Origin of the sequence: Thiorhodovibrio frisius, assembly GCF_033954835.1 — a bacterium.
Lineage (GTDB): Bacteria > Pseudomonadota > Gammaproteobacteria > Chromatiales > Chromatiaceae > Thiorhodovibrio > Thiorhodovibrio frisius.
Genome location: NZ_CP121471.1, coordinates 1940604 through 2055946, shown reverse-complemented (window position 1 = coordinate 2055946; position 115343 = coordinate 1940604). Strand labels below are relative to the sequence as shown.

Annotated in this window: 101 protein-coding genes and 1 pseudogene (2 of these 102 cut by a window edge); 37 read left to right on the top strand and 65 right to left on the bottom strand. The window is 60.7% G+C overall.

What is annotated here, in order from left to right; translation table 11 throughout:
- The 3 genes from Thiofri_RS09615 to Thiofri_RS09605 form a co-directional block, all read left to right on the top strand.
- Positions 1-180, top strand: partial view of a TauD/TfdA family dioxygenase gene (locus tag Thiofri_RS09615; protein ID WP_009151191.1) — the 3' portion only. It extends 696 nt beyond the left edge of the window; only the last 180 of its 876 coding nucleotides appear in the window; its start codon lies off the left edge, out of view; the stop codon is at positions 178-180.
- 272 nt (positions 181-452) lie between these two features.
- On the top strand, positions 453-731 hold the full coding sequence (locus tag Thiofri_RS09610; protein WP_009151190.1) for a helix-turn-helix domain-containing protein: 279 nt from the start codon (positions 453-455) through the stop codon (positions 729-731).
- Complete coding sequence (locus Thiofri_RS09605; RefSeq protein ID WP_009151189.1) at positions 721-1449, top strand: HipA N-terminal domain-containing protein; 729 nt, start codon at positions 721-723, stop codon at positions 1447-1449. Before Thiofri_RS09610 ends, Thiofri_RS09605 begins: the two co-directional genes overlap by 11 nt.
- On the opposite strand, the gene Thiofri_RS09600 is transcribed toward Thiofri_RS09605, so the two are convergent.
- A complete protein-coding gene (locus Thiofri_RS09600) occupies positions 1404-2918 on the bottom strand; it encodes an ISKra4-like element ISThio1 family transposase (protein WP_009146704.1) in 1515 nt (504 codons plus the stop codon). The genes Thiofri_RS09605 and Thiofri_RS09600 overlap by 46 nt on opposite strands.
- 164 nt (positions 2919-3082) lie before the next feature.
- On the opposite strand from Thiofri_RS09600, the gene Thiofri_RS09595 reads away from it, so the two are divergent.
- The 3 genes from Thiofri_RS09595 to Thiofri_RS09585 all read left to right on the top strand — a co-directional run bounded on the left by Thiofri_RS09595 (position 3083) and on the right by Thiofri_RS09585 (position 5847).
- Positions 3083-3805 (top strand): HipA domain-containing protein, encoded by a 723-nt coding sequence (locus Thiofri_RS09595; protein WP_051023841.1) that lies wholly within the window; start codon positions 3083-3085, stop codon positions 3803-3805.
- A gap of 304 nt (positions 3806-4109) precedes the next feature.
- Complete coding sequence (locus Thiofri_RS09590) at positions 4110-5570, top strand: NAD(P)/FAD-dependent oxidoreductase (RefSeq protein WP_009148448.1); 1461 nt, start codon at positions 4110-4112, stop codon at positions 5568-5570.
- Positions 5571-5661: 91 nt separating this feature from the next.
- Entirely contained in the window at positions 5662-5847 is a 186-nt protein-coding gene (locus Thiofri_RS09585; RefSeq protein ID WP_009148447.1) for a hypothetical protein, read from the top strand.
- Here the strand turns inward: Thiofri_RS09585 and Thiofri_RS09580 are convergent.
- Complete coding sequence (locus Thiofri_RS09580) at positions 5844-6854, bottom strand: diacylglycerol/lipid kinase family protein (protein ID WP_009148446.1); 1011 nt, start codon at positions 6852-6854, stop codon at positions 5844-5846. The two genes, Thiofri_RS09585 and Thiofri_RS09580, sit on opposite strands and share 4 nt — an antisense overlap.
- Before the next feature lie 63 nt (positions 6855-6917).
- Here Thiofri_RS09580 and Thiofri_RS09575 point away from each other — a divergent pair, with 63 nt between their 5' ends.
- Together Thiofri_RS09575 and Thiofri_RS09570 are read left to right on the top strand one after the other, a co-directional pair.
- Entirely contained in the window at positions 6918-8399 is a 1482-nt protein-coding gene (locus tag Thiofri_RS09575; RefSeq protein ID WP_009148445.1) for a cryptochrome/photolyase family protein, read from the top strand.
- A gap of 18 nt (positions 8400-8417) precedes the next feature.
- Positions 8418-9068 (top strand): hypothetical protein, encoded by a 651-nt coding sequence (locus Thiofri_RS09570; RefSeq protein WP_009148444.1) that lies wholly within the window; start codon positions 8418-8420, stop codon positions 9066-9068.
- Positions 9069-9128: 60 nt separating this feature from the next.
- On the opposite strand, the gene Thiofri_RS09565 is transcribed toward Thiofri_RS09570, so the two are convergent.
- Entirely contained in the window at positions 9129-11084 is a 1956-nt protein-coding gene (locus tag Thiofri_RS09565) for an SLC13 family permease (RefSeq protein WP_009148443.1), read from the bottom strand.
- 550 nt (positions 11085-11634) lie between these two features.
- Positions 11635-11769 carry a hypothetical protein gene (locus tag Thiofri_RS09560; RefSeq protein ID WP_009148442.1) on the bottom strand — a complete coding sequence of 45 codons (135 nt, stop codon included), beginning with the start codon at positions 11767-11769 and terminating at the stop codon, positions 11635-11637.
- A 525-nt stretch (positions 11770-12294) separates the two neighbouring features.
- Between Thiofri_RS09560 and Thiofri_RS09555 the strand changes: the two genes are divergently transcribed.
- Together Thiofri_RS09555 and Thiofri_RS09550 are read left to right on the top strand one after the other, a co-directional pair.
- On the top strand, positions 12295-13029 hold the full coding sequence (locus Thiofri_RS09555; protein ID WP_009148441.1) for a response regulator: 735 nt from the start codon (positions 12295-12297) through the stop codon (positions 13027-13029).
- A complete protein-coding gene (locus Thiofri_RS09550; protein WP_009148440.1) occupies positions 13026-14405 on the top strand; it encodes an ATP-binding protein in 1380 nt (459 codons plus the stop codon). The genes Thiofri_RS09555 and Thiofri_RS09550 overlap by 4 nt, the downstream gene beginning before the upstream one ends.
- A gap of 54 nt (positions 14406-14459) precedes the next feature.
- Here the strand turns inward: Thiofri_RS09550 and ccoS are convergent, their stop codons facing one another.
- From ccoS to ccoN, 8 genes are all read right to left on the bottom strand, one after another.
- On the bottom strand, positions 14460-14648 hold the full coding sequence (gene ccoS / locus Thiofri_RS09545; RefSeq protein ID WP_009148439.1) for a cbb3-type cytochrome oxidase assembly protein CcoS: 189 nt from the start codon (positions 14646-14648) through the stop codon (positions 14460-14462).
- Positions 14649-14844: 196 nt separating this feature from the next.
- Positions 14845-17319: a heavy metal translocating P-type ATPase gene (locus Thiofri_RS09540; RefSeq protein ID WP_009148438.1), complete on the bottom strand. Its 2475-nt coding sequence runs from the start codon at positions 17317-17319 to the stop codon at positions 14845-14847.
- 217 nt (positions 17320-17536) lie between these two features.
- Complete coding sequence (locus Thiofri_RS09535; protein ID WP_009148437.1) at positions 17537-18079, bottom strand: FixH family protein; 543 nt, start codon at positions 18077-18079, stop codon at positions 17537-17539.
- A 149-nt stretch (positions 18080-18228) separates the two neighbouring features.
- Positions 18229-19683, bottom strand: a complete 1455-nt coding sequence (ccoG, locus tag Thiofri_RS09530; RefSeq protein ID WP_051023907.1) for a cytochrome c oxidase accessory protein CcoG — start codon at positions 19681-19683, stop codon at positions 18229-18231.
- Between the two features lie 154 nt (positions 19684-19837).
- Complete coding sequence (gene ccoP / locus Thiofri_RS09525) at positions 19838-20764, bottom strand: cytochrome-c oxidase, cbb3-type subunit III (RefSeq protein WP_009148435.1); 927 nt, start codon at positions 20762-20764, stop codon at positions 19838-19840.
- A complete protein-coding gene (locus Thiofri_RS09520) occupies positions 20757-21011 on the bottom strand; it encodes a cbb3-type cytochrome c oxidase subunit 3 (RefSeq protein WP_009148434.1) in 255 nt (84 codons plus the stop codon). The genes ccoP and Thiofri_RS09520 overlap by 8 nt, the downstream gene beginning before the upstream one ends.
- Positions 21004-21750, bottom strand: a complete 747-nt coding sequence (ccoO, locus tag Thiofri_RS09515; protein ID WP_009148433.1) for a cytochrome-c oxidase, cbb3-type subunit II — start codon at positions 21748-21750, stop codon at positions 21004-21006. Before ccoO ends, Thiofri_RS09520 begins: the two co-directional genes overlap by 8 nt.
- Positions 21751-21777: 27 nt before the next feature.
- Positions 21778-23229, bottom strand: coding sequence for a cytochrome-c oxidase, cbb3-type subunit I (gene ccoN, locus Thiofri_RS09510; RefSeq protein ID WP_009148432.1), 1452 nt, complete (start codon positions 23227-23229; stop codon positions 21778-21780).
- A 412-nt stretch (positions 23230-23641) separates the two neighbouring features.
- Between ccoN and Thiofri_RS09505 the strand changes: the two genes are divergently transcribed.
- On the top strand, positions 23642-25918 hold the full coding sequence (locus Thiofri_RS09505; RefSeq protein ID WP_009148431.1) for a hypothetical protein: 2277 nt from the start codon (positions 23642-23644) through the stop codon (positions 25916-25918).
- Positions 25919-26036: 118 nt separating this feature from the next.
- On the opposite strand, the gene rpoS is transcribed toward Thiofri_RS09505, so the two are convergent.
- The 5 genes from rpoS to surE all read right to left on the bottom strand — a co-directional run bounded on the left by rpoS (position 26037) and on the right by surE (position 30110).
- A complete protein-coding gene (gene rpoS / locus Thiofri_RS09500; RefSeq protein WP_009148430.1) occupies positions 26037-27038 on the bottom strand; it encodes an RNA polymerase sigma factor RpoS in 1002 nt (333 codons plus the stop codon).
- Between the two features lie 79 nt (positions 27039-27117).
- A complete protein-coding gene (locus Thiofri_RS09495; RefSeq protein WP_040855721.1) occupies positions 27118-27921 on the bottom strand; it encodes a peptidoglycan DD-metalloendopeptidase family protein in 804 nt (267 codons plus the stop codon).
- Positions 27922-28012: 91 nt separating this feature from the next.
- On the bottom strand, positions 28013-28597 hold the full coding sequence (locus tag Thiofri_RS09490; protein ID WP_009148428.1) for a YqaA family protein: 585 nt from the start codon (positions 28595-28597) through the stop codon (positions 28013-28015).
- Complete coding sequence (locus tag Thiofri_RS09485; RefSeq protein ID WP_009148427.1) at positions 28597-29268, bottom strand: protein-L-isoaspartate(D-aspartate) O-methyltransferase; 672 nt, start codon at positions 29266-29268, stop codon at positions 28597-28599. The genes Thiofri_RS09490 and Thiofri_RS09485 overlap by 1 nt, the downstream gene beginning before the upstream one ends.
- Positions 29265-30110 carry a 5'/3'-nucleotidase SurE gene (surE, locus tag Thiofri_RS09480; protein WP_009148426.1) on the bottom strand — a complete coding sequence of 282 codons (846 nt, stop codon included), beginning with the start codon at positions 30108-30110 and terminating at the stop codon, positions 29265-29267. The genes Thiofri_RS09485 and surE overlap by 4 nt, the downstream gene beginning before the upstream one ends.
- A 377-nt stretch (positions 30111-30487) precedes the next feature.
- On the opposite strand from surE, the gene Thiofri_RS09475 reads away from it, so the two are divergent.
- Complete coding sequence (locus Thiofri_RS09475) at positions 30488-31051, top strand: Smr/MutS family protein (RefSeq protein ID WP_009148425.1); 564 nt, start codon at positions 30488-30490, stop codon at positions 31049-31051.
- Between the two features lie 76 nt (positions 31052-31127).
- On the opposite strand, the gene truD is transcribed toward Thiofri_RS09475, so the two are convergent.
- The 7 genes from truD to Thiofri_RS09440 all read right to left on the bottom strand — a co-directional run bounded on the left by truD (position 31128) and on the right by Thiofri_RS09440 (position 37986).
- On the bottom strand, positions 31128-32246 hold the full coding sequence (gene truD, locus Thiofri_RS09470; RefSeq protein ID WP_009148424.1) for a tRNA pseudouridine(13) synthase TruD: 1119 nt from the start codon (positions 32244-32246) through the stop codon (positions 31128-31130).
- A gap of 12 nt (positions 32247-32258) precedes the next feature.
- Positions 32259-32747 carry a 2-C-methyl-D-erythritol 2,4-cyclodiphosphate synthase gene (gene ispF / locus Thiofri_RS09465; protein ID WP_009148423.1) on the bottom strand — a complete coding sequence of 163 codons (489 nt, stop codon included), beginning with the start codon at positions 32745-32747 and terminating at the stop codon, positions 32259-32261.
- The gene (gene ispD / locus Thiofri_RS09460; protein ID WP_009148422.1) at positions 32741-33571 is read right to left on the bottom strand and encodes a 2-C-methyl-D-erythritol 4-phosphate cytidylyltransferase; all 831 of its coding nucleotides are present in this window, start codon (positions 33569-33571) and stop codon (positions 32741-32743) included. The genes ispF and ispD overlap by 7 nt, the downstream gene beginning before the upstream one ends.
- On the bottom strand, positions 33571-33900 hold the full coding sequence (gene ftsB / locus Thiofri_RS09455; protein ID WP_009148421.1) for a cell division protein FtsB: 330 nt from the start codon (positions 33898-33900) through the stop codon (positions 33571-33573). Before ftsB ends, ispD begins: the two co-directional genes overlap by 1 nt.
- Before the next feature lie 30 nt (positions 33901-33930).
- Positions 33931-35208, bottom strand: coding sequence for a phosphopyruvate hydratase (gene eno / locus Thiofri_RS09450; RefSeq protein ID WP_009148420.1), 1278 nt, complete (start codon positions 35206-35208; stop codon positions 33931-33933).
- 208 nt (positions 35209-35416) lie between these two features.
- Positions 35417-36274: a 3-deoxy-8-phosphooctulonate synthase gene (gene kdsA, locus Thiofri_RS09445; RefSeq protein WP_009148419.1), complete on the bottom strand. Its 858-nt coding sequence runs from the start codon at positions 36272-36274 to the stop codon at positions 35417-35419.
- A gap of 8 nt (positions 36275-36282) precedes the next feature.
- Positions 36283-37986, bottom strand: a complete 1704-nt coding sequence (locus Thiofri_RS09440) for a CTP synthase (protein ID WP_223296761.1) — start codon at positions 37984-37986, stop codon at positions 36283-36285.
- 1957 nt (positions 37987-39943) lie between these two features.
- On the opposite strand from Thiofri_RS09440, the gene Thiofri_RS09430 reads away from it, so the two are divergent.
- The 6 genes from Thiofri_RS09430 (at position 39944) to Thiofri_RS09405 (ending at position 49223) form a co-directional block, all read left to right on the top strand.
- Complete coding sequence (locus Thiofri_RS09430; RefSeq protein WP_009148416.1) at positions 39944-40525, top strand: superoxide dismutase; 582 nt, start codon at positions 39944-39946, stop codon at positions 40523-40525.
- A gap of 262 nt (positions 40526-40787) precedes the next feature.
- Entirely contained in the window at positions 40788-42443 is a 1656-nt protein-coding gene (kaiC, locus tag Thiofri_RS09425; protein WP_009148415.1) for a circadian clock protein KaiC, read from the top strand.
- Positions 42444-42457: 14 nt separating this feature from the next.
- Complete coding sequence (locus tag Thiofri_RS09420; protein WP_040856488.1) at positions 42458-42769, top strand: circadian clock KaiB family protein; 312 nt, start codon at positions 42458-42460, stop codon at positions 42767-42769.
- A gap of 112 nt (positions 42770-42881) precedes the next feature.
- Entirely contained in the window at positions 42882-45065 is a 2184-nt protein-coding gene (locus Thiofri_RS09415) for a putative bifunctional diguanylate cyclase/phosphodiesterase (protein ID WP_009148413.1), read from the top strand.
- A gap of 341 nt (positions 45066-45406) precedes the next feature.
- Positions 45407-47512, top strand: coding sequence for a diguanylate cyclase (locus Thiofri_RS09410; RefSeq protein ID WP_223296728.1), 2106 nt, complete (start codon positions 45407-45409; stop codon positions 47510-47512).
- A 73-nt stretch (positions 47513-47585) separates the two neighbouring features.
- Positions 47586-49223 carry an ATP-binding protein gene (locus Thiofri_RS09405; RefSeq protein WP_009148411.1) on the top strand — a complete coding sequence of 546 codons (1638 nt, stop codon included), beginning with the start codon at positions 47586-47588 and terminating at the stop codon, positions 49221-49223.
- Between the two features lie 32 nt (positions 49224-49255).
- Here Thiofri_RS09405 and Thiofri_RS09400 read toward each other — a convergent pair whose 3' ends face one another.
- The 15 genes from Thiofri_RS09400 to Thiofri_RS09330 all read right to left on the bottom strand — a co-directional run bounded on the left by Thiofri_RS09400 (position 49256) and on the right by Thiofri_RS09330 (position 64762).
- Positions 49256-50881: a response regulator gene (locus Thiofri_RS09400; protein ID WP_009148410.1), complete on the bottom strand. Its 1626-nt coding sequence runs from the start codon at positions 50879-50881 to the stop codon at positions 49256-49258.
- 46 nt (positions 50882-50927) lie between these two features.
- Positions 50928-53228 (bottom strand): putative bifunctional diguanylate cyclase/phosphodiesterase, encoded by a 2301-nt coding sequence (locus Thiofri_RS09395; RefSeq protein WP_190275807.1) that lies wholly within the window; start codon positions 53226-53228, stop codon positions 50928-50930.
- A 246-nt stretch (positions 53229-53474) separates the two neighbouring features.
- Positions 53475-54302, bottom strand: coding sequence for a CPBP family intramembrane glutamic endopeptidase (locus tag Thiofri_RS09390; RefSeq protein ID WP_009148408.1), 828 nt, complete (start codon positions 54300-54302; stop codon positions 53475-53477).
- On the bottom strand, positions 54299-54715 hold the full coding sequence (locus tag Thiofri_RS09385; RefSeq protein WP_009148407.1) for a hypothetical protein: 417 nt from the start codon (positions 54713-54715) through the stop codon (positions 54299-54301). The genes Thiofri_RS09390 and Thiofri_RS09385 overlap by 4 nt, the downstream gene beginning before the upstream one ends.
- A 110-nt stretch (positions 54716-54825) precedes the next feature.
- A complete protein-coding gene (locus tag Thiofri_RS09380; protein WP_323706094.1) occupies positions 54826-55599 on the bottom strand; it encodes an RNA-dependent RNA polymerase family protein in 774 nt (257 codons plus the stop codon).
- A 419-nt stretch (positions 55600-56018) separates the two neighbouring features.
- Positions 56019-56663, bottom strand: a complete 645-nt coding sequence (locus tag Thiofri_RS09375) for an Eco29kI family restriction endonuclease (protein WP_009148405.1) — start codon at positions 56661-56663, stop codon at positions 56019-56021.
- A complete protein-coding gene (locus Thiofri_RS09370; RefSeq protein WP_009148404.1) occupies positions 56660-57874 on the bottom strand; it encodes a DNA cytosine methyltransferase in 1215 nt (404 codons plus the stop codon). The genes Thiofri_RS09375 and Thiofri_RS09370 overlap by 4 nt, the downstream gene beginning before the upstream one ends.
- Positions 57871-58257 (bottom strand): very short patch repair endonuclease, encoded by a 387-nt coding sequence (locus Thiofri_RS09365; RefSeq protein ID WP_040856479.1) that lies wholly within the window; start codon positions 58255-58257, stop codon positions 57871-57873. Before Thiofri_RS09365 ends, Thiofri_RS09370 begins: the two co-directional genes overlap by 4 nt.
- 323 nt (positions 58258-58580) lie before the next feature.
- Positions 58581-58940: a hypothetical protein gene (locus Thiofri_RS09360; protein WP_009148402.1), complete on the bottom strand. Its 360-nt coding sequence runs from the start codon at positions 58938-58940 to the stop codon at positions 58581-58583.
- Between the two features lie 238 nt (positions 58941-59178).
- Positions 59179-60153 (bottom strand): IS5 family transposase, encoded by a 975-nt coding sequence (locus Thiofri_RS09355; protein ID WP_323706091.1) that lies wholly within the window; start codon positions 60151-60153, stop codon positions 59179-59181.
- Positions 60154-60302: 149 nt separating this feature from the next.
- Complete coding sequence (locus Thiofri_RS09350; protein WP_009148400.1) at positions 60303-60593, bottom strand: helix-hairpin-helix domain-containing protein; 291 nt, start codon at positions 60591-60593, stop codon at positions 60303-60305.
- A 108-nt stretch (positions 60594-60701) separates the two neighbouring features.
- Positions 60702-61238, bottom strand: a complete 537-nt coding sequence (locus tag Thiofri_RS09345) for a GNAT family N-acetyltransferase (protein WP_009148399.1) — start codon at positions 61236-61238, stop codon at positions 60702-60704.
- A gap of 391 nt (positions 61239-61629) precedes the next feature.
- The gene (locus Thiofri_RS09340) at positions 61630-62781 is read right to left on the bottom strand and encodes an ABC transporter permease (RefSeq protein ID WP_009148398.1); all 1152 of its coding nucleotides are present in this window, start codon (positions 62779-62781) and stop codon (positions 61630-61632) included.
- Entirely contained in the window at positions 62778-63803 is a 1026-nt protein-coding gene (locus Thiofri_RS09335; protein ID WP_009148397.1) for an ABC transporter ATP-binding protein, read from the bottom strand. The genes Thiofri_RS09340 and Thiofri_RS09335 overlap by 4 nt, the downstream gene beginning before the upstream one ends.
- Entirely contained in the window at positions 63800-64762 is a 963-nt protein-coding gene (locus Thiofri_RS09330; protein ID WP_009148396.1) for an HlyD family secretion protein, read from the bottom strand. The genes Thiofri_RS09335 and Thiofri_RS09330 overlap by 4 nt, the downstream gene beginning before the upstream one ends.
- 479 nt (positions 64763-65241) lie before the next feature.
- Between Thiofri_RS09330 and Thiofri_RS09325 the strand changes: the two genes are divergently transcribed.
- Together Thiofri_RS09325 and Thiofri_RS09320 are read left to right on the top strand one after the other, a co-directional pair.
- The gene (locus Thiofri_RS09325; protein ID WP_009148395.1) at positions 65242-66132 is read left to right on the top strand and encodes a sulfurtransferase; all 891 of its coding nucleotides are present in this window, start codon (positions 65242-65244) and stop codon (positions 66130-66132) included.
- Between the two features lie 44 nt (positions 66133-66176).
- Positions 66177-68222 carry a putative bifunctional diguanylate cyclase/phosphodiesterase gene (locus tag Thiofri_RS09320; protein ID WP_009148394.1) on the top strand — a complete coding sequence of 682 codons (2046 nt, stop codon included), beginning with the start codon at positions 66177-66179 and terminating at the stop codon, positions 68220-68222.
- 59 nt (positions 68223-68281) lie between these two features.
- On the opposite strand, the gene Thiofri_RS09315 is transcribed toward Thiofri_RS09320, so the two are convergent.
- On the bottom strand, positions 68282-69121 hold the full coding sequence (locus tag Thiofri_RS09315) for a DedA family protein (RefSeq protein ID WP_143741871.1): 840 nt from the start codon (positions 69119-69121) through the stop codon (positions 68282-68284).
- On the bottom strand, positions 69118-69291 hold the full coding sequence (locus Thiofri_RS09310; RefSeq protein WP_190275806.1) for a hypothetical protein: 174 nt from the start codon (positions 69289-69291) through the stop codon (positions 69118-69120). The genes Thiofri_RS09315 and Thiofri_RS09310 overlap by 4 nt, the downstream gene beginning before the upstream one ends.
- Here Thiofri_RS09310 and clcA point away from each other — a divergent pair.
- The 3 genes from clcA (at position 69281) to Thiofri_RS09295 (ending at position 74328) form a co-directional block, all read left to right on the top strand.
- Entirely contained in the window at positions 69281-71590 is a 2310-nt protein-coding gene (gene clcA, locus Thiofri_RS09305) for a H(+)/Cl(-) exchange transporter ClcA (RefSeq protein WP_190275805.1), read from the top strand. The genes Thiofri_RS09310 and clcA overlap by 11 nt on opposite strands.
- Positions 71587-73134: a sensor domain-containing diguanylate cyclase gene (locus Thiofri_RS09300; RefSeq protein WP_009148391.1), complete on the top strand. Its 1548-nt coding sequence runs from the start codon at positions 71587-71589 to the stop codon at positions 73132-73134. Before clcA ends, Thiofri_RS09300 begins: the two co-directional genes overlap by 4 nt.
- Before the next feature lie 78 nt (positions 73135-73212).
- Positions 73213-74328 carry a transporter substrate-binding domain-containing protein gene (locus Thiofri_RS09295; protein WP_009148390.1) on the top strand — a complete coding sequence of 372 codons (1116 nt, stop codon included), beginning with the start codon at positions 73213-73215 and terminating at the stop codon, positions 74326-74328.
- 58 nt (positions 74329-74386) lie between these two features.
- Here Thiofri_RS09295 and Thiofri_RS09290 read toward each other — a convergent pair whose 3' ends face one another.
- On the bottom strand, positions 74387-76174 hold the full coding sequence (locus tag Thiofri_RS09290) for a putative bifunctional diguanylate cyclase/phosphodiesterase (protein ID WP_009148389.1): 1788 nt from the start codon (positions 76172-76174) through the stop codon (positions 74387-74389).
- Positions 76175-76368: 194 nt separating this feature from the next.
- Between Thiofri_RS09290 and Thiofri_RS09285 the strand changes: the two genes are divergently transcribed.
- Complete coding sequence (locus Thiofri_RS09285) at positions 76369-77016, top strand: DUF599 domain-containing protein (RefSeq protein ID WP_190275804.1); 648 nt, start codon at positions 76369-76371, stop codon at positions 77014-77016.
- Positions 77017-77086: 70 nt separating this feature from the next.
- Here the strand turns inward: Thiofri_RS09285 and Thiofri_RS09280 are convergent, their stop codons facing one another.
- The 13 genes from Thiofri_RS09280 to Thiofri_RS09220 all read right to left on the bottom strand — a co-directional run bounded on the left by Thiofri_RS09280 (position 77087) and on the right by Thiofri_RS09220 (position 94059).
- On the bottom strand, positions 77087-77875 hold the full coding sequence (locus Thiofri_RS09280) for a c-type cytochrome (RefSeq protein WP_009148387.1): 789 nt from the start codon (positions 77873-77875) through the stop codon (positions 77087-77089).
- On the bottom strand, positions 77863-78651 hold the full coding sequence (locus tag Thiofri_RS09275; protein ID WP_009148386.1) for a c-type cytochrome: 789 nt from the start codon (positions 78649-78651) through the stop codon (positions 77863-77865). Before Thiofri_RS09275 ends, Thiofri_RS09280 begins: the two co-directional genes overlap by 13 nt.
- A 191-nt stretch (positions 78652-78842) precedes the next feature.
- On the bottom strand, positions 78843-79886 hold the full coding sequence (locus Thiofri_RS09270; RefSeq protein WP_009148385.1) for a rhodanese-like domain-containing protein: 1044 nt from the start codon (positions 79884-79886) through the stop codon (positions 78843-78845).
- The gene (locus Thiofri_RS09265) at positions 79883-80476 is read right to left on the bottom strand and encodes a hypothetical protein (RefSeq protein ID WP_040855709.1); all 594 of its coding nucleotides are present in this window, start codon (positions 80474-80476) and stop codon (positions 79883-79885) included. The genes Thiofri_RS09270 and Thiofri_RS09265 overlap by 4 nt, the downstream gene beginning before the upstream one ends.
- 59 nt (positions 80477-80535) lie before the next feature.
- Positions 80536-82170, bottom strand: coding sequence for a TAXI family TRAP transporter solute-binding subunit (locus Thiofri_RS09260; protein ID WP_009148383.1), 1635 nt, complete (start codon positions 82168-82170; stop codon positions 80536-80538).
- 2 nt (positions 82171-82172) lie between these two features.
- A complete protein-coding gene (gene gltS, locus Thiofri_RS09255; RefSeq protein ID WP_009148382.1) occupies positions 82173-83381 on the bottom strand; it encodes a sodium/glutamate symporter in 1209 nt (402 codons plus the stop codon).
- Between the two features lie 191 nt (positions 83382-83572).
- Complete coding sequence (locus tag Thiofri_RS09250) at positions 83573-84274, bottom strand: potassium channel family protein (RefSeq protein WP_009148381.1); 702 nt, start codon at positions 84272-84274, stop codon at positions 83573-83575.
- A 52-nt stretch (positions 84275-84326) separates the two neighbouring features.
- Entirely contained in the window at positions 84327-84611 is a 285-nt protein-coding gene (locus tag Thiofri_RS09245) for a TolC family protein (protein WP_009148380.1), read from the bottom strand.
- Positions 84604-85539 carry a hypothetical protein gene (locus tag Thiofri_RS09240; protein ID WP_009148379.1) on the bottom strand — a complete coding sequence of 312 codons (936 nt, stop codon included), beginning with the start codon at positions 85537-85539 and terminating at the stop codon, positions 84604-84606. Before Thiofri_RS09240 ends, Thiofri_RS09245 begins: the two co-directional genes overlap by 8 nt.
- Before the next feature lie 106 nt (positions 85540-85645).
- Positions 85646-89428, bottom strand: coding sequence for a PAS domain-containing hybrid sensor histidine kinase/response regulator (locus Thiofri_RS09235; protein WP_190275803.1), 3783 nt, complete (start codon positions 89426-89428; stop codon positions 85646-85648).
- A gap of 122 nt (positions 89429-89550) precedes the next feature.
- Positions 89551-89616: a hypothetical protein gene (locus tag Thiofri_RS09230; RefSeq protein ID WP_407702939.1), complete on the bottom strand. Its 66-nt coding sequence runs from the start codon at positions 89614-89616 to the stop codon at positions 89551-89553.
- Positions 89617-89816: 200 nt separating this feature from the next.
- Entirely contained in the window at positions 89817-91100 is a 1284-nt protein-coding gene (locus Thiofri_RS09225; RefSeq protein ID WP_190275802.1) for a GGDEF domain-containing response regulator, read from the bottom strand.
- Between the two features lie 160 nt (positions 91101-91260).
- Positions 91261-94059 (bottom strand): ATP-binding protein, encoded by a 2799-nt coding sequence (locus Thiofri_RS09220; RefSeq protein ID WP_190275801.1) that lies wholly within the window; start codon positions 94057-94059, stop codon positions 91261-91263.
- Between the two features lie 245 nt (positions 94060-94304).
- On the opposite strand from Thiofri_RS09220, the gene Thiofri_RS09215 reads away from it, so the two are divergent.
- A complete protein-coding gene (locus Thiofri_RS09215) occupies positions 94305-94691 on the top strand; it encodes a polyphosphate kinase 2 family protein (protein WP_040855705.1) in 387 nt (128 codons plus the stop codon).
- 101 nt (positions 94692-94792) lie between these two features.
- Here Thiofri_RS09215 and Thiofri_RS09210 read toward each other — a convergent pair whose 3' ends face one another.
- The 3 genes from Thiofri_RS09210 to Thiofri_RS09200 all read right to left on the bottom strand — a co-directional run bounded on the left by Thiofri_RS09210 (position 94793) and on the right by Thiofri_RS09200 (position 96189).
- Entirely contained in the window at positions 94793-95200 is a 408-nt protein-coding gene (locus Thiofri_RS09210; RefSeq protein ID WP_009148375.1) for a hypothetical protein, read from the bottom strand.
- A 61-nt stretch (positions 95201-95261) separates the two neighbouring features.
- Positions 95262-95834 (bottom strand): hypothetical protein, encoded by a 573-nt coding sequence (locus tag Thiofri_RS09205; RefSeq protein WP_009148374.1) that lies wholly within the window; start codon positions 95832-95834, stop codon positions 95262-95264.
- A 34-nt stretch (positions 95835-95868) separates the two neighbouring features.
- Positions 95869-96189 carry a DUF3419 family protein gene (locus Thiofri_RS09200; protein ID WP_407702938.1) on the bottom strand — a complete coding sequence of 107 codons (321 nt, stop codon included), beginning with the start codon at positions 96187-96189 and terminating at the stop codon, positions 95869-95871.
- Positions 96190-96320: 131 nt separating this feature from the next.
- Between Thiofri_RS09200 and Thiofri_RS09195 the strand changes: the two genes are divergently transcribed.
- Genes Thiofri_RS09195 through Thiofri_RS09185 form a run of 3 tightly spaced genes read left to right on the top strand, consistent with a single transcriptional unit; the run spans position 96321 to position 98698 of the window.
- A complete protein-coding gene (locus Thiofri_RS09195) occupies positions 96321-96638 on the top strand; it encodes a PepSY domain-containing protein (protein ID WP_009148373.1) in 318 nt (105 codons plus the stop codon).
- A gap of 6 nt (positions 96639-96644) precedes the next feature.
- The gene (locus tag Thiofri_RS09190; protein WP_009148372.1) at positions 96645-97358 is read left to right on the top strand and encodes a response regulator; all 714 of its coding nucleotides are present in this window, start codon (positions 96645-96647) and stop codon (positions 97356-97358) included.
- On the top strand, positions 97355-98698 hold the full coding sequence (locus Thiofri_RS09185; RefSeq protein ID WP_009148371.1) for an ATP-binding protein: 1344 nt from the start codon (positions 97355-97357) through the stop codon (positions 98696-98698). The genes Thiofri_RS09190 and Thiofri_RS09185 overlap by 4 nt, the downstream gene beginning before the upstream one ends.
- Before the next feature lie 96 nt (positions 98699-98794).
- Here the strand turns inward: Thiofri_RS09185 and Thiofri_RS09180 are convergent, their stop codons facing one another.
- The 3 genes from Thiofri_RS09180 to Thiofri_RS09170 form a co-directional block, all read right to left on the bottom strand.
- Positions 98795-100288, bottom strand: coding sequence for a RimK family alpha-L-glutamate ligase (locus Thiofri_RS09180; RefSeq protein ID WP_009148370.1), 1494 nt, complete (start codon positions 100286-100288; stop codon positions 98795-98797).
- Positions 100281-101411: a GNAT family N-acetyltransferase/peptidase C39 family protein gene (locus Thiofri_RS09175; RefSeq protein ID WP_040856447.1), complete on the bottom strand. Its 1131-nt coding sequence runs from the start codon at positions 101409-101411 to the stop codon at positions 100281-100283. The genes Thiofri_RS09180 and Thiofri_RS09175 overlap by 8 nt, the downstream gene beginning before the upstream one ends.
- A 148-nt stretch (positions 101412-101559) precedes the next feature.
- Positions 101560-101808, bottom strand: a complete 249-nt coding sequence (locus tag Thiofri_RS09170) for a thioredoxin family protein (protein ID WP_009148368.1) — start codon at positions 101806-101808, stop codon at positions 101560-101562.
- 282 nt (positions 101809-102090) lie between these two features.
- Between Thiofri_RS09170 and Thiofri_RS09165 the strand changes: the two genes are divergently transcribed.
- The 8 genes from Thiofri_RS09165 to Thiofri_RS09130 all read left to right on the top strand — a co-directional run bounded on the left by Thiofri_RS09165 (position 102091) and on the right by Thiofri_RS09130 (position 111957).
- Entirely contained in the window at positions 102091-102489 is a 399-nt protein-coding gene (locus Thiofri_RS09165; protein WP_009148367.1) for a metalloregulator ArsR/SmtB family transcription factor, read from the top strand.
- 119 nt (positions 102490-102608) lie between these two features.
- A complete protein-coding gene (locus Thiofri_RS09160; protein ID WP_009148366.1) occupies positions 102609-103625 on the top strand; it encodes an ArsJ-associated glyceraldehyde-3-phosphate dehydrogenase in 1017 nt (338 codons plus the stop codon).
- A gap of 3 nt (positions 103626-103628) precedes the next feature.
- Positions 103629-104975, top strand: coding sequence for an organoarsenical effux MFS transporter ArsJ (arsJ, locus tag Thiofri_RS09155; protein ID WP_009148365.1), 1347 nt, complete (start codon positions 103629-103631; stop codon positions 104973-104975).
- Positions 104968-105933: a permease gene (locus tag Thiofri_RS09150; RefSeq protein ID WP_009148364.1), complete on the top strand. Its 966-nt coding sequence runs from the start codon at positions 104968-104970 to the stop codon at positions 105931-105933. Before arsJ ends, Thiofri_RS09150 begins: the two co-directional genes overlap by 8 nt.
- A 185-nt stretch (positions 105934-106118) precedes the next feature.
- The gene (locus Thiofri_RS09145; RefSeq protein WP_009148363.1) at positions 106119-107342 is read left to right on the top strand and encodes a TolC family protein; all 1224 of its coding nucleotides are present in this window, start codon (positions 106119-106121) and stop codon (positions 107340-107342) included.
- 64 nt (positions 107343-107406) lie between these two features.
- On the top strand, positions 107407-108546 hold the full coding sequence (locus Thiofri_RS09140) for an efflux RND transporter periplasmic adaptor subunit (RefSeq protein ID WP_009148362.1): 1140 nt from the start codon (positions 107407-107409) through the stop codon (positions 108544-108546).
- Positions 108546-111602, top strand: coding sequence for an efflux RND transporter permease subunit (locus Thiofri_RS09135; protein WP_009148361.1), 3057 nt, complete (start codon positions 108546-108548; stop codon positions 111600-111602). The genes Thiofri_RS09140 and Thiofri_RS09135 overlap by 1 nt, the downstream gene beginning before the upstream one ends.
- Positions 111603-111651: 49 nt before the next feature.
- Entirely contained in the window at positions 111652-111957 is a 306-nt protein-coding gene (locus tag Thiofri_RS09130) for a DUF3240 family protein (RefSeq protein ID WP_040856438.1), read from the top strand.
- A gap of 100 nt (positions 111958-112057) precedes the next feature.
- On the opposite strand, the gene Thiofri_RS09125 is transcribed toward Thiofri_RS09130, so the two are convergent.
- The 3 genes from Thiofri_RS09125 to Thiofri_RS09115 form a co-directional block, all read right to left on the bottom strand.
- Positions 112058-112276 carry a hypothetical protein gene (locus tag Thiofri_RS09125; protein ID WP_009148359.1) on the bottom strand — a complete coding sequence of 73 codons (219 nt, stop codon included), beginning with the start codon at positions 112274-112276 and terminating at the stop codon, positions 112058-112060.
- Between the two features lie 384 nt (positions 112277-112660).
- Positions 112661-113131, bottom strand: a complete 471-nt coding sequence (locus tag Thiofri_RS09120; RefSeq protein WP_009148358.1) for a PIN domain-containing protein — start codon at positions 113129-113131, stop codon at positions 112661-112663.
- Complete coding sequence (locus tag Thiofri_RS09115) at positions 113128-114234, bottom strand: ImmA/IrrE family metallo-endopeptidase (protein WP_223296726.1); 1107 nt, start codon at positions 114232-114234, stop codon at positions 113128-113130. Before Thiofri_RS09115 ends, Thiofri_RS09120 begins: the two co-directional genes overlap by 4 nt.
- A gap of 407 nt (positions 114235-114641) precedes the next feature.
- Here Thiofri_RS09115 and Thiofri_RS09110 point away from each other — a divergent pair.
- Positions 114642-114791, top strand: a pseudogene (locus Thiofri_RS09110) (efflux RND transporter permease subunit); the annotation flags it as partial.
- 128 nt (positions 114792-114919) lie between these two features.
- Here the strand turns inward: Thiofri_RS09110 and Thiofri_RS09105 are convergent.
- A protein-coding gene (locus tag Thiofri_RS09105) for a hypothetical protein (protein ID WP_009148356.1) crosses the window boundary here: on the bottom strand, positions 114920-115343 show its 3' portion. It continues 35 nt past the right edge of the window; the window shows 424 of its 459 coding nt (coding positions 36-459); its start codon lies beyond the right edge, outside the window; the stop codon is at positions 114920-114922.

Genomic DNA, 115343 nt, shown 5'->3' with positions numbered 1-115343 from the left:
GTTGACTGCTTGAATGATTTGCTCGCCACCCCGAACCCCTGGCGCTTCCGCGCCAAGCTCGAATCCGGCTGGGGACTGATCGGCAACAATGTGCTGCACACCAGAAGCGGCTTCAGCGACAACGACCACCCCCGCCTGCTCTACCGCGCCCGCTACTACGAGCGCATCAACGGGACTTGATGCCAGCCAGGCACAGGCAATCGGGTGCCAAGAGGCGCGACAGGGGGCGGATCGCGCGACCGCTTTCCAGCCAAAATGGTTGGAAGTGTCTTGACACCGTGATCTGCGAACATCCAGGCCAGATGTAAACAAGCGTTGGTCTTACCAACGCCCCCTTGTGATTGAAGCAAGTGTCAACCGATCTATTATCCTTTTAAAATAGGATAAATATTGATTTCGGGCTTCTGCGATCTTAAAATCCTGACAAGACAGGATAAAAAGACCCGGAACACATGCGCAGAGTCACCCCTACGCCCTTCCCTGACGGGCCACTCGTCGATGCCGAGGACCTCGGTGCGCTGGTGCGTGCGGCGCGGACAGCATCGGGACTCACGCTCGAGGAAGCGGCTCTGAGCGCTTACGTTGCCAAGCAAACGCTGCAAAATCTTGAGAAGGGTACGGGCACAGTCTCACTTGCGTTAGCATTCAAGGTGATGAACGGGTTGGGCATCCGGTTGTCCTGGCAGGTGCCATCAGACGACAGCGGCTCTGGGGGCACGGATGCAACTTGAGGTCTGGCTGGATCAGAATCGAGTCGGCATCCTTCGATTCGATGCCACGCACAACCGGTTCGCCTTCAGTTATGTGACTGAGTGGTCTGCGCGACGCGATGCCTACCCGCTCAGTCCAGCGCTACCGTTGCGCACTGTCGAACACAGTCTCGATGAGCATAGTGCGAGGGTACGGCGGTTCTTCGAGAACCTGCTACCGGAAGGCCAAGCGCTTGATGATGCAGCCCGCGTCAATCATGTCTCGAAGGGGAATCTGGTTGGCCTGCTGATCGCGCTGGGACGCGAAACTGCGGGTGCGCTCCGCTTGGTGTTACCGGAAAAAACAAGCCATGATCAGACGCAGAAACGCCTTTTGACGCGACAAGAGTTATCAGAGCGGATTCGGCAACGGCCACGACAGCCTTTCAGTGTCTGGGATGGCAAGGTGCGTCTTTCCATCGCCGGCTTTCAGGATAAGGTTGCGGTCTATGCAGCAGGGGGCGACTGGTATCTGGTGGAGGGGCCTGATTTAGCGTCAACACACATTCTGAAGCCAGATCCTGTCAGCCCGCAACTGGCGGGCTTGACCTCCAATGAATTTGGGTGCGGCTCTTTTGGAACGACGCCAAGCGCCGCAGAATCCAGCGGTTGCGGGCGACGTTTCCGGTCGATGGTGATGGCGCAAGTGAGACATCATGCCGCCACGGGCAAGTCCAGCGGGATCGGTGGTCCTGGATAGTGGCGTCGGTGCTCAGCGTCGAAGTGAAACGCAAGATAGGCCGGCAAGTCCCCACTGATCTTTAGTGAGCGCAGTTTCAGGATCGCCTCGGCGCGGGCCAGCCCCCAACGCGCCCCGGTGAGATCCATGCGATCTTTGACGAGATGGCGACAGGCGCCTTCGATCACACCAGTGGCGATTGGCAGCCCCAGCGCAAGCGCTTGGTCGTATTCGAGGCGCTCGCGGTTGTTGTCGATATAGTCGGCCGCCTTATCGATGGGTTTGCGCGCCGTCTCGCCGAGTTGCTTGCGCGTTGCCGCGCGGCGCAGTCCCACGGCCACGTCGTGGGCGCGACCTTCGAGGATGGCCATGGCGCGCTCCATCACCCACTGCTCGCGCTCCGCGGGGGTCTCGGGAAAGAGCGCATGCGCGGCTTTCCACAGATATTCCAGCACATGGATGAAGTCCTGGATCACCACCACCTCGACCTTGTAGCGCTCGGCCGCGGCTGTGACTTGGCGCAGCAGATCTTCCTGACCGTCACAGAGCACCACCCAGCGGCGGTGCTGATCCGGGTCGCGGCGCATGGCCTCCTCAAACGCCTGCTCGATGACGGTGCGCTGATCGGCCTCCACGCGTGCCCAGGTGCGTTTGTTCTGGACTTCGGGACGTTTGCCCGCGGGGGCTTGTTTGGGATCAAGGATCTGCTCTGGGGTGCGTGGGTAGGGCTCGACCTCATAGACCGAGGCGACGGTGGCCATGCGTTTGCGCTGCTTTTTCTCCCCAGGACTCAGCCGGGTCTGTTGCTTGTGCGCTTGGCGCTCGCGCGCCTTGCGGGTGGCCTCGCGCAAATCGCTGGGGCGCATCACGATGCCCTTGCCGTCAGCACTGATGATCAGGAGGCGTTCGCTCGCTTCATTCGGCTCCTGGGGGACAAAGGGTTGGGCGTAGAAGGCGTCGAAGTCCTGGCTCAGATGCACGGCCACCTCCTCGGCTTGGCGCTTGGCCAGCGTCCCGCCGCCGGCTTGTTCGAGTGCCGCAAGCGCGGCGTCGAAGGAGTTGTTCACGACCTCACCGGCCAGCACCTCGCACAGGCCATGGGAATACCTGCCCGGGGGCAGATTCAGCTCAGCATCCAAGGGGAAGACGCTCTGGAGTCCCCGCGCACCGTAGCCCCGGCGCGTGACGGTCACTTCCCCAAAGCGGGTCTCCAGAAGTCGGGTACAGCCGGCGCGATGATGGGTCCGGGGATAACCATCGGCGCCAATCACGGACGCATACCGCGGTTCCTCTCGCGCTCTTTGTTCCAGGTGCGACTGGACCATCTCACACAGCAGCTTCATGCCGCCCTGTTGCACCAGCGCTTCGATTTCCCCGTGCGTGGCATGTTGGGCTTGCTCCCCGCTCAGCGTCTCAAGCAGTTGGACGAACTGCGCGATCGCCCCCTCGTAGCAATCGAGGCTTGGCAAAGAAATCGTGTAGCATGGCATCGACAGGGTCTCCTCAGGGTCCGTGACAAAAGTTTCGTCCCTTCAGTTTCGCACCCGAGTGGAGGCCCTGTCTTCCCTGTCCTCAGGTTTCTAGCTGGTTAAGCTGTTGTTTTCTAGTCGCTGAGCGTCGTTCTAAAGGAGCCGCACCCAATGAATTTTTTTGCATGAGGCTCGCCGCCGCGACAGGCCTGGACACCGCGACGGTAGAATTGCACCAAGTGCCAGAGCCTGTGCTTTGTGTGAGCCGATTTGATCGTTTTCGACAGGGCGCCGCAGTGCGCCGGTGGCACATCATCGACGGCTGCCAATTGTTGGATCTGGCTAGCAGTTACAAGTACGAACGGCCTTATGGCGATCATCGGGACGTGCGGGAAATTCGCGATGGCGCATCTCTCGAAGTGTTTTTTGCGGCGATTAAGGCGAGTCCGCAACCGGCCAAGGCAAAGCTACAGTTGCTACGCTGGTTGATTTTTCAGGTGTTGCTGGGCAACGCCGACGCACATGCCAAGAATCTCTCGTTCTACATGACCGCGTCAGGCCCGGTGCAGGCACCAGCGTATGATTTGATCTGCAGTGCCGTCTACGCCGGGCAGGTCAGCCAAAGCTTCGCGATGGCAGTGGGCGACGCCTTCAGCACCCAAGAGCTCACAGCTTATGAGTGGGCGCAATTTTGTGCGGTGACGGACACACACCCGGCCCAGGTGCGCAAGGAGATTGAACGCGCCGTACGATTGATCCGCAAGCAGTTACCTGAAGTTCGCGACGCCGCCGCTGATGCCGGTGCGTTGCCCGAGATTGTCGGTGCGATTAGCGAGATTGTTGAAGCGCAATGTCAGCGACAATTGGATCTGGTGCCGCAGATTCGCGGGATGATGGCAGTCGTATAGCGGCTTGTCTGAGCCATCCTGAAACGTCCTGCATGACGAGCGCAAACAAACGCCAAAAACCCGATTCATTTCGGCTTTCCCGTCTCCGTTTCCATCCCGCGAAAGCGCCTGGCAATCTTTGCCAAAAGCCGTCAAGCGGCGCGAACTGAACGAACACATGTGGCTCGGCAGTGGCAAGCACTGTACCTGGTCGCGAAGCGAAGACATCTGGAGTTTCCGCCGAAACATTGATCCAGGTCGTTTTCCTGAGCCGCCTATTTTGGTAGCTTCGATTGACAATTTATAATCAACGGGAGCTTTTGCCATGGCGCGAATCGTTATTCTCGGAGCGGGTCTTTCCGGTCACACGGTAGCCCGCTACCTCAGCCGCTGGTTGAAAGGCAGTGACCACCAGATTACCGTCGTCTCGCCCAAGCCTCTGTGGAATTGGATTCCTTCCAATATCTGGGTCGGCGTGGGCGGAATGACCAAGAAACAGGTCACCTTTGAGTTGGAGCCTGTTTACCGCAAGGCCGGCATCGACTTTCGCCAGGCCAAGGGGGTGTCGGTGCACCCTGAGGGGGATGCGGAACTTTCCCGGCCCTTCGTCACCATCGAGTACACCGATGATCAGCGCGCGGGCCAGACCGACAAAGTCGACTACGACTATCTGGTCAACGCCACCGGGCCCAAACTGAACTTTGGCGCCACGCCCGGCCTTGGCCCGGATGGCGGTTACACCGTCTCTGTCTGCACCCCCGACCATGCGATTGAGGCGAACGAAAAGCTGCAAGAAAACGTCGAAGCACTAAAGCGGGGCGAAACGCGCACCTTCGTGGTCGGAACTGGCCATGGCATGTGCACCTGCCAGGGCGCAGCCTTTGAGTACATCTACAACATCGACCACTGCCTGCGTCAAAATGGCGTGCGCGACAAAGCGCGCATCATGTGGATCAGTAACGAGTACGAGCTAGGCGACTTCGGCATGGGCGGCGTACACATAAAGCGCGGCGGCTACATGACCAATGGCAAGGTGTTCGCCGAGTCGCTGATGGTGGAGCGCAACATGGAGTGGATTACTCGCGCCCATGTGAATAAGGTCGAGCCCGGCAAGATTCATTACGAGACCCTCGACGGCACCGAGGGCGAACTGGACTTTGATTTCGCCATGCTAATCCCGCCCTTCGCCGGTGTTGGGATGAAAGCCTATGACAAGGACGGCGGCGACATGACTGATAAGTTGTTCGCGCCTAACGGCATGATGAAGGTGGACGCGGACTACACACCCAAAGCGTACGAGGATTGGAGTAAGGAGGATTGGCCGAGCACCTATCAGAATCCTCTGTACAAAAACATCTTCACCGTTGGCATTGCGTTCGCCCCGCCACATCCGATCAGCAAGGTGATGAAGAACCCCAAGGGGACGCAGATCAGCCCCACACCGCCGCGCACCGGCATGCCCTCTGCCGCTATGGGACGGGCCGTTGCCGCCAGCATCCGCGACATGCTAAACGGCGCACCCGAGCCAACGAACCGCGCATCCATGGCCGAGACGGGGGCAGCCTGTGTGGCCTCGACCGGTTTGGACATCCTCAAGGGCACGGCGGCGACCATGACCGTCTTCCCGGTGGTGCCGGATTATGAAACCTTCCCAGAATACGGTCGGGATATGAATCTGACCTTCGGCGAGATCGGTCTGGCAGGGCACTGGATGAAATACATCTTGCATTATGTCTTCATCTACCAGGCGAAGCTTGGCCCCGGTTGGCATGTGTTGCCAGATTAAATTGCGCCCTGGCGAATAAATTCGCCGTCACTCCTGTAGGCGAATTCATTCGCCTACTGCCCGCCAAGATATCACTGAGGAGTCCGCATCCATGAGCACTGAATCCGAGTCCCCGAAAGTCCCGGTGAAAAACCGCGAACCCTACCAGCAGGCCTATTACCCGCCGGTGCCGACCCGGTTCACGCGTTACTTCCGCACCTCTCTTGTTTGGCAGTTTGTTCGCTTTTGGATCATCAACTTCAAGATCTTCAAGCTGTTGGCCAAATCACACAACTAGCTGTCCTCGCGCGGCACCAGCATGGGCAGGGTACGCGGCTGCAGACTGAAGGACAAGGGCGTCTGCAGCCGCCGAATTTCGCCATCGACCAGCACCGGCAGATGATTTAGCCCGGCCACCTCAATGCGCACAGCCGCGCTGGTCTGCGTCAGCAGCACGTCGTCCATGCCCCAACTGCCTGCCATCAGTCGCCCCAACAGGGCGCGCAGGCGCTGCACACTGGCGCGGCGCATGGCATAAAGCTCAAGCACACCGCCATCAAGGCGATCACGAAACGGCAGACGCCGCAGGGCGCGCTCAAGACGGTTATTGACGACCACCAGCGTGCGCGAGCGCAACCGCTGACGCTCACCATCCCCGACCAGCGTCATACGCAAGTACGGGTAACGGCCCCACAACCGAAGCGCGGCAAAAAATAGCACCGGCCAGCGCCACCAGCGCGAACGGTGGCGGTCGCGTTCGCGATAGCGCGCCAGCAAGGCGGCAATGCCCAACATGCAGGCGCACAGAAATGGATGGCCATTGACCTGGCCGAGGTCGATTAAGCGCACCTCGGGATCGAGCAGCACCCGCATTGCTTGTTCTGACTCAGCTGGAATGCCCAGATCGCGCGCCATCCAGTTCATGGTTCCCTGCGGCAGAATGGCGATGGGGACGCGATCCTCGCCCAGCGCCTCAACCACCGCCAGCACGGTGCCATCGCCGCCAAAGACATAAATCGCCAGTAAATCATCGCCGAGACGAGCCCGTAATGCGGGCCCAAAGCCCTGTGGTTTCAGGACCAGCTGTTCCAGTTTCACGCCATAGCTGGACAGCTGCGCCTGCAAGGGCTTCAGCAGCGGCACATCAAAGGATTCGCTGGCGACCAGCTCCCCCGCAGATGGATTCACTACCGCCAGCACGCGCCCCGAGCCACTAGCCCGAGCACTCGGCTGCGACCAAAAAGAGGGTCTTGCTGTCGGGGGCTTTTCAGGATGTTTCAGGTCGGTTTCGAGAGATTCGGCCATTGGTTATCTTCACGCACATGGTATTTTTTAAGTTCAGTTCGTCCCTAGCTGCGGAGCACGCCCATGCCTTCAACCGCCATTTTGTGGTTCCGTCGCGACCTGCGGCTGTCAGACAATCCAGCCCTGATGGCCGCACTGGATGGATGCGAACGCCTGCTGCCAGTTTATCTTCATGCGCCAGACGAGGAAGCCCCCTGGTCACCCGGAGCTGCGTCAAACTGGTGGCTGCATCACAGCTTGCAAGCCCTTGATGCTTGCTTGCGCGAACGCGGCTCGCGCTTATTCATCCTGCGTGGCGACAGTCTCGCCTGTCTGCAAGCGCTCATCACCGCGACTTCGGCCCGCGCGGTATTCTGGAACCGCTGCTACGAACCGGCCAGAATTGCACGCGACAGCTTCATCAAGCAGCAACTGCGCGCCCAAGGCATCCGCTGCGAAAGCCACAATGGTGGATTGTTGTTTGAGCCCTGGGAGATCAAAACCGGCGCTGATCAGCCATTCAAGGTGTTCAGCGCGTTCTGGCGACGCGCCACGGCGCGTCTGGCGGAAATTCCAGCACCATCGCCAACACCCGAGGTCTTGCCGCCGCTCCCAGAAGCCATCGCATCGGGCAGAACACAGTTATCAAAATCGCTCGCGGAACAACCCCTGGAGAGGCTTGACCTGCTGCCGCGCATTAGCTGGGATGCCGCTTTCCCCACCACCTGGCAACCAGGTGCGGCTGGCGCCCAGGCGCGGCTTCGGCGCTTTCTCGACCAAGCCGCGCATGACTATGCCGAAACGCGCGAGCAGCCGGGCGTTGAAGGCAGCTCGAAGCTCTCGCCGCATCTGCATTTTGGCGAGATTGGCCCGCGCGAAGTGCTCAAGGCCACCAATGCCACGGTGGGTGATCATGAGGCTTTCGTGCGTGAGCTTGGCTGGCGAGAATTTAGTGTGCATCTGCTGTTTCATTTTCCGCAAACGGCTGAGGTGCCGCTAAATCCGCTGTTTGCGGACTTCCCCTGGCGCGATCCCACCCCGCCCGAGCTACTCCGCGCCTGGCAGCAAGGCCAGACCGGGATTCCGCTCATTGATGCCGGCATGCGCGAGCTTTGGCACAGCGGCTGGATGCACAACCGGGTGCGCATGATTGTCGCCTCCTTTTTGACCAAGAACCTGCGCATTCCCTGGCAGACCGGAGCACGCTGGTTCTGGGACACCCTGGTAGATGCCAACCTGGCCAACAACACACAAGGATGGCAGTGGACCGCCGGCTGCGGTGCCGACGCAGCGCCCTACTTTCGCATTTTCAATCCGGTGCGCCAGGGCGAGCGTTTCGATCCCGAGGGAGTTTATGTGCGTCACTGGTGCCCGGAGCTTACCCGCCTGCCTAAGCGCTATCTGCATGCGCCCTGGACAGCGCCCGTTGCTATTTTACAACAGTCTGGCGTGGAACTTGGCATCACTTATCCGCGTCCAATCATCGACCTGGCCGACACCAGACGCGAAGCCTTGGCATTTTGGCAACAGTTGCGTGATACTGACAGTCGCGCGAATTTCGCGTAAACTGATCGCGATTGAGCCATGAATGCCTCTCGTAACCCACAACTACTGCCAGCCATGAACATAACGCTGAAACCCAATTTCTCGACCTGCCTCTCGACAACCCGGCTGATCAGCACCGCCAGCGCCCTGGTGCTGGCCGCGCCGCTTGCATTCGCCGAGCCCCCTCCGGCACCCGAGACCCCTGCCGAGTCCACATCCGAAGCTGATACGGCGCCTGCGAGTCCCGCTGTTGCTGGAGCCGACCTCTCTTCGCTGCTTGACGGTGTTGAGCATCAATGTCAATACAACAAGATGCTCGAGGGATTCTGGCGCCACCTAGCGAACCCAAAGCAAGCAATCGGGGTGCTACAGCCAGAGCTGCAGAAAGCCATCGGCGCCATCAGTGTCACCGATCAGCCCGACTTCCGCATGTATTCCATTCCAGTGCAGGGCGCATGGCACCAGGTACCAGTCAAGCAGATTCAGTTCGGCCTCGGCAAAGGCAACGGCATTCATGTGTTGATGGTGGAGTTCGACGCCGCCGCACCCGAGGCAAAGGCAATCTTTGAACCATTGGTCCAGCGCTCCAAACTCGACATGGCCAATGACCCGAACAACACCCTGGATGCCACCACGGATCTGGTTATCGACGGCGGCAAGGCGCGACTGATCTGCGATCTCTCCACCTGAGCGCGCCCTGAAGGCGGGGAACCCCATCCCAAGGGCCTGACGATCAACTCAGGTCGATCATCAATAAAGCAGGTTCAGCACCGTTAGCGACACCACCAGGAAAAGCACCGTCATAATGCCGCCGGCGCGCAGATAATCCGGGACCCGGTAACCGCCCGGCCCCATGATCAAGGCATTAACCTGATGGGTGGGGATCAGAAAAGAATTGGATGTGGCAATGGCCACGGTCAGCGCGAAAACCGCCGGGTTGGCTCCGGCGCCAAGGGCGATATTCACCGCCAAGGGCACCAGCAGCACGGTCGCCCCCACGTTGGACATCACCAGGGTAAAGAAGGTGGCCAGCACCGCAACGGCGGCCTGAATGCCCCAGATTGGCAAGTCACCCAGCACGCGCAGCGTCTCATCGGCAATCCAGGTCGCAGTGCCGGAGGTTTCCACCGCCATACCGAGCGGAATCAGTGAGGCGAGCAGAAACACCGTCTTCCAGCTCACCGCCTCGTAGGCTTCTTCGATGCTCAGCACCCCGGAGAGCACCATGCCAACGGCGCCGGTTAGCAGCGCCACCGAGAGGCGCAGGTCGGTAAACAGCACCAGGCCCAGGGTGATGACAAAGAACAAGAGCGCCACCGGCACTTTGTGCGGCCGAAGCTCCTCGTGCGGGTATTCGGTGGTGACCACCACGAAATCCCGGTCGCTTTCCAGCCGATGCAGATCAGCCCAGGTCGTGTGCACAACCAGAGTATCGCCCGGCTTGAACGCCATGTTGCGCACCCCGCCGGTGCGAAAGGTCAAAGTATCATCACCGCGGCGAATCGCCAGCAACGACAACCCGTAGATCTTTCGCATCCAAACATCGCGCGCTGTCTTACCAAGCAGACCGGAGCCCGGCGGAATCACAAGCTCGCCAATCCCGGCTTTTCCGCCGGAGAGTGCATCGGCGAAGCGCTCAAGATCGGGCTTGACCTCGACCCCGGAGGCAGCGACAAAATCGGCCAACATCTCAGCCGGCGCGATCAAACCAAGTGTACTGCCTGCCTGGACACCCAAAGTGCGATCAACCCCGTCCGACCCCAGACGCACGCCATCACCCTTATCGATCGCAATCACCCGCACCCGCCAGCGCTGCTCGAGTTCATCGACACTGACACCGACTAGTGGGCTGGAGTCGCGAACCACCGCCTCGTAGACCAAAAAATCGCTAAAGCCGTAGGTCTCGGCAAAATAGCCCATGGGATCATGGGACTCAAGATGCTCGCTCCCACGCGTTGGCAGCACCAGAGGGCCGGCAATCACGAAATACAAAATCCCTGTCACCACCAGAGCAATCCCAACCGGAGTAACTGAGAACAGGCTGAAGGTCTCCATGCGCTGCTCCGGCGCCAGGATTTCGTTGGTGGTGAGAATCAAATCATTCAGAAGAATCAGTGGACTCGACCCAACCAGGGTCATGGTGCCGCCAAGAATGGCGCAAAAGCCCATCGGCATCAGCAACCGCGACATCGCAAGCCCGGTGCGTACCGAAATGCGGCTGACCACCGGCAGAAAGAGCGCCGCCGCGCCAACATTCTGCATAAAGGACGAAATCACCGCCACGGTGCCCGAGATCAGCGGGATAATGCGCGCCTCGGTCTTACCACCAACGCGCATAATAAAGGCGGCAACCTGGGACATGATTCCAGTGCGATCCAGCCCGGCGCCAATGATCATGACCGCGATGATGGAAATGACCGCATTGGAGGCAAAGCCGTCAAACAAAGACTCCAGCGGCACCAACCCGGCGTCCAGGCCCATTGCCGGAGCGACCAGACTGGTTAGCCCGAGCAAAAGCATCACCGTCACCGCCGCGACGTCCACCCCGACCACCTCGAAGGCAAACAGAAAAATGGTGAGCATCAGCACCACCATGACCCAGGCAATCTCAAGCGTCGGCACCAGGGTTGCGAGATAGAGGGCAGCCCCGGTAAAAAAGAGAGCCGCCAGCGTGCGGACCGAGATCAATGAGAAAAAAGCGCGCATCGGAACCCCACACTCAGATAACGACAAGGTTTGCCTTGCCTGGCCGGAAGTATCCCGGGGAGCCGATGGATTATAACGAGCCGGGTGGAAAAAGTGCGGAGACAAAAAAACACCGTTGCAGCGGCCAGAGAAGACCGCTGCAACGGCGAAGAGGCTTGCTACCCTAAAACATGCGCAAGCGCTAAAAGCGAACAGCCATGAGTGGCGATTCAGTGAATCGGAGTCTGTGTTGGAGAACTCAGATTACCCTGAAACAGCGGATTTATTCTCCGGGGCTGCCGGGGCCATGGTCCTTAGCCCGGAATGTTAGGAAGGGGTATCTAGAGACTGGAGATACTGGAATTGCCATTGCTGATAACAGGATTGATCACACTGGGATTGATCATACTGGGATTGATCAAATTGGGAGTGATCACAGCACGCAGAGAGGTAAGCGCCCTTCTGGACGCCGCCTGCTACTGAAGCCTTTGGAAACAACTCTGTCCCGCGCCCACCTGCAATCAGGCCCCTTGCGGGGCCAAACTCCGCGCCGGGGGGCGCGGAGTTTGCTTCATGCGTTGGGTTTGGCGACGGAGTTGCCTCTCTTGCGTGTCTTGGCGCCGTTGTGACTGACGATCCCGACGAGAAACCCGCCGGAGACGATCGCAACCAAAAGCCCGCTGATAGTCAAAGCGTCAAAAATCATGCTTTTTCCTCCAAAATAATGTCCTAAGCCTGACGAATGCTGAAGGTCCTGGCCGCCGCGGATCATGAATCCTTATGATTCAGGTCAAAAATGCGCTCAACGCCAGCGAGTGACGGAGCGGAGCGGTCAAAGTCCTTCAGCCGATAGTCAGGATATTGCACGAAAGAGGTTACTCTGTTATTTCCTTATATACTAATATTGTAACAACTTGTAATCAGGATGCCAGGAAAAAAGTCACATTTCTCCACTTGCGACAACAAATTGATCATTCTCAATCCGCGACATCAGTGCCTAACCGGTACGCAACAATCCCATCAGATACACCAATCGCAGACATGTTATTGGTTCCGGGTCGGGTGACGGCCACCGGGACCTCGGCGGCAGGACGCCATCAGGAAGCCTACAGGGAGGTATTCACGGCGTCCCCCGTGGCCGTTACAAGACCAATAACCAGCTGCAATCTGAAAGGTTTTCGGTATAGAACTGAAGACACCAGCCTCTGCCAAGCAACCGGATGCCAAACCCATGGACAACACGCCACCTAGAATCGCTGAAAAAGCCCGCGTGCTGGTCGTGGATGACGATCAGGGTCTGCGCGATCTTTTGCTCGACTACTTGAAACGCGAGGGTTTCGAGGTTGCGGGAGTGGAGGATGGCGAGCAGATGTTCCGCTGGCTCGACACCGAGTCCGCCGACATCATCATCCTTGACCTGATGCTGCCGGGCGAGGACGGACTCAGCCTGGCGCGGCGGCTGCGCCAGAGCCATAGCACACCCATCATCATGCTGTCGGCGCGCGGAGATGATGTTGATCGCATCGTTGGGCTCGAGGTCGGCGCCGATGACTATCTGTCCAAGCCCTTTAATCCGCGCGAACTGTTGGCCCGCATCCGCGCGGTGCTACGCCGACACAGCCCTGCCGCCGAAGAACCACAGGCTACCCCCGGAGACAGCCGCAGCTTCGGTCCCTATCAGCTGAACATTCCCATGCGTCAGCTTGAGCGCGCGGGCGAGCCGATTAGCCTGACACCTGGTGAATTCGACTTGCTTCGCGTGTTCTGCGAGCACCCCAACCGCCTGCTCGACCGCGACCGCCTGTTAGACCTGCTCAAAGGATACGAACGCAACCCCTTCGACCGCAGCATCGACGTGCAGGTCGCAAGGCTGCGCGCCAAAATCGAGCACGAAAAGAAAAACCCGCGCTACATTCGCACCGTCTGGGGCCGTGGCTATATTTTCACACCCCAGGGGCAACCATGACCCGCCGGCACCGCTGGCTGCCAAGCTCGCTATTCAGCCGCGCACTGCTGACCCTGGTGCTGACCTTTGGCAGCTTTGCGCTGGTCACCTTCGTCGCCATCGTGCACTACGCCCTGTCGCCGGTGGTCCAGCGCGCCACCAGTGACTTGGCCGCGCTCATGGACCTCTCCGCGCGCACCCTGGTGAAGCTGCCACAACCGCTGCGCGAGGAATACCGCAAGCGTCTGCGCCAGGACTACCAACTCGAACTGCGACCACAGCGCGAACGCCCAGACGACCTGGAGCCCTATTTCTTCCCCTACACGGCTCGTCTGTCTAAATCCATCGCAGCCCAGCTCGGACACCCGGTGCAGGTCGAGAGCAATCTCCTCGGAGAGGAGCGCTGGTTCTGGCTGCGCATGGATACCGAGCATGGCCCTGTCTGGGTCGGATTTCCGCGCGGTCGCATCAATACCAAACCGCTCGAGGGGGTGGCGCTGGTCTCAATCATGGCCCTTGTGCTTATTTTGGTCACGGCCACCGTATTGGCCAGGCGCGTCACCATCCCCTTAACGCGCCTGTCGCGCGCGGCCGAGGAAGTCGCGCGCGGGCGCTCGCCGGAACCACTGCCGGAGACCGGCCCCCTGGAGCTGGCCAATCTGGCACGGCGCTTCAACGAGACCAGCCAGCAAGTTCGCGAACTGCTGGCTGATCGAACGGTGCTGCTGGCCGGCATCTCGCACGACCTGCGCACTCCGCTGACGCGCCTGCGGCTGGCCGTCGAGATGTTGCCCGAGCAGGTCAGCGACCCTCAACGTGATCGCATGACGCGCGACATCGAGGAGATGGATCAGCTCATTCGCCAGGCGATGGAGCTCGGCCAAAGCCTGGGCGCCGGCGCAAAGGAGAATCTTGATATCAATGAGATCATCAAAGAAGTGGTCGGCCAACGTCAGCGCATCCGCTGCCGCCCTGGCCTCCCCTGCCCCGCTAACATCAACGAGATGGCGCTCAGGCGCATCCTCGGCAACCTGATCGAAAACGCGCTGCGCTACAGTTATCAGACCGTAGAGATCCTTCAGCAGGGCTGTGCCGAGGGTGTTGAGATTCAGGTGCTCGACCGTGGCCCCGGTATCCCCAGCGAATCCCTCGATGCGGTATTTCGGCCGTTTTTCCGCCTGGAACAATCGCGCAACCGGGGGACCGGCGGCACCGGCCTGGGTCTCGCAGTGGCGCGCCAACTGGCAATGGCCAACGACATCGAGATTCATCTGGGCGCCCGGCCCGGTGGTGGCACCATCGCCCGCATCCTGCTCAACCCACCGGAACAAGACGGTCAGCAGTCGACTCCCGCCGGTGCCGTGACCCGACATGCGGCGAACGCGGGCAAGAGTTGACGCACCTCAGCAGGCTATAGACCGACATTCCGCATCAGCAGCCGGAAGAAACGCTCAATCCTCGACATCCGCACCCGGAAAGCGGCGCGGATCATCAGGCTTGATGTCGTCATCCAGCAGAATACGCTGTCCGTCACCTTCGAGATCGTCGAACTGCCCGCTGCGCGCGGCCCAGAAAAGCACGCCAACCGCGGCAAGTCCGAGCAGCAGCATGCCGGGAATCAAACCATAGATGACTTCCATTGAGGATCAGTGGGCACTAGGCGGTGGGAAGAATTTAGAGCGCATCAGGGGTATACCAATCGCAAACTAATGGTTTTGGGTCGGGTGACGGCCACGGGGGTTTCGGCGGCCCTTATCGGATCAGGGACGCCGCCGGGAAGCCTACAGGGAGGTATTCACGGCGTCCCCCGTGGCCGTCACCCGGCCCAGAACGAGCCTAAATCTTAAAGAGTTTCGGTATACGACCAATGCGCGCTGAGTTGCCGATCACCGCGAGCGAACTCAGCGGCATGGCAATGGCCGCCACCAGGGGCGTGATCAACGCCGCCATGGCCAGCGGCACCATGACCAGATTGTACGCAATCGACAACCCGATGTTCTGGCGGATAATCCCCAGAGTGCGCCTTGCCAGCGCCAGTGCCTGGGGTACGCGCACAAGTTCATTGCCGGTGAGGACGATATCAGCGCTGGCCATGGAGACATCGGTCCCGCTGCCAAGGGCGATGCCTACATCAGAACGCACTAGCGCCGGTGCGTCATTCACCCCATCGCCGACCATGGCGACCCGCTGCCCGGCCGCGCGCAAACCGGCAATCACTGCCGACTTGCCCTCTGGCAGCACCTCGGCAATGGCTTCAATCCCGCCCAAGCGTTTGGCAATCTCGCTCGCCGTTGTCTGACGGTCTCCGCTGAGCAGGGAGACCTGAAGCCCAGCGGCCAGCAGCGCATCCACTGCCGCGCGCGCATCCTCGCGCAGATCGTCGCGCAGCAGCAGGCGCGCCACTTCCCGACCATCTACCGCCAGATGCAGCAGGGTCGCCCTCGGCCAGTCTGTTGGCGATTCCAAGCTCGCATGCAGCGCAATCCCCAGGCTTTGCAGCCAGGCTGCCGAACCCAGGGCCAGGACTTGGCCATCAACACGACCAACAACCCCGCGTCCGGGTTCCATGCGGACATCAGCAACCGTCAGATTCATGTCGACCAACCCCTGCTCGCGGGCGAAGGCCGTCAGTGCGCGCGCCAGCGGATGCTCGGAGAGTTGCTCCAGCGCCGCTGCAAGGGTCAGCCAGTGTTGTCGAGACGCATTCAAGGGCTCACCAGTTTCATCGGCACGCCACAGACCGCGCGCGTCCATCAAAGCCACTAGCCGGGGTTGGCCGCGCGTCAGAGTGCCGGTTTTATCGAACACCACCCGGGTTACGCTGGACAAGCGCTCCAGCGCGGCGCCCTGCTTGATCAGGATGCCGTGACGGGCGGCGCTGCCGGCCGCCACCGCCATGGCCATAGGCGTGGCGAGCCCAAAGGCGCAGGGACAGGTGATAATGAGCACCGAGGTGGCTGCCAGCACCGCCGTAGCCGCATCGGCCCGCCACCAAAACAGGCCGGTTGCAAGCGCGAGCAACAGGGTGGCACCAACAAACCAGGGCACCACCCGATCAGCCAGGCTTTGAATCGGTGCCTTGCTCGCCTGGGCCTCCTCGACCAAATGCAGAATGCGCCCGAGCTGGGTCTCGCGCAGCACGGCGGTCACCCGCACCCGCAGCGCCCCGGCGCCATTCAGGCTGCCGGCCACCACTGGCTGACCGGGACCGCGCATGATCGGCTCCGACTCGCCGGTGAGCAGGGATTCATCAACCGCGCTGCTGCCCTGCTCCACCAGGCCATCAGCCGGCACCCGCTCACCAGGGCGGATCAGCAGTTGATCGCCGGGGCGCACGGCGCGCATTGGAACCAGGGCTTCCTCGCCATCGCGCAGCACAGTGGCTGCGCGGGGCTGAAGATCAAGCAGGCGCTGGGTGGCCGAGACCGCCTGACGGCGCGACATGGCCTCCAGGTAGCGCCCGAGCAGAATCACAAAAAGAAAATTGACCAGGGTATCCCAGTAGACATCCCCCTGCCCGGTCAAGGTCACAACCAGCGAATAGGCGTAGGTGATGGTCGCCCCGATGGCGATGGGCAGGTCCATGTCCAGGTGCCGTTGGCGCAGTCCGCGCCAGGCGCCAGCAAAAAAAGGCCCGCCAGCATAGAGCAGCGTGGGCGTGGCCAACAGCCAGCCGACCCAATGAAACAAGGTGCGGAACTCGCCCTGATCCGCCCCGGCATAGAGGGCGATGGATATCCACATCAGATTCATGGCTGCAAAGCCGGCGAAAGCCAGGCGATACAGCAGCGCCCGATTGCGTCGTTGCAAGCCAAGTTCGGCCGCACCGGGATCATAAGGCACGGCAGCATAGCCCAGTTCGCCCAGGCGCCGCAGGATGCGCGACAGGCGCAGACGGCCATTGTCCCAGCGCAAGCGCAGCCGCCGCCCGGTCAGGTTCACTCGCGCATCGGTCACCCCGGGCATGGCGGATAAGCCATTTTCAATTAACCAAACGCAGGCAGCGCAGTGAATCCCCTCGACCGCCAGTTGCAGCTCACGTTCGTCGCTGGAAATGTCGCCGAACTCCTGCTGGACTTCGTCAAGATCGTAGAACTCAAGCTGGCGCGGCAGCTGCGGCGGCGGACCAAAGACCTCGCCATCAGGGGTGCGCTGATAGAAGCCATCAAGGCCGGCGTCGTGGATTGCCTGGCACACCGCCGCGCAGCCATGGCAACAAAAGTGGCGCTCGCCACCGGCAATCTGACCACGCACGGCGCTTGCGGGCGTGATCGGCAGACCGCAGTGGAAGCAGCGCGACGGGGGATCCATCAATGCCAGACAGAGCGAATAACGGCTTTATACCCATCGCAAATCAGTTTTCGGTCTTGGGCCGGGTGTCGGGCGCGGGGGTCTCGGCGGCCGGACGCCGCCGTGAAGCCTACAAGGACGTATTCACGGCGTCCCCCGCGACCGGCACCCGGCCCAAAACTCGCCGAAATCCCATGTGATTTGGGTATAAGCGGGCAAGTTGATTCGCTCATTCGCCTCATGGATTCACGTAGAGGCGTTTATCAAGTCGGTAGCTGGCCTCGCCTTCGGTGACCTCGATTAGCATGTCCCACAGGCCCGGCAGCGGGAAGCTGACCTCGGCACCATAGCGCCCCGGCGCTTCCACCAACATGGGCAGTGAAAAATCCTGCCCGGCATCCGAGGGTCGATAGGCAAAGAGGCGCACCGCATCTGGCGTCACCGGCTGCCCGACCTTGTCCACAACAAAAAAACGCAGGTTTTTTGGCTGCCCGGCCCTGAGGTCCGGTGGAATATCTGCCTCCAGCATGTGGTCTTTGTTGGCAGCAGCGCGCGAACGAATGCTCTCTTCCATCGCGCGGCCACGTTCGTAGTAGTCATCCACCACCAGACCCGGGCTGGTGACAACAGCCAGAGTCACCATCAGGATATTGACCGCCAGCACCACGACAATCAGCGCGATCCAAGCACGCACCCAGGGGCTTTGCCAGGCAGATTGCGTCGCGGACAGGGGCGCTTCGGCGGGCGGCACATGCGAGGCGCTTACTGGTGTCCTTGTCATCTTTGTCATCTCCTGGAACTGGTGGGCACGGCAACCAGCTAAGGCTGGCGGCAGCCAACGGGGGCCATCTCACAGTTTCAATCAGGCTCACAGTTTCAATCAGGCTCAGAGCTTCAATCAGGCTCACAGTTTCAATCAGGCTCAGAGCTTCAATCAGGGCCGGGCGCGAAAAACGCACTCTCCCGTTCTGCCGTGGCCTGAGTCCCATCCGCCAGGCTGGCCTCGGCGGTAAAAAAGATGGGAATACTCTCGCCGGTCAGATGCGCGCGCTCGATGCGGATAAAGACCATCATGGGCGTCACCTCCCCATGGCGCATGCTCAGGCTATGCTCGATTCCCCTGACTTCAATCGGTACCGGGCTGCTGACGGCAATCTGCGCCTGAAGATCATCATTGGATTTATTCAGCACCTTCAGCGTGTATTTGTTCTGAATGGAGCCATCGCTTAACTCCACGAACAGCGGCGAGCGTTCGTGCAGCACGTTCAATTCAATGCTGACCAGGGTCGAAAAACCATAGCCGATGCCCAGCACCGAGAGCACCAGAATTCCCAGATAAACCCAGACCCGCACGCTCAGCAGCATGGGTCTGACCCGTCGGCCTTCGAGTTCATCGAGCGAGGCGTAGCGAATCAGACCGCGCGGGCGGCTGATTTTATCCATCACTTGATCGCAGGCATCGAGGCAGAGCGCGCAAGTAATGCAGCCCTCCTGCTGACCGGCGCGGATGTCGATGCCGGTCGGGCAAACGGCGACGCATTGATTGCAATCGATACAGTCACCCTGCCCGGTCGCATCGCCTAAAGCCTCTTTGCGCAGCCGCCCGCGCGGCTCGCCACGGTTGAGGTCATAGGCCGGCACCAGGGTGGTGCGATCAAGCATTACCCCCTGAATACGCGCATAGGGACAGAGCCAGAAACAAACCTGTTCGCGCAGCCAGCCCGCCAGCAGATAGGTACCGACGGTGAACAGCGCGACAGAAGCATAAACGGCGCCATTGGCCTGGCCGGTGAAGAAGTCCCGCCAAAGTGAAAAAACACCATAAAACCAGGCGACAAAGCTCCAGCCGGTGGCGAAGCCAATCAACAGCCACAACAGATGTTTGGCGCTCTTAATGCGCAGCTTGTGGAGACTCAAAGGCGCCCGATCCAGCGCGCGCCGCTGGCGTGGATCACCTTCGAGCCATTCCTCGATCAGGGTGAAAATATCCGTCCAGACCGTCTGAAAGCAGAAAAAGCCACAATAAACCCGCCCGGCCAGCGCCGTGGCCACCGCGAGCAGAATGGCGAAGAACAGCAGCAGCAGGGACAGCATCCAGAAGTCCTGCGGCAGCACGGTAGCGCCAAACAAATGATACTGGCGATGGGGAATATCAAAGAGCACCGCCTGGCGTCCATCCCAGCGCAGATAGGGCCCAAGGAAAAAGATCAGCCAGACGGATGCGGCCCACCACTTAATGCGCCGCCAGCGCCCGGGCAGACGCTTGGCATGGATGGTCTTGCCGCCGGTGTTGACCTGCCAGTGCTCGGACTCGGCATAGAGATCATCGAGCGTGCCGGGTTGCGGACTGGCCTGCGTCCTAGTTGGAGTATCGCTGGTTGGGATATCGCTCAAAAACCACTCCCGACTGGAACCTTGCGGCTGATCAGCACTGGTGTCAGCACTGGTCTCAACATTGGCAGTCTTACTGGATTAAGCCATGATATGGCCTAGGTCTGACCCGGATGCGGCTCTTCGTCAAGTTCAGATCCCAGGCAGATTACTGACCGCCGCCAAGTTCGTGCACATAGACGGCCAGCTTTTTGATTTGGTTTTCATCCAGGCGCCCTGCCGCACTGCCATCACCGCCGAATTTGGGCATCACCGCGTCGCGCGTCTGCTCGACACCGGCTTGATTCACGCCATAGAGGATGGTGTGTTTGGCACTCTCAAATCCACCCGGACGAAAACGCCACAACCGGTCGGTCAAATTGGCCGCGCCCACGCTGATGACATCCCCATTCGGCAGGGTGCCGATCACGCCATTTGCCTCGGGGCCATGGCAGCCGAAGCAGCCTTTGGTTTTAAAGAGCCCCCAAGCTTCGGCACTTGCCTCCCGGCCCTCGCTCAGATCGACCGCAAACTGGGCCAGAGTGTCGACTTCCTGCTCACTGAGAATGTTCTGATGGGCGATCATGTTGCCCTTGCGACCGCCGTTGATGGTTTCGGTGATCTTGCCGAGCGTGCCGCCCCACAGCCAGTCGTTATCGGCCAGCACCGGGTAGCCGGGATTGCCCTGACCGCCACTGCCATGACAGGCCGCGCAATAATCGCCAAAGACTACCTTGGATGACGCCAGGGTGTATTGCAGCAGGCCAGGGTCGGCGAGAATTTCCTCGGCCGACATCTGCGCGATGCGATTCTCATATTCGGCGCGCACCTCCTCAACCTGCGCCATGCCCTCTTTGAACTCCTTGATGGAACTCCAGGCGAGCATCCCCTCGGTGTGCTGTTGCTCGGTCTGGTCAAGCTTCCAGGGCGGTGTCGGCCACATGGGATAGAGCAGGCCATAGAGTACCCACCAGGCGATGGACAGCCAGAAGGCGTTCATCCACCAGCGCGGCGGCGGGTTACGCAGCTCGCGCAGGTTATCATCCCAGAAATGGCCGGTGTTGTTCTCGCCGGGGAATGGATTCTCGTCAGCCATGGCCACCTCCGCTGCGGTCGTCTTTGCCATCAACCCGATCTGCCCCGACTGGGTCTGCCTCAACCGCGTCTTCTTCAAAGGGGAGATATTTTCTTGCTTCCAGCGCCTCGCGATTCTTGGGCCGGAATACCTGGAAATAGGCCACGACCATGAGCACCGTGATGGCCACCGTCAGCAAGGTGCCGTACCAGTCGGTCAGCGTCATGGCCTGCCAGTCGGTATGAAAATACTCAGCCAGGCTATTCACGATAATCCACCCCTGGTTTCAGGTTGGCCATGGTGCCGAGCACCTGAAGATAGGCGACTAGGGCGTCCATCTCAGTTTTGTCAGCCATCAGCGCCGGAGCACCCTTGATGTCCTCATCCGCGTAAGGCACGCCGATTGCACGCAATCCGTGCATGCGCCAGCGCTGGCGCTTGCCTTTGAGCATGCGTTTATCAAGCCAGGGATAACCCGGCATGATGGACTCCGGCACCACCGCACGCGGATCGCGCAAATGCTGCCGTTGCCATTGATCCGAGTACTTACCACCAACACGGGCAAGATCGGGGCCGGTGCGCTTCGATCCCCATTGGAAGGGGTGATCGAACATGGATTCAGACGCCAGGGAATAATGCCCATAGCGTTCGCGCTCGTCGCGGAAAGGGCGCACCTGCTGGGAATGGCACAGATAACAACCTTCGCGCTGATAAATATCCCGCCCCGCCAACTCCAATGAAGTGTAGGGCCGGATGCCGTCACCGGCTTTCCAGTTCCAGACCTCCCGGCCATTGTCATCGACAGTGACGATGGGCGTCTTGCCGGCCTCCTCCCAGACGATTTCCGGGAAGCGGTTGGCCTCCTCGGTGTCCTTTAGGTAAAACAGCGGCACGATCTCAACGATGCCGCCGACTGACAGCACAATGGCTGTCATGATCAGCAGGCCCCAGATGTTGCGCTCGAGAAAATCCTGCACTCCGCGCTGTGCGGCTTTGGTCTTCGCCATGGCGTAATTCTCCTGAACCGAACGCTGTCAGACCGCCACTGGAACCAGGGGTCCGCGCGCCTCGCGCAGACTGCCCTCGGAAGCGGACTTCCACACCGTCATCAGCACATTAAAGAGCATCACCGTGGCGCCGAACAGGAAGATGGCGCCACCGACCGCGCGCATCGCGTAGTAAGGGTGCATGGCCGCGACTGACTCGACAAAGGTGTAGGCCAGGGTGCCGTAATCGTCGTAGGCGCGCCACATCAGGCCCTGCATAATGCCGGCCACCCACATGGCCACGATGTAAATCACCGTGCCGATGGTCGCCGTCCAAAAATGGACATTAATCAGCGTCTCAGACCATATCCGGGTATGCCACAGCCGCGTCATTAAATGGTAAATGGCGCCAATGGAAACTCCGGCGACCCAGCCAAGCGCACCTGAGTGCACATGCCCAATGGTCCAGTCGGTGTAGTGCGACAGGGCATTGACCGTCTTGAGCGCCATCACCGGTCCCTCGAAGGTCGACATGGCATAGAAGGCCAGCGCGATGATCAAAAACCGCAGCACATAGTCGGTGCGCAGTTTGTCCCAGGCACCCGAGAGCGTCATCATGCCATTCACCGCACCGCCCCAGGAGGGGATGATCATGGCGATGGATACGGCCGCCCCCAGCGAGCCAGTCCAGTCCGGCAGCGCGGTGTATTGCAGATGGTGCGCGCCGAGCCAGACGTAGCCGAACATCAGCGCCCAGAAGTGAATGACCGACAGCCGGTAGGAGTAAACCGGCCGGTTCGCCTGTTTGGGCACGAAGTAGTACATGATGCCGAGGAACCCGGCGGTGAGGTAAAAGCCGACCGCATTGTGCCCCCACCACCATTGGATCATGGCGTCCTGCACGCCGGAGAACAGGCTGTAGGACTTAAACAGCCCCACCGGGATGGCCAGGCTGTTGACCACATGCAGGTAGACGATCATCACCATCATGCCGAGGAAGAACCAGTTCGACACATAGATGTGCGAGCTCTTGCGATGCGCGATGGTCATGATGAAATTGAAGGTAAACGCCAGCCAGACCGCCGCAATCAAGATATCGATTGGCCATTCCAGCTCGGCGTATTCCTTGGACTGGGTAAAGCCGAACGGTAACGTCAGCACCGCCAGAACGATGACCAGGTTCCAGCCCCAGAAGGTATACCAGGCGAGCTTGTTGCTCCACAGCGGTACGCCGCAGGTGCGCTGCACCGTATAGAAGGCCGTGCCCATCAGAGTACAGCCGCCGAAGGCAAAGATGACGGCATTGGTATGGACCGGGCGCAGCCGCCCGAAGGAGATGAGCGGATTGTCGAAATTTAGCCAGGGCCAAGCCAGTTCTGAGGCGATATAGACGCCGACTGATGCGCCAAAGACCAAATAAACCACCGCCATGATGGTAAACCAGCGCACGACGTCGAAGTCGTACTTGCGCTCGGCCGCGCTGTCCGCCGTTGCTTCCATAAACTCCTCCACAAAAACGACTGCGGAACCGAGAATCTGGCGTATCGCGCAAGCGATCACCAGCCAGGAGCTGAAGGAGCGCGACGGAACCGAAACAATGATAAGCCGCAGCCAACCTGCCCCGATTGAGCCCCTAATCGGGTAACATCAAACATCAGCGAGGACCGGCAGATGGGCCCTGACCGCGCGTTTTTTCAGCCTCTTCAATCACAATTCATCAGCGCCTGAAAGTCAAGATACTCGAGTCAAATACTCAAGCTTTGCAATGGCAGCCGCCCACCGCATGAGGCATCAGGCCCAGCACTGCGTCCTCAACGCCCACGCATCTGATTGAGGCCGCAGGCAACAAGGCTATCATCTTCCGCAAAGATTTCAGAACGCAGGGACCATGAACGAGGAGCGATCACGACCGATGGCAGATACCACCAAGGAACCTCAGCCCCCTCATCGCTGGCGCTTTGCCCGGGTCGGCAGCTTCAACCAGGTCTTGCTCCAGAGCGCCGATGATCTAAGACAACTCGGTGAGCTTGATCAGAAACTCTGGGCCACCCTGAGCTGCCCAACCACCGGCCTGGAGTTTGATCAGCAGACGCTGGAGCTGCTCGATTCGAACGGTGACGGTCGTGTCAGGGCGCAGGATCTGATCGAGGCCGTCGCCTGGGTCTGTCACCGACTGAAAGACCCGGCAGACCTGTTCTCGCGCGCCGCAGCCTTGCCCCTGGATGCAATCGACGACAGCCATCCGGAAGGCCTCACCTTGCGCACTGCGGCACGGCATATCCTCGACTTTCTGGGGGAGCAGGAGGCACAGGCAATCACCGCTGAGCATACCGCTGAGTCGCAGCGCATTCTCGCTAGCACCCGGTTCAACGGGGACGGAGTGGTCACGCCCAATACCGCAGAGGAGCCAGCCCTGAGCGCCGCGATTGAAGACATCATCGCCTGTGTCGGCTCTGTGCCGGACCGGTCCGGGCAGGATGGCATTGATCAAACTCTGAGTGAGCGTTTCTTCGATGCCGCGGAGGCCTATCTGGTCTGGTGGGAAAAGGCCCACGCCGATGACGGTCAGCGCCTGCCGCTGGGTGACGACACGCCGCAGGCTTTCGCCGCGTTGGCGTCGGTGCAGGCCAAGATCGATGATTTCTTCACGCGCGTGCGCCTCGCTGCTTTCGATGCGAGCGCGGCCGACCATCTGAACCCCGCCGAGGAGGACTATGCCGCGCTCGCCAAGGCGACTCTCTCCGCGCATGCCGATAGCCTCGCCGAGTTTCCCATCGCGCGCATCACCCGAGGGGCCGAGCTGCCCCTGGTGGACGGGCTGAACCCGCGTTGGGCCGCTGCGGTCCAGGCATTCAGAACCCGCGTGATCACGCCCCTGCTCGGCGAGCGTGACCACCTGAGCGAGGCCCAATGGCAAGAGATCACCGCAGCATTCGAGGGCTATTGCGACTGGGCAGCCAAGTCGAGCGCGTCGCCAGTTGCACCGCTTGGCCCGGCGCGCGTCAGGGAGCTTCTGCACCAGCAAACCCGCGCCGCGCTCGATTCACTCATTGTCGAGGACTGCAAAGCCGCCAGTCTGGCGGATGCTGTCCTGGACGTGAACAGGCTGGTGCACTACCACCAGCATCTCGATACCCTGCTGCAGAGCTATGTGTCACTCCAGGACTTCTACACCCCAGGGCGCATCGCGGTTTTCCAGGCCGGTACCCTTTATCTGGACGGGCGCAGCTGCGACCTGTGCATCCGCGTTCAGGACCCTAACGCCCACGGCGAGCTGGCAACACTGAGTCAAACCTTCCTCGTCTACTGTCGCTGTCGCCGACGCGATGGTGAGGATGAAATGACCATCGTCGCGGCCGTGACCAATGGCCATGCCCGCAACCTCATGGTTGGGCGCAACGGTATTTTCTATGACCGCCAGGATCGTGACTGGGATGCGACCGTGATCAAGGTGGTCACCCATCCTATCAGCGTCGGCGAGGCTGCCTGGTTACCTTATCGACGCGTGGGGCGTGCAATCGCTCAGTGGGTCGAGCGCTTCTCGAGCGAGCGTGACAAGGCCATTGACGACGGCAGTCTCAAGACGATTAGCGAGTTGACCGCCCATGCCCAAGCCGGCACGCCGGCCAAGTCGCCGTTCGACATCGCCAGGTTCGCCGGCATCTTCGCCGCCATTGGCCTGGCCATCGGCGCAATCGGCACGGCCTTGGCGTCGATTTTTGGCGGACTATTGGAGATGCAATGGTGGGAGTTGCCGATCGACATCGCGGGCCTGATGCTGCTGATCTCGGGTCCATCGATGCTGCTGGCCTTTCTCAAGCTGCATCAACGCAATCTCGGCCCGCTGCTTGATGGCAACGGCTGGGCCGTGAATACCCGCGCAAAGATCAATATCCCATTCGGTAGCACCCTGACCCGCACCGCGCGGCTGCCGCAAGGGGCGCGACTCGCACTCGGCACCGCTGCCAGCCGCGCCAGTGCTCGTGGCCCACGCGAATGGGCGCGCGCGATACTACTGGTGGTTGGCCTGTTAGCGCTGCTGCTGGCCTGGATGTATTGGAACCCGGAGATCCCACTGGCCAAGCATTTACAGCAGTGGCGGGATCGCCTGGAAACGATTCAGTCAACCCAGGCTTCGGCTGCGACAGCGGCGGAGCAAGACGCCAAGGATGGGTCGCCAGCGCAGTAAAGCCCGATGCCAGATCGGCCATTGGGATCGCACAGCTGATCACGAAAATGGATTTGGCTGAACGACGCGGGTAGCCCGCGCGCTGTGCCAACCCGATGATGCGACCGCATCATCCGGTCTAGCGAAAGAATGCCTCGGACGAAAAACCTTCGCGTTCAAGGGTCTGGCGCAGTCGCCGCAGGGCGTCCATCTGAATCTGGCGCACTCGTTCGCGCGTGACACCAAGCTCGTGGGCGACCCGCTCAAGTGTTGAATGCTCGTAACCATGCAGTCCGAAGCGCCGTTCGACCACTTCGCGCTGCTTGTCGTTGAGTTTATCCAGCCAGCGCTCGAGCTTCCTATGCACGTCATCATCCTGGATGTAGTCACTCAGGTCGTCGAGTGAATCATCCTCCAGCATATCGACCAGCGGCTTGTCCGCATCCTTGCCCAGCGGGGTGTCGACCGAGGCGATGCGCTCGTTCAGCCCCAGCATGCGTTTGACGTCGGAGATGGGCCGATCAAGCAACTCGGCCACCTCCTCGTCGGTTGGCTCATGATCAAGCTGTTGCGACAAGGCGCGTGCGGCCTTGAGGTAGATATTGATCTCCTTGACCACATGAATCGGCAGCCGCACCGTGCGGGTTTGATTCATGATCGCGCGCTCAATGGTCTGGCGAATCCACCAGGTGGCGTAGGTCGAGAAGCGGAAACCGCGCTCGGGGTCGAACTTCTCGACCGCGCGCATCAGGCCAAGGTTGCCCTCCTCGATCAGATCGAGCAATGGCAGGCCACGATTGAGGTAACGCCGGGCGATTTTCACCACCAGCCGCAGATTGCTCACAATCATGCAACGCCGGGCCTCCTCGTCGCCCTGATTGGCCAGGCGCGAGTAGTGAATTTCTTCCTCGGCACTTAGCAGGGGCGAGCCGCCAATTTCGTTTAAGTACAGCCGGGTTGCGTCGAAATCGCCCCCTCCTGGGGTGAAGCCGTTTTCACCTCTGCCCCCATTCAACTTTTTTTGTTCTTCGACGAGCAAATCCTCGTCCTCCATTTCATCCTGCGCACTGAGCAGCTCGTCCTGGTCCTCGTCCGCAGCCAGGTCATCGGGCATATCGTCCTCGATCTTTCTAGCGACCACGGGTGCCTCCCACGCTCGCCACGGTCATCGAAGGGGCTGCCAGGCTAGACACCAAAAACATCATGCGCGCGATTCTTCGTTAGCGTTTCGGCAAATAGCCGAGCGGATCAACAGTGGCGCCATCACGGCGAATTTCAAAGTGCAGCAGATACTTGCCATTTGGCGCCTGACCGGCCTCCGCGATGACCTGACCGGCACGGACCCGATCACCCTGCTTGGCAAGAAGCTGACGATTGAAGCCATAGACGCTCAAGAAGTGGTCATTGTGCTTGATGATGACAAGATTGCCATAGCCTTTGAGTCCGCTGCCGCTATAGACCACGCTGCCCTTGGCAGCAGCGCCAATCTTGGCGCCCGGCGATGTCGCGATGCGGATACCCTGGCGACTGCGATCACCAGCCCGGTAGCTCTGCTCAACCGCGCCATTGACCGGCCATTGCCAGGTCACGCCGCTAGAACGTGCGGCACTGCCAGCCGCAGTAGCCTTTGTTGATGATGATTGGGATGCCGTTGACGCTGTCTGCGGCTTTTCGTCCGATCGCGCAGCACTCGGCCTTTCGGCCCGACCACTTCCTGCCGCGATTGTCGCGGGCCGCCCGCGCTGCGCGCGCGTGGGCCCTACCCGCAATAAGCTCCCGGCATGAATCCGGTACGGCGGCCCGAGATCGTTCCAGGCCGCGAGCGTCGAAACCGAATGCCCGGTGCGCCTGGAAATGCCCGTGAGCGTATCGCCACGCAGAACGCGGTAATAGCCGCGCGGTGCGGGGCCGTAACCATCCCGGCTTTCCACCGGAGCCAGCACGCCACCGCCACTGCAACCGGCAATAAATGCAACCAGCACCAGCGCGATGCATGTCAGACCCGCGCGCCAGTTCACGGCCATCACCCGGCTGCGCCCATGGCCGACGCCCGCCGATCTGGCTAGCCATCTGTCCCTGCGACTGATATCAGCAGCCAACACCATGAGTCAAACCTTAGAGAATTACCTTGATGAGCACAAAGAGCCCAATAGCCACAACCACCAACCAGCCAATCCAGTCAACGTAACGGCGCAACTGCGCTTCCATCGGCGCGCCACCCCAGACCATCAGCGCCGCAACCATGAAAAACCGCAGACCGCGCCCAATGGCCGAGGCGATGGCGAATGGAACCAAGGCCATGCCCACAACGCCTGCCGTGATGGTAAACACCTTATAGGGAATGGGCGAGAAGCCGGCCAAAAACACCGCCCAAATACCCCAGTGCTCGAACCAGTCCTGCGCCTGCCCGAAGGCCTCGGCATAATGGCCGCCCGGGCCGACAATGGGCTCGACCAGATCGAAGGCCAGGCGGCCGATCAGATAGCCGAGCAAACCGCCAGCAACCGAGGCCAGGGTGGTCAAACCCGCAAACCACCAGGCACGTTGCGGGCGCGTCAGGCACATGGGTGCCAGCATCACATCCGGCGGTATCGGGAAGAAAGACGACTCCGAGAAGCTCAAGGCGCCAAGGTACCAGGGCGCGTGCCGATGCTCCGACCAACGCATGACCCGGGTGTAAAGCGCTGAAAACAGCCGCATCAGCCAACTCCTCCGAGTAACGGGACGAACATGACCGGCTCCAGATCTTCGTGCCGGAAGCCGGTACGAGTCCGGGTCAGGCGCACCAGTCGCTGCTGCGAGCCCACGACCAACGGCAGCAACATCGAGCCGCCGGGAGAGAGTTGCTCGGCCAGGCATCGGGGGATACCCTCGGAAGCGGCAGTGATAAGGATGCCATCAAAAGGCGCCATTTCCGGCCAGCCGAGGCGACCATCGCCATGGCGATAGCGCACATTACGCAATTTCAGCGTCTGTAGCCGCGGTTCGGCAAGACCCCAGAGGGCGGCGAGCCGCTCAATTGTGTAGACCCGGCGCACCAGCATCGCCAGCACGGCGGTCTGAAAACCCGACCCGGTGCCAATCTCCAGCACTGTGGAGCAGGGACCGGATTCCAGCAACAGTTCGGTCATCCGCGCAACGATATAGGGCTGGGAAATGGTCTGACCATGGCCGATGGGCAGGGCCGAGTCCTCGTAGGCGCGGGTGCCTAGGGCCTCGTCGATGAACAGATGCCGGGGAATCCCGGCCAGAGTCTCCAAGACTTGCTGGTTGCGAATGCCGTCTTCTTCCAGCCGGGCCAGCAGACGATCCCGCCCGCGCAGCGCAAGGGGTTCGCGCTCAAAGGCCGGGTTCTTTTGGGGCTCGATCACCGCAGACCCTCCAGCCAGGCGTCCAGCGCAGCCACGGCACTATGGCGGGTGAGATCCACCTGTAGCGGCGTGACCGAGATGTAGCCATCGCGCACTGCGGCAAAATCGGTTCCCTCGCCAGCGTCCTGCTCCGGTCCGGGCGGACCCACCCAATAGACAGGCCGGCCACGCGGGTCCTCGGCGCGGATCATGGGCTCCGACTTGTGCCTATTGCCCAGCCGGGTGGCACGCAGGCCATTGATCTCGGTGGCGGGAAGGTCGGGAATGTTCAGGTTGAGAATCATCTGTCCTTGAAAGAGCGCGGCTTGCCATTGTTCTGGCAGTTCTATGTTTCGCTTGGCAGTCGCTTGTGCGGCGCTTGTGCCCCAGTCCGACTCACCGAGGCGCGCGACCAGGCGCGCAGCAATCTCAGCAGCCGTATCCAAATGTCGGGGCTCGAAGGCGCTGCTCGAGACCGCCACCGCCGGCAGGCCAAGAAAACGACCCTCGGTTGCGGCCGCCACTGTGCCTGAGTAGATCACATCGTCGCCAAGATTCGGCCCGTGATTGATCCCGGCAACGACCAGATCCGGCGCCGGATCTGGCGGAAAATCTGATCCAGACTCGAGGAGACCCGAAAGCGCCAAATGCACGCAGTCGGTCGGGGTGCCAAACACACGATACAGGCCGGGCTCGACCCGCTCGGCGCGAACCGGGGTGTCGAGCGTGAGCGAATGACTGGCCCCGCTGCGATCCCGGTCGGGCGCTACCACAGTCACACTCGCGTAACGCGACAGCGCCCCGGCGAGCGCGTGCAGCCCGGGGGACCGGTAGCCATCATCGTTACTGAGAAGGATATTCATGGATGCCACCCATCTGCAAGCCCAGGCGCATGGCGCGGCGCCACTGCGGAAGATGAATCTGTCGTTTCAACCTCAAGGTTCATGATGCAGCGCTATCCCTGCCGATGAGTCACTTGTGATTCAGGGTATACCAATCGAAAACTAATGGTTTTCTGTTTTTGGGTCGGGTGACGGCCACGGGAGTCTCGGCGGCCCTTGATTAGATCAGGGATGCCGCCGGGAAGCCTACAGGGAGGTATTCACGGCGCCCCCTGTTGCCGTCACCCGGCCCAAAACGAGCCGAAATCTCAAAGGGGTTCGGCATAAAGGGCGCCAAGCCATTGCCGCACCCCTTGCTATACTGCCCCAGGCTTGAGCATCAATCTATCACACATCAGATGAAAAAAACCGTTCAAGAGTCTGATTTCGAGCTTTTTCGGCAAGCCGTTGATGATGCCCAGCCGCTCGCAATTGAAGCTCCCGTGCCCTATCGGGAACGCCCGCCCCCCATTCCACGACCGCGCCCGCCAGAGGCTGACGAGACCGAGGAACGCCGGCTGTCGGAACATGAAATCGACACCCCCGAGTACCTGCTTTACGCCCAGCCCGGCGTGCAGCACCGGGTGCTTGGCGAGTTGCAACGCGGGCGCATCGCAGTCGATCTCGAACTCGATCTGCATGGCCTCACCGCCGCCCACGCCCAAGCAACGCTGCGCGAATTCCTCGCCGACTGCCGCGCCCGGCGCGTGCGCTGCGCCCGGATTATTCACGGCAAGGGCGCGCGCTCACCCGACCGCCCGCCAGTGCTCAAACGCAAACTCAACTACTGGCTGCGGCTGCGCACCGAGGTACTCGCCTTCTGCTCCGCCCCGCGCCACGATGGCGGCACGGGCGCGCTCTATGTGCTGCTGCGCAACCCGGACAAAGCCCAGCGCCGCCGCAGGCGGGACGGCACACACTAAGGCTCATAGACCCGGCCACCCCGGCAACTAAATCCATGAAATTCACGGTTAAGGTCCAACCGTCCGGATTGCACCGTCACGGAGCACTGGCAGCGTCGATTCTGCCGCTTGCCGGCTCCAACCAATCACCCAACTCGCGCACCACCGAGGTCGCATAAGCACCCGCCGGCAGGCGGAACCTCAACAGCAGGCAAGCCCCCTCCTCCATCTCCCAGCACAAATCCTGTGGGCGCAGAATCAGCGCGCGTCGTTCAGCACGCAAACCCGCGCGGCCAAGGCCCTCGATCCAGCCCGCCCAGGGCACCAAAGCCTCGGTTTCTAGCGCGGCCAGCTCGCCCCCAACAAGAGACTCGCCCGTCCCGCACAGCGGCCCGGTGGGCGACAAATCCCCGCTCGCCACCCGCCCGGCGATGCTGTCATCAATCACCTCAGCCAGAAAATGCGAATGGCTTCCCGCCAGCTGCAGCCGCTCGCCAGGTAGTGCCCGATTCCAGGACCCAAGCTCCACCCGCCGCGCCAGTACCTGATTGAACAACGCCGAGCGCGCGGCTGACAAGAGCAGACCACGCTGATGCCGCGACAGGCGCCGACCGCCACCCGAGTGACCGGTTAGCAGACCATGGGCACGCGCCAGATTGCCCCCATCACGGCCAAAGCGCTGGGGGCCGAAATAGTTTGGCACGCCCTGAGATGCCATAGCGGACAGACGCGCCGGCAGGGCATCGAGATTGCCGGACAACTCGCGCAGGCGCAGCTCGAAGCTGTTCCAGGCGACGGCTCCACGCCGCAGCTTGCGGCCATGACGGCGGCAATCCAGCACTTCGACCCCCTCGGCGACGAGCGGCGACCAGTCTGGCGCCGGCCCCTCGCCCAGGGGCAGCGAAAACCACTGAGTCGCCACCGCCTGGCGATCTTTGAGGCCGGCATAGCCGATGTCGCGCACCGCCACGCCGGACAGCGCGGCCAGGCGCCGCGCCACCCACTCGGTATTGGCGCCTGTCTTGCGAACCTGTAGCAGCCAGTGCGAGCCCTGATCGTCCGGCTCGAAACTCAAGGTCTCGGCGACGGCAAAGTCCTCGGGCTCGGCACGCAGCCGCCCATGGATCAGCGCTGGACCATGCGCGCGCGGCAGATGCTCAAAGCCGATAAGGCGCGTGAGCTCAGCAGAAATGGCCGGGCTTTCCATGCCGCGCATGACAACCGGAACTCAGTCCAGAAAGCCCGGTGGATGCTCAAGCAACACCACGGCGAAAGTCGCAATGCCCTCCCCACGCCCGGTGAAACCCAACCGCTCGCTGGTGGTGGCCTTGATGTTGACCCGTGCCGGAGGGCAGCCCATGTCACCGGCCAGGCAGGCGCGCATCGCCGCGATATGCGGGGCGAGCTTGGGCGCCTGAGCGACGATGGTCAGGTCGGCATTGACCAGGGACAGTTGCTGCGTTGCCAGCGTTTCCATCACCCGGCGCAGCAGCACGCGGCTGTCGATATCCTTGAAGGCCGGATCATTGTCCGGGAAATGATGCCCGATGTCGCCGAAGCCGCCAGCGCCGAGCAGGGCATCGCACAGGGCGTGAATTACTACATCGCCATCGGAATGGGCCTCAAGCCCGAATTCGTGCGCGACCTCGACCCCGGCCAACACCAGTCGCCGCCCCGAGGCGAAACGATGCACGTCAATTCCCTGCCCGATCAGCATGCCGACTCCGGTTGTGTCTGTTTGGCTTGTTCAGCCTGTTGCGAGAGATAAAAGCGCGCCAGGTCCAGATCCTCGGGGCGCGTGATTTTGATATTATCGCTGTGGCCTTCCACCAGGCGTGGGCTCAGTCCGAGCAGCTCGATGGCGCTGGCATCGTCGGTCACCAGTTGATCATGGGCAAAGGCGAAGTCCAGCGCCTGTCTCAGCTGCCCGAGCCGGAAGGCCTGGGGCGTGAAGGCGCGCCAGAGGTCAGCGCGCGGCACTGTCTCGGCGACCGACACAGTTCGCGGCAGAACATCCGCAGTCAGAACTGCCCCTGGTGCCGCCGCATTGGCAGCTGGTTCAGGGTTGGCGCGCTTGACGGTGTCGTGCACCGGCACCGCAAGCAGCGCGCCCACGGGTTCTCTCACCAGCACCGCCAACAAGCTGTCCAAGTCCGCGCGCCTCAAACAGGGCCGGGCGGCATCGTGCACCAGCACCCAGTCCTGTTCATCAGCCACTGCCGCCAGCGCGTCCAGCCCATTGCGCACCGAGTGACAGCGTTCCGCTCCGCCATCGGCGCGCAGCACGCCGGGATGATCCGCATGGGGACCTTCTGGCCAATAGGGATCATCCGGATGCAGCACCACCACGCAACCGCGAATGCCGGAATGTTCCAGAAAGCAGTCAAGCGCGCGGTCGATTACCCGGCGCCCATCGAGTTCCAGATACTGCTTGGGCCGGGCGGCGCCGAAACGTCGGCCGACGCCGGCTGCCGGGATGAGTACCCAGCAGGCAGCGGCCACCTGAGCCGACTGCCGGGCCGTCTGGCCCACTGATGCCATCAGTGCTCCCCCGCCGGCTCGGCGCGACGGCGCGCGCGCTCGGCGGCCGACTTCTCGATGATCTGCAGAAACAGCTCGCCGTCCTGGATCATGCCGAGATCGAAACGGGCGCGCTCTTCAATAGCCGCCAAGCCGGTTTTCAGACTTTCCACTTCGGCAATCAGCGCCTGATTGCGCGCGCGCAGGCGATCAAGTTCCACCTGCTGCTCGCCAATCTGCCCCTTTAGCGTATGCAATTGCGCCAGACTGCCCTCCCCCACCCACAGGCGGTATTGCAGCAGCCCGAACAAGGCAAGCAGAACCAGCACCAGCCAGCGTATCGAAGTCATAGCGCGCGCTGTGTTCCGATCCGCACCACGTTACAGATACCGAAACGCCGAGCGCCCGGCGTAGACCGCGCTATCGCCAAGTTGATCCTCGATACGCATCAGCTGGTTGTACTTGGCGACGCGATCAGAACGCGACAGGGAGCCGGTCTTGATCTGCCCGGTCGCAGCGGCGACGACCAGATCGGCGATGGTGGTGTCCTCGGTCTCGCCCGAACGATGCGAGACCACGGCGGTGTAGTCGGCACCATGGGCCATGTTGATCGCTGCCAGCGTTTCGGTCAGAGTGCCGATCTGGTTGACCTTAATCAGAATGGAATTGGCAATGCCCTTGTCGATGCCTTCCTGGAGGATTTTGGTATTGGTGACATAAAGATCGTCGCCCACCACCTGCACCTTCGCGCCAAGTCGCTCGGTGTGATCCTTCCAGCCATCCCAGTCGCCTTCGGCCAGGCCGTCCTCGATGCTGATGATGGGATACTTGGCGCACCATTCGAGCATCAGATCCGTCATGCCGGCGGCATCCAAGGTGCGGCCCTCGCCTTTGAGATTGTAGCGGCCGTTTTCGTAGAACTCAGACGCCGCCACGTCCATGCCGAGGTAAATGTCCTGCCCCGCCTTGTAGCCGGCTTTCTCGATCGCTTCGAGAATGACCTCAATCGCCGCCTCGTTTGACGGCAGATCGGGCGCGAAACCACCCTCGTCGCCCACAGAGGTAGCCAGCCCACGCCCCTTGAGTACGGATTTGAGTGCATGAAAAACCTCGGCGCCATAGCGCACCGCTTCGCGGATGCTCGGCGCACCCACCGGCAAAATCATGAACTCCTGAAAATCGACGCTGTTATCGGCATGCTGCCCACCATTGATGATATTCATCATGGGCACCGGCAGGCGATAGTTGCCATTGCCAAGATACTGATACAGCGGCAGGGCTTTTTCCTGCGCGGCAGCATGGGCGGCCGCCATAGACACACCAAGAATGGCATTGGCACCGAGGCGGCCTTTGTTCTCGGTGCCGTCAAGTGCGATCATGCGCTCGTCAAGCGCGACCTGATCCGACACTTCCATGCCCAGCGCCGCTTCGCGAATCTCTCCGCCGATATTGGCGCAAGCATGGAGTACGCCCTTGCCGCCGTAGCGGGATTTATCGCCATCGCGCAGCTCGAGTGCCTCACGCGAACCGGTCGAAGCGCCCGAAGGCACGGCAGCACGACCAATCGCGCCATCGGCGGTGATAACATCGGCTTCAACGGTCGGATTGCCGCGCGAGTCGAGAATCTCCCGCGCGCGGACTTCGACAATTTCAGACATGGTGAATGCTCCAGAAAGTGAAATGATGAAAAATCGAAAATCGGGTTTGGATGCAAAGCTGTCTGGCGGCGATTAACAAGGCAGAGGCGACTTGATTCGCCTGCATTTCGGCTTCACGCACCGAATCAAACAAATTTTACAAAACAGCTCCAATTGGGCTAGAAGCTGACCGCCAAATCCCTACTTAACGGAATGACCCTTTGTCTGCTCACACGCGGCCAACGGCAGCCCCAATCAAAGAGGCTTCAGCCAAGTCCCCCGCTTTGACCAGCCGGTCAATGCCCACCAATATCTCCAGCAAATCGCGCATTTTCCCCAACGGCCAGGCATTGGGCCCATCACTCTTGGCCTGCTCCGGGTTCGGGTGGGTCTCCATGAAGAGACCCGACACCCCAGCCGCCACCGCCGCACGCGCCAGCACAGGCACAAACTCCCGCTGCCCACCGGAGGCATGGCCCTGCCCGCCCGGCAACTGCACTGAGTGGGTTGCATCAAACACCACAGGAGCGCCGGTCTCGCGCATCACCGCCAGCGCGCGCATGTCTGAGACCAGGTTGTTATACCCAAAGCTCACACCGCGCTCACACACCAGAATCTGCTCATTGCCAGTCTGACGCGCCTTGCGCACCACCTGCGCCATGTCCCAGGGCGCCAGGAACTGACCCTTCTTGATATTTACCGGCTTGCCCTGCGCGGCCACATTTTGGATAAAATTGGTCTGCCGACACAAAAAGGCCGGCGTTTGCAGTTTATCGACCACATCGGCTACTTCGCTGAGCGGCGTATCCTCATGCACGTCGGTCAGCACAGGCACCCCAACCTCGCTGCGCACCCGCTGAAGAATACGCAGCCCGGTCTCCAAGCCTAACCCACGAAAGCTATCGATGGATGACCGATTTGCCTTATCGAAGGATGCCTTGAAAACATAAGGGATACCCAGCGCCTCGGTAACCGCCTTGAGCTCGGCTGCCACTTCCAACACCAGCCCTTCGCTCTCAATTACACAGGGGCCAGCGATCAGAAACAGCGGCTGATCAAGGCCGACTTCAAAGCCGCAGAGGTTCATATCCAAAGTCACCCAGCGCGCGCGCGTCGGTAATCACGCGCCGCCTCAATAAAGCGGCGGAAGAGCGCATGGCCGTCGCGTGGCGTGGATGTAAACTCAGGGTGGAACTGACAGCCGATGAACCAGGGGTGATCCGGAATTTCAACAATCTCCACCAAGCGCCCGTCGAGCGACCACCCCGAAAAGCGCAGACCGGCGTCCTTCATTGGATCCAGATACTGATTATTGAATTCATAGCGATGGCGATGGCGCTCGCGAACCTGATGCCTGCCATAAATTCCGCGCGCCAAACTGCCAGGCTCGAGCCGGCAGTTTTGCCCGCCTAAGCGCATGGTGCCACCCTTGTCGGCGCTGGCATCGCGGCGCTCGCGCGTGCCGGCCTCGGTCGCCCACTCGGTAATAAGGGCGATCACCGGATGCGGGGTGTCGCTAAAAAACTCAGTGCTGTGCGCGCCCTCAAGGCCAGCAACATTGCGCGCGTATTCGATCACCGCCACCTGCATGCCGAGACAAATCCCCAAATAGGGAATGCGCTGCTCGCGCGCATGGCGCACGGCGGCAATCTTGCCCTCAATGCCGCGCTCGCCAAAACCCCCGGGCACCAGAATGGCATCCAGGCCATCCAGCGCGCCGGTGCCCGAGCGCTCAATCTCCTCGGAATCAAGATAGCGGATTTCAACCTGCGCCTGCGCATGCACTCCGGCGTGAGCCAGAGCCTCAGACAGCGACTTGTAAGCCTCGGTCAGGTCCATGTACTTGCCAACCATGCCGATGACGACCCGGTCGCGCGGCGTCTCGAAACCGCGCAAGACCGCATCCCACTCGGACAAATCCGCTGGCGGAACATCGAGCCCAAACTGCTTGACTACCAGTTCATCGAGGCCCTGGGCATGCAACAGTGAGGGAATCCGATAGATATTGTCTGCATCCACCGCCGAGATGACGGCCTCCTCGCCCACGTTGGTGAAGAGCGCGATCTTGCGCCGCTCGTCATCCGGCAAATGCTGCTCGGCGCGGCACAGCAGAATGTCCGGCTGAATACCGATAGAACGCAGCTCCTTGACCGAATGCTGAGTCGGCTTGGTCTTGATCTCACCGGCGGTGCGAATGTAGGGCACCAGCGTCAGATGCATAAAGAGCACATGCTCGCGCCCCAGTTCGACGCGCATCTGGCGGATGGCCTCAAGAAAGGGCAGCGACTCGATGTCACCCACGGTGCCGCCAATCTCGACCATCGCGATGTCGGCCGGAGCAATGTCGGGCGGAGCAATGTTTTCTGGCCCGTCGGCAGACCGGCCTGCCAAGCCTTTCATCGCGTTGGCGCCGAGGCGAATACTGTCCTTGATCTCATCGGTGATATGTGGAATCACTTGCACGGTGCGACCAAGATAATCGCCGCGTCTTTCCTTGCGGATGACGGACTCGTATATCTGTCCGGTGGTGAAATTATTGTTGCGCCCCATTTGGGTGCGCAGAAAGCGCTCATAGTGGCCGAGATCCAGATCCGTCTCCGCGCCATCGTCGGTGACATAGACCTCGCCATGCTGAAAAGGACTCATGGTGCCAGGATCCACATTGATGTAGGGATCGAGCTTAATCATGGTGACCTTGAGCCCGCGCGCCTCAAGCAGCGCCCCCAGGGACGCCGAGGCGATTCCTTTCCCGAGCGAAGACACAACACCGCCGGTGACAAAAATCAGCTTGGATCTCATGGGAGCCTGTATGGAGGGTGAGTCATGAATGCGGGCGGCGACCTGCGCCCCGTCGCGAGCCGCTACGTTATCAAATCCCTGCTCCACCGACAACGCGGTCGGCTGCATTGCCGGCTGGAGGGGCGGCTGCATTGGCCGACTCACCCGCACGGCGTCCGCCGCTGCGGGCGCCTCACCCGTCGCTGCCAGATAACGCCTAACCCCCCGCCCCTCCATCAAGAGCACAAAGAGCGCAAACACCAACAGCCAACCCGCCGCCACTGGCCAGTGCGTCAGCGCCAGGCCATCGCCCAACTGCGGCGGGAACCAGAAGTGATCGAGTAGCAGCATGCCAAGCCCCAACAAGGGATAACCCACCACCCGCTTGAGATCATAGGGCACCGGAAAGAAACGCCGTCCCAGCAGATAAGACAGCACCACCATCACCCCATAGCAGGCCAAATGCGCCCAGGCCGCGCCCTCGTAGCCATGGGTTGGCACCAGCCACAACAGCATCATCACAGTCACTCCGGCACCCACCAAAGACACCGCCGCCCCAAGCAGGGTGCGATCCGTCAGCTTGTACCAAATGGACAGATTCACATAGACGCCAAGCAGCAGATTGGCCAGCAGCAGCACCGGCACCACGCTCAGCCCTTCGCGATAGGCTGCGCCGACAAAATACTGAAAAACATCCAGATTCAGACTCACCAGCAAAAAGATCGCGACGCAGAAAATCACAAATCCATGCAGCACCAGGGCATAGGTCGCGCGCGCATTTTTCTCTTTCGCATAAGCAAAAAAGAACGGCTCCCCGGCATAGCGAAAGGCCTGAATAAAGAGCGCCATCAGAATCGACAGCTTGTAGCAGGCACTATAAATACCGAGCTGCGCCATATTGGTGGCATTGTCATAGGGCAGCAGGTACTTGAGCGCCGCGCGGTCAAGCATCTCGTTGACAATACCGGCCATGCCCACCACCACCAACGGCAGCGAGTAGCGCAGTAGCCGCTTGAGCAGTTGCCGATCAAAGCCACGCAGGGCGCCAAGCAGCTGCGGGCTGAGCAACAACAACTTGAGCGCGCTGGCCACGAGATTGGCAATGAACACATAACCAACACCAATCTCCGGCAGCCACAGCCGCCCGAGCGCGGATTGCGGATCGGCCGCGAAGGCCTCGCGGCACAGCACAATAAAAAACAGATTCAGCCCGATATTGGCGCCGATCTCGATCAGCTTAATGGTGGCAAAACGCGCAGCGCGATTCTCCGCCCGCAGCCGCGCAAAGGCTGCCGCGCCAATGGAGTCCATGGCCACAATGGCCGCCGTCCACAGGATATACTCCGGATGTGCCGAATGGCGCAGCAGATCCGCCACCGGCTGCCGCCAGAGCAGGGCCGCGAGCAGAAAGGCCCCATTCGCCACCAGCAGCGCCCGCACCACAGTGGCATAGACCACTCCAGCCGCCTCCGGATCAGCGGCGCGAAAACGGAAATACCCCGTCTCCAAACCAAACACCAGCAGCACCGCCAGAAAGCCCATGTAGGCGTAAAACTCCGCCACCACCCCGTACTCCGCCGGCGCGAAGCTGTAGGTGAAAAGCGGCACCAGCAGGTAATTCAGAAAGCGTCCAAAGACACTGCTGACACCATAAATGGCCGTCTGGGCAGCGAGGCGTTTCAGTGGATTCATAAGGTGTTAGAACATGAGAGCCAACAGAAGACCACTATCTTAAACCCAAAGCGCGCATCCCTCGGCTATCGCAATCAGAAAAGTGACCGCCTGTCGCTCAGACTGTTGCGTCACATTTCGTGCCTCTCTGTAGCAAATACGTTTTCTGTTTTGGGCCAGGTAGCGCTCCCAGGGGCACTGCGGCAGGAATGCCGCCGTGAAGCCCCCCTTGAGTTCCCAAAGTCGATGCATACCTTTTGAACTCAACTTATCCATCCCTGTCCGACACCGACTTTGGAGGTCCATCATGGCACACGAACTCCCCGCCCTGCCCTACGAGAAGAACGCCCTCGAACCCGTCATTTCGGCCGAGACGATCGATTTTCACTACGGCAAGCATCACCAGACCTACGTCACCAACCTCAATAACCTGACCAAGGGCACTGAATTCGAGAGTCTCGGGCTCGAAGACATCATCAAAAAAGCCTCGGGCGGCATCTTCAACAACGCCGCCCAGGTGTGGAACCACAGCTTCTACTGGAACTGCCTGAGCCCGAGCGGCGGCGGCGCACCCAGTGGCGCTCTGGCCGATGCGATCAACGCCAAGTTTGGCAGCTTCGATGAGTTCAAAAAGCAGTTCTCAGCCTCGGCAGCCGGCAATTTCGGCTCCGGCTGGACCTGGCTGGTGAAGAACGCCGATGGCAGCGTGGAGATCATGAACACCTCCAACGCCGCCACGCCCATGACTGAAGGCAAGACCGCCCTGCTAACCGTTGATGTGTGGGAGCATGCCTACTACATCGACTACCGCAACGCGCGGCCGAAGTACCTTGAGGCCATTTGGGACAAGATTCACTGGGATTTTGTGAGTCAGAATTTCGCTGGCTAGCGATCTGACGGGCGAAGCAATTCGCCCCTGCGCGCCCGCTCGGTTCTTTTCGATGACGGAAAACACCCTGGGCCGCCCATTCTGCATTCTTCAATAATTCCTGCCTGTCGGCAGCCCGACTTGTAGTCAGGCCGCCGGCAGACTTTCCCTCCGATTCGTAGCGCCCCCTATCGACCCCGCATCGATCTGGTGCAGCCTGAGCCGAAGTGAGTGGTAAACTAGCGATCATTTTGCTAGCTGCCCAGAAGGTTCCCGGCCCACCATGTCCTGCTCCAAAACAACCGTCAAAAAAGCCAAAACCGGCATCCAGGGTCTGGATGAAATCACCGGTGGCGGCATTCCCGCCGGTCGGCCGACCCTGGTCTGTGGTGGTCCTGGCTGCGGTAAGACGCTGCTGGCCATGGAATTCCTGGTTCGCGGCGCGACCGAATACGGCGAGCCTGGCGTCTTTATGGCGTTCGAGGAAAGCATGGCCGAGCTGTGCGCCAATGTCGCCTCGGTTGGCTTTGATCTGTCGCACCTGCTGGCGGAAAAACGTCTGTTTGTCGATGAAGTCATGATCGATCCGGAGCAGACAGCGGCCACCGGCGATTTCGATCTCGATGGGCTCTTCCTGCGCTTGGCCGATGCCATCGCTCGCGTCGGCGCCCGGCGCGTGGCTTTCGATACCCTGGAGCGGCTGTTTTCCAGCCTGCCCGACCCGGGCATTCTGCGCGCCGAACTGCACCGGCTGTTTCGCTGGCTCAAAGAGCGCGACATCACCGTGATTCTCACCGCAGAGCGCGGCGACGGCGCCCTGACGCGCCACGGGCTTGAAGAGTATGTCTCTGACTGCGTCATCGTGCTCAGTCATGAGCTTAACAACCTCATCTCCACCCGCCGGCTAAGGGTGATGAAGTATCGTGGCTCCAGTCATGGCACCAACGATTATCCCTTCCTGATCGACGACGATGGCATTTCCATTCTGCCCGTCACCTCGGTGACCCTGGCACATGAGGCCAGTCGCGAGCGAATTTCCAGCGGCGTGGAGCGACTCGACGAGATGCTTGGCGGCCAGGGCTTTTTTCGCGGCAGTTCAATACTGTTGTCAGGCACTGCCGGGACTGGAAAAACCAGCCTTTCCGGTCACTTCACCTCCGCCGCCTGCGAGCGCGGCGAGCGCGTGCTCTACTTCGCCTTTGAAGAATCTGCCAGCCAGATCCAGCGCAATCTTGAATCCATCGGCATTGATCTGTCACCCTGCATGGCGCAGGGCCAACTTCAGATTCACGCAACCCGGCCGTCCTTTACCGGCCTGGAGATGCACCTTGCGCTCATGCATAAGGCCATCACCAGCTTTGCGCCGCAGATTGTGATACTAGATCCACTCAACAGCTTTCTCGAGTCCACCGAATACAAACAACTGCTCGAAGTCAAAGCCATGCTGATGCGCATGCTCGACTATCTCAAGCTTGAAGGCATCACCGGCTTTTTCACCAGCCTGACGACGGGCGGCGAGGCGGCCGAGCGCACCGACGTAGCCATCTCCTCGCTGATCGATACCTGGATTGCACTCACAGCCACAGATGTTGACGGGTATCGCATCCGCCGACTGGATATCATCAAATCGCGCGGCATGGCGCATTCAAGCGAAAGCCGTCCCTTTTCTCTGACCGGGCATGGGGTCGATTTGCTCGAGCCTCACACTGGCCATCCTGGTCACCCGGCCAGTTCCGAGCCAGCTGCGCAGCATGAACTGGCACTGCGCCATGCCCTGATGCAGGCGCGCATTAGCACCCTGCAAGCTGAATACGCATTGCAGGCCGCTCGCATCCAACAACAGATCACCCCCGATGCCATCAGTGGCTCCGCGCGCGACCAAGCGCGCGATGCCGACAGCCTCGGATCGCAGCTGGCGCAGCACGGAGGCTCCCGTTGAGTGCCGCGCCTGCCATGTCACCGCCCGAGTCCAATGCAGTCGTGCTTTTACGCCTCTATGTGGCCGGACAAAGCCCCAAATCCGTGGCCGCCTATGGCAATCTCACCCGCCTGTGCGAACAGCGTCTAGCCGCGCCCTACCGCATCGAAGTGATCGACCTGCTTGAGAACCCCGAACGGGCGCGCGAGGATCAAATCCTTGCCATTCCCACCCTGGTGCGTCGCCAGCCCGAGCCCATGCGCCGAGTCATCGGCGACCTCTCCGACGGCGACCGCGTGCTGCTCGGGCTAGACATTCCAGTGACCCCTGCTACCGCCAACCCTTAACCCTGCTGCGAGAGCGTCAGTGAGCTGCGGCCCGGAATCCCAAACCATCCTATCCCAAACCAACCCGTCGCAAGCCAGCCTATCGCAAGCCGTTCCATCGCTGGACGACTCGATGCGTGATCGGCTCAGCGCCGAAAACCAAGATCTGCGCGCGCGCCTCGCCGAAGCCGAAGAAACCCTGCGCGCGATTCGCAACGGCGACATCGATGCCCTGGTAATTTCCAACGATCAGTGGCTCGGCGAACGCCTGTTCACCCTCGAGGGCAGCGATGCCTCTTATCATGCGCTGATCGAATCCATGAGCGAGGGTGCCCTGGTGCTGACCGCCGAGGGCCTGGTGTACTACGCCAACCGCCGCTTGGGCGAGATGCTCAAAACACCTCACCAAACCCTGCCCGGCACCGCCTTCAAGCAGTGGATCAAACCAATTGATCACCCCTGGTTCGACAGCCTGCTGCGCCAGGACAGCACTCTTCCCGCCCATGGCATCGAGATCATACTGGTGGCCACGGATGGCAGCGAAATGCCCTGTCACCTGTCGGTCAGTGTGTTGCCGGTGGGTAATGACCAGGTCTATTTCAGCCTGGTAGCCACCGACCTGGCCGAACAGAAAGCCCACCAGGATCGAATTCTGGCCGCCGAGCGGCTGGCCCGCTCGATTCTCGACCAGGCCGCCGAGGCCATTGTGGTATGCGACCGCACCACCCAAGTGGTGCGTGCCAACGCACTCGCGCGGCAGCTCTGCGGGGTCAATCCCCTCGGGCAGTTTCTCGCAGACGCCCTGCCACTAGAGCTTCAAAGTGGCGCGCGTTTCGATCTGCATGAGTTCATCGGCGATCACGATCACCATCCGTTCGAGGCCCATCTCGCGCTTCAGGACAAAACCCTCACCCTGCTGATCGGTATCGGCCCTTGGCTGGGCAGCGATGGCAGCATACTCGGCAGCATCGTCTCCCTGACCGACATCAGCGCTCGCAAATCGGCGGAAGAACAAATCTTTCGCCTCGCCTTCTACGATCCCCTCACCGGCCTGCCCAACCGCCGGCTGCTCGAGGAATGGATCAGCCATCAGACCGTCCAGTACATCCGCAGCGGCCGCCACGGCGCCCTGGCCTTCATCGATCTGGACAACTTCAAAACGCTCAACGACACGCGCGGGCACGATGTAGGCGACCTCCTCCTAAAGCAGGTCGCAGCGCGAATTAAAACCTCGATTCGCGAGTCCGACATCCTCGCCCGCCTCGGCGGTGATGAGTTCGTGCTCATTTTGGCCGAACTCGATTCGGACCCGCGCGAAGCTGCACACCAGGCCGAGACGGTGTGCGCCAAAATTCACCGCGAAGCGCGCGAGCCCTATGTGATCGACGACTACGAGTGCCGCAGCACCCTTAGCATCGGCATCACACTCTTTGGCAAGCACAAGACCTCACTCGACGAACTCCTCAAGCGCGCCGACTTGGCCATGTATCAATCGAAGGCCAGCGGACGCGACACCTGGAGCTTTTTCGCCCCCGAAATGCAGCAGGCACTCGAGAGCCGCGCGCGCCTTGAGGAACGCCTTCGCCTGGCCCTTCAAGACGGGGGGCTATGGCTGGCTTATCAGCCACAAATCGACCGCACGCGCCACTTGATCGGCGCCGAGGCTCTGCTGCGCTGGAAGGATGGCGTCGAAGGCATGGTTTCACCGGCAGTGTTCATTCCCTTGGCGGAGGAGACCGGACTCATTCTCCCTCTGGGCGATTGGGTATTGGACCAAGCCTGCGCACAACTGGCCGAATGGGCCAAGACACCAGAAACCGCGAAGCTGACGCTGGCAGTAAATGTCAGCGCCCATCAGTTTCAGCAGCCGGACTTCGTCGCCCGTATTCGTGACGTCATCGCCCGCCACAGCATCAGCCCAAACTTGCTCAAACTTGAACTCACCGAAACCCTGCTGCTAAAAGACGTGACCGAGGCCGCCTATAAAATGGAAGCGCTCAAAGCCCTGGGCATCAGTTTCTCGCTCGATGATTTCGGCACCGGCTATTCATCGCTCGCCTATCTCAAGCGCCTCCCGCTCGATCAGTTGAAGATCGACCAGTCCTTCGTTCGCGATCTGCTCGAAGACTCAAGCGACGCAGCGATCGTCGATGCCATCCTGGCCATGGCCCGCAGTTTGGGGCTCCAGGTTATTGCCGAGGGCGTCGAAACCACCGCACAACACGCCCTTCTACTCAAGCAGGGCTGCAATGCCTTTCAAGGCTATCTGTTTGGGCGCCCGGGCCCATCGAGCCAGCTCGATTCGGCCCTGGCCTGATAACATCCTGGCCCGGTGACACCCGCTCTCGCCCCTTCGGTTATGATGCAGGACAATTTTCAACATCCACGAAACTTCTTTTCACATTTCCACACCAACCAGCCATGATCGATAGCTACAATCTGCTTGCACTTGGGTTTATGGCGACTTTTCCAAGACGGGCTTGATTATCCGTCCACTCGATATTGCTTCACTGCCACGACTGAAGTGAACAATAACGCATGCCATATAGGAGGCGCTTTAGAGCGCTTCCTGAGTCAAACCGAACAATGCACATGCAACGCCACTCCAGGCGCTCCCCCTGTCTTCTAGCCGTCGCCGCGCTTCTTTGCGCGTCGCTCATGCTGCCCGCGCAGCTGCTCTGGGCCGACTCTGCTGAGCCTAACACCAAGGTTGTTCTGACGGACGCAGAACAAGCCTTTCTCCGCCAACATCCAAGCATCCGGCTAGGTACCGACGCGAGCTGGGAGCCTTACGTCATCGCGGCGGCGGATGGCAGCATTCTTGGCTACGATGCCGATATTTTGGAGCGCGTCAATGCTCTGACCGGTGCCAACTTCGAGTTGGTACTGGGGCGCTGGAACGACATGCTGGAGGCAGCACGGGAGCGACGCATCGATGGTCTCAGCAGCAGCGTCGTTCATGATGAGCGCAGAGACTATCTGAACTTCTCCACCCCCTATATCTCCTCGCGCAAGATGCTGCTGGTCGCCGGTGGCAACCCGGCAAACATCCGTTCGACTCAGGATCTGGCCGGCAAGACACTGGTGATTCAGCGTGGCAATCTTGCTGATGAAAAGCTGGCGCGGAGTGTCGCCGGAGCTAAGCTCATGCTTGGCGACGGCATTGAAGACACCATCCTCGCGGTTGATCGCGGCGAGGCCGATGCAACCTTCGGCAACGGTGCGACACTCTTTGCCGCCAACCGTCTCGATCTACCCTCCCTGGAGGTCGCGACGGGGCTTGGCGAACCGATGGATCAGGTGTTCTCCGTGCGCAACGACTGGCCAGAGGCGCTCAGCATTCTCAACAAAGGCCTGGCCGCTATTGCGCAAGATGAGCGCTTGTCGATCCAGAGACGCTGGTTTCTCAATACGCGTAATGACCCCGAACCACTGTTGGCGCTGAACGCGGAGGAACGAAGCTATCTCCTCAACAGGGACCATCTGCGGCTGTGCGTCGACCCGCAATGGATGCCCTACGAGCAGTTAGACGATGACGGCCACTACCGGGGGATCATTGCAGACATCCATGACGCGCTCGCCAAGCGGCTCAATATCCGGCTTGAGATCCTGCCGACCGCGACCTGGGCCGAGTCGCTGCAAGCCGCCCGCGAGCATCGCTGCGATCTTCTCTCAGCGGCGGTTGAAACGCCCAAGCGCCTGTCCTTTCTCAGTTTTACCCCCGCCTTTCTGGATGTGCCCCTGGTCGTCGCCACCCGTCAAGAGCAACCCTTTATCGATAGCATCCTGGATGTTTCCGATAAAACCTTTGCGATGATTCGCCATCACGCACTCGAAGAGATTTTTCGCCGTCGCTACCCTGGCATCCAACTGATTGAGGTGGAGAATCCACGCACCGGGCTTGAGGCTGTGCGCGAGGGGCGGGTATTCGGTTTCATCGACACCAGCGTGACCATCGGCTATGCGATGCGCAAATACCAGCTCATCGACGTCAAGATTGCCGGCAAGCTTGAGGAGCGCTATGCGCTAACAGTCGGCGTACGCGGCGATGATCCCCTGTTGCTGTCGATCTACCGTAAAGCCGTGGAGTCCTTGTCTACGCAAGAGGTCGACCAGGCCGTATCGCGCTGGACCTCAATGGAGACCGTCAAGGAGCTTGATCGCCCGCTGCTGTTCAAGATATTCGGCGCGCTTGGCGTAATCGGCTTGCTGTTGTTCTATCGTGATCGCGTCATGTCCGGCTACAACCGCCGCCTGCAGGAGGCCAATCGGCAGCTTGAGGTGCTCTCGACCACCGACCAACTGACCGGAGTCGCCAACCGGCACAAGTTTGTTGAGATCATGACCCAAGAGATCGTCCGCGCGGAGCGGTACAAGAGTGCGCTGTCGGTGATCATTGCCGACGTCGACCATTTCAAGACCATCAACGATAGTCTGGGCCATGATGCTGGCGATCGCGTGCTCATCGCCTTCGCGCAATTGTTTGTTCACAAAAGCCGGAGTTGCGATCTGGTCGTGCGCTGGGGCGGCGAGGAGTTTCTGATGCTCTGTCCGCAAACCGATCTGGAATCCGCCACCCAATTGGCCGAGCTACTGCGGCAACGCGTTGCCGAAAGCGACTTCGGGATTGGCAGACCCATCACCTCGAGTTTCGGCGTCGCCCAGTACCGCGCGTCTGAAGACATCAACAAACTCATTACACGCGCAGACAGCGCCCTCTATCGCGCCAAAGCGCAAGGAAGAGACCGAGTCTGCACCGCCTGAGGCCGATTGGACCTGAAGGCGCAACTGGCGGGGTTCAACTAGTGACCAAAACCACCCAACCGGAGGCTCTGCCATGCCCGATGCTTTGTCGCCGCTGCCGATTAGCGTTCAGACCTTTCGCAAGCTCCGCGAGGGCGGCTGTGCCTATGTCGATAAAACCGCGCACGCAGCCGCCCTCGTGCAAGGTAGCAGCGCCTATTTTCTCTCCCGCCCGCGCCGCTTTGGTAAGAGTCTGTTCGTCGATACCTTAAAAGAGCTGTTCGAGGGCAACGAGCCGCTGTTTCGCGGGCTGCATATCCACCCGCGCTGGGACTGGCAGCAACGCAATCCAGTGATTGTGCTGGACTTTGCGGCCGGGGTCATCGAGAGCCGCGAGGGTCTGGATCGCCGCATCCGGCGACTGATAGAGGACAATGCCGAGCGCCTGGGTATCGACTGCGATTGGCAGAATAATGATATTCCCGGTTGTTTCGGCGATCTGATTCGCCAGGCCCACGAACAATTCGGTCAGCCTGCGGTGGTGCTGGTTGATGAGTACGACAAGCCACTCCTGGACAACATCGACCACCCCGAGCGCGCGGCCGAGCTGCGCGACGGGCTGAAAAATGTCTATTCGGTGCTCAAGGCGCAGGATGCCCATCTGCGCTTCGTCTTCATGACCGGGGTGAGTAAATTCAGCAAAGTGAGTCTGTTCTCGGGGGTGAATCAGCTGCGGGACATTACCCTGAGCCCCGATTTTGCGACCCTCTGCGGATATACCCAGACCGATCTGGAGACCACCTTTGCGGCCCATCTGGCCGGGGTAGACTGGGAGGCGCTGCGCGCCTGGTACAACGGCTATGGCTTTCTTGGCGAGCCAGTCTACAATCCCTACGATATCCTGCTGTTCATCAGCGAAGGTCACAGCTTCCGTAATTATTGGTTCGAGACCGGCAATCCGAGCTTTCTGATCAAGCTATTCCAGCGCAAACGCTATTTTCTGCCAAATCTTGAGCAGATCGAAGTCAGCGAGGAGATTCTCGACTCCTTCGATGCCGAGCGCATCAATCCCATCACGCTGCTGTTCCAAAGCGGCTATCTGACGATCGCCAGTACCGAGCAGAAATGGGGCGAGCTGGTCTTTCGACTGCGAGTGCCAAACCAGGAAGTTCGCACCGCTCTGAACAATCAGTTTATCGACGGCTATGCCGGCATCAGCGACGAACGTCTAACCTACAAAGCCGGACTGGCCGAAGCGCTAACCAGGGCTGATCTGCCAATGCTGATCGCGGCCATTAAGCGGCTGTTCGCCGCCATCCCCTGGCGCAACTTCACCGGCAACGACCTGCCGGATTCGGAAGGCTACTATGCCAGCGTGCTCTATGCCTTTTTCGCCAGCCTGAACGCAGAGATCACCCCCGAAGACCTGACCAATCACGGCCAGGTCGATCTGACGGTGCGGCTTGCAGACTACACCTATGTGATGGAGATCAAGCTTGATCGGGGCGCTGCGCGGCCAAAGCCAGAGCCAGAGCCAGAGCCAAAGGCAGAATCAGAGGCAGGCGCAGATAAGGATGGCGCGGAGACCAACCCGGCACTAGCGCAGATCCGCGCGCGCCGCTATAGCGAGAAGTATCGCGACACGCCAGGTCAGGGCCTATTCGAAGTCGGCTTGGTCTTCGGCAGCGCCGCGCGCAATCTGATCCAGGCCGATTGGCGGCAGGTGGACTGAAACAAGGGCGCTCGGGTGCTATCAGGCAGGATTCACCCGCGATCAAACTGGCGCCGAATGACCGCGAGCAGCGCATCGACATCGCCCGTCTTGGACTGATAATCGCAAGCACCGGCCGCCTGCATGGCGGCGGCACGGTCGGCCTCGGCGTGCATCGACAGGCCAATCACCCGCACCTCTGGCCAGCGTTGGCTGATTCGACGTGTCGCCTCGATGCCCCCCATGCCCGGCATGGAGGCATCCATGATGACCAGATCCGGCTGCAAGCGCGCCACATCAATCAGCGCTTCCTCGCCGCTGGCAGCCTCGCCAACGACCTCAATGTCCGGCTGATCGCTCAATAAAGCAGCAAGCCCATTGCGCACCATGGGATGATCGTCCACCAATAGCACCCGCAAACTTGGCACATCCAAACCCACCGCCTGCCGCGCCGCCGGCTGGGCCAGCAAGCCGCCCGCTCGCGGATGCGATGGCGCGACCGAGGTCGCAGAACAGCCCAGCACAGCGAGGCACACCTCGGTTCCTTCCCCCTGACGGCTGACAATGCTCAAACGCCCGCCAAGCAGGGCAAGACGCTCGCGAATGCCAATCAGCCCATAGCCTGACATCCCCCATCCGGCGTTGAGCGCGCGATCGACATCAAAGCCATCGCCGCAATTGCTGATGGTCACCCGCAGCCAACCCCCCTCCTGTTGCACCCGCACCTCGGCGTGACGGGCATGGGCGTGCTTGACCGCATTGAACAAACACTCGCGCACTCCGTCGAACAAAATATCTCTGACTTCCGGCTGGCGCGGACTCATATCCGTTTCGACATGGATGTCAACCTCCTGCTGATAACGCTCCAGCATTACCCGCGCCAGCCAATGCAGGGCAGCAGTCAACCCTGCTTCGCGCAGAATCGGTGGTGACAGGTCCGCGACCAGGTCACGCATCACCTGCTGCGCCTCGCGCAACAGACCCATGACCCGATCAAGCGCCTCGCCCGCCCCGGTCTCGCCGCCGGATGTCCCGCTTGAGCGCCGCAACCGGCGTTGCCCCTGCTCAACACCCAAGCGCGCGCCAACCAGAAGCTGCTGCAGGTTGTCGTGCAAAATACCAGCAATGCGAGTGCGTTCACGCTGTTCCGCGCGCGTCAGTTCCGCAGTCAGCTTTTCAAGCACCGCGTTACGTTCTTTTAGCTCCTTGACCGGGTAAGCTTCATCCTCGTCCTGTTCGCTGTTGGGCATCGAGACATGCTTCTGCTCGATACGCCAGGCATCCGCCGGCATCCCAGTGTCCGTCAGCGCATCGATCGGCGCGGCCACCGTCATGGTCAGACGCAGATGATGCATCACCAAGAGCTTTCCCTGGACGTCGGTCTCGATATCCATTTCGAGCAAAATCAGGCCCATATTGGGCGCGAGTGCCCGAATCTGGCGATGCCGAAAGACATAATCCACCGACTGCGGCGCATCGGTGAGATCTCGTCGATAACTTGCGAACCCCGCCTCGAGATCCTCAGCCAACTCCCCCAAACCCGAACCGACGCAGGAAAACGCCGGGCTCAACCACGCGACCGTGGCGTCGAAATCCCGCCGCGTAAAGTAGGCATCCAAGTATGAATCGAGAAAGCGTGACAAGGACTCCTCGGTACTCACCGGGCGGGACTGATTCATCGGAGGGTAAGGCTTAGCGCCAAATGCACCAGTGCGCGAAAAAGCGTCACGACAGCTGGCCCCAAAGAAAACCCTGCCCGATGGTGCAGCCGGCTTCGATCAGGGTATCGCGCTGTTGCGCTGTCTCCACTCCCTCGGCGACGACGTCCAAACCGAAGGTGCGCGCCAGCGTCAGCGTGGCTTGGGCGATGGCAAGGGCGGCGCGGTCATCCGGCAGACCGGCCACAAAGCTGCGGTCGATCTTGAGCTCGTCGATCGGGAAACGGTGCAGTGCGGCCAAAGAGGCATAACCGGTGCCGAAATCGTCAATGGCCACGCGAACGCCAATCCCACGCAGCGCGGAAAGCACTTCGATGGCGGCTTCCGGGCGAGTGACCATCACGGTTTCGGTGATCTCCAAGGTCAACTGGGCCGGTTTCACACCGGTTTCTTGCAGAGTGTCCTTCACCAGTTCCACCAGCGCCGGAGATTGGACGTGACGGGCACAAATGTTGACGCTGATGTGCTTGAGCTTCGCACCACCATGAGTCTGGCCACTTGCCAGGGCTGAACAGGCGGCACGCAATACCCAGGCGTCAAAGCGGGCGAAATTTGCCGCGCTTTCTGCCAGATGAATAAAGCGACCCGCGGCAAGAACGCCTTGCTCGGGATGGCGCCAACGCACCAGCGCCTCGTGGCCGACAACCTCTTGGGAGCGCAGATTCACCTGCGACTGAAACACCAGGTGGAGTTGATCGGCGCTCAGCGCCTCGCGGAAAGACAACTCCAGGCTGCGCAAATGGCCATCGGCCACATAGGCATCGGTATCAATGAAAGCGATCTGCCGACCACCGTCGCCCTTCGCCTGATACATGGCCGCATCAGCCAGGCTAATCAGGGTTTCAACAGCCTCGGCATCGTCGGGAAACACGGCAACGCCAATGCTGGCATTGGTAAATAATGTGGTACCGGAGACGCGAAACGGCTGCTGAAACCTTAGCTGTATGCGCTCGGAAAGTTCATTAATCCTGCTCCTAACGTCCACCGGATGGATGACGATTACGAACTCGTCTCCGCCGAAGCGCGCGACCGTATCTGTCTCGCGCATCAGATCCGAGAGTTCTTCACCGATAACCCGCAGCAGCGCGTCTCCCACGGAATGACCACGGGTGTCGTTGATCGCCTTAAAATCATCGAGGTCAATGAACAACACAGCGGCCTTGCCGCCTGCGCGGCGCGCGATACCCAACACTTGGTTGGCGCGATCATGGAACAAACGGCGGTTGGGCAACCCCGTCACCGCGTCGAAATTCGTCAGGCGCGCGACCCGCTCCAGCATCCGATTGAAGGATTGCGCCAGAATTCCGAACTCATCCTGCCGGGTTTCCGGCAAGGGCGTGTCCAGCTCGGCTTGCAGACCGATCTGTTCCACACGCGAGGTCAGACGTCGCAGTGGCCCCAGCACCAGAATCTGCTGGCTGAACAAAAACACCAGGATCAGAATCAGGCCCGCCACCCCGGTGATGCCAAGCCCTGTCGCCTGAGCCGTGCGCCCAATCGCCGTCACCGTGCGTTCGATTGAGGTCGATAGCACCACCAGCGGCTGATCAAAAACATCCTTAAGCGCGATTGATGCGCGAAGGCTATCAGCACCGGCTTCCTGGATTAGAATCTTCCCGTCACCGGAGCCGGTCTCGCCGCCGATCTCTCTAAGCATATCGGAAGCCGTTGCGGGTTGCGCCTGGATGCCAAGGTCCAGCGTCTCACCGACATCCGCCAAAACAGCGTCGTTCAACAGCCGCCCCATCATCAGGACCCCTCTGGGTGGTCCCGTTTCCGCACTGGTCAGGATGGAATGCGCGGCGATCATCATCGGACCAGCCGAAGTAGCCACCAGGCCACGCAGCCCGTTTTCCGATGACAGCGTCAACTCCGTCAAGCTCACCAGCAGATCGGCCCCTTGGGCAAAGTCTGCCAGATCAAGAAACTCTTCGGCTTCAAGATCATAGGTCTTGCCCCAAATCACCTGCCCTTCAATATCTTCGATCAACAGAAGATTGAGCCCAGCACCGGCCAAAGTTTCTTCGATGAGGTTGGCGGAAGCAAAGCCATCCTGGCGTCCCACCACATACTCATAGGTGTCGTCCCAGTACGCCCAGTCCTTCACCAGTACGTTCAGCGCTTCGACGTCACGCTTAACTGTGTTGCGAATAGTCTCGACCGTAGTGCGAGCCATCTGACGCTCCAGCGTCTGAAAGCTCGGGCCGATCACCTCCACAAGAACCAATGCAGCCACTGCAACCAAGGCCCCCAGCAAAAGGGCCGTCACCCCCAGCATTTTCGTCCTGATGGACAAACCCGCTTTCATTTCCGCGTCTTGCTCCTGCATGCTGGTTTCGGTTGCACTATCTGAAAAATTTGGCGAGGACGGCCAACCGGGTCGATGCGCGATGACATCCTTGAAGCGGTTCAAAACACCCCGTCAAGCATTCCTCCGCGCTCGATCAATTCTACCACTGCGGCCACCCAATCCCCTCCGCGCAAATTGGTTAGCACAAACCGGACACCGTTGCGGTACGGTTTACGAGCTTGCTGGACGTTCTAACCTTATCGGTTAGCCATCGGCGTCCTTTCCACATGGAATCACTTCGACGATTGCGCCTCCCTTTGTGAACATTTCTTTGCGGTTCCACCAGACAATCAGGGCTGCAAAACCAACCAACATGTATGTGTCGTATGGCTGCGCGTCAGGGAAGACTGGATTCATGAGCGAAAAATGGAAAAAGGCAGCCAGTAAGATACTACCACCGGACTGATTGAACAGTGCGGTTGCGATGACGCTTATTGCCAGGCATCCGGTAAAGAATGCAGCAAACGACCACTCGCTCTGCTGAGTCCCACTCAACAGGAAAGCTGGCAGATGCCACAGTCCCCATATGCCTCCAAGAATTAGCCCAGCCCAGAGCGGAGCAAACTTCATTTGTAGTAGTGGAAGTGCGAACCCCCTCCAGCCGAACTCCTCCACTGGCCCTTTGATAGCGGCAAGAAACAGTGCTGTGAACAAAGACGGTATAGATGCAAATGGAAAGGGTTCAGTGTACAGATTCCCACTAAGTGCGAAACCGATAATAAAGATCAACGGAATGCCGATAATCAGAAAGACGTACCAAGTCACACTGCAACGCCAGAGAAAAATCCGCTCAAGGAAATGCTTCAGACCTGATATGCCACCAGTGCGAGCGACAAGGATAAACGCCGCGATTGCAGGGGAGTAGACGGCTAAGTAGAAAAGTGGATGGGTGCCAGTGAGCTGACCAAACATTGCCCCCATACGATCCGGAAAAAAAACATAAAGCCCAATAATCCCCCAAGCCAATCCAAACGAAATCAATAGAAACAGAATGAATGAACGAAAGGGTATTGGCTTTGTTTCTTGCGTCAAGGCCGTTGGAGGTATGTTGCGTATTTTCCTTGCCGAATCCAGTACACAAGCGATGGAGAAAAAAGCAGAAAGACCATACCTACGCTCAACAAGTTACCTTTCAAGGGATTGAAATCATCCAGTACCTTGCTCCAGCTGAGATTAAAAACACGCCTTGCAAAATAGATATCTAAGCAGGTCATTATTGCCAACCAGACAATGCCAATAAGAATGCAATCCTGATAGTTGCTTGGTTTAATCCATGGCAACGTGATACAGCAAATGAAGGCAATTACTCCAATCCCTGAAAATAGACTGACCACCTTGGCTTTACGTTTTCCGAATATGCCATGCAAAACCCTGACACGGATATTGCCGTTTATCACTTCACCGATCGCCAGCAACAAGCCAATGAGTAATGTTTTCCAGATCATGTGATTCGGATTTAGCAGGCTAACGCTTCACATCACCGGCAGTAAAAAGCGTTGTGGCTGGAGCGTAGCGGAGGCTGCACCGCTTTTTACTGCCCGAGTGAATGTGATTGTTAGCATATTTTCTTAATGAAGCTTATTTTTCTAAGAAATAATATAATGGCGAATGAAAGAGAAAAAGTTATTGATAACAAAATAAGAGTTGCAACGGACAAGTCGCCCACAAAATCGACTATTGGCTTCTTGAATAGATCAAGAAAAACAGGATGGACTAGATAAATTCCGAAACTCGCAGTCGCGATACTAGAGATTAATTTGTTATCTATAAACAATCCGCTATTTTTAACGTAGTAATTGTAGTACCCGCGCAGCTTCGCATTGAGAGCCGCGAAGAACTTGTCCTTGTGCATCCGGCAGTGTGCCCGACACCAGTCTCGAAAACTGGCCAGGGAGGCGCGGTATTTCTTCCGTGCCGTGCGCCGTTTGAGCGCGGGTGTTCTCCAACGCCCTCGTCCCCAGCGAAACTCGAATCCGAGAAACTCAAAGGTGCCGTTACGCGTCCAATCCTGACTCGAGAACCGCAGCAACTGCGTTTTCTCTTGCGTGACTTCCAGCCCGAACCGCTCCATCCGCAACCCAAGCACCCGATAAAAGCGCTGGGCGTCGAACTCACATTCAAACGCGCACACGAAATCTACATTGTCCTGAAGGTTGGCTTCATAGGCGCGGGCATCCAGTCGCTCGACACCGCTGGCCGCACCTTTGTTAATCAGCCGCCAACAGGCCAGAAGATAGCTGACGTTGAGCAGGGCAAAGAGGTTGCGGAATCGATGGGCCTTGGCCGATGCCGCCTTTTTCGCTATTCCCAACAGGGAGGTTTGCTTCATGGTCCAGCCCGTCGTGTCTGGGTGAATCTTGCCCATCGTCGGTCTATTGAGTCCTCTGTGTTGACTTCCAGGTCGTTAACCCTGTCGCTGTCTGCTTTAATGCTTTTAACGAGGCTGAAATCGCTTCAGGGTGGTGCCTACACCCCTCTGGCCTACAAGTTTCTCTATGTACGCTTCACCTCTTTTGTTCACGATAGCACCAGTCTCCTGACCAGTGCGTCGCTATCCGCCAGAGGCGCAACACGCGATACGGGTGGGTGGCTAGCCCTTACCCGACCGGGACTTTCACCCGGCAAGAAGCGCGAAGCTTCGCTTGGCGCACTAGCGCCCAAGCTCACCGGCGGTAATGGAGCGCAGCGGAATTGCCGTCCGGTGGAGCGCCTTGTTGGGCCTTCGATTGGCACGGACTACCGCGAGGCTCACGTCGTTATCATTGTGGTGTCGTCGGGGGGTGGATTGTTTCGCAGATAGTCACGCGCTTCACTGACTATCTGTTCTGCCGTCTCGTCGCGCGTTTCGCAGCGATCCGCCCATGGACGGCCCGGGTGAAGCACGTCCCACCGCGGACGCAGACCCGCGTGTCGCCCTTTCCCTGGGTCATGGTTTCCAAAACCGTCGATTAGCTTGTTCCATAATGGATTAAACTTCGCAATCAACAGCGACTCACCGAGGGGGATCCAGATATCATCAACAATCAAATATCGGCAGTGGAAGTCGGCAATATCAAGATTTGAAGCTTCTTCGATGCTTTTTGCGTGTTGCTTTAGCCTGTTATAGAGGACTTTACCGGGCGTCGCTTCTAAATCGCCGCCTTTTCTGGCTCCCTTCGGTACGGCTTTGCCAACGTAAATTGGGACACCAAAACGTTGGTTACGATTTCTTTCCGCAATTACCTCATACCCCTGAAAACCGCCAGTGTAGTAAATGGCATATATACCAGCGCCATCGAAGGCACTCAGGTCTATTAAAGGAACGACGGCCTGTCGCAGCATGCCTTGGCCAACACTTTCCCCCAGATGGCGCTTGGCAAGGGGATTAAACGGAACGACTTTTCGATTCGTCATGCGACGTTCCTACCCCTATCTCGACATATCTTGCGTATCTCCGCTTCCGCGAGACGTTCCGCCACCGATGCCGCCACTCGGCGAGCCAGCGCTACTGGGACAGCATTACCCAGTTGTCGCATGGTTTCAGTCCATGATCCGTGAAACACATACCCATCTGGAAACGTCTGAATGCGCGCAGACTCGCGCACGCTTAGATAACGAACCCCTCCGTTATCCAGAACGATCATGTTTTCGCCACCAGGCACCCCATGATCACCCGCTTTCAACGTTTTCGCCGGCAGATCAAGCGGACTGCCAGTATGCCCTTTGTATGGCTTGGCTCCGTCCTGGAAGTTGTGGTTATGGAGTGCCACCCCTGAGCTCTTCCGTGGATCTGGAATATCAATTAACGCATCCCGGGCCGTGCGCCATGCGCTTTCCTCGATAGGCAGAAGCGAGCAACTTAATTTCTTGATTTTGGCTTCCAGTTTTCCCGGTATGCCAGGACGTTTTGCCTTGGGCACTTTGTGCCTGTCCCAGTATTCTCCAGAAACCCACTGGGAATATAGAAGCGCATCAAATGTATGCGTTGGACGCGGGAAAGACCACTCGATGCCAAGATCGGAACGGAAACCTACGATAAAGACTCTTTCACGCTTTTGCGGAACACCATAATCAGCCGCGTTGACAAGCGTTGGGACAACGTTATAAGTAAGTCCTTTTCCATGAAGCGCGCCCGAAGTCTTTTCCTCCTGCAATCTGGGAAAATGACTCATCCACGTTTCACGGTGTCTTCGGGTAACCTCCGGAAATTCGAGTTGAAGCAGGATGTACTGATAATAATTGGCAAAGCTTGAACGGGTTAGGCCCTTAACATTCTCAATAATGAAAGACTTTGGGCGTAGCTTTCGAACCAACTCGACTGTGGAGGGGAACATGTCCCGTTCATCGCCATACGCCTTATGCTTGCCACCCATCGAAAACGGCTGGCAAGGCGGACCTCCCGCAAGTAATTCAATTCCTTCCGGGACCGAAGTCCAATCAAATTCGCGTATATCCCCCTCCCAAAGCGGCCAATCCTTAACCAACGGATATCCGCGTTTTTGATTTTCCCTGATCGTGTCACAAGCCCATTTATCCCATTCCACAACAGCCAGCGACTCGAAGCCAGCGAGAGATACCCCCATGGCAAGGCCCCCGGCCCCCGCGAAAAGCTCAACTGATTTCATTCTTCACCTTCCTGTTTTTGCAGAAATTCCCTAGCAACGTCCGATACTCGGTCGGTATCCACCATTTGACATTCCCACACAACCAACACGCGCCATCCCAAATCTCTCAACCGCCGTTGATTACGTAAATCCCGCTTTCTATTCTCTTCCAGCTTTGGGTTCCAGAAGTCCAGCTTCGATTTTGGAAGTCTTGCAAGCTTGCATCCCTTGTGGCGATGCCAAAAACACCCGTGCATGAGAATAACCGCGCGCCTCGAAGGAAAGACCAAATCCGGCTTCCCGGGCAGCTCCTTGACGTGTAGGCGGTAACGAAATCCCATTCCATGCACAAGGCGACGAAGTTTCATCTCCGGGGCCGATCCTGTACCCCGAATAAGGGACATTCGCTTGCTTCGTTCTTGCGGGGAGAGCGTGTCCGCCAAATCGTTCCTCACCTAGACGAGCCATCAGCATGAATCTCTGCAAATTTATCGCAATTTCGCTGCGGGGTCTCGTTAGCTCGACTTTGGCCATTTTGGGACTCCCACAGCCAGCTAAGTGCTTGAAACTCAGCAGGGGTGGAAAATTAGAGGGGGTCTGGACGCACGAACGTCGAATCTTGATCCCTCGCTATTTTTCTTGCGCCTTGTCAGTTACTGATCAAAAAGGGGTTACTGGTCAGGGAAAATGGCCAAAGTCGAGTTTAGGCCCAACAGTTAGGCGAAATTTATGGTTTCCAGCGGTAATCCTGAAAATCGAAACAAAATGGCTTCTCCTCGTCCATTGGATAGTACTTATGCAGGCAATATACTTTTGTCACTATGCCTCTTGCATTAAAATCAATGGCAACTGGTGAAAAGCGCAACGTCATTACATCATATTCTTTGCCATCAGCAACCTGCTTTACTTTAAAGTCAAATACATCTGATTCGATAGTTTTATTTACTTTGTAGTATGCGAAGGTCTTTCTCAGTCTTAATATCCCATGGTCTCCATGATCTTCTGTTCCATCTGGCATCAAATGTTCGAATCTTTGACTACGCAAATATAACTCGACAGCATCAAGAGCATCTTTATCAATATACATATTAGGGCCTGGTAACCCTGCTTTTGAACCACTTGACTCGATAATATACGCCTTAGAAAAACCTAGATTTAAGGAAGCGCTGATCTATTCGCCTCGCCGCGTATGAATCGCCCTAACAGCACTAATTGTGTTTTTCGATGGCACGCAAATAGGAATGACTCGCAACAATGGGCGCAAAATCGCTCCGATTTGGCCGTTTCGGCCCCCGCGCCCGGTTTTCGGGCGCACCTCGCCTGTCTCAGGCGAGCAGCGGTTTGCGCAGCAGGTAGAGATTGCTCAAGGCGAAGAGGACCTGCCATTGGACGTTGTTCTTCTTCAGTCCTCTGTAGCGGACCTTGCGATGGCCGAAGAGGTTCTTGATGACATGAAAGGGGTGCTCGACGCGGGCGCGCAAGGATGCCTTCTGCTGCTCGATGGCTTTGATCTGCTCTTTGATCGGGCCGTCCTCGAGGGCTTTGACGCGCCCGCGCTTGGCGGCGATCTGCCAGCGGATCTTGCGCTTGCTCAGTTCATCGCGCTTGTCAGCACCGATGTAGCCGGCGTCGGCAAAGACGGTGCTCTCTTGGCCGTGGAGGAGCTTGTCGGTGGCGCTGACATCGGCGACATTGGCCGCGGTGCAATGAACGCTGTGCACCGCCCCGCTGAACAGATCAGCGCCGATATGGGCTTTCATGCCGAAGTGCCACTGGTTGCCTTTCTTGGTCTGATGCATCTCGGGGTCGCGCGCCTTGCTGGCGTTCTTGGTCGAGGAAGGGGCGGCCACAATGGTGGCGTCAACCATGGTGCCTTCGTTCATCATCAGCCCGCGCTCGCTCAAGTGGGCGTTAACCCGCTCGAGCAGGCGCCCGCCGAGGTCGTTGGCTTCGAGCAGGCGGCGGAACTTCGGCAAGAGGGTGGCGTCGGGGACCCCGGCGTTGAGCAGATCAATGCCCAGGAAACCGCGAAAGGACTGGCTGTCATAGACCGTGTCTTCCAAGGCTTCGTCGGCGAGGTTGAACCATTGCTGCAGGAAATACAGCCGCAGCATGCGCTCCAGCGGCACCGGCGGGCGCCCACGTCCCCGGTTGTGCTCCTGATAGTAGTGTGGCCCCAACTCCTCCAGCAGCTCCTCCCAAGGGACGACCTTTTCCATCTCGGCCAGAAAGCGATCCCGGCGGGTGACTTTCTTCTTGTGCTGATACTCAAGTTGGGCGAACGTCAGTTGCTGCTGCATCGGGGGACTCTCCAGGACGGGGCGGGTCAACAGGAGGAATTTTACCGCTCCGGCCGTGACGGTGCAGGGAATAAATCAGCGTTTCCTTAGTTAGGTTTAGTTCAATTACTTGCAATCAAATCAAACCAGACCCGTTTAACTCTTTTTCTTTATACCTCCTGCAGAATTGAACTATTCTTTCGTTCTTTAGTAAACGACCACCACGGAAGAGGCTCGCCACCCTCCATAAAATGAACAACCGACATAAACACATCAATCACGCAAGGGTCATGCTTTTTACCTGATGCTGCGCATAAATTTTCATACATTTTGAATGGTTCCATTCCAACAAGCTTTTTAGGATGGTCGATACCAATCAAATGAAGATCTGCTGACATCGCCTTTCCAATATTTGGTAGCGCATCCAAGCGTGATACTTTATCTCTGTCTGGATTCTTCATGTTTTCCTATTGCGGCTAACGCTTCACATCACCGGCAGCAAAAAGCAGAGCGAGGGACGAGCGGCGCATTTTGCTGTCCGAGTGCATGTGATTGTTATGTTCTTTTGTTTACCAATAGACGGGGTCATTAAATTCCTTGACGCACACGGGGCGTTCATTAATAGTAGGAATTGGCTCTCCAGTTAAAGATTGGCCAAGCCAGCCAAAAGGCATTGAAAGCTTTAGGGGGGCTTGAATTACTTTTTCCGAAAGCACCTGAAATCCAACCTTTGAATAAAAGGATGGATCTCCATATGTGACAGCAACATTGGCAGAGCGCCTTCTAAGTTCATTAAGCCCGTAATTGATTAGTGACTGCCCGATGCCTTTTCCCTGATATTCAGCGTTTACTGCAACTGGGGCAAGCATGTAAACCTGAATAGGCTTACTAAACTGAAGACGAGTGAAGAAAATCGAACCGACGAGTTTTTCATTTTGGTATACGCCGAGACAGATTATTTCATTGTTGTCGATGTTTGATGCCAAATGTGAAGAAAGGTCGCCAATCAATTTTCCTTCCTTTTCACCCTCTGATGAGGTGAATACAGAAGTGAATAGCTCTTCTATCTCTTTTTGTTTTGATTTGTCCAGAATTCGGTGAATCATCCTTTACCTTTCAAAATCACTGCGCTTTTCGTTTTTGGAACAGTTAACTAGACAGAATGTCGGTCGGGTGTGCTAGACAGATTCGGCCTAGCACTTCGAATCAATGTGAACTGTGGCACCCTGCAGCGCACAATTTGCACACTTTCTTTCCGTCAACAAAAAGCTAGCACATACCGGATAATCGAGCAACTGCCGAGAGCACTTAAAGAACACTCCTGGGAGCGATTCGTTAAGCGCACGCGGACAAAAGGAGTCTCAAGAAGACGGCTGTTCAGTCGCATCTGCGGCGCGCCGAAGCTTGCCTGAAGGCGTTTACCGGTCAGCTTTCTCGGTCAGCACATCCGCGAAAACGTGACCGGCTACAAGCGGAACTGACCAACAAATCCAGCCATCAATCCAACCGCTTCTTAAAGCGCAAGGAGGCAACGAGCAGACCAATCAGCATGAAGCCCAGCAGCCAAAGCGCGTCTTCTTGGATGTCTTCAAGTCCGGCGTCGCGGAGCAAGACGGCGCGGATGGCGCGGATGAAGTGGGTCGCCGGCAAGGCTTCGGCGATGGTTTGGGCGGCGCGTGGCATGCCTTCGTAAGGGAACATAAAGCCCGAGAGCAAAATCGATGGCAGCAGGATGAAAATGGTCATCTGCGTGGCCTGCAACTGGCTCTTGGCGATGGTTGAGAGCACCAGACCAAGCGCCAGGCTGGCGCCGATGAAGACCAGGGTCAGGCAGGCGAGTGCCAACAAACTGCCGTGCAGGGGCACGGCGAACAGCAGGCGCCCGAGGCCGAGAATAATCCCGGCCTGCACCAGGCCGATGGCGACATAGGGCAAAATCTTGCCGATCATCAGCTCGATGGGGCGAACGGGGGTGTTGATCAGCATCTCCATGTTGCCGCGTTCGCGCTCGCGCACGATGGCGGCGGAGGTGAACATAATCATGGTCATGGTCAGGATGATGCCGACCAGACCGGGCACGATGTTGACCACGGTGCGCTGGGCAGGATTGAACAGGAGCGCAATGGCAAAGGTCGGAGTGGTGCGATTGACGGGCTGGCGCAGGAGTGCCGCCAGCGGCATGCCGCGCAGCCCTTTGATGGTGCCGGCGATGACCGTATCGGAGGCATCGACCAGCCACTGCGCGACCGGCCGGCTGGTTTCCTGATCGGTCGCGCGCGGCGTGGCCAGATCTGGGCGCACGCTACCGCTTCGGGCGACCCGCTGGGCGAGATCGGGCGGAATGATCAGGGCGGCGCGCACCCGGCCCTCGCGAATCGCGTCCTCGGCGGCGGGGATGTCGGTATAGCGCTCGGTGAAGCGCACCACCTGGGTGGCTTCGACTGTTTGCGCCAGCACCCGCCCAAGCGCGCTGCCGCTCTGGTCAACCAGTGCGGCCGGGATGTGGCGCACATTGGTGTTGATGGCGAAACCAAAGAGCACGAGCTGAATCAGCGGAATCATGATCACCATGGCGAGCGTGATCCGGTCGCGGCGCAGTTGCAGCAGCTCTTTGGCCAGGATGGCGAGGATGCGTCGGAGCGCGTTCATGGGCGGGTGTCTCCCCTGCCCGGCTCGCTGACCGTTGCGGAATCCGGCCCGGCCTCATGCTCGGTCGGATGCCCCGCCTCAGGCTCGGTCGGTTGCCCGGTCTGCTGCCCGGTACAGGTAACGAAGACATCCTCCAGGCTCGGGCGAACCTGGGCGATCTCGGTCAGGACGCGGGCTTGGGGCAAGGCGCGCAGCCAGGTCACGGGCTGGTCGATGCGCTCGCGCACCAGCACTCGCAGACGGCTGCCGAGCTGGGCGGCGGATAGAACCTCCGGCAGCGCAGTCAGCGTGCTTTTCACCCGGCGCAGATTCGGGCCTTCCACTTCCAGCACATGGGCGCCCATGGCCGCCATCAGCTCGGCCGGCGATCCTTCGGCGCGTTTGTGTCCGGCCTCCAGAATCGCCAGGCGATGGCAGCGTTCGGCCTCGTCCATGTAGTGGGTGGAGACTAAAATGGTGGCGCCGGTGTCGATCAGATCGAACAGGTGCTCCCAGAAGTCGCGACGGTTTTCGGGATCGACGGCTGAGGTGGGCTCGTCGAGAAACAGCAGCGGCGGGCGGTGCAGGGTCGCGGCCGCCAGGCTGAGGCGCTGACGCTGGCCGCCGCTCATGCTGCCGGCGCGCTGCGGCCCGAGCCGTTCGAGCGCATAGATGTCAAGTAGCTCAGCAATGCGTGCACGCGCCTCGCGTGGTGGCAGACCATAGACTGAGGCCACAAAACGCAGGTTCTCAAGCACCGTCAGATCCTCGTACAGCGAGAACTTCTGCGTCATGTAGCCGATGCGGCGCTTGAGTTGTTCGGCCTCGGCGGGCAGTCGGTGGCCAAGCACGGTGATCTCACCGGCGCTCGGCGTCAGCAGCCCGATCAGCATACGCACCGTGGTGGTTTTGCCGCAGCCGTTGGGTCCGAGGAAGCCATAGATGCTGCGCGGGGCGATCTCCAGATCCAGCCCATCGACCGCGAGCTGATCACCGAAGCGACGGCTGAGGCCGCGCGCCAGAATGGCCGGTGCATCGGTCACGGCAGCTCGACCTGCACCGGCACACCATTGGGCAGGTCGGCGGCGCTGTCAGGCAATTGCACCTCGGCCGAAAACATCAGCCGGCTGCGATCCTCGGCATTCAGCGCATAATAGGGCGTGAAGGCCGGCTCGGAGCTGATCCAGCGCACCGCGCCGGTGATGGGCTCGGCCAGGCCGTCGATGCGGACTGTCAGGCGGTCGCCCTGTTTGACCTTGACCCGATGGGGTTCGGGCACATAGACGCGGGCATAGGGCGCCTTGCCGGCGAGCATGACCGCCACCGGGCTGCCGGCGGTGACGCGCTCGCCAAGATTCCACGGCAGACTGTCGAGCCGGCCGTCGCGGGTGGCGGTGATGGTCAGCTCCGCGAGCAAGCCTTGTTCGTAGTCGCGCTTGGCTTTGGCGGCGGCGAGTTCGGCCTCGGCGGCCTGCACATCCTCGGCGCGGGTACCGGCGAGGAGTTCGTTGAGTGCCTGCCGAGCCTGATCCAGGGTGGCCTGGGCGCCATCACGCAGGGCCAGGGTGCGATCCAGCTCCGCCTTGCTGACGGATTTGCGCTCGATCAGATCCTGATTGCGCTGATAGGTGATCTCCGCCTCGCGCAGCGCCGCCTCGGCACCCGCGACCTTGGCGCGGGCGATGGCGATTTCCTCCGGTCGCGCGCCATTGCGCAGCTTCAGCAGCTCGGCTTGCGCCCGCGCCACCTCGGCCTTGGCGCGCTCAACCTCAGCCCGTTGCAGCCGATCATTGAGCCGCACCAACACGGTGCCCTCGGTCACCTTGGAGCCTTCAGCGACCGGCAAGGCCACCACCACCTCGGCGACCGTCGCGGTCAGCGCGATGCGATCACGCTCCAGGGTGCCGAGCGCCAGCGGCGGTCCGCTCTGCCCGCAGCTGGCGAGCAGCAGCAGCGCCAGCAACAGCCAGATCGTTAACGAACGATTCCCGAATCGAGTCATCCTGCATGCCCTGCGTTAATCGTCGCGATGGATCGATGAATGAATGTCATCTTAAACCACGTCGCCAAAATGCTCATGGTTGAACAGCGCCGTTACTCCAGCACTCGCGTGACACCTACGAATCCTGGGCTTACGCGAGCAGCGTCCGAGTTGCTCGATAGGCTTGGCGGCAAAGGTGCCGAGACATAGATTTCGCTCAGAGGCTCACTGGCCCGCCGATTCCGCTCCTCAAAACTTCAAAAAATTGACAATGATCAAACCACCACCCTTCCTGTATATTTGGTTCTTTGCTCTTCCCGAGCAGAGTCTGCGACGTCTGATTCTGGATGCGTCGGTCAAAATTGGCGAGCGAGCGGACTATCCAACAGCGCTCGAAACCCAGATAGGGGTTCAAGCCTCTTGTTGACAAAACTCTAGCCTCATCAGGCCGGCCTGACCAAGCCAGCCTGACCGGGCCAATCTCACCAGAGGGATACGGCATGAAAATGAACAGGCTTTTTCACCACGGAATTCGCGGCGGTCTCGCCCTTGCGTTGTCAGTTCTGTTGCTTTGGGCCCTGCCTGCTGCGGCCGAAACCCTGCGCGTTACCCCCGAGTGGCTGAACGATCATCTGCAACAGCCGGATTTGGTTCTGATCGATGCCCGCGCGCCGGCGGATTATGCCGCCGGCCATCTGCCTGGCGCGGTGAATCTTCCGGAGCTCGCAACCTACCGCGACCGCGGCCGCGACGGGCGCATCGTCGAGCCGCCGGTGATGCAGAAATTGCTGCGCGAACTCGGCGTGCGTCCGGACGCGACCCTCATCGTCTATGACGACGGCAGCCTGCTGAGCAGCGCGCGGGTTTTCTGGACTCTCGAGGTCTATGGGCTAAAAAATGTCCGTCTGCTCGACAAGGGTTTTGCCGGCTGGCAGGCGCGCGATTTTCCTGTCGCAACGGATACCACCAAGCCCGCGCGCAGCGACTATGTTGCCGAGGTCGACCCCACCCGCATTGCCACCCGCTTCACCACCCAATTGGCGATCACCGATCCGGCACAGCAGTTGATCGACGCCCGTTCCCCGGGCGCCTACGCGGGCAAGGTTTCCAAGGCCAAGCGCTTCGGTCATATTCCCTCGGCCATCAACATACCTGTTCATGAGAATCTCGCGCAGGCGCCCGACGGCTCCGCATTGCGCAACCTCGATGAACTCGCGCAAATCTATGCCGAGGTGCCCAAAGAGCGCAATCTGGTGCTCTATTGCGACATCGGGCGGGTCTCCGCCGTCAACTATCTCGCACTGCGCGAACTCGGCTATCAGGTCGCCAACTATGACGCCTCCTGGCTGGAATGGGGCAACGATTCCGGTCTGCCAATCGTCGGGCCTTGAGCGCATAACGGTCATCAACGCAAAGCTGTCCTGAGGAACCCGATATGTGGGAAAAGCTGCGCATTCGCACCCAGCTTATCGTGCTGGTCGGCGCACTGCTTACGCTGGTCGCGCTGCTCGTGCTGTTGCTGACCTTCTGGCTCGATGTCCGCGACCGTCGTGAGATGGCACTCGAACAGGCGGCCACACTGCACCGCGCGTTGAGCCAAGATCTGATCCGCGCGGTGATCGAGCCATCAATCGACCGCCAAGCCGAGCTGTCCTTTCGCCTCGCCGGCTTTGCGGCTCTCGATGCCCTGGTGCTCTTCGGCACCGAAGCGCAGCCCGTCTATCGCTACCAGCGCCCAGGCGCGACCTTCGCCCTGCCCGCAAAGCCAGCCGCCTTGCCGACTCCTGAGCTCAGCGCCACCCATCTGTCGCTGTGCGAGCCGCTCCAGGCCGGCGCCGGCACTTTCGGCACCGGCTGCTATGCGCTCGATCTCGGTCGTTATCACACAGGTCTCAAAGAGCGCGTCCTGTCACTGCTGGTGCTTTACTCGCTCGCGCTCCTGATCGGCCTGGCGCTCGCCTTCGGGATCGGCGGCCTCTACACCCGACCTTTCAGCGCGCTGGCGCGGGTCATGCGCGCCAACGACCCGCGCGCCAACCGCTTCACCCTGGTGCAAACCCGGGCCCGCAACGAAGTTGGCGAACTCTATGCCGGATATAACGCCATGATCGATCAGATTGTGCGCGCGACCGAGGAGCTGCGCTATCTCGGCCATCATGACACCCTGACCGGACTCCTCAACCGTCACGGCCTTTATGTCGCTCTCGAGCGGGCGCTCGACGGTGACCGCTATGGGAGCGACAGCGACAGCGAGAACGACGGCCCCAACTCCACGCAGGTTCTGGTAGAGCTGGATCTCGATCTTTTCAAACTGGTCAACGACAGCGCTGGCCAGCTCGCGGGCGATCATCTGCTGCAGCAGGTTGCGCAGCTGTGTCGCGATCACTGGCCGGCGCCCGCAGATTTGGCGCGCATCGGCGGGGATGAATTCTTCGCGCTGCTTCCAGACTGTGACGAGGAGCAGGCGCGCGCGCAAACCCGGATGCTGCTCGAGCGCATCGGCGAGCTGCGCTTTCGCTGGGAGCAATCGGCTTTCGATGTCACGGCAAGCGCGGGGCTGGTCGCTTTCCGACCCTTTGAATACAACCGCGACGATCTGATCGCCGCCGCCAACTCGGCGCTGAAACAAGCACAACTGCGCGGACACCAGCAGCTGCATTGCCATCGCGCGGATGCCGAACGCCAGCAGCGCGAGAGCGCCGAACGACTCGCCGCTAGCGCCATCAAGGAAGCTCTAAGGCAAGGGCCGGCCCGCTTCGAGCTGTTCGCACAGCCCATCATTCCACTCGCCGATGACAGCGCATCATCGATAAACAACTACGAAATCTTGCTACGCCTGCGCACTGGTGACGGCGAGCTCTTGTCCCCCGGTCTCTTCTTGCCGGCGGCAGAGCGCTATCAGCTCATGAGCGCCATCGACCAGCATGTCTTTGCTGCCTTTTTCGCCGCCATGGAGGAAAACCCCGAACATCTTGCCGAGCTCGGGTTCGCGAGCATTAACCTCTCCGGCAGCACATTGACGCATCCGGACTTCCAGGCCTGGTTCGGAGACACCCTAGCGCGACGGGATTTTCCCTGGCACAAACTGGTGGTAGAAGTCACCGAGACCTCGGCGGTCGGCAACCTCCCGCAGGCGTCGGATTTTATCGCCCGCTGCCGCACCCTCGGCGTGCAGGTCGCGCTCGATGACTTTGGCACCGGGCTGTCGTCCTTCGAATATCTGAAATCTCTGCCCTTTGATCGCATCAAAATCGACGGCAGCTTCATCCGCGATATGCTGAGCGACCCGGTCGACTACGAAACCGTCAGTTACATCCACCAGATCGCCCGGCTGCGCAAGCAGAGCACCATCGCCGAGTTCGTCGAGAACGAAGAGCAGCTCGCCGCGCTGCGCAAGATCGGCATCGACTACGGGCAGGGCTACCTGCTCGGACGGCCACGGCCGCTGAATGAGCGCTTTACCGAACAAAAAGCACCCTAAGGCTCATGGTCCCGTCGTCACCCGAAACATTGACGATGTCCCGTGCGGGTCTTGTCCAATTAGGAGCTAATCTGGCTCCGCCGTCGGATAATGGTAATCAACACAAAAATCAGCAGGCCGACAATGCCGATCACCGTGAGACCCGCGACCCAGGGGTTGACATGACGTAAGGCCGTGACCAGGGCATCGAAATGGAGATCGAGATAATAGATGCCGAGCGCCCAGAAACTCGCCCAAACGATTGCTCCACCGATATTGAGGAGCATAAAACGGCCCCAGTGCATCGCGAGTACGCCTGAAAAGAGCCCAATGAACTGACGCGGGCCATCGACAAAGCGACCGAAGAACACCAGCCATCCGCCATAGCGGTTGAATCCGCGCTCGATGTTCTCAAGGCTGCGTGCTGGAATCGGCAGTCGATTGAGCACAGCGCGACCGCCGGAGCGACCAATCAGATAGCCGATCGTCTGCCCGAGCGCTGTTGCCAGGATGGTGACAAGAAGCAACACGAAGATGTTGAGCTTGCTGTCTGGAATCGCTGCCACCAGGGCGCCAGCCTCCAGCAGAGTTTGCCCCGGCGCCGGGATACCGATGCCCTCGACCCCAACTGCTGCAAACACAGCCCAATAACCATAGCGCTCCAGATAGGGCTCGACGCGCTCGATGTCGCTGGCAATTGCCTTAGCGACTCGGTGCGCTCGCGCATCAATCTTATGTTCGCTGCTACTGTGGTGCTTCACCGACTCGGTAACAGGAGACTGCACCGGCGCGGGTGCCGATTGAGCAAACGCAGTGCTGCCGCTGCCCAGAGGCGCCACGATACCTACCAGCAGGACCAGTAATACTGCGCCTGCGAGGCGGCTGCCAAAAACTTTTAGAATTGTGTGATCTGTGCTCATCGCCGAACTATACCGCAAAATTCCTCCGCCAAGGACACCAGGCATCGTTTTCGGGTATCTTCGCCACCTAGCCAATCAGCAGGTTGAATGTCGAGCTTCTGCTCTTCGCGCTCATCGCTGTTTTCACGCGCCACAGTCACAACCGACACCAAAGAGACGATGCCGGCCATCACCTTTCCCTGGCGACTCTATCTCGCGGCCACCTTGGTTGGGGCATTCGCGGGACTGATCGGCGGGGCCTTTCATGCCCTGCTCGATCAAGCGGCGTCGAGCCGAGACATGCTGCGCGAGCTGCTCGGCTCAGCACCGGTTCCCGGATGGCTGCTGCTGATGCTGCTCGGCGCTCTGGTGCTGGTCTGCGCCATGTGGCTGGTGCGCCGTTTCGCCCCGGAAACCGCCGGCAGTGGCGTGCAAGAGGTCGAATCCATCCTCGCTAGCGCGCGCAAGCTGCACTGGAAGCGCGTGCTGCCCATCAAGTTCGTCGCCGGCACCCTCGCCGTAGGCTCGGGCCTGGTGCTGGGCCGCGAGGGGCCGACCATCCACATGGGCGCGGCGCTCGGTCAGATGGCGAGCGAGCGTCTGGGACCTCGGCCCGGCGCGAATCGCGCATTGATTGCAGCCGGCGCCGCAGCCGGGCTGGCCACTGCCTTCAACGCACCGCTCGCTGCGATCGTCTTCGTCACCGAGGAGCTGCGCGAGCATTTCGTCTATCGCTTCGCAACCATCCAGTCGGTCATCCTGGCCTGCTGCGCGGCGGTGATCGTCAGCGGTTGGATGCTCGGTCAGGGGCCGGACATGCCGATGCCGGACCTGGACATGGCACCGCTGCGCTCGCTGCCATTGTTCCTGCTCCTTGGCATCCTGATCGGTGCCCTTGGCGGACTGTTCAACCGTTTGCTGCTGGGCTCGGTGGCCGCTTTTCGAGCGCTGGGCACGCCGGGAGCCTACACCGCTGCTGCCATGACCGGGCTGTTCCTCGGCGCGCTGATCTGGTTTGCGCCAGCCACCGTGGGTGGCGGTGAGACCCTGGTCGAGAATCTGCTGCATGGTCAGCCTGCGCTTTTCTTTCTGCTCGCATTGCTCGCCGTGCGCTTGCTGACCACGGTCGGCAGCTACGGACTCGGCTTACCCGGTGGCATCTTCGCGCCAATGCTGGCACTCGGCACCATCTGCGGTGCCGCCTTTGCGGTGCTGGTCTCCTTTGCTGCGCCTGCAATCGCGCTGCAACCCGAGGTCTTCGCCGTCGCCGCCATGGGGGCGCTCTTCGCCGCCACCGTTCGCGCACCGCTCACCGGCATCATTCTTGTCATTGAGCTCACAGGTGCCCAAGCCCTGGCACTGCCGATCATCCTCACCTGCCTCAGCGCGACCTTCACCGCCGAAGGCCTCGGCGGGCGACCGATATACAGCTCGCTGCTCGCGCTCCAAAACAAGCCGGCGCCCTGCGCGCCGATTCGGCGAATCTTTGCGGCGGCGATGATCCTGATCGCCTTCATCGCCATCGAGCGGATCGACGTAGCCTGGCAAGGGACCGGCATGGCACCGACCGCCTCGCTGGCGAAGACGCGGTCGGCGGCTGCGGTGACTGTGCCAGCGGACATGGAAAAGCCGGTGCCGACCAGTGTCGTTAGCAAGGTAAAGACCGAGACTGAGAGCGAGTTGGAGTCCTTGGCCGAGTCTGAGATTGAGAGCGACTTAGAGTCTGTGGCTGAGACTGAGACTGAGACTGAGACTGAGACTGAGACTGAGACCGAGACCGAGTTAGAGTCCGTGACGGAGTTGGAGGCTAGAGCTGAGGCTGAAGCAAAGCCCGAGCTAGGCGAAGGAGCCGCGGCCGAGGCCACGGTGTTACCTGAGTCCCCCCGCTTGCCCAGCACTGCCGTCGCACGGGAAGATCAATCGCCGCAGGAAGACGAATTGCCGGAAAGACCGATCAACACTGACACAGACCTGGATGCTGTCAGGGATGCCAGCACGGGCTCTGATGCGGATTCGACCACTGCGACCGCGACAGAAGCACCCAGTGAAGCGCCCACAGAAGCACCCAGTGAAGCGCCCACAGAAGTGCCCAGTGAAGCGCCCACAGAAGCGCCCAGTAATCGCATTGATGCAATCCCTGAAGACGCTCGCTTCACCATCCAGCTGATAAGCTTCCGCGACGCCGCCAGCCTCGCGCGCTTCGCGCAGGACGCGGGCCTCGTCGGCCGGGCACTGCAACTGGAGTCAGACGGCGAGCCTAGGCGCTGGCATAGCGTGCTGATCGGCGCCTATGCAGATTTCGCAAGAGCCGAGGCAGCACTGCGGGAACTGCCGCCGGACCTGACGCGCCTCGATCCAATCATCCGCCCGCTGAAGACCGGCGAGCGGCTCGTGCCCATCCAGGCGCCACCAAAACGGACTTCCAACCCGGTTCGGCTGCCACCGCACCTTGTTATCGACCGCACCAACCGAGGGCTTTCCGCTGTATGAGCTCTGCAACCGAAACCGTTGATTCACGCTCCGCGGCGGTCGACATCGACCAGGCGGCACGGGCCCGCCGCGATCAAGGCGAGAGCGATTCGAAACGCCGGATCAGCGCGCGTACCCGCAACGCCTGGCTGATCTGCGTGGTGATGATTGCCACCATCGCCGCCGCCGGCACGACGCAGCTCGTCGCTTCCCACCGGTTGGCCATCGCCACCGCCACCGAGCGCGCCACGGCCAAAGGCTTTCTGATCGCCGAATGGATCGCAAAATCCTTCGACCTAACCGAGTACGTGCTGCGCGATACCGTCAAGCGCTTCGACGCGGATGAGCTGGTCTACCCGAGCGACAATGCGGGTCTGCATGAGCGCAAGACCGCGCTGATCATCGACAAGGCCGCCTCCGTGCCCAACCTGCTCTTTCTCGGCATGCTGAACGCCAATTGTGTCATCACCCACACATCCATCGGCGGCAACATCGGGCTCGATGCGCAAGAACGCGGGCGCGAATACTGCACCCTGGCCCAGAGCGAGCCAGTTGACGCCTTCAAGATCAGCAACATGTTCACCTCGGTCACCAACGCCATGAACGTGACCGCCTCCATGCCGCTGTTGTCGGCAACGGGACAGCTGGAGGGCTTCGCGCTGGCGGGCCTTGATTTGGGATTCTTCCAGCAGTGGCTGGACCTGGTCGAGCTGGAGCCGCATAACGTCATCGCCATCTTCGACCTGAACTCGCGCCTGCTCACCCGCAAGCCCTTGATCGCTAGTCAGATCGGGCAGCGCGTCGCCGAGGAAAAGCTCAATACGCTGGCTCGCTCGGGTTCCGAGGCGCTGGTTACTCATCGCCTGGTCTCCCCGGTGGATGGCATCGACAGGATCTGGGCCCTGCGCAAAATCCGCGGTCTGCCCTTCATCGCGGTGGTTGGCGAGGAGACCCGCACCGCGCTCGGCGCCTGGCGGCAACAGCTGTTTCTTTACTTGATTGGCGGTGCCATCCTGTGCCTGTCCATCGTCTTTGGCACCCGGGAGTACATCCGCAATGTCCGCGATGCCGCCACCATGCGCGAGCTCGCGATCACCGACACGCTGACCGGCCTGGCCAATCGCCGCCATTTTATGGAAGCCGCCGAGATCGCCCTGGCCAGAAGAGAACGCACGGCTACGCCCATGACGTTGATCCTGGCCGATCTCGATCATTTCAAGTGGATCAACGACAACCGCGGCCACGCAACCGGCGACCGCGTGTTGCGCGAGGTGGCAAGCGTTCTTAAAGACTTAAGCCGCAAGGGTGACCTGGCCGCCCGCTGGGGCGGCGAGGAATTCGTGATCCTGCTGCCCGGCGCCGGCCAAGGTGGCGCGAGGGCCTTCGCCGAGCGGCTCAGGCGCGAGATCGCGGCGCTCGAGTCCGCGCCCGGACGGCCCGTGACCCTGAGCCAGGGCCTGACCGCATGGCAGCCGCAGGACACCCTCGATGACATGCTCAAGCGTGCCGATGCCGCGCTCTACCGCGCCAAGCGGGAAGGCCGTGACCGCGTTGATATCGAATAGATCAGGTCTCGCAGCTGCTGTTTTGCGCAGAGCAAGAATGGGCGATAGGCAATGGGCAATGATATTACGGAGGCCCGGATGCGATATGTTTTGAATCGGCTGCTACTGTTGCCAATGCTTTGCTGGGCCGCTCAAGTTGGCGCCCAGTCAGCAGAAGGCGATGGAACGCTGCAAGAGGGCGCGACAGACCCTGTCGCTTTAGCCGCGCTGACCATCGCGACCCGCGAGGCACCGCCCTTTGCATTCAAGGATGCCGATGGGCAATGGTCCGGCATCGCCATCGAACTCTGGAATCAGATCGCCGAGCAAAACGGCTTCGACTTCCACTACACCGAGCTTGGGCTGACCGAGATGCTCGATGCGACGGCGACAGGTAGCGTCGATGCGGCTGTTGCAGCGCTGACCATCACCAGCGATCGCGAGCAGGATCTCGACTTCTCGCATCCATTTCATACCTCCGGACTGGCGGTCGCTGTGCCGCATCGCAGCAGCAATCTGCTCGCGGTGATTGCTCGCTTGATGTCGCCTGGATTCTTGGTCGTGGTTGCTGCGCTGCTCGCACTCCTGGTCGCTGTCGGAGTGCTGATCTGGCTGGCCGAGCGGCGAAAAAACGACCAATTTTGTCGAGCGCCCCTGTCCGGCATTGGCTCCGGGCTCTGGTGGTCTGCGGTGACCATGACCACGGTTGGCTATGGCGACAAGGCACCGATGACGCCGCTCGGGCGACTCATCGGGATGGTTTGGATGTTTTCTGGCCTGATCGCGATCTCGACCTTCACTGCGGCCATCACGACAGCCTTGACCGTGAATGAGCTGGACACTTCGATAAAAAGCGTCAATGACCTGCGCTCCAAGCGCGTTCTGGCCTTGAGCGGGAGCACCAGCGACAGCTTTCTGGCTGAACAGGGCGTCCGTCATCGAACCGTCGGCGACCTGCCCGCAGCCCTGACGCAGATGGCTGAGGGCAAGGCGGATGCGGTTGTCCATGATGCCCCGATCTTGCGCTATGCAATTGCGGAGGCATTCGCGCAACAGCTACAGGTCTTGCCCTTGGTTCTGCGCCGCCAGGACTATGGCATTGCCCTGCCGCCCGATAGCGAGTTGCGCGAATCCGCCAATGTCGCCTTACTTGAAATTATCCGCTCCAACGATTGGCTGAGGCTCTTGGACCGCTATTTGGGAACCGAGCACTGAGTTCCGTTGCTCAATGCCACCCAATCGCGCTCAAGCAGCCCGCAATTGGGGAAGGCCGTTAGCGCTTGGCGCTGCTGCCAGCAACGCGGTCGTCTTCAAGTAGCTGACTTGCAGGCGTGCTGACGATTTTCGCAAAGGCCGCAGGATCCCATTTCTCCGCCCAGGCGATGTAGTCGTTTGCAGGCATTGGTCTCGCAAGGCCAAAGCCTTGGCCATACTCGCAGCCAAGGCTCGCAAGCGTGCAGGCAATCGCATGTGACTCCACGCCTTCCGCCACAACGGGGCGGTTATTTGCCTTCGCAATCGCCAAGATGCTTTTGACCAGCGCCAAGCTTGCCCTGTCTGAGTCTAGGCGTTTAATGAAACGTTGATCGATCTTGAGTTTATCGATCGGCAAGGAATGAAAGTGAGTCAAGGAGGAATAACCTGTTCCGAAGTCATCAAGTGAAAAACTGATACCCAATGCCTTGCAGCGGCACAAAATCTCATTTGTGCCTTCAAAATTTTCGATTGACGAAATCTCAAGAATCTCGATCTCCAGGTTCTCGCCTGAACCCTCGCCATCGGCGAGCAGTCGCGACAGGTGTTCCGGGAAATCGGGGTTTTCAATCGAGCTGGGATTGATATTCAAACTAAAGGGGCCATTGATGCCTCGCTCCCGAAAGCCTTTGCTGAGGGATAGGACCTTTGTAATCACCCAGCTGTCGAGTTCCCACTCCAGCGTTGTGCCGCTAATCGCGGCAATGACGTCTGAAGGCGAAACGGCTCCCTGCGGTCTAAGCCAACGCAGCAATGCTTCAGCGCCGGCGAGTGTTCCGTCCCTGAAGCTAACCCGCGGCTGCAAGTACAGCTCGAATTGGTCTGTTTGAATCGCGATCTCGATATCCTTCAGCAACTCACGTCGCGACCAGTTTGACTGATGACGCTCCGTGTCGAAGTATCGAACGCGCGACCTTCCGCGTTCTTTGGCGTCGTACATTGCCTGGTCGGCATGGCGCAGCAAAATATCTGGGTCCGCACAGTCTTGCGGGTACAGGGTGACACCAATGCTGGCGGTGACATCAAAACTCTGTAACCGCGTCTGGTAGGCACCATCGATCGCATGCTTCACGTTTCGCACGGCGTCGTCGACAAGAGTATCGTCGATTCCGATTAAAACCCCCGCAAACTCGTCTCCCCCGATTCGCGCAAAGGTGTCCCCCACTCGGGCACAGCTTCGCAGTCGATTCGCAACGCCGACAAGCACCTCATCGCCGACATCGTGCCCATGGCGGTCGTTAATTAACTTGAAATTATCAAGATCAATGAACAGCACCGCAAGATTGCTGGAATCACGCTGCGCCTTTTGTAAAGCCGTATTCATTCGCTTTGCAAAAAGCTGCCGATTAGCAAGGTCCGTCAGTGCGTCGTGATAGGCCAGGCGCTCGATCTGCTGCTGTGCCGTAACAATTTCAGTAATATCTTGTGCGCAACCGATGGATCGTTCAGGCGCGCCTTGGTGATCGTAATAAGTGACCCCGCGGGCTTCCAACCATTTCACTGAGTTCGCGGCTTTTATGCGATAGCGGATGTTATATTCTGTGCCCGAAGTGACGGATGTCTGGTAGGTGGAGTCGACAAATTCACGATCCTCGTCATAAATCAAACTCAAAAATAGCGCGTAATCAGGCTCCAACTCCGTGTCAGGGAGTTCATAAATCGCGTAGATCTCTTCGGACCAGTACAGGCTCTGTTGCTGATGGTCAAGCTCCCAGTACCCAACTCCGGAGAGGCGCTGGGCGTCCTGACGGCGGCGTTCGGCAATGCCGAGTGCCTCAGAGAGCAAACTGATGAGTTGTTTGGTCACGGTGCGCGGCTACACATGGAATGAGCGCTCAAGGGTGCGCCTGGTCGGATAATCTCGCAATCTCGTTGAGCAGGGTTTCGGTATCACGCTATGGAGTGTGGCAATATGTCGAGAAAACGAATCGGCGAGCTTCCCGGCAGCGCCCCGGAATTCTCCCCTGCCCTGCTTAAAGGCGTAAAGATGTGTCCTCAATCGTGATTTCCCAAAATGCACTGGAGATCGGCCTGTCCGGCTCCGCCATCAGTCTGCTTCTACTCTACCATCTGTTTCACGCTTGGGAGGTCCGCGCACGACCCGAGCGCACCTCGTTCGGGCGCAATTCCCAGGCACGGGCGCGCTGGGCGGTACATGTGATGCGCAAAGGCGCGGACATTCTGGCAGTGCAGACGCTGCGCAACTGGACCATGGGTGCCACGCTGTTGGCCTCCACCGCAATCGTTCTGGCCCTGGGTATCCTGAGCTTTGCGCTCAGCACGGACGGGGTGGATCAGCTCAACAGCATCGTGCATATCGCCGGGGTGCGTAGCCATAGCTTGGCGGTGATCAAGGCGTTGCTGGCGGTCTTTATCTATCTGATCGGCTTCGTCAGCTTTTCGCTGTCCATTCGATTCTACAATCACGCGGCCTTCCTGCTCAATCTGCCACCGCTGAAGGGCGAATCCGCCGACCCCGCAGCGGCTATCCACGCGATCCGCCGCGGGGCTGGCGCCTACAATTTCGGCATGCGCGCCTACTATATTTCAATCCCGCTGATGCTCTGGTTGCTCGGCCCGATCTGGTTTTTCGTCGGGGCTGTGGTGATGATCTTGCTGATCTACCGGCTAGATCACGAGTACGGCTGAGTCGACGCACGCATGCGCTGCGTGTTATCGGCATCCCAATGGCATGTAATGACTCCGTCTGAGCGAGCAGTCAGCCCCCGAAGAAATTCGACCAAAAGGAATCACGCGGATCCCTGGGGCGACCCTGCTGATGCATGAATTCGCAGACATCGAAGGCTTGGGTATCGCTGAGGCTGAACCCTTTCCCCAAGGGCATATTGGCTTTGACGAAGGCCGCGCAAGTCGGCACCCGTTGCATCCCGGCACCGCGATTGAAGCTATCCGCCCCCCACAGCGGCGGAAACTGGTACATGCCATCGGCGCGCTTGCGCCCCAGACCATCGACACCGTGACAAATGACGCACTGCTGTTGAAACACCAGTTCACCACGCGCGGCCGACGGGGCCTGCACCGGCTCAACCGAGACAAAACCGGCGCCGGCCAGGGTCACACCGATCGGAACCTCGTATGAGAGCCAGTGGGCATAGGCCGTGATGGCCTTCACCTCTTGCGAATCCAGCGTCGGTGCCTGGCCGTTCATGCTGTATCGGAAGCAGTCCTGAATCCGCTCCCCGAAGCTCACCACTCGCTTGTTCTTGTTGCGGTACTGAGGATAGCGGCCATAGGCGCCCCAGAGGGGAGCACTATAGGGCTTTCGACCTTCGTTGAGATGGCAGTTGGAGCAGTTCAACCCATTGCCGACGTAGCGCGACGCATAGCTTTGGGTATCGCTGAAAACCTTGCGGCCCAACTCGATCAAGCGCCCATCATGCCCCTCGGGGATATCATAGACGCTGGGTGGCACATGAAACTCGCTCGCCTGTGCGCGGGCGGCGCCGGTCAGCATCATCAGCAGCAGGAACGAGACTAATCGGACCATGGCCAATCACCCTGGTAGCCGGGCCAATGGCTCGCGCGATTGGCAAAATAGGCCGCGACATTCGCCTTGTCGGCGTCGGTTAGTTGGTTGGCAACGGCCCGCATCAGGCGCTGTGGGCCGTTGTCGCGCAGACCGCTCTGCCAATGGTCGATCTGGGTGATCAGATAGGCCGCTGGCTGCCCGGCCAGCGGCGGAAAATCGGCCTCGAAGCCCTCGCCATTAGGCCCGTGGCAGGTGACGCAAGCCGGCAGCCCGGACTCGGCCTTGCCCCGAAGTGCGAGGTCTTGGCCCTGCTCAAGGGTTTGTCCGTCCGCTTCGACGGGAGTCGCATCGAACGGCAAGGACGCAAAGTAAATGGCCAAATTCCGGCGAGCCTCCTCGGTCAACAAGCCCACGATCGGGCTCATCACTGGATCATGGCGGACTCCGGGAGGGAAGGCAGTCAGATCGGAGTGGATAAGCTGCGTGGCGCTGTCCTTTTGCGTGATCGGCTTAATGCTCTCCCCCTCTGCCGGCTCGGTCCGGGCCAGGTCCTCAAGCTGTCTATAGAGATACAGCGGATGCTGCGCAGCTAGCCGCGGGAAGACGCCAATGCCCTCGCCCTTCAAGCCATGACAGCTGACACAAGGAGGGACGCCGCCGCCTCCCTGTTTTGCCAGTTGCTCGCCAGCCTCGCGCGCCGCAGCCAAGCGCGGATCTTCCAAGTGCGGACCTTCTTCCGAACAGCCACTCAAGGCAGCGGCGAGCAGCACAAGAATGAGGGGCGCGTTATTCATGCGCTTATGAAGCACTCAAGGCCAATTGGTGGCGCAAGATGCAGATCCCGGTCGTCAAATAACGCTGATTGAGTCGCAGGGATTAACACGCACCATGCCCTGTTGGTTCAGATAAGGCCGAGAGTATGAGCCAAGAATTGATCACTATCAATACCACAAAGTTTCAATGCCGCGATCCAAGCTCGACTCAATCATTGGCTATCTGTTGTCTCAACGTCATCGCCTTCGAGATCAAACGTCCAGGCGGTAATGCCGCCCTGCATATTGGTGGCCTGATAGCCTAAATTGCTGAGCAGGAAGGTGGCGACCGAGCTGCGCCGACCAGAGCGACAATAGACCACATACTCTCTCTGCGAATCGAGTTCCGCAGCGCGCTGCTTCAACTGGGAGAGCGGCATTAACTGGGCCCCGGGGATGCGCATCTCGTCATATTCCTCCTGCATGCGCACATCCAATAGCCTGTAGCCACGCTCGCGCATCGTCTTGGCGACATGGACATCGACCTCACGCAGCATCGGTTGCGCGAGCAGTCGCTTAAACTCGTCGCGCTCCAATGTCATCAGCAGACAATCGGCGGTCAAACGGACGGTCACCGGGCTTGGGCTACCCATCAGCAGCCCCTCTTCTCCGAAGCAGGTGCCAGGCCCTAAATCTTCTGCCTTCATCGGGATGCCTTCTTCGTCGTCGATTCGCCACAGCTCGGCGGCACCCTCGAGCAGGACGAAGAAGTGGTTGGACTCACGGCCCATTTTGACCGGTTCTGCTCCGGCATCGAGCCGTTGCTCCCGCAACAAGGTCAATGCCTGCTCGACATTTTCCAGCGGCAGTTTGCGCATCAGGCTGGTGTGGCGCAGCGTTTCCATGCGCTGATCGCTGAGGGAGCTGGTTTCGAGCAGTTGCTCCTGCGCCAGCAGAATGTCGAGCAAATCCAGATCCAGATGACAGAGCAAACTGTCGTCGATGGCGCTGATTTCGATCTGCGCCGGCGACGAGGGCATCACCAGCGAACGCTCCGCCGAGCGCGCCGGATCCCAGATCGCATCACCAATCTTCACGCGCCCCATCACGACCAGAAGCCGATCCTGCGCGACGCTGCCGCCAATGCGCAGTTGTTCGCCTTCACGCAACTCGAACAGCCGAAACACGGGCAGCGAGGTCTGCAGCGCCTCCACAGGGACGCCGCGGAACTCCCCGAACCGCTGATGCATGAGTTCAATAATCTTTTTGTTGTTCATAACGACCCTAGTTTGAATAGCTTTGAAAATCCGAAGTTAAGCCGGTTGCAATGGATAGCGTCAGGGATCTCATCGGTTGGTGGCAAGGAAACTCGGGCCATGACCTCGGCGAGTTGCGAGAGGGCGGCGTTGGTTCGCGCAAAGCGCTCGTGCTCGGGGAGCTCAGAGGTGTCAATGAGCTGTGCTAAATCCGTGTATAGCGCGACAAGCTGCTTTTCTTTTGCCCCGTCGATGTCACCTTGGCGGCCACCCTTGGCAAAGACGGCTCTAATCTCTGCCACGAGTTGGCTGAAAGCTTGCAGCAGTTGGCGCGGGCTGCGGCTTTCCCTCACAAACAGAGGGCTTGGGGCGTGAGCGGTGGTCGATAAGGCGTTATTGAATTGTTGCTCCAAGCCGTCTTCGGCGCCGATAGCCGCCGTTGGCAGCAACGCGACGAAGAGCAGCCAGCCGGAAAATAGCAAGCTTTCCACCCTGGGCACTGCGGAATTCAGGCGTCCGGCGCCGCTGAAGTATTTGCGAGGACACATCAAGGAAACGGTCATTTTCATCGATCGAAAATCCCTCGCGTCGAAATACTCAAAGTTGAACACTCGCCCAGCTTAAGCGATGGCTTGAACCCGAGACTAGGGGGAGATACCGGCAGAGACGCTCATTCCTGCCTAAAGGCAGCCGGAACGGCTGGTTCCTCTGATGGCGATAACGAAAATCGCCCATAATACGCGATGGCCGCCGGGTGCAGCGGGATGGTCAGCCCGATCTCGGCCGTCTCGGGTGTAATCTGCGAACCCGCCGCGCTGCCGGCAGCAACAAAGTCGATGCGGTCAAACAGGGCCGTGAGCACGCGATCCACGTCTGCCTTCGGCAGTGACTCGTTGGCTGCGAGCACGGCGGTCACCGCAACGGTGGCCACTGGCTCGCGTTGGCCGGGATAGGTGGCCGCAGGCAGCAGGATGGGGACATAGCCTGCGCCTTCTCGCGTCAGCATCTCACGCAGTTCCGCGCTCAGCGGCAGCAAGCGAATGCGGCCTTGAGCAGCGGCTCGCTGCAGGGTGCGGGCAGGAGCGCCGATGGTGGCGATGACGGCATCGGCCTCGCCGTTGTTGAGCAGGTTCAAGCCACCGGCGAGACCGGTCTCATGGATGGCGCCAAGGTCGGTGAGTTCGATGCCGGCAGCGGCGAGCAGCGCGACAGCGTTGAGGTAGGAGCCGGAGCCGGGATCGCCGATGTCGACCCGTTTCCCGGTCAGATCCTGCACGCTGGTGATCTGCGAATCAGCAGCGACGATGACGTGCAGCGGCTCCGGGAACAGGCTGGCCAAGGCATTCAGGGTGTAGTGCGGGCCAAGCACCGCGAAGGGTTCGGCACCTAGAAGAGCTTGGGCGGCGACGTTGTTCTGCACCAAGGCGATGTCGACCTTGCCGGTACGCAGTAGCTCCAGGTTTTCCTTGCTGCCGCTGCTCTGGGCCGCGCTCGATAGCGTCCCCTCGGCGGTTAGCTCATCTGCCAACAGCTGCGCCACGCGCGCATATTCGCCGTCCGGTGAGCCACCGGCGATTAGCAGGGCGCGTTCCAGGCGGTCGAGTCGCAGCGTGATGTCATCGTAGGCGCCATCCAGCACCTCGGTGATGATGCGCTTGCGCTCCTGGGAATCCTTGCCGGGCTTGGTCAGCAGCGCGTTGATTTGCTCGATGATGCGGCGCGATTCCTCGGCGCCGGCTGGACCTGTGCTCGCGACACCAACCTCTGGATGAAAGACATCCACCGGCGTCCAACCCTCGGCGCCTTTCTCAAAACTCACGCTGCCGCGGACGTAGACTTGGTCGCCGGCGCTGTTACCGTCCTGTTTGAGTCCGTCGATGCCACGCTTGGTGGCGCCAAGCAGGTTCGTCAAGGCGGCGACATTGAGCGTGTCCCAGGACGAGAAATCCAGGTCGCGGGCCATGGTCAGCACGGCGTTGTAATAGACGATGCGACGCTTGAGTCCGTCCGCGCTCGCGTCCAGCGGGCCGCTGCCGAGTCGCCGCAGGCGCGTGATCTCGACGGCATCGGCACCGAGTGCCTGGGTGAGGCGCTGCTGCACCACCTGGGTAACGCCGGACTGGTCTGGACCCTCGATGCAGCCGGTCAGCAGCAGCGCGAGCATCGCGGCGGCGAGAAGCTGCATGATGCGAGGCAACGCGAACCTGGCTGCAATGCCATTGATCATGCCAGTGATCATGCCAGTCAGAGTAGCAGTGGAGATGCCGATGGAAATGCGGGCTGGGATGCGTGCTGATGTAACCATGTTCAGAACCCGAACCAGGGCAGCGCCAAGAACCCCTGGATGACCAGGGCGTTACAGATGTCGATCAGGAAGGCACCAATGATCGGCACCAGCAGGAAGGCCATCGGCGACAAGCCATGGCGACTGGTCACGGCCTGCATATTGGCGATGGCGGTGGGCGTGGCACCAAGCTGGAAGCCGCATTGGCCGGCGGCAATCACCGCCGCGTCATAATTGCGGCCCATGACACGGAAGGTCAGAAACACCACCAGCAGCACCGTGAGCAAAGCCTGGGCGACCAGTATGATCAGAATCGGCAGGGCCAGATTGACCAGCTCCCACAAGCGCAGCGACATCAGCGCCATGGCCAGAAACAGCGACAGGCTGACGGTGCCCATCAGCTCGATGGTGGGGCCGTCGATGCGGTAGAGCCCGCTCAGACTCAGTGCATTGCGCAGTATGATCCCCACCAGCAAGCACCAGACGAAGGTCGGCAAGGTGATACCGGGGATGGTCAGACGCTCGGCTAGCAGGGCGCCGACCCCCAGGCACAACATCAGGATCAGGATGGTCTCGATCAGGGATTCCGGGCTCAGGGCGCGGCGTTCATCCTTCGGCACCTCGCCGGGGCCGAGCGACGCCACCGACTGTGCCTCGGGCTGCAAGTGATGCCGGCGAATCAGCCATTGCGCCACCGGCCCGCCGAGGACACCGCCCAAGATCAGCCCGAAGGTGGCGCAGGCCATGGCCACCTCGACCGCGCCCTGCAGACCGTTCACCTCGCCGAACACCTGCCCATAGGCCGCGCCCGTGCCATGCCCACCGGCCAGCGTCGCCGAGCCGCCGAGGATGCCCATCAAAGGATTGAGATCGAGCCCCAGCGCAATCGCCACGCCGACGACGTTTTGCAGCACCAGCGCCACCACCACCGCCGCCAGCAGCAACAATAGCTTGCGCCCGCCTTGAGTCAGGGTGCGCACATCGGCACCGAGCCCGACGGTGGAGAAGAAGATCAGCAGCAGCGGCGATTGCAGCCCCATGTCGAAGGACAATTCGGTACCGGTGCCAACCCGCACGAGCGTCAGCACCACAGCGACGATCAACCCGCCCACCACTGGATCGGGAATGCTGTACCGGGCCAGGAAGTCGATGCGCCCGATCAGCCAGCGGCCAACCAAAAGCACCAGGATGGCGAACACCACGGTGAGTGGCAAGGGGATTTCGATGGCCATAGGTCTGACACCTCTCCAACCGCGATGGGTCGTCCGACTTGAAGCTTGCTACCCTTCAGTCTATCGAAGAACCTGCTGCATTAGTGACCATTCTGCGCCAGATTGCGGGCTCAATGATGGAAGCCAGATGCATATTCGCGCTGTGCTGGTCGAGCAGATGAGTTCATACCGCTTGGCGTGCATGTTGGCGACTAATGGCTCGAGGTCCGGATGCCAACCAGGCGGGCGAGGAATACGGCAACGAACATGGGTCCGACAACGGCCTCGATCATCGCCAACGACTTTGCCGGCTGCGTCAATGGTGTGATGTCGCCGAAGCCGACGGTGGTCAGGGTGACGAAGCTGAAATAGATCAGTTGACCCTGGACCTGGTCGTGGCCAACCGGGGCTGCATGCGCGTAATAGAAGGAGCCTGGTGAAAATGTCTCCAGCAACATAAACACCAGAGCAAAGCAGTAGCCGAGCAGGATATAAACGCAGATGCCGCCGTAAACCGTGTCGTTGGTTGGTGATCCGCGGCGCTGGATGTAGACGAAGAGCGCGCCGGCGTTAAAGGCGGTAAAGAGCAGCGAGAACAGGATGGATACTGGTGCCAGCGCCGAGGCCTGAAGCCAGAAAAAGGTCCAGCGGGCGGCAAGTGCTGGCACCAAAAGCACGCAGCCGACAATGAGCAGAATTCTCTTGCGGTACATCGAGACCAGCCCGGCGAGCAGGACGGCTGATGCAGCGATGTTTCCAACTAGTTCGCCGATGCCGGTGGTCGCAAAGCCGCTGGCACCAGCGAGAACGAGCAGACTGAAGAGCAGGATGGCGAAACGCATCGGGCGCGCCTTGGGCTCGGAGTCGCGCACGAAACCGCTGCTTGTTTGATTCCGGCGATGAGTTTTGAACATGCGATGGACCTCAAGCTTGGCGCTTAGGCGATTGCCGGAAAATCTCGTCACATCAGGGCAAACTTTCCCGCGAGGTGAGTGAGCCGACGACAAAGGCTAAGTTCACCGCGCCGATTAGCGCGCCCGCATGCGCCTCTGCCTGCGCCTGGCGAGCATCGAGGAGCGCGGTGTCCGCCTCTGTTGCCACATCGACGGTGCCGACGCCATTGCGGTAGGCCGCCAAGGCGGCATCATAGGTGGTCGATGCGGCAGCGACCAGCGCCGTGGCGGCGCGGTGCGATTCGAGCGCGGTGCATGGCCAGCGACGGGCGGGGGGGCGACACCCTCGACTATCCACCGGAGGGTTCACCTGGCGCGGATCGGGGCTGATGTCGGCCTTCCGGACCCTCGGGGTTGATGATCTCGATTAGCATCAGATAACTGGCGATCAGGAAGCAGCATGAGCCGAGAAAGGTCGAACCATTGCTGAGCATCGGGTTCTCGAAATCGGACTTGAAGCCGAACCAGGCGCAGAGAAAAAAGCCGATGGCGCCCAGCAGATTGAACAGGCCACTCCACCAGCCGAGCGAATTCCAGGCGGGACTTAGCGCGGTTGGCTGCACCTCACGCATCGCCATCCAGGCTGCAATCATGAACCAGCTGGCACCAATCATCTGTGGCAGCCAGAACCAGGCAAAGGCATTGATGGCAGGGTGCTTCGCCAACAAGGCGCCGACCACGCAGGGCACGAAGAAGATGGTCGCGCCAAGCAACTGCACCAGATTCAGCCAATAGCCCCAGTTGGCCGGTCGCAGCCCGAACCAGCGAAGATGATGATTGTCGGCGTGCAGGGCGCGGCTATGCCCGGCCTCATCATCGCGGAACAGCAACACATAACGCGGCGCGTTCAGCACCTCCAGCCAGGAAAGATAGGCGCCGATGAGAAAGATCCCGCCACCGAGCACCGCTGTCCAAATGGGCACCTCGGCCTTGATCACAGGCGCATCGGAAAGCGGCAGAACGCTCCCTAGACCGTTGACAAGCCACACGAGGCTGCCGAAGGTAAAGACTGCTGCGACCCACCAGGACAGTGATCTCCACTGAAGGGCAAACAAGCGATACCTGACCCGCGCTGCATAGGCCCCATCGGCCGTCTTCAGCGGGTGCGAACGCCCTTTGCGATGGTTGCGCGCGTTCCAATGCAGCTCGATCCCTGCTTCCGCATGGCGAAAGACATGCTGAAACGAGCGCGCCTCAGCCGTGTCGAAGCGGCGCGGTTCACGCATCGCCTTTAATGATCTCGCGGGCTTTCATGATGAGCTTCATCCGCGTGGGGTCGCCAATAATCTTGATGTCTGTGAGCGGATCGGCGCTGGGATCAAAACCGGAAACTCATTTGCGCTGAGTATCTGAGCGCAAAAAAGCCGCGGCCATGTGTTGAAAGTCATCGGCGGCCGATGGGAGTTGCACGGCGATCTGTCGTGCCTGTTCCAAGTCCTGAGCGCGCAGCGCCTGCTCCAGGTCTCGGCAGATTCGGCACAGTCGCTCGGCGCTGACATTGGCGCTAGCGCCTGCTAGCGAGTGGGCCAGGCGCAGGCGCTCGCCCAGATCGGATGCATCGGATGCGCTCAGCGCTGCCTGTAGCTCGGTGATCCGTCCGGGCAAGTCAGAGACAAACCCCTGCAGAACCTCCTTGGCCAACTCGCTGTGGTGCATAAGGCGTTGCAACATGTCGGCGTGATTGAAGGCAAGCGCGGTGTTTGCGCCGGCATCTTCAACTTGCGTCTGCTCAGGCGCGTTGCCAGCTGCCAGGATACGGGCCGGATTCTGCACCTGGGTCTGGTCGCCCAGCCAGCGCTTGATGACCGCGTCCACCGCCTCGGCTGCGAGAGGCTTGGGGAGATAGTCGTTCATGCCCGCCTGCAGGCAGCGCTGGCGGTCTCCCGCCATGGCATGGGCAGTGAGCGCGATGATCGGGATATCCGGGTTGACGGTGCCGGCCTCGCGCGTGCGGATGCACCGGGTGGCCTCCAGGCCGTCCATCACCGGCATTTGGACATCCATCAGGACCAGCGCGTAGGGATGCTGGCGCAGCGCGGCGAGTGCCTCCTCGCCGTTGGTGACCACATCGGCCTCGATTCCCAAGCGTTTTAGCAAGCCCAGAGCGACTTGCTGATTGATCTGATTGTCCTCAGCCAGCAGGATGCGGACGCTCTGTTGAGCCAGAGGCTGCAATTGCGCCGGCGTATCTGGCTTTTCCGGCGGCATCGACAGTGCCGCTGCATTAGCCGCCCTTGTTGGCGATAAGTCTGTCGGCTCAGACGCCTCGGCCGATACTGATGCGGATGCAGGCGGTGGCGTTCCGGCTGCCGGGGTGCCATGTGAAGCCGCCGTCGAATCGAGAAAAAGCCGGTTGATTAGTTGCTTGAGCTCCTGATGGCGAACCGGCTTGGGCAAGCTGGCGTTAAAGCCCAGCGCGGCGAAGCCTTGGGAGTCTTTCTCGGTGAGCAGTGAGGGCAGGAGCACCAGGCGCAGGGCGGTGAAGCGCGTGTCGGCGCGGATCGCCTTGCAAAGCGCGGCGCCGTCCATGCCGGGCATCTGCAGGTCGATCAGCGCAAGCGCGAAGGGATCATCGTCATCGAGTGCCTGGTAGAGCAGTCTGAGCGCATCCGTGGCTTCGGCGGTGTCGACCGGGCGCAGGCGCCACTCAAGCATGCGTCCGCGCAGCACCTGGCGGTTGGTGGCGTTGTCATCGACGATCAAGACGCGTTTTCCGCTCAGGTCTGGGGCGGGTTGCGCGGGGGCGTCGCGGTTGGATGCATCCGCATCCTCCGGCAGGCGCTCGAGTTCAAGCTCAAACCAGAAGGTCGAGCCCTGCCCCGGCTGGCTGTCGACGCCAATCTCTCCGCCCATGAGCTCGGTCAGCTGTCGCGAGATGGCGAGTCCCAGCCCGGTGCCACCAAAGCGGCGGGTGCTCGATGCGTCGACCTGGGAAAATTTCTGAAACAGCCGATCACGCTTGTCCGGCGGAATCCCGATGCCGGTATCCGCGACCCGGAAGTGGAGTCGCACCCGTGTCGGCGCGCTGTCTTCCAGGGAATCCACTGACGCAGGCTGCTGCTCGGCCAGATGCACGCGAACACTCACTTCGCCAACTTCGGTGAACTTGATGGCATTGCCGGCGAGATTGGTCAAAATCTGGCGCAGACGGCTGGCATCGCCGCGCAGCTGGGCGGGAACGCCGGCGTCCGCGGCGCAGATGAACTCCAGGGATTTCTCGTGCGCGCGCAAGGCAAGGCTGGCGGCGAGGTCGTCGAGGACGTTCCGTAGGTCGAAATCGATTGCTTCAAGCTCCAGCCGGCCGGCCTCGATCTTGGAGAAATCCAGAATATCGTTGATGACGCCGAGCAGGGATTCGCCCGAGCTGCGAATAATCTCGGCATATTGGCGCTGTTGGTCGTCCATCGGGGTTTCAAGCAACAGGCTGGTCATGCCGATGACGCCGTTCATGGGGGTGCGAATTTCATGGCTCATGTTGGCGAGAAATTCGCTTTTCGCGCGGTTGGCGCTATCTGCCTGCTCGGCCAGCGCATTGGCCTGGTTGATGGCGGTCTCGAGCGCACTATTGGCATTGCGCAGCGCGTTCTCGGCGTTCTTGTAGTCGCTAATGTCGCCAATGTAGCCGTGCCAGAGCACACTGCCGTCAGCGAGGCGCTCGGGATTGGCTGTGCCGCGCAGCCAGCGGGTGCCGCGCTTTGGCAGCTTGACGCGGTATTCGCATTCCCAATGGGTGAGGTGCTCGAAGGAAGTCAGAATGGAGGTCTGAACATGCGCGATATCACTGGGATGAATGCGCTTGAACACCGTGCTGGCATCGCCGCGGACCTCCTCGGGGCTCACCTCGTAGATATCGCGAATATGCTCGGAGGCAAAGGGAAAGCAACTGCGCCCGTCTGGATGGTAGCGGAATTGGTAGATGGCGCCCGGCACCTGCTGCGAAAGCTTCTCGAGCAACTCGGCGCTGGCGCGTACCGCCTGCTCGGCGCGCCAGCGGTCGGTGATGTCGTAATTGATGCCGGTCATCCGCAGCGGCTGGTTGTGCTCGTCTTTGATGACCTGGGCGACGCCCTTTAATCGCCGGATATCGCCATTCGGCCAGCAGACACGAAATTCGCTGGTGAATTCCTGGCCGGTCTCGAGCGCCCGTTGCACTTTGGCCGCCGCGCGCTCGCGATCTTCGGGGTGCACCGCGTCGCGCCAGTCGGCATATTCGCCGCGAAAGGCCTTGGGGTCGCTCCCGTAGAGACGATGCATCCACGGGTCCCAGGTCAGGCGTCCGCTGGCGACATCAAAATCCCAGACACCGAAGCGGGCTGCCTCGGCCGCGAGCTGCAAGCGCTCGTTGACGCGCGCTAGCGCCTGCTCAGTCTGCTTGCGCTCTGATGTGTCGCGGGCTGTCCCGTAGATGCGGCCGTCTTGGAGACGGGCGCGCCACTCGAGCCAGCGATAGCTGCCGTCGCGGCAGCGGTAACGGTTCTCGAAGCCGAAGACGCTGTGGCCCAGGTTCAGCTGATTGACGGCGGTCTGGGTGGCTTCCAGGTCATCGGGGTGCAGGAAGTCGGAAAAGCGCTTGCCAATCAGGTCATTGAGCGGATAGCCGAGAACCTGCTCCCATTCGGGATTGACCCGCAGAAAACGGCCATCATTGTCGGCGATCAGCAGCAGATCGCGGCTGAAGGCGAAGTAGCGGTCGAGCTCTTCATTGGCCTCGCGCAGCTTGATCTCGGTATGCTTGCGCGCGGTGATGTCCTGATGGGTGCCGAGCATCAGCAGCGGCTTGGGCGGCTCGTCATTGCTCCAGGAGAAGACGCGACCGCGGTCGAGTACCCAGACCCAGTGCCCGTCCTTGTGGCGCATGCGGGATTCGAATTCGTAGAAGTCGCTCTTGCCGCTGAAGTGTTCCTGCAGCAGGCGCTCGCTCTCGGCGAGGTCGTCGGGATGGGCAAAGCGCATCCAGGTCTCGATGGAAACCGGCCCCAGCTCCGCCAAGGTGTAGCCGATGATCTCCGCCCAGCGCTCGTTAAAAATGACCTCTCCGGTCTGCACCTCCCATTCCCAAGTGCCGACCCGCGTGCCCTCGAGAATGCCCGCCAGGCGTTCGCTTTTGGAGAGCAAGGTTTTGCGCTGCTGTGTTTCGGATGGCTTCGGCGCTTTCATAGTGGCGGGATTATACAACCATAAACGGCGGGTTTTCGGCCTGCCGCCATCCCGAATTTTTGGTGCTTAATCGATGCGCTTCAGCTCCCGCTGACGCGACTGCGGGCGCGCACGATGCGCTCAAGCGTGTCGCGCTCATAGCGCATGTACTCCTTGCACAGGGTGACGAGCTTGGGGATTTCGTCATGGCGCTATTTTAGCGCTACGTCGATATTCGACCAGGCCTTGGCAACAAAGGCTACCTGGCCTCTGACAAGATAGGCAGTCTGTAGCGAAACGCTTTCGTCGCCATCGCCAAGACCGGCTAGCTCCCTTGCTAAAGTGGCCATGGCAGCCTTTTTCACGCCTAGCCTGTGTGACCTTCGGTGCCAGGATGTTCGGAGAATATCCGGTAGCTGTTCTTACCCGCCTGCTTGGCTTGGTACATGGCCATGTCGGCCTGGTGCAGGAGCGCGTCGGCGTCGATGCATGCAGCTTGGGGGTAAAAGGTCACGCCGATGCTGGCCGAGACGCACAGGGATAAGCGATCAATCATCACGGGTTCCGCAGCCGCGGCAAGTAGTCGTTCGAGCAAGGTCCGGCAGTCGTTGTCATCGGTCAGGTCGACCAGAACAGCGGCGAATTCGTCGCCACCGAGGCGGGCGAGGGTGTCGACTTCGCGAATCGTCGCTTGCAGTCGATGGGCCAGGGCGACCAGAAATTGATCGCCAACCTTGTGACCATGGGCGTCATTGATCGGCTTGAAGCCGTCGAGATCGAGGTAGACCAGGACCAGGCGTTGTCCGCTGCGATCGGCGGCTGCCATGGCGTGGCACAGGCGCTCGTGCAATTGCAGTCGGTTAGCCAGGCCGGTCAGGTTGTCGCGATGCGCCAGGGTTTCGAGTTGTTCCTGCTGGGCTTTGACTGCGCAGATGTCGCGACTGGTGCCGACCAGGCGGCACCCGGCGCCGCGTTCGTCGTAGGTTAACTTGCCGAGCGAATGCAGCCAGTGGCGATGGCCATTCGGCCAGATGACGCGGTAGGTCTGGTCGAAGGGTTCACCCGTGCGCAGCGTGCGGCGCAAATTCGCCAGGCAGGCACGCCGATCGCGCGGATCGATGCGGTGTTTGATCGCGCCCAAAGGGCCCTCGCGGCATTCGTCCACAAGCCCGAGCAGAGCCGCCTGACGGGTCGTCCAGCGCAGGCGACCACTGTCAATGTCATAGGTCCATATCCCCATGGCCGCCGCCTCAAGGGCAATCTCAAGGCGCTCTTTGCTCTCGCGCAATGCGTGCTCGCGCTGGCGCAGGCGCAGTTGCAGGCGCACGCGCATGCGCACCAGGGTGGGATTGATTGGCTTGCTGATGAAGTCCACCGCGCCTTGCGCCAGGGCACGGGTCTCGCTTGGTGCATCGTTACGGGCGGTGATGAAAATGACTGGAATCATGGCCGTGAGCGGGTCGCGCTTCAGCGCGGCGCAGACCGCATAGCCGTCCATCTCCGGCATCATCACATCGAGCAGAATCAGGTCGGGATAGGGCGCGCGCCGCGCGAGCGCCAAGGCATCCGCCCCATTGGTGGCAGCCATGACGTGAAACTGGCGGTCGAGCACCTCGGCGAGCAGCTGTAAATTGACAGGCTGATCGTCCACGATAAGGATTAACGGTCTCCCGTCCCCCGCGCCAGACTCTGTCAGGCCGGATTCAGTCAGGCCGCCTATGCTCTGATCAGATTTGCTCTGATCAGATTGGCGCTGATCAGATTCGCTGTGGCAGGAGTCGTTCATCGGGAGTCACATGCGCGGCGCTTTGCTAAGGCGTTTGATCGGGTGCCTGCTGGTCGATCAAGGCCTGCAGGCAAAGTTCCGCCGACGGGTAATCGAAGACACGCAGGCAGGCCTTCATTGCCTCCAGGGATGCCCGTGATGATTCAGGTAAGGATGTACGCAAGCGCTCGAGCATGGCCGGAGAGACGAAGCGACTCTGGCGCAGCAGTGCGCGCAGCTCATGGAGCTGGCGTGAGGCCTCGCCGGGGTCCGCAAGCGGTTGCACTGAGCGCTCCAAAGTGCCGAGCGCGGCGATTTGGGCAAGCGCGTCCGCATGAGCACCGCGCAGGCGCTCGATCAAGGGTGCCAGCTGCGTGATCGAATCCGGGCTGCTGCCGGCCTCGAGCACCTCGCCCAGAATATTGTCCAGCGCCTCGGCTGCCGCGCTGAGCCGCGTGGCACCCACATTGGCGGCGACGCCCTTGAGCTGGTGCGTTCCCCGATAGGCGGTTGTCCAGTCCTCGCGCGCGATAGCGCCAGCGATGTTATCAACATTATCGCGCACCGAGTCGGCGAATCCACGCAACAGATTGTTGATATCTTCTTGCTTGTCATAGATTTCGTTCAGGGTGCTGAGATCGAAACCCACCAGCGTTGATGGCTTGTCCTCTGGGGCCGATGCCAGATGCAAAGTTGGAGTCGAAGTCGATCCGTCCGCTGCTGGCCTTACCGGGGTTCCTTCCGCGGCATCTGCCTCGACTGTCCTGCTGGCTGGCTCGGGCTGAATTGTCGCGGGCGCAAGCCAGCGCGCGATTGTTGCATTCAGGGTGTCCAGGGTCACTGGCTTGGGCAATAGGTCGCTCATGCCGGCGGTGGTAATCTTCTCGCGCTCGGCGGCGGTGACGCCAGCGGTCAGGGCAATCACCGGCAACTCGCGCCAAGCCGGGTTGGCGCGCAGTTGGCGGGTGGCAGTGAGACCATCCATGCGCGGCATCTGGATGTCCATCAGCACCAAATCGGGCGGCGCACTGGCGGCGAGTTGCTCAAGCGCCTGTTGTCCATCGCCGACGATGATCGCCTCCGTACCCAGCAATGCGAGCATGCCCCTGATCACTTGCTGGTTGATCGGCTGATCCTCGGCGACCAGAACGCGCACCCCGCTCAAATCGACCCGCGCGCTAACATCGGTTTGTGCCGCTGCCGACGGTGCCTCGGCGATTTTCAACCTGACCTCGAAGCTGAAACGACTTCCACCCTCCAACGCGCTCTCGACCTCAAGCTGCCCGCCCATCATCTCGATCAGCCGCCGACTGATGCTCAAGCCAAGACCGGTGCCGCCGAAGCGCCGCGCAATGGAATCGTCTCCCTGGGTGAAGGGTTGGAACAAGCGCGCGCGGGTTTCGCGATCCATGCCGATGCCGGTGTCGGTGACTGTCCAGCGAAGCCGAGTAACGGCTTCGGTGCATTCAATGCATGCAATCTGCAGTGTGATGCGGCCCGTTTCAGTGAATTTGATGGCATTGCTGAGCAGGTTCGATAACACCTGCCGCAAGCGCAGCTCGTCGCCTACCAGCCAGCGGGGGACCTTGGGGTCGGCCTCGATGGCTAACTCGAGACCTTTGCCTGTGGCGATGGGCGCGAACAGCGAGCGCTCACTCTCGAGCAGCCGGTCACGGTCGAACGGGGTCTCTTCCAGGCTGAGCTGGCCAGCGTCAATTTTCGACTGATCGAGAATGTCGTTCAGAATTCCAAGCAGGTTGATGCCTGAATGGTGCAGCTGCTCAAGATACCTGCGCGTGATCGGGTTGACTGTCTGTTGCAAAGCCAGCTCGGACAAACCGATGATGCCATTCATCGGTGTACGGATTTCGTGGCTCATGTGGGCGAGAAAGGCGGATTTCGCCTTGGTGGCGGCCTCGGCGGCTTCCTTGGCGGCTGTCAGCTCGGCCTGAACGGCCTTGTAATCGCTGATATCCTGGAGAATCCAGATGCTGCCCGCCTCCGGCTTGGCGGGGTCGATCAACTTGCCTTGCACCTTGATCCAGAGCCTGCTGCCGTCGCGCCGGCGCATCAGGGTTTCGGTGAAAAAGCGCTCCCCGCGCATCAATGCCGGATAGCCTTCGCGGCCAATGCGCTCATAATCCTCGCGGTTGTGGTAGAAGTGCTCGGTCGGCATGCCGACCATCTCATCGAGCGAATAGCCGAACAGCTCGCACATGCGCTGATTGACCCAGACTTGCCGCCGGTCGCGCACAAAGGCGATGGCGACGCTGGAATTGTCGAGAATGGCGCGCAACTCGCGCATGCGCGTGTCGAGATCCTGGGCCAGGCGCTTGCGCTCGGTGATGTCGATAAAGGCGATCACCACACCATAAGCCGGATGCGCCGCCGGCATGGCGCTGACCGATAGCCAGGTGACCCCCTCTGGCCGCTCCACGCCCATTTCGACATCCCGCACCACCCGGCCCTCGCGCAGCGCCCGCACGCTGGCATATTCTTCCACCGGCATCTCCGAGCCGTCCGGGCGCAACAGGCGCCATTGCGGGCCATCGAAGGACCGGCGCAGGTGCTCGGCGCGCGGAATGCCGAGCAGCGTCTCCGCCGCCTGATTGCAATCGACCAGGCGGCCGTCTGGGTCGGTGATGGAAATGCCCATCGGCAGCAGCTCGAACATGGTCCGAAGCTTCGCCTCGGAGCGCTCCAACTCGGCGCTGCGTGCCGCGAATTGCCCCTCCAGGCCATCCTGATCGGCTTGCAACACCTCGTAGTCCATCCCGATGGCGCCTCGCAACCGTTCGAGATCATCTGCGCTGCCATCGATCAGCAGAATTTTCGGCCGTGGCATGGCTGTGGTTGTTTCCATCGCGGTTATTGGCTGAGGGAATGACTCGCAGGCCGCATTGTTCTGCCCTCAAGACGGCTCGTGGCTACTGCTGCAAAGTGCGCCCGCCGTCGACGGATAGGAAATCCAAGCCACCCTGAGCGTCCAGATTGGCCCGAGGAAGGAGGTTAGCGGGGGTGGGGTGCGCGGTCAACGTCCAACTGCGAGGCTAACGGACGTCGGGGCGGTGCTGGCGCGCGCGTTCCGGGGTGCTGGCGCGTGCATCTGCTGGGCAGCGTGCCACCGGCAGACGAGAGGGGCTGCACCGTTGCCTGCGAGAGAAACGGCGGCTACCAGGCGACGCGCTGATCGAACTCGAAGTCGGGCTCGGGCTGCAATCGCGCGTGCGCTGGGAGGCCTACACCAAAGCCAAGGAAGAGACCTTCGCGCGTTCCAACATCCCCGAGGCGCCCTGGTTCGTGGTCGAGGCCAACGACAAGAAACGCGCGCGCCTTAACTGCATTCACCACCTGCTGGAACAAATCCCTTACACGGAAGTTGAGCACGAATCCATCAGCCTGCCGGACCGGGTGTTCGATCCGGACTATGAGCGTTCCACCCTACCGCGCGAGCTGATGGTGCCGGAGCGGTATTGACGCCTTGCCCGCGCTGCCTGCTTGGCCGTGACTGATCTTATCAAAGCCAGTGGTGCTGTTAAGCTCGAAAAAATGCAGCGACCGTTAGCCGCGTCGGGCATTCAATCAGCGACAGTCACAATTCCCATTTCCACGAGCACGGTCATTGCGATGGACGCGATAATCATAAAGGCGATCGCGCCGATCGAGATAAAAATGACCATGCGAGCACCGCCACGCTCGTCCTCGCAGGCTGTGACCGGGTTGCGGCCGTCCCAGAGGCAGGAAAGCGGCTGACCTTCCTGATAATCACCCATGTCATTGAAGGTGAAGCCAAAGTCGCCGATGCGCTGGCGCAACTGGGCATCATCCGGACGCACAACGGCCTGCCAGCGTCCATTGACCGTGTGTACCTTAGCGACTTCGCCCGTGAAAGGCCGGTAATGGCGGTATTTACGCAGCTTCCCCCGCGCGGCAACAGCCAAGACCGCAAAGGCAAGGCACCAAAGTGTGGCGAACAGGAAGCCCATCAGCTTACCCCGTCATCTGTGTTGAAAAGGAAATCAGGCGGCATCAGCGCAACCGCGGCTCTCAACCCAACCGGCCGAGAAAGCGATAATAAGGAACCGAGAATCCCGGCAGATAGGGCACGGGGGCGCGTTCTTCGCTGAATTGATGCGCGGGGAAACGCGCGCGCAATGCGGCGAGATGTTCAGGGTTTGGGTGCACGCCGTCGTGCGCGAACCAGCGCGGCCAGAACCAGCGTGTCAGCGCACCGTGGCGAATTTGCCCGTCTGGCGGCTTCGCGGCCGAGACATAAAAAGCCACCAGGGCGACCTGGCCGAAGGCATCCAGCCGCGCGCAAAAAAACTCCAGATTACGACCGTTACCGCCGCCGAGTTCGATGACATGTGCATCGCCCAATGCATCTTGGCGCGCATGCAAGAGCGCGGCATGCAGGTCATCGATCAAGCGTTCGCGTCCATGCAGCAGTCGATCACGAAAGACGTCGTAGTGACCGGCCTGGGGGCCATAGAAGGCTTGCAGCCGCGTGCGTTGGTCACCGCTTTTGGGCTGGCCGCACAGCAAATGCAGCAGGATGCGCAGGTCGCGCCCAAAACGGGTGACCGGGCCGCTAGCCGCTTGTGGTCGCGCTGACCGCATCGGCGCCGACCCGGTTTCCGCTGCCTGCGCGCGCTCAGACGCGGACATCGGCGATATGAGAGCCCGCGTAAGTATGCACCCGGTCCTGCGCCTGGAGCTTGCCGGCCAGTTCGGGGTGGAAGCGCAGGCGATCGCTCAGGCGGCCGCGCGCCGGCCCCAGCTCCAGGGCTTGGAGATAGCGCGGCGCGGCATGGGCGCTGCGGAAAATGATGCGGGCATCGCCGCGCGCTCGAGCCAGAATCCACTCCCACTCAGCGGCCAGCGCCCTGGGCTGATAGCTGCTCATCCAGTCCATGTGATCGAGCAGCACGTATTTGGAGATAGGCTGATCGTGGTGTCTGAGAAAATCCGTCACCGCACGCAAGCCTAATCTCAGATGCGGGACTCTTACGCGAAAAGACGGCAGGCGCCTGCCAGAGCATGGGTGGCCGACGGGCGCGGTAGAATGCGCAGGCTTGTCAACAACACCTTTGGAGATCAAAGCGCATGGCCGAATTGAAGCGGAACGGGTTGGTCACCGCGATGCTTGCTCTAATACTCACAGCTTCCGTCACATGGGCGTCGGACGACGCCGAGCGCGCGCGCACCCTGACCGAAAGCGGCAAGATTCTGCCCTTGGAACAATTGATCGCGGTCGCGCGCCAACACAAGCCAGGCACATTGATCGAGGCCGAGCTGGACTGGGATCCGGAGCATGGTGTGGCCATCTATGAGCTGTTGATGCTGAGCGAGGACGGCGAGCTGTGGGAATTGGAATTCGACGCCCGCAGCGGTGAGCTGCGGGAAGTCGAGCGGGATGATTAACTCAGCATGCGCCTGCTGCTGATCGAAGACGATATCGCGCTAGCCGAACCGTTAGCGCAAAGCCTGGCACGCGCCGGCTTCGCAGTCGATGTGTTGAGCGACGGACTGGAAGCACAGCCGGCACCGGTGTTTACCGACTACGACGCCATTGTGCTCGACCTTGGGCTGCCGGGTTGCCCGGGGCTTGAGCTGCTGCGCCAATGGCGCGCACAGGGGGTTACCACGCCAGTGCTGATTCTGACTGCGCGCAATGCCTGGCATGAGCGGGTCGATGGCCTCAAGGCCGGGGCGGATGATTATCTCGGTAAGCCTTTCCACACCGAAGAACTGCTTGCGCGCCTGCAAGCACTGCTGCGCCGCGCCGCCGGGCAAGCTCGCGAGTGCCTCAGCGTGGCTGGACTGACGCTCGACGAAGACCGCCAGGAGGTCAGGCTAACAAATGGCGAGGCGGTGGCGCTGACGGGCATGGAGTTTCGACTGCTACGCTACTTGATGTGCCATCCGGGCAAAGTCTTGGGCAAGGAGGCGCTCACCGATCATCTTTACGATCAGCACAACGAGCGCGGCAGTAATCTGATCGAAGTCTATGTGCGGCGCCTGCGCGAGAAAATCGGCGCCGGATACATTCGCACCCAGCGCGGTCAGGGCTATCGTTTTGGCGCGCTCGACAACCCCCTGATCAAACCAGCCGTCAACCCACCCGTCAACCCGACCGAATGAACTCCCTCGAGCATCAGCTCAATCTTGGCCTGTCGCTCAGTCTGCTGCTGCTGATTGGCTGCGCCTGGTGGCTGGGACACGCAGCCTTGCATCGCAGTGCCGATGCTGTGGTTCTCACCCGGCTTGAGCAAAATGCCGAGACCCTACTGGCCAACCTGCGCTTCGACTCCAGTGGCCGGCCGCGTGTGGCAGAACACCATCTCGCGCCCAGCACCCGGCAACCCTACTCTGGACATTACCTGGTGCTGCAGGGCGCCGAAGGTGTCGAATGGCGCTCGCGCTCCCTATGGGATGCGACGCTGGAGGCGCGACAGCTTTCGCCTGGCGAGCAGGCAATCTGGCGGCAGCCGGGGCCGGATGGGCAGGAGTTACTCGTCTGGGGTGCCGGCTATCGGCGCGACGGGGTGGAATTTAGCCTTGCCAGCGCCGAGGATGCGCGCCCGGTCTTGCGCGAAATTCGCGGCTTCGAGGTGACTGTGGCCCTGCTCGCAACTCTGGCCTTTGTCGGCATGCTATTGATTCAGCGCTGGATGTTGCGGCGTGCCTTTGCGCGGCTGGCCCCCCTGTATCGGGATATCCGCCAGCTCGAAGCCGGCGCCACTGGCCATCTCACCGAGGCAGTGCCGCGGGAGTTTCTGCCGCTGGTGCGCAAGCTCAATGGACTGCTGGCAGTCTATGCCGCGCGCCTGGAACGCTCGCGCCAGGCGGCAGGCAATCTGGCACATGCGTTCAAAGGGCCGCTTGCAGTCTTTCTGCGCACACTGGAGCCAGGCCAAGCGACGGCGGCGGCGCAAGACGCTGCGCGCGCCCAGATCGCGCGGCTTGAGGCACTGATTGAGCGCGAGTTGCGCCGCGCACGTCTGTCCGGCGCGCCGGCGGCCGGAGCCTGGTTCGACGCCGATGCGGAACTTGGCCCGCTCATCCGACTGCTCAAGCAGGTCTACGCTGACAAAGCGCTGCACATCGACTGGACGGTCGCGCATCCCGAGCCCCTGCCCTTTGATCGCGAGGACATGCTCGAACTACTTGGCAATCTGCTTGATAACGCCTGCAAATGGAGCCACGGCCAGGTTCGGGTACGCCTTTGGGTGGAGGATGGCACCTGCCGCATCGCCATCGACGACGATGGGCCGGGCTGTCCGGAACCGGCGTTGAGCGAGATTCTGGCCCGCGGCGCGCGCCTTGATGAGCGCACCCAAGGTCACGGATTGGGGCTTTCCATCGTGCGTGAAATCCTCGCCCTGTATTGCGGAGAGCTAAAACTCGGACGCTCGGCACTCGGTGGGCTACGTGTCGAAATCGCGCTGCCGCTGGCTGCAGCGACTGGACAGCTGGACTGATTGAAGTGCGGCCAGTCGGCGCGCAGTTGCAAATGGTCGATTGCCCAGAGCTTGTCCCGCCGGGTCGGCCTGTATCTTGAAAATGATGTCAGAGTATTAACACTGTTGCACTAAGCCACGCCGGCGTTCAAGCCGCGTGATCATTTCCCCCAGAATGCGGCGATAGAGGTCATCGCCGAGCACCCGGTCTTCAATGCCGCTATCAAGATTGGGGTTGTCGTTGACCTCAATAATCACCGCACCATGCGGGGTCGCTTTGACATCGACGCCGTAGAGACCGTCGCCGATCAGATTGGCGGCCTTGAGCGCGACGTCAACCACATCGGCTGGTGCATCCTCGACGGCCATGGTCTCAAAGCGGCCCTCGTCGTGGCGACCGTCGCTGTGGTGATGGACAATCTGCCAGTGGGCCTTGCTCATAAAATATTTGCAGGCATAGAGCGGACGCCGGGCGAGCAAACCAATGCGCCAGTCAAACTCGGTGTAAAGAAATTCCTGCGCTAAAATGAGATCGGACTCGCGCAACAACCGCGCTGCCATGTCGAGCAATTCGTTGCGGTTGCTGGCCTTAAATACGCCGCGCGAAAAAGACCCCTCCGGAATTTTCAGCACCACGGGGTAGCCGATGGCGGCTTCCACATCGAGCAGCGTCTCCCGGCGCAGAATCAGGGTGCGCGGGCGCGGCACCCGGTTGGCCTCCAGCAGTTCAGCCAGAAATACCTTGTTGGTGCAGCGCAGAATGGAGTCCGGATCATCAATCACCACCATACCCTCGCTGGCCGCCTTTTTGGCGAAGCGAAAGCTGTGGTGGCCGATGCGGGTGGTCTCGCGAATCAACAGGGCGTCGTATTCAGCCAGGCGCGCGAAGTCGCGCGGCTGGATCAGCTCGACATTCAGACCGAGTTGGCGCCCGACGCGCTGGAATTTTTGCAAGGCTCTGGGATTCGAGGGTGGCAGATCTTCCTGCGGATCATGCAGCAAGGCCAGATCGTAGCGGTATTCGGGACGCGCGCGCGGCTGCCGCCAGGGGCGCGACAGGTAGTGTTCAAGCGCGGCAAAAAAAGCGCTCTCTTGTTCGGCATCCAGGCTGTGCAGCGACAGCGCGCGCAAGCTGCTGATGCGCCATTGCGGTTGCGCTTTGAGTTCGACCCGCAGGATGGGACAGCGGAAGGTCTCGAACACTCGGCGCGCGAAGGGTTGCAGCTCCCGCTCGGCACACTGACCGAACATGAGCGTCAGGGTGCGGCTTGCGGTGGCCCCATTAGTGGTCGCCGCTGTGAGTGCCCGCGGCACGCTGGCATTGAGTCCGTCGGTCATCAGCCCATACAGGTCGCGGCTGGACACCTCCTGCATGGTGCCGACCGCTGGTATCGCCTTGTGACCGCGCGCCTCGGCAAGCAGGGAACAATAGTACCCCAGGCTCAGATACCGATAGCTCCGACAGAGATTAATGATGCGCACCCGTCGCCGCGCCGCTGGACCCTGAGCAACACCCTGACTCAGATACTCGCGCGCCGTTACCACCGGCAGTGCTGGAAAATGGGTCTTCCAGTCGCCCGCCTGCTCGACCAGCAACAGATGCTCAGCCATGGGCGCTCGGCTCCGGACGGGAAATCAACACCACGGCCTGAAGCCCGGCGCGCCCATAACGGGCCATGCGGCGGAATTCACTGGGTTGAATTGGCATGTTCATCGAATCGAGCGCAGTCTCGCCATTGTTGATATCGACATAGGGATCATGGACGTAGATGAAGCTATCATCGCAGCCGGTCACCACTACCCAGTGGGGAAACTTCTCCGCATAGATGCGGTAGGAGCTAATCAGCACCAGAGGCACCGCTCCCGCAACAAAGCGCGCCTGCATGGTTTCCACATCCAGAGTGGCGTAGGTCACAGGGATGCCGATGCGCTCGATCTCAGACAGCATATCCTCGTGCACCAGGCGCATGACTTCTTTCTTTTCCGGGCTACGTACAGAGTCGATCAGCGGCACGCCGCGATCGTTGACGAACACCTCCGCCAGAAATCCCCGTCGATGCGCCGCAAGTGCCAACCCAAAGGGACCGCAGCCGCCGTGGCCGGAGGTCATGAAAATGGTGGTCGCCTCGCGCCAGATCCGCAGTTCCAGGGTGCGGTCGAGGCTGATGCGCCCATCCAGCGCTTTGAGCGCCATCATCAGACAGGAGGCACCGCAGGTGAAGTCCAGCGTCTGCTCGTAGAAGGGCACGCCTGGCCCGGTCGCGACCGGCCCGAGCGCGGGCATCAGCGCCTTTTCGTAGCGCAGCGCCTCCATCTTGTCCTGGTAATAGGCGGGGCGCATGCCGAAACGGCGGTAGCCCAGACGCTCAAATAGGCGTTGCGAGGCGAGGTTGTCACGGCGGATTTCAAGGCGCAGATAGGCGCGCTGGCGCACCCAGGTCGCGCGCTCGGCCGCCTCAACCAGAGCACGGCCAACGCCTTGCCCGCGCGCGGCTTCGGCGACGGCAATGGAATACAGCCGCGCCACCGAAGTCGCGCGGTTAAAGAGCACCAGCACGTCGCCAAGCAGGGTTGGCGGCGTCTCCGAATCATCCCTGATCGCGACCAAAAACTCCGCCTGCGCCCGAGTGATCAGATGACGCAATTGTCGGCGCGTCAGGCGGTCACCGGAAAAGGCGGCCTGTTCAAGCGCCAGCAGGGCATCGAGATCGGCGATTTCAGCGGGACGAATCAGCCAGGACAGGGTCGCGTTCTCCTCAATATTTGCACGACCGAAGCATAGCGCAATCGAGTGAGAAAAACGTCCAAGCTCAACTTCTTTTCCAAGCAGAGAGAAAAGGTCTTCATCTGGCAGCCTGACTGTCTGGCTTCGCATTGAGCGCTCATGCCGGGGTCGCCTCTTGGAACCAGCCGCGCACCAGATCCGGCCCCGGTACGCTGCCGGAATGCACCACCTGGCCGTCAATCACCACGCCGGGGGTGGACATGACACCGAAGCTCATGATCTCGGCGATATCCGTGACCTTGATCAGTTCAATCTTCACCCCGGCCTGCTCGGCGGCGGTGGCGATGGCCTTGGCAGTGATCTCGCAGTTGCGGCAGCCGGAGCCGAGGACTTTGATTTCTTTCATAACAGGATTCTCTGTTGCGTTGCTAAAAGCTGGTCGAGCGGCCACCAGCGCGGGGATGATGAATATGTTTTTTGCTATATGCCGTTGAACCTATATACGCGCAACTCCGGCGTCAAGCACGGCGGATTGCGCGAACGCTGGTGTGATCGCGTCTGCTGCGCTTGCGGTTGACAGGCCGCTGGGGTGGCGGCACTCTCGCAGATCGTGGTTTCCCGGCTAAACCCGGACCCGCTGCGAGCTTCAGGCTTCCCACCTCAACCTTCACACTCCAATAAGACATCCGTGTCCATCGCCCCCACCGCTTTCTTCTCCGCGCTGGCCAACGATACCCGTTTGCGCATGCTGATGCTGCTGCTGCGCGAGGGCGAGCTGTGCGTCTGCGAGCTAACGCAGGCGATTGGCGTTTCCCAACCCCATGTCTCGCGCCATCTGGCGCAACTGCGCGAGCTGTCGCTGGTGGCCGATCGGCGCGCTGGCACCTGGATTTACTATCGAATTCACCCCGATCTGCCGGGTTGGGCGTGCGCTGTCATGCGCGAAACAGCCGCAGGTCTCGCAGGTGCCACACCTTTTCGCGAGGATGCCAAGGCGCTGGCGGCCATGGCCAATCGACCCGGCGCGCCGCGTTGTGGCGGGGTTTTGGATCAGCAAGCTCCTGAGTTGACGAGGGGCCGGCTATAAGCGAGGGCTCCCCGGTCCGGTAGGCCCGCTTTTTTCGGCTCCGTTAAATCTGTTTTTTGCAATATAACAAATGTCGTATATTATCGCGACCAGTGTTTTGCGAATCAGGAGGAAAACACATGACCGTCAGCATTGGCATCAACGGGTTCGGTCGCATGGGGCGGCTCGCGTTGCGCGCGGCCTGGGGGCGGCTGGGTGAGGGAGAAGGGGCGCTGGGTATCACCCGCATCAACGAGATCGCCTGCGATGCGGCTGGCAGCGCCCATCTGCTGGAATTCGACTCGGTGCATGGGCGCTGGCCTTATCCCTGCACGGGAGAAGACGACCGACTGACCATCGACGACCAGTCTTTGCACTACAGCTCGGCCAAGACCATCGCCGAGGGCGACTGGTCGAACTGCGACATCGTCATTGAGGCCACCGGCAAGCATCACAAGCAGCCGGAATTGCTCGACGGTTACTTCGCCCAAGGGGTGAAGAAAGTGCTGGTCGCGGCGCCGACCAAAGGCGCGCTGGATATCGTCTATGGTGTGAATCACGACCGCTATGATCCAGAGCGGCATCCGTTGGTCACCGCCGCTTCCTGTACCACCAATTGCCTGGCGCCCGTAGTCAAGGTCATGCACGAGCAGGTTGGCATCCGCCACGGCAGCATGACCACCCTGCATAACATCACCAACACCCAGCGCATCGTCGATCTGGGCCATAAGGATCTGCGCCGAGCACGTGCTTGCGGTCAGTCGCTCATCCCGACCACCACCGGCAGCGCGCGGGCCATCACCAAGATCTTCCCCGAACTGACCGGCAAGCTGAATGGCCATGCGGTGCGGGTGCCGCTGCTCAATGCCTCGCTGACCGATTTTGTCTTCGAGGCTGAGCGTTCCGTCACGGCCGAGGAGATCAATACGCTTCTCAAAACCGCCGCCGAAGGCGAGCTGGCCGGCATTTTGGGCTATGAAGAACGCCCGCTGGTGTCGGTCGATTACCTGAACGACCCGCGCTCCTCCATCGTCGATGCATTATCCACCCTGGTCGTGAACGACACCCAGGTGAAGATCTATGCCTGGTACGACAACGAATGGGGCTATGCGAATCGGATGGTCGATATTGCGCATCTTATCGCCCGAGCGCTCTAACCCATGAACAGCGCCACCCGCAATTATCTGACGGTGACGGCCGGGTACTGGGCCTTCACCATCACCGATGGCGCCATCCGCATGCTGGTGGTGCTGTATTTTCATCAGCTCGGCTATTCGCCCTTCGAAGTCGCGATGCTGTTCCTCTTCTACGAGGTCTTCGGCATCCTCACCAACCTGGTCGGCGGTTGGCTGGGGGCGCGCATCGGGCTGAATCTGACCATGCACATCGGCATGGCGTTGCAGGTGGCGGCGCTGCTGATGCTGACAGTGCCGGATGGCTGGCTGGCGGTGGTCTATGTGATGACCGCCCAGGCGCTCTCTGGCATTGCGAAGGATCTGAACAAGATGTCGGCCAAGGCCTCGGTCAAGAGCCTGACTGGACAGGGCGCGGGAGCCGAGTCAAAGCTGTTTAACTATGTTGCGGTGCTGACCGGCTCAAAGAATGCGCTCAAAGGCGCGGGCTTTTTCGTCGGCGCAGCGCTGCTGCAATGGATTGGCTTTCGTGGCGCGCTCTTGGTGCTGGCGGGCCTGCTGTTTCTGGTGCTGGTGGTGACCGCGCTGTTACTGCCCTCGGGCGTCGGCAAGCTCAAGGAGAAGGCCAAATTCACCCAGGTTTTCTCCAACACCCCGGCGGTCAACTGGCTGTCGGCCGCGCGCTTTTTTCTGTTCGGCGCGCGCGATGTCTGGTTTGTGGTGGCCTTGCCGGTATTTCTGTATGAAGTGCTCGGCTGGTCCTCAACCCAGGTCGGTGCCTTTCTGGCGCTCTGGGTGATTGGCTATGGCTTTGTGCAGGCCGGCGCGCCGGTGCTGCTGCGCGGGCGGGCGGTGACGGATGCCGAAGGCCGAGTATCGCGCGCGGGTCCGGGTGGCGCCTCGGCGCGCGGCTGGGCGCTGGTGCTGGCGCTGATCCCGGCCGCCATGGCATTGGCGATGATCCATGGGCCGGACAAGTTCCCCAAGCTGGCTGAGTCGTTCGCCGCGCGTTCGGGGCTGGATTTGAGCTGGCTCGCAACACTCACCACGGGTCAACTTCAGGGGGATATCCTGATTGTCGGCCTGGTGCTTTTTGGTATTGTCTTCGCCATCAACTCGGCACTGCACTCCTATCTGATTCTGGCCTACTCGGATTTCCAAAAAGTCTCGATGAATGTCGGTTTCTACTACATGGCCAATGCCGGCGGACGGCTGATCGGGACAGTACTCTCGGGACTCATCTATCAAACACAGGGGTTGACGGGCTGCCTGTGGTGGTCGGCGGGTTTTGTGCTCGCGGCCTTTGCGCTCTCCTTGCCTTTACCCACCGTGGCTGGAGCTACATCAACAGCAGAGGCCCACACAGATGGCTGAAGGACCTTTCGTCACCCTGGGCAATGTCATCGCCTATGACCTCCTTGGCTTGGCGCCCGAGTCTCACTTGGGCGCGGCGGTGCAGTTTTTCGTCATGGACACCGCCAAGATCTTCGCCATGCTGGTGCTGGTGATCTATCTGATGGGCCTACTGCGTGCGCTCATGTCCCCGGAGAAGGTGCGCGCCTATGTGCGTGGCAAGCCAGTGTGGGCGGCGCGCGCGAGTGCCATTGGTCTCGGCGCCATCACGCCTTTCTGCTCCTGTTCCTCGGTGCCGCTGTTCATCGGCTTTGTTGAGGCCGGGATTCCGCTCGGCGTGACCTTCTCCTTCCTGATCGCCAGCCCCATGATCAACGAGGTCGCGGTGGTCATCCTGATCGGCCTGCTCGGCTGGAAGCTGACCCTGCTCTATGTCGGCGCCGGATTGCTGGTCGCCTGGTTTGGCGGCCTGGCAATGGAGCGCTTCCGCCCCGAGCGCTGGGTCGAGGATTATGTGTGGAAAATTCAGGTCGGCGAGGCGCAGACGCAAACACCGGATACCTCGCTCGCCGGTCGCCACCGTTACGCCTTGGGCGAGGTGCGCGAGATTCTGCGCCGGCTGTGGAAATGGGTGCTGATTGGCATTGGCCTCGGCGCACTCTTTCACGGCTATGTGCCCGAGGACTGGGTGGCGGCCCATCTGAATGAATCGGCCTGGTACAGCGTGCCAGCCGCCGTCATTCTCGGCGTACCGCTCTACTCCAATGCCACTGGCGTGATCCCAGTCGCCGAGGCGCTGCTCGGCAAGGGCGTAGCCATCGGCACCGTGTTGGCGCTGATGATGAGCATCGCCGCGCTTTCGCTACCGGAGTTGATCATCCTGCGCAAAGTCATCCGCTGGCCGGCGCTGGCGCTCTATGCCGGGGTGCTGGCGCTGTCTTTCACCCTGGTCGGCTGGGGCTTTAACTGGCTGACGTGATTTTTTTGAGCCGCAACGCGTTTCGTGGTTTTCTTGTGGTTCGTAGTCTCGACACCTCGGGTGCAGGGCAACTGATTCTCAACAACGGCGCCAGAACAGCTCCAAGGTCAGGACGGCCTCAGTCCCGAAACACTCTCCGCGAGACATTCAGTTTGAATTCAGCTTGGCCGGATAAACTCTCGAAGATGAATCCACGCACGCACCTCCCTTCCCTGTCGCAACCTCTGGTTGGACTGCTCGCCGTCCTATGGCTGGCCCCCGCCGAAGCCGCGACCCTGGGTGAGACCATCAGCGCCGCGCTGGCGCTGTCTGAACAATCGCGCCTGACCGCAGCGACCCGCGCCGAGAGCCAAGCGCTGGCCGCGCAGGCGGGCAGTCTGCTGGCCGAAGATCCCTCGCTGCGCCTCAAAACCCTAAGCGACCGCTTCAACAGCAACGATGGCGCCTTCGAGAACGAGGCCATGGTGGATCTGCCGCTATGGCTTCCCGGTCAGCCGGCGGCGCGACGCGCTCAGGCCCAGGCACTGTCCGCCCAGGCCGACAGCGATGCTCATTGGCGCCGCTGGGAGATGGCCGGGCGGGTGCGGGAGGCGGCCTGGGCCGCAGCGCTGGCCGAGGGGCGCGTCAAGCAGGCCGATCAGGCGCTGGCCAGTGCCCGCGCGTTGGAGCAGGCCATGGATCGGCGCGCCCGGGCCGGTGAGCTCGCGCCGATGGACGTAGCGCTGGCGCAGCAGGACAGTCTGACGCGGGAGCTCGAGCGCGAGGATGCGCGGCTCGCCTTCACCCAAGCCATGCAGGCGTTCCGGCAGTTAAGCGGTCTGGATGACTTGCCGCAGCCGCTGCGCGAGACCCTGCCCGAGACGCGCGCGCTGGATGAGTCCCATCCCGCCCTGCTGCGGGCCACGGCCATGACCGGGCAGGCGCGCGCCGGGCGCGAGCGCGCGCGCCGCGACCGCTTCGGCCAGCCGCTGCTGAGTGTCGGGGTCAAGCAAGCGCGTGATGCGCGCGGCATGAGCACCGACGAGGCACTGCAACTGGAGGTCAGCCTGCCCTGGTCGTTGCAACGTCTGCATGCCCCGGATCTGGCCGCAGCCGAGCGTGAACTGACCTCCGCCGAGGTTGATCAACTGCAAGCGCGGCGCGCGGTGCAACAGGCGCTGACCGAGGCGGAGCTAGCCTGGCGCGGTTCGGGCGAGGCGCTGGCCGTGGCCGAGCGCCAGCAACAGACCAGCGCGCGGACACTCAAGCTGACCGAGCGCGCCTTCTCACTTGGCGAACTGGATTTAAACCGCCTGCTGCGCGCCCGCGAGCAGGCGCGCCTGGCCGATCTGACACTGGCGCTGCGCCGGCTGGAGCGCGAACGCGCCGCCGCGCGTTTGAATCAGGCGTTGGGAGTGGTGCCGGAATAGTCCTATTTTGACGTCCGATACTCCCGGTTCGAACCCATCACTCCAACTCGAAACCACGGCTGCCATGAATCTCGACTCCCGAACTCTCCGGCCCCAGCACCACCTGCGCGTCGCGCAACTGGCGCTCACCGCCGCATTGCTGAGTGGGGCTGCCGCCGCACTAGCTGCGGATATCATCCCCATCGACGCCACGCAGCGCCGCGCCTTTGGCATTCAGCTGACCGCGCCCGAAGGCACCGACGAGACCCGCTCGCGGCGGTATCCGGCGCGGGTGACTGTGCCCAATCCGCAGTTGCGGGTGGTCAGCGCGCCGCAGGATGGCATCCTTGTTGCGCTGCTGGTGGCCGAGGGCGAGCGGGTTGTGGCCGGTCAGGCGTTGGCGGAGTTGCGCAGCCCCGGGCTGGTCGATTTGCAGAGCGCCTTTCTGGAGGCCAGCACCCGGCTGGAGCTGGCGAGCAGCGAGCTGGAACGTGACCAGCGCCTGGCCCGCGACGGGCTGATTGCCGAGCGCCGGCTGTTCGAGACCCGGGCGCGTCAGCGCGAGTTGACCACCACGGTCGAGCAGCAGCGCCAGCGCCTGGCCATTGCCGGACTCTCCGACACCGACATCGCCACCCTGCGCGACAGCCGCCAACTCGGCAGCACCCTGCCGATTCGCGCGCCCCTGGCTGGCGTGGTGCTGGAGCAGATGGTCGCCACTGGCGAGTCGGTCGCTGCCGCCACACCGCTGTATCGCATCGCCGAACTCGATCCGCTGTGGCTGGAGGTGCATGTCCCGGTGGATGATCTCGCCGGGCTGACCATCGGCGGGCGCGCCTGGCTGCCAGAGCTGGAACGCCCCGGAACCATTATTACCATTGGTCGCATGGTGCATGAGCGCGATCAGGGCGTGCTGGTACGGGTCGAGGTGACAGATTCGTCCGGTCGGCTACGGCCGGGTCAATTCATTGAGGTGCAGCTCACCGCCGCCGGCACCGGCTGGCAGGTGCCGGTCAGTGCGCTGGTGCGCCAAGGTGACCGGGCTTATCTGTTCGTCGCCCGTCCCGAGGGCTTCGCCGCCGTCCCCGTCACTGTTCTGAGCGAACAGGATGGCCGGGCGATGATCGCCGCTGAATTGACACCTGAGGACCGCATCGCCACCCGCGGCACGGTAGCGCTCAAGGCCATCTGGCTTGGCGGTGAAGGAAGTGGGGGCGGCGAATAATGCTCGCACGCCTGATTCAATTTGCTCTCACCCAGCGGTTGCTGATGCTGTTGGCGGTGGCGCTGTTGATTGGCCTCGGCTGGCAGGCCATCCGCCAGACGCCGATCGACGCCTTTCCAGACGTATCCACCACCCAGGTGAAGATTATCGTCAAGGCCCCTGGCATGACGCCAGGGGAGGTCGAGTCGCGCATCACCAGCCGCATCGAGGTGGAGCTGCTCGGCATTCCCAATCAGACCATGCTGCGCTCCATTGCCAAGTATGCTCTGACCGACATCACCATCGACTTCGCCGAGGGCACCGACATCTACTGGGCGCGCCAACAGGTGGCCGAGCGGCTGAACGCAGTCTGGGGCGATCTGCCCGCCGGAGTCGAGGGCGGACTGGCGCCCATGACCACGCCGCTCGGGGAGATGTTCATGTTCAGCATCATCGGCGGCGACCTGAGCCTGGCCGAGCGACGCGACCTGCTCGACTGGACCATCCGCCCGGCACTGCGTTCGGTCTCTGGGGTGGCGGATGTGAATGCGCTCGGCGGTTTTGTGACCACCTTCGAGGTGGTACCTGACAACGCGCGCCTGGCCAGTCGCGGTATCTCCCTCGATGACCTGCGCAGCAAGGTCACCGACAATAATCGCAACGACGGTGCCGGGCGTCTCAACGAGGGCGAGGAGTCGCTGCTAGTGCGCAGTGTCGGCGCCATCCAGACGCTAGAGGATCTCGCCAGCATTGTGGTCGGCGGCAGCGCCGGGCAGCCGGTGCGGGTGGCCGATGTCGCCGAGGTGCGGCTCTCGGCCCTGGCCCGCTATGGTGCCGTAACCAAAGACGGCGTCGGCGAGGCGGTTCAGGGCTTGGTGCTCGGTCTGCGCGGTGCCAATGCCCGCACCCTGGTTGCCGGAGTGCGCGCCAAGCTCGAGGAACTCAAGCCCGGTCTGCCCGAGGGGGTGGAGATTGAGGTGTTCTACGATCGCGGCGTATTGGTCGACAAGGCCGTGCATACGGTGTCCAAGGCGCTCATCGAGGCCATTGTGCTGGTGCTGTTGCTGCTGGTGCTCTTCCTCGGCGATCTGCGCGCGGCGCTCACGGTGGCGCTCATTCTGCCGCTAGCGGCGCTGGCCACCTTTATTTTGATGCACCAGTTCGGACTCTCAGCCAATCTGATGTCGCTCGGCGGCCTCGCGATCGCCATCGGCATGCTGGTCGATTCGGCCGTGGTGGTGGTCGAAAATGTCGTCACCCAGCTCACCCACCGCGGCGCCCGCCTGCCCCGCCTGCATCTGATCTACCGCGCCACCCGCGAGGTGGCACTCCCTGTCACCTCCGGCACGCTGATTATTATCATCGTCTTCCTGCCGCTGCTGACCTTGGAAGGACTCGAAGGCAAGCTGTTCGTGCCGGTGGCCTTGACAATTGTGTTCGCGCTTAGCAGCGCACTGCTGCTGTCACTGACGGTAATTCCGGTACTCGCCTCCTATCTACTCGGTGCCAACCAACACGGCGAACCCTGGCTGGTGCGCCAGTTGCTGGCCATCTACACCCCGACGCTGGAGTGGGGCCTGCGTCATCCGACGCCAGTGATTGGCGCGGCGCTGGCGCTGTTGCTCGGCGCCGGGGTGCTCTACACCCAGGTGGGTAAGTCCTTTATGCCAACCATGGACGAGGGCGACTTGATCGTGCAATTGGAAAAACTGCCATCGATCAATCTTGACGAGTCCCTGGCCATCGACCTGCGGGTCCAGCAGGCGATTCTGACCGAAATGCCTGAGGTCAAATCCATTATCGCCCGCACCGGCTCCGATGAACTCGGACTCGACCCCATGGGGCTGAACCAGACCGACAGCTTTCTGGTACTGGCGCCCATGGAGGACTGGCGCATGGACAGCAAAGAAGCACTGATGGCCGAAATCCGTAGGGTGATGGAAGGCTTTCCCGGTGTGGATTACGCCTTCACCCAACCGATTGAAATGCGCGTCTCGGAGATGCTAACCGGTGTGCGCGGCGACTTGGCGGTCAAGCTCTTTGGCCCGGATCAGGATCAGCTCAACCAGACCGCCGCCGACATTGTCGAAGTCTTGCAGAGCATCGAGGGCGCCGAGGATGTCTACACCCCACGCAATGAAGGCGCCCAGTATCTGAGCCTGAAGATTGACCGCCTGGAAGCCGGGCGCCTCGGGCTGGACGTCGATACCCTGGCCGCGCAACTGCGCGCCGAGGTCGAAGGGCTGCCGACCAGTATTGTCTATGGCGAGGGCAAGCGCCGGCCGCTGGTGATTCGCGGCCCCGCCTCGCTACGCGAGAACCCCAGCCGACTGGCAGGGCTGCGCCTCGCCTTGCCGGATGGCCGCGCGGTGCCCCTGACCAATCTGGTGACCCTGGAGCGCGGCGAAGGCCCAGTCGCCCTGACCCGCGAGCGCGGCAATCGCCTAGCGGTGGCCATCGCCAATGTCTCCGGGCGCGACCTGGTTGGCTTTGTCGAGGAAGCCCGCGCAAAGGTTGCCGAGCAGGTCGATTTACCGACCGGCTACTGGCTCGAATGGGGTGGCGAGTTCGAAAACCAGCAGCGCGCCGCTGCGCGCCTGGCCTTGGTGGTGCCCATCGCCATCGGGCTGATTTTTCTGATCCTCTTTTCCACCTTCCGCTCGGTGATGCAGGCGGTGCTTATCCTGGCCATGGTGCCCTTCGCCATGATCGGTGGCATCGTCGGACTCTTCGTCACCGGCGAGTACATGTCGGTGCCGGCCTCAGTGGGTTTTATCGCCCTGCTCGGCATCGCCGTGCTCAATGGTGTGGTGATGCTGACCTATTTCAATCAACTGCGCACCCTCGGCCGCCCCATTGCCGAGGTGGTGGTCGAAGGTGCCAAACGCCGTCTGCGCCCGGTGCTAATGACCGCCACCACTGCTACCTTCGGTTTGGTGCCGCTGTTATTCGCTAGCGGCCCTGGCTCGGAGATCCAGCGCCCGCTGGCTATTGTGGTGATCGGCGGGCTGGTGTCCGCCACCACGCTGACGCTGATCGTGCTACCGATGCTGTATCGCCGCTTTGGAGCCCACTGATTATGGAAACATCCACAATCGATACATCACCCTCTGGAAGGCTAAAGCCGTGAACTCCAACGCCCTGCTCTCCCTGATCGTCGCCCCTGAAGCCGAGGAGGCCGTCGCTGCCTGGCTGCTCGATGACGAGACCATCCCCGGCTTCTCCAGCACCCCCATTGCCGGGCATGGCTCTTCGGAATCCTCCATGACCCTGGCCGAACAGGTCGCCGGACGCCGTCGGCGGGTGATGTTCTTCACCCATCTGGAGCAATCCGTCGCCGAGCGGGTGCTTGAGCGCCTGCGCGAGGACTTCCCGGGTGCCGACATCCATTACTGGATAGCGCCGGTCTTGGTGGCGGGGCATTTGGGGTGATGACTTCGCCGCGACCGCGAGGCGCTCGAAGTCCTTGAGCGCACGCGCTTCGGTATGTGGTGGCCGCAGCGACCGACGATGGCGTTGAAGATGCGTTGGTTCATACACCAGCCAAAGCGTCTGGCCTGCTTTGCGGGTCGCTCGGCCCTGGCTCATAAATGGCTGAATCGAGATAGCGAATCTGTCCCTCTCGCCAGACAATCAAACGCGTCTTGGTCATCAGTGCCTGGCGCCCGACCTGTTCGGCGGCGCGCGCCATTGCCGCCAGCGAGACGGGCAGTAACGGATCACGCCCTTCGGAAATGGCTTTGCTATTCATTGCTTCTCATCCCAACCGACGACCTTTGGCGGCCCATCGGCGCTATCGAACAATACCCATTCATCGGCTAACGGCCGATAGACCTCGAGAAAATTGCGCCAGCGCCACTGCCATATCCGCGTTCGGCAGCTTTAGGACTGCTGATCAGGCATGCCATGGAAAAACTTTGCGCATGGGGCGGATCAAACGTTGGTTGTGCGCTGGCGGTGCCTCGAGGCGGGCGAGGCAGCGCGAAGGCAATCGATTTGACCAGCAATCGACCGTCTTGATCGTCGCCGGGCGTCTTGTCGTCGCACTTCGGGGTGCGATGTCTTTTGTCCGGCATCGTTCTGATCGATTGTTGTTCTCTGGGCATTTTTGGCCAACATCGGGCATTCGACGGTCTCAGAAGCTCCAGCCCAATGATTGCATGAAACCTTCAAGGTTCGTGCAAGGGATGTGGAAATGGGCGCATACATTCGGGATCTTTGCCGCATTCTCCTTGAATTGCTCTTCCGTGACCACGGTGCCTTGATGCACGCGGGCACAGGCGATGACAAAGGGGTCGGCGACAGGATCGCCCATCAGTCGCTGCCGCTCGCCGATCAATGTTTGAAAGTGCCTGATCGCCAGTATTTCCGCGACGAAGCGCAACTCCTCGGCACTCGGCGTGGTGAATATCTGTTTGCGTGACTTCAACCAGGCATTGGTGTGCTGGGCTGAATTGCCGCGCTGCATCTCGTTCCAGACTTCTTTCGTGGAGATCAGCATGCCGGAATTGACCATCCCGTCGAGCTCGTCCCAAATAGTCGTAAAAACGCCGGGGTAGAAATGCTTGAGGCTGCTCAACGAACTGGTGTCGAAGACATAGATCATGCACCGGACCCTTGCAGTATCCGTTGCTCAATGCCAGCGAAGTTCTTCGGCTTGATGCCCAGTAGATCGGATGCCTGCTCGACGGTGAGTCGCTGCCGATAGTGCTGTTGGACGACGGCTTGGGCGAAGCGCTGGCTCAGATAGGCATTCTGCGACGCAAACCAGTTGCCGCCGTCCCCGTCCTTCTGCTGCGCGGCCCACGTTTTGGCCTTCTCTTCGTATAATTTGCGCGGAAAGCGTCCCTGATCGACCAGAATGCGCAATGTGGTCTCGCGGCTTACCCCGTAGCGGCAGGCCAGCTGCGCGAAGTGTTCCTCTGTGATGTCCTCGGGATGCGGAGGGAGTCGCGCCATCTGCCGCCGGAAGTCGTCCTCGGGGATCAGAACAGCCGCCGCCACAGCGTTGCAGAAGCGTTCGATGGCCTGGGCCTTGCCGCGCATCCGGTCCACATAGGACGGATCGAGCTTGCCGATGCCGCGGACGTCCAGCAGCAGATGCGCCAGCTCATGCAGCAGGCTGAAGGTTTGGCGAGTCTTGGTGGTGCTGTTATTCAGGTAGATCAGCGGGAACTCGGCGTCGGTCAGGCAGAAGCCCGAGATGTCTTTCTGCTTGAAGGCGTTCTTAAAGACGAACACGCCTGCGTCTTCAATGGCCTTGCGCCACGCCTTCAGCGCGCGCTCGTCGCTCGACCAGCCGGCCTGGCTCTCCATGTCGATGCCCAGAGCGTCGCGGACCTCGTCTGCCTGACGGGCGATCGAGCGAGTGCGCGACAGGGACAGGATCTGCCATATACGTCGGGGCGCGGGGTTGCCACCCTCGAACAACTCCCCGAGTGCAAGCTGGTGGGCATGTGCTCGGCGAATCTGGAGATGGGTATCGCGCGAGAGGGTATCGAGATCGGCCTCGGGCAGGGTACGGAACTCCCACTTGGGCTGTAGCTCACGCGGTGGCTCCGGAAGAAAAAACACGGCAAGCGGGCGTTTGTAGATGCCGTAGGCGAGTTTCTCCAGCTGGGCATAGGTCGGCGCAGCATCCCCGGACTCCCAGCGCTCGATGTCAGCCAACGGGCGCTTCAGACGCTCGGCCACCTCCGGTATGGCCATACCCAGACTCTCCCGCGCCCAGCGCAGGACAGATGGTTGGACCGCGACGGTCTCTTGCCTAGGCATGGGGCTTGCCGGGTTGGATGATGCGTTTGCGATTCATGTGCAAGATAAGGCTAGTGCGATTGAATGGTCAGAGCCCGGGTCCACACCCGCACGGCATGTTATCGCAGCCGGGCGGAGCGAACCAGCATTGGGACCCTCCTGCACCTCAAAGCTGCAGCGGCAGCATCCGCACCACCGAGGATCTCGCGCAACTGCACTCGCAGTGGTTTACGCCTTTCTTGCCGGGAATATGGCCATAGCCCCCGCAGCTGAGGGCCTCGGCCAGATGCACCGTCAGCTTGGCGAATTCTCCGACCTCCGCGTCGGAGATATCCAGGCCCGCCAGATCAGGTCATCTGATCTTCGGCCCAGTGCCACTAATGCTCGCCAGCGGCCCGGACTCGGAGATCCAGCGCCCACTGGCCATTGTGATGATCGGTGGGCTGTTGTCCTCCACCACGCTGACGCTGATCGTGCTGCCGATGCTATATCGGCGCTTTGGAGCCAACTGATTATGGGAACATCCACAATCGATTTATCACTCTCTGGAAGGCAAAAGTTGCGAATTCCAACGCCTTGCTCTCCCTGATCGTCACCCCGGAAGCCGAGGAAGCCATCGCTTCCTGGCTGCTCAATGAAGTCAGCGGGATGCCGGCACGGCGGCAACCTGAACGCGGGTTCCCGCGAAGGGCTCCGCGATATCCGGTGCGGCAAAGTCAGACTCCTTTAGCTGGACAAAAAAGTCGGCAAACCTCGACTGGTGATTGGGACGCATGGGCTTGGCGATGGTGCTCGCGAGGATTTGGCCTTGGGCGTCAAGCAGAGTCACCTTCACCGCGCCGGGAATCAAGCCGCGTCTGGCAATGAGCCGCGACGCCCGACCGCGCAGGGTCAGCACCCCGTCGCGCTCATGAATGTGCACGGCGGACAGATGCACCCTTGATGAGTCGATGACCTCAAGCGCAGGCTGGGTGGCTGCCTCTTGCGGCGCTGACATGGCAGCAAGGGGCGCGAGAATGACGAAGACGGCCAAAACTTTGACCAAGCTGCGAGGCAAAGGGTCG

Coding starts and splice junctions, on each gene's coding strand:
- Thiofri_RS09195 (WP_009148373.1), top strand. CDS start 96,321: ATGGCCGAATTGAAGCGGAACGGGTTGGTCACCGCGATGCTTGCTCTA.
- Thiofri_RS09555 (WP_009148441.1), top strand. CDS start 12,295: ATGGACAACACGCCACCTAGAATCGCTGAAAAAGCCCGCGTGCTGGTC.
- Thiofri_RS09385 (WP_009148407.1), bottom strand. CDS start 54,715: ATGATCTGGAAAACATTACTCATTGGCTTGTTGCTGGCGATCGGTGAA.
- gltS (WP_009148382.1), bottom strand. CDS start 83,381: ATGGCCATCGAAATCCCCTTGCCACTCACCGTGGTGTTCGCCATCCTG.
- surE (WP_009148426.1), bottom strand. CDS start 30,110: ATGAATATCCTTCTCAGTAACGATGATGGCTACCGGTCCCCCGGGCTG.
- Thiofri_RS09300 (WP_009148391.1), top strand. CDS start 71,587: ATGAGCTCTGCAACCGAAACCGTTGATTCACGCTCCGCGGCGGTCGAC.
- Thiofri_RS09205 (WP_009148374.1), bottom strand. CDS start 95,834: ATGCGGTCAGCGCGACCACAAGCGGCTAGCGGCCCGGTCACCCGTTTT.
- Thiofri_RS09395 (WP_190275807.1), bottom strand. CDS start 53,228: ATGAAAGCGGGTTTGTCCATCAGGACGAAAATGCTGGGGGTGACGGCC.
- Thiofri_RS09210 (WP_009148375.1), bottom strand. CDS start 95,200: ATGGGCTTCCTGTTCGCCACACTTTGGTGCCTTGCCTTTGCGGTCTTG.
- Thiofri_RS09560 (WP_009148442.1), bottom strand. CDS start 11,769: ATGATTTTTGACGCTTTGACTATCAGCGGGCTTTTGGTTGCGATCGTC.
- truD (WP_009148424.1), bottom strand. CDS start 32,246: ATGCGCGGCATGGAAAGCCCGGCCATTTCTGCTGAGCTCACGCGCCTT.
- Thiofri_RS09585 (WP_009148447.1), top strand. CDS start 5,662: ATGAGCACTGAATCCGAGTCCCCGAAAGTCCCGGTGAAAAACCGCGAA.
- Thiofri_RS09565 (WP_009148443.1), bottom strand. CDS start 11,084: ATGCGCGCTTTTTTCTCATTGATCTCGGTCCGCACGCTGGCGGCTCTC.
- kaiC (WP_009148415.1), top strand. CDS start 40,788: ATGTCCTGCTCCAAAACAACCGTCAAAAAAGCCAAAACCGGCATCCAG.
- ispF (WP_009148423.1), bottom strand. CDS start 32,747: ATGCTGATCGGGCAGGGAATTGACGTGCATCGTTTCGCCTCGGGGCGG.
- Thiofri_RS09140 (WP_009148362.1), top strand. CDS start 107,407: ATGAATCTCGACTCCCGAACTCTCCGGCCCCAGCACCACCTGCGCGTC.
- Thiofri_RS09315 (WP_143741871.1), bottom strand. CDS start 69,121: ATGAGCACAGATCACACAATTCTAAAAGTTTTTGGCAGCCGCCTCGCA.
- ccoP (WP_009148435.1), bottom strand. CDS start 20,764: ATGGCTGACGAGAATCCATTCCCCGGCGAGAACAACACCGGCCATTTC.
- Thiofri_RS09490 (WP_009148428.1), bottom strand. CDS start 28,597: ATGCGGCTGTTTTCAGCGCTTTACACCCGGGTCATGCGTTGGTCGGAG.
- Thiofri_RS09365 (WP_040856479.1), bottom strand. CDS start 58,257: ATGTCCCTTATTCGGGGTACAGGATCGGCCCCGGAGATGAAACTTCGT.
- Thiofri_RS09275 (WP_009148386.1), bottom strand. CDS start 78,651: ATGAATAACGCGCCCCTCATTCTTGTGCTGCTCGCCGCTGCCTTGAGT.
- Thiofri_RS09180 (WP_009148370.1), bottom strand. CDS start 100,288: ATGGCTGAGCATCTGTTGCTGGTCGAGCAGGCGGGCGACTGGAAGACC.
- Thiofri_RS09310 (WP_190275806.1), bottom strand. CDS start 69,291: ATGGCCGGCATCGTCTCTTTGGTGTCGGTTGTGACTGTGGCGCGTGAA.
- Thiofri_RS09375 (WP_009148405.1), bottom strand. CDS start 56,663: ATGACGAATCGAAAAGTCGTTCCGTTTAATCCCCTTGCCAAGCGCCAT.
- Thiofri_RS09270 (WP_009148385.1), bottom strand. CDS start 79,886: ATGAACAACAAAAAGATTATTGAACTCATGCATCAGCGGTTCGGGGAG.
- kdsA (WP_009148419.1), bottom strand. CDS start 36,274: ATGAACCTCTGCGGCTTTGAAGTCGGCCTTGATCAGCCGCTGTTTCTG.
- Thiofri_RS09600 (WP_009146704.1), bottom strand. CDS start 2,918: ATGCCATGCTACACGATTTCTTTGCCAAGCCTCGATTGCTACGAGGGG.
- Thiofri_RS09160 (WP_009148366.1), top strand. CDS start 102,609: ATGACCGTCAGCATTGGCATCAACGGGTTCGGTCGCATGGGGCGGCTC.
- Thiofri_RS09595 (WP_051023841.1), top strand. CDS start 3,083: ATGAGGCTCGCCGCCGCGACAGGCCTGGACACCGCGACGGTAGAATTG.
- Thiofri_RS09185 (WP_009148371.1), top strand. CDS start 97,355: ATGAACTCCCTCGAGCATCAGCTCAATCTTGGCCTGTCGCTCAGTCTG.
- Thiofri_RS09145 (WP_009148363.1), top strand. CDS start 106,119: ATGAATCCACGCACGCACCTCCCTTCCCTGTCGCAACCTCTGGTTGGA.
- Thiofri_RS09410 (WP_223296728.1), top strand. CDS start 45,407: ATGCTGCCCGCGCAGCTGCTCTGGGCCGACTCTGCTGAGCCTAACACC.
- Thiofri_RS09440 (WP_223296761.1), bottom strand. CDS start 37,986: ATGAGATCCAAGCTGATTTTTGTCACCGGCGGTGTTGTGTCTTCGCTC.
- Thiofri_RS09345 (WP_009148399.1), bottom strand. CDS start 61,238: ATGATTCACCGAATTCTGGACAAATCAAAACAAAAAGAGATAGAAGAG.
- Thiofri_RS09125 (WP_009148359.1), bottom strand. CDS start 112,276: ATGAATAGCAAAGCCATTTCCGAAGGGCGTGATCCGTTACTGCCCGTC.
- Thiofri_RS09355 (WP_323706091.1), bottom strand. CDS start 60,153: ATGCAGCAGCAACTGACGTTCGCCCAACTTGAGTATCAGCACAAGAAG.
- Thiofri_RS09320 (WP_009148394.1), top strand. CDS start 66,177: ATGTGGGAAAAGCTGCGCATTCGCACCCAGCTTATCGTGCTGGTCGGC.
- Thiofri_RS09430 (WP_009148416.1), top strand. CDS start 39,944: ATGGCACACGAACTCCCCGCCCTGCCCTACGAGAAGAACGCCCTCGAA.
- Thiofri_RS09330 (WP_009148396.1), bottom strand. CDS start 64,762: ATGACTCGATTCGGGAATCGTTCGTTAACGATCTGGCTGTTGCTGGCG.
- Thiofri_RS09325 (WP_009148395.1), top strand. CDS start 65,242: ATGAAAATGAACAGGCTTTTTCACCACGGAATTCGCGGCGGTCTCGCC.
- ccoS (WP_009148439.1), bottom strand. CDS start 14,648: ATGGAAGTCATCTATGGTTTGATTCCCGGCATGCTGCTGCTCGGACTT.
- Thiofri_RS09415 (WP_009148413.1), top strand. CDS start 42,882: ATGCGTGATCGGCTCAGCGCCGAAAACCAAGATCTGCGCGCGCGCCTC.
- Thiofri_RS09540 (WP_009148438.1), bottom strand. CDS start 17,319: ATGGATCCCCCGTCGCGCTGCTTCCACTGCGGTCTGCCGATCACGCCC.
- ftsB (WP_009148421.1), bottom strand. CDS start 33,900: ATGACTTCGATACGCTGGCTGGTGCTGGTTCTGCTTGCCTTGTTCGGG.
- Thiofri_RS09150 (WP_009148364.1), top strand. CDS start 104,968: ATGGCTGAAGGACCTTTCGTCACCCTGGGCAATGTCATCGCCTATGAC.
- Thiofri_RS09495 (WP_040855721.1), bottom strand. CDS start 27,921: ATGGCCGTGAACTGGCGCGCGGGTCTGACATGCATCGCGCTGGTGCTG.
- Thiofri_RS09360 (WP_009148402.1), bottom strand. CDS start 58,940: ATGTATATTGATAAAGATGCTCTTGATGCTGTCGAGTTATATTTGCGT.
- Thiofri_RS09575 (WP_009148445.1), top strand. CDS start 6,918: ATGCCTTCAACCGCCATTTTGTGGTTCCGTCGCGACCTGCGGCTGTCA.
- Thiofri_RS09190 (WP_009148372.1), top strand. CDS start 96,645: ATGCGCCTGCTGCTGATCGAAGACGATATCGCGCTAGCCGAACCGTTA.
- Thiofri_RS09405 (WP_009148411.1), top strand. CDS start 47,586: ATGCCCGATGCTTTGTCGCCGCTGCCGATTAGCGTTCAGACCTTTCGC.
- Thiofri_RS09240 (WP_009148379.1), bottom strand. CDS start 85,539: ATGCGTGAACCGCGCCGCTTCGACACGGCTGAGGCGCGCTCGTTTCAG.
- Thiofri_RS09400 (WP_009148410.1), bottom strand. CDS start 50,881: ATGAATCAGTCCCGCCCGGTGAGTACCGAGGAGTCCTTGTCACGCTTT.
- Thiofri_RS09120 (WP_009148358.1), bottom strand. CDS start 113,131: ATGATCTATGTCTTCGACACCAGTTCGTTGAGCAGCCTCAAGCATTTC.
- Thiofri_RS09115 (WP_223296726.1), bottom strand. CDS start 114,234: ATGGCCATACCGGAGGTGGCCGAGCGTCTGAAGCGCCCGTTGGCTGAC.
- Thiofri_RS09475 (WP_009148425.1), top strand. CDS start 30,488: ATGAAAAAAACCGTTCAAGAGTCTGATTTCGAGCTTTTTCGGCAAGCC.
- Thiofri_RS09605 (WP_009151189.1), top strand. CDS start 721: ATGCAACTTGAGGTCTGGCTGGATCAGAATCGAGTCGGCATCCTTCGA.
- Thiofri_RS09295 (WP_009148390.1), top strand. CDS start 73,213: ATGCGATATGTTTTGAATCGGCTGCTACTGTTGCCAATGCTTTGCTGG.
- clcA (WP_190275805.1), top strand. CDS start 69,281: ATGCCGGCCATCACCTTTCCCTGGCGACTCTATCTCGCGGCCACCTTG.
- Thiofri_RS09135 (WP_009148361.1), top strand. CDS start 108,546: ATGCTCGCACGCCTGATTCAATTTGCTCTCACCCAGCGGTTGCTGATG.
- Thiofri_RS09350 (WP_009148400.1), bottom strand. CDS start 60,593: ATGAAGAATCCAGACAGAGATAAAGTATCACGCTTGGATGCGCTACCA.
- Thiofri_RS09550 (WP_009148440.1), top strand. CDS start 13,026: ATGACCCGCCGGCACCGCTGGCTGCCAAGCTCGCTATTCAGCCGCGCA.
- Thiofri_RS09220 (WP_190275801.1), bottom strand. CDS start 94,059: ATGCCACGGCCGAAAATTCTGCTGATCGATGGCAGCGCAGATGATCTC.
- ispD (WP_009148422.1), bottom strand. CDS start 33,571: ATGGCATCAGTGGGCCAGACGGCCCGGCAGTCGGCTCAGGTGGCCGCT.
- Thiofri_RS09535 (WP_009148437.1), bottom strand. CDS start 18,079: ATGACAAGGACACCAGTAAGCGCCTCGCATGTGCCGCCCGCCGAAGCG.
- Thiofri_RS09590 (WP_009148448.1), top strand. CDS start 4,110: ATGGCGCGAATCGTTATTCTCGGAGCGGGTCTTTCCGGTCACACGGTA.
- Thiofri_RS09340 (WP_009148398.1), bottom strand. CDS start 62,781: ATGAACGCGCTCCGACGCATCCTCGCCATCCTGGCCAAAGAGCTGCTG.
- Thiofri_RS09280 (WP_009148387.1), bottom strand. CDS start 77,875: ATGGTCCGATTAGTCTCGTTCCTGCTGCTGATGATGCTGACCGGCGCC.
- eno (WP_009148420.1), bottom strand. CDS start 35,208: ATGTCTGAAATTGTCGAAGTCCGCGCGCGGGAGATTCTCGACTCGCGC.
- Thiofri_RS09260 (WP_009148383.1), bottom strand. CDS start 82,170: ATGGTTACATCAGCACGCATCCCAGCCCGCATTTCCATCGGCATCTCC.
- ccoO (WP_009148433.1), bottom strand. CDS start 21,750: ATGGCGAAGACCAAAGCCGCACAGCGCGGAGTGCAGGATTTTCTCGAG.
- Thiofri_RS09170 (WP_009148368.1), bottom strand. CDS start 101,808: ATGAAAGAAATCAAAGTCCTCGGCTCCGGCTGCCGCAACTGCGAGATC.
- Thiofri_RS09370 (WP_009148404.1), bottom strand. CDS start 57,874: ATGAAATCAGTTGAGCTTTTCGCGGGGGCCGGGGGCCTTGCCATGGGG.
- Thiofri_RS09570 (WP_009148444.1), top strand. CDS start 8,418: ATGAATGCCTCTCGTAACCCACAACTACTGCCAGCCATGAACATAACG.
- Thiofri_RS09505 (WP_009148431.1), top strand. CDS start 23,642: ATGGCAGATACCACCAAGGAACCTCAGCCCCCTCATCGCTGGCGCTTT.
- Thiofri_RS09610 (WP_009151190.1), top strand. CDS start 453: ATGCGCAGAGTCACCCCTACGCCCTTCCCTGACGGGCCACTCGTCGAT.
- ccoN (WP_009148432.1), bottom strand. CDS start 23,229: ATGGAAGCAACGGCGGACAGCGCGGCCGAGCGCAAGTACGACTTCGAC.
- Thiofri_RS09420 (WP_040856488.1), top strand. CDS start 42,458: ATGTCACCGCCCGAGTCCAATGCAGTCGTGCTTTTACGCCTCTATGTG.
- Thiofri_RS09380 (WP_323706094.1), bottom strand. CDS start 55,599: ATGAAGCAAACCTCCCTGTTGGGAATAGCGAAAAAGGCGGCATCGGCC.
- Thiofri_RS09580 (WP_009148446.1), bottom strand. CDS start 6,854: ATGGCCGAATCTCTCGAAACCGACCTGAAACATCCTGAAAAGCCCCCG.
- Thiofri_RS09250 (WP_009148381.1), bottom strand. CDS start 84,274: ATGTTCAAAACTCATCGCCGGAATCAAACAAGCAGCGGTTTCGTGCGC.
- arsJ (WP_009148365.1), top strand. CDS start 103,629: ATGAACAGCGCCACCCGCAATTATCTGACGGTGACGGCCGGGTACTGG.